Genomic DNA, 111,576 nt, shown 5'->3' on the forward strand with positions numbered 1-111,576 from the left:
ACTGGGGAGCATGCGGGCTGGGGAGCATGCGGGCTGGGGAGCATGCGGGCTGGGGAGCATGCGGGCTGGGGAGCATGCGGGCTGGGGAGCATGCGGGCTGGGGAGCATGCGGACCGGGATCAGGAGATCCCTTCCGCCGCGACGCTCAGGGCCGAGCGGATGGTCGCCGCCAGCTCCGACTGGGCCGTCGCGGGATCGGGCTCCTCTTCATCGGTGCGCCACGCGTAGTACTCGGCCGCCGCGCGCAGAGCCGCGTTGAGCATGGCGGCCTGGATCTCGGATCGCAGATCGACGGCTCCAAGACCGGCGCGGTCGGCGAGGGCGCGGGCGAACACCGGCTCGGCCTCGTCGTGGGCCTGGAGCCAGACGGCGCGCAGCCCCGGCTCGGTGCGGGTGAGCCTCAGCAGTGTGCGGACCCTCGGCAACTGCGGCCCCGCCACCTGGCCCCCGCCGCTTGTGGACGCCAGCTCCAGGGCGTCCTCCAGGGAACCGCCCGCGGGCCAGGCGCGCAGCGCCGCGGCGATCGCGTCGATCCCGGCCGCGAACAGCGGGCTGACGCAGCTCTCCTTGCTCGGGAAGTAGCGCCACAGAGTCCTAGTGGACACGCCGACGACCTGGGCGATCTGATCCCCGGTGGTGGCGACCACGCCCTGGTCCACGAACAGTTCCACCGCGACGCGGGCGATCTCCAGCCGGATCTCGGCCCTGCGCTCGTCGGTCAGCGGTGGCCGCCCGGTACGGCCGCGGCCCCGGCCGGGGTGTTCGCCGATCGCGCCGTCCGGCACTGGTGACTCCTTGGTTCCGCCTGCGGATGCTGCCCGGGACTGCGGTGATTCTAGCGATCTCCGTCACCGCCTCCGAAGACTTTCTGTCACCCGGCGACATTAAGTCGTACTGTGGTCGCCGCAGCACCTCGGCAGCACCCGTACGCACTTCTTGGAGAACGTCATGAGCACCACTGGACTGGACGGCCGCAGCGTCATCGTCACCGGCGCGGGTTCGGGCATCGGCCGTGCCACCGCCCTCGCCTTCGCGGCCGAGGGCGCACGGGTGGTCGTGGCCGATCTCAACGCCGATGGCGCCGCGGAGGTCGTCAAGGAGATCGAGGCGGCGGGCGGCAGCGCGGTGGCGGTCACGGGCGACCTGAGCGAGCAGGCGGTCGTCGACCGGGTGACCGCGACCGCGGTGGAGCGGTTCGGCGGAGTGGACGTGCTGGTGAACAACGCCGGGATCATGGACCGCATGTCGGCGGTGGCCGAGGTCAGCGACGCGGAGTGGGAGCGGGTCATCCGGGTCAACCTCACTGCCCCGTTCCTGCTCACCCGGGCGGTACTGCCGCACATGCTCGCCGCAGGCAAGGGCGCCGTCGTGAACACCGCCTCGGAGGCGGGCCTGCGGGGCAGCGCCGCCGGGGCCGCGTACACCGCCTCGAAGCACGGCGTCGTGGGGCTCACCAAGTCCCTCGCCGTGATGTACCGGGACAAGGGCATCCGCACCAACGCCATCGCCCCGGGCGGCACGATGACGGGCATCGCCGTGGACATAGAGGCCAGTGCCCAGGGCCCCACCGTCCTCGGCGCGTACATGGGCAACGTCGGCCGGCTCGCCGAGGCCGGGGAGCAGGCCGCCGCGATCGTGTTCCTCGCCTCGGACGCGGCGAGCAACATCAACGGCGTGATCCTGCCCGTCGACAACGGCTGGGCGGCGGTCTGACGTCCGGACCCGAGGTCTGACCGTCGGCCCGGGGCCGAACGGCCGGACCGGAGTCCCGCGGCCGGGCGGCGGTCTGACTGCGGACCGGGGTCCGACAGCCGGACCGGGATCGGACGGCTCGACCGGGGCCCGACGGCCGGGACCTGAAACGGATCCCCCGGTCCTGGGCCACGGGGGGGGCCGCCGGACCGGGAACGGATCGCCGGTCCTGGGCCACCGGGGACCGCCCGAACCGGGAACGGATCGCCGGTTCCGGACCGCCGAGGGACCGCCCGAACCGGCAACCGATCACCCGCTCCTGACCGCCGGGGGACCGCCGGACCTGCCGGGGGACCGCCGGACCTGCCGGGGGACCGCCGGACCTGCCGCCTCGGCGCCCCAGCGGCCCGGCGGGGGGGCTTCAGCGGTGCGCTTCGGCGGCTACCCCTCGCCCAGGAGCTTCCGGGCCAGCCGCTCCCCCGCCGCCATCGTCGAGGCGTGGTCCTCGATGGGTGACACCCGGGAGTTCCCGAAGACGACGTAGGTGACCCCGGAGGGCGTACCGCCGCCGCGCGGATCTGCGCGGATACCGAGCGCCGCGGCCGTCGCGTACGAGGCCTCCCCGATGATGTCCGGCGGACCGGTGTCACCGACGACGGCGTACTGGACACGGTCCTGGTAGATCACGGCCGCCACCGAGCCGGGTTCGATGCCGTTGTCCCGGTAGTTCCAGATGTCACTGGGGGCCGGGACGACGATGTACGGCAGGGTCTCGGCGCTCAGATAGCGGCCGTCGGACTGCTGGAAGGCCGTGGATTCGGAGAAGAGCGGGTCGGTGCCGCTGTTGCACAGGGGGCCAGGTCTGCCGTCGCAGTCGATGTCCATGTCCGCCTTCCAGAAGACGGCACCCGGGGTACCGCAGACCGGGATGTCGGCACGGGTGCCGTCGTCGCTGCGGTAGCGCCCGTTCGAGACGGCGGCGCAGCCACCGAGTCTCGCCAGCAGGTCGGCGGCCCGGACGGAACCCTCCCGCCCGGGCGCGACGGGGCTTCCGGGGCCACCCGTGGTGGGGGTGGTGGACAGCATCGCCGGGGCCGAGGCGAGCAGGGCGGCTGCCGCGGCCGCGGCCAGCGTCAGCGACTGGACACGCACGATGGGAGACCCTCTCCTGGGGGGCACGGACGCTCATTCGCCCAAATCTGGTGGGCGTCCGAGAGCGCGTCCACCGGGAGGGGGCCGGACGGTGCACGGCCGCTTCCGTGGGCGCCGTACGGCCGAGGGCCCGAGCCACAGCCGGCTCCGGCCACTCGACCGCACGCGTCGGCGCGGGATCAGCGACGACAGCGTTCCGCGCCGTGGGCAGGAACTCCCCTGACAGTGGGGCGAGTTCACGCCGCGTCAGGGATCAGCATACGTACGTCCGGGACGGTCCGGCCAACAGCGTCCACCCTCTTGATGTGGCCGCGTCACCCGTGTCTTATAGGTACAGACCAATCCCGTCGAGGGAGGGCTGACCCGTGCGACGCGTTCCCCCCACCGTCCTGCGCGCGCTGGTGTGCGGCGCGCTGCTCGCGCTCGCGTCCTGCGGATGGGGCGCCCGGACGTCCGGTCAGGGTGAACGGCTGCCCGCCGCGCCGATGGGTGTGACCGCCGCCTCGGGGAGCGCGACCAGCGTGCACGTCATGTGGAACCTGGCCTCCGAGGACCCGAGGATCACCCGCTTCGAGGTGTATCGCGGCACCACCAAGGTGAAAGAAGTGCCCGGTTCGGAGCACATGGCGGACATCACCAGGCTCGTACCGTCCACGTCGTACGTCTTCAGGGTCCGTGCCTGGAACGCCGCCGGAGTCCCTGGGCCGCCCAGCAAACCGGTGCGCGCCACCACCCCGGCCGAGGTCGCGGCCGACGGCACTCCGCCCACCCGCCCCGGCAGCCCTCGCGGCAGGGCGGTCGGCAGCCGGGCGGTCCAGTTGTCCTGGGCGAGGTCGTCCGACGCGCGGGGCGTGGCGTCGTACGACATCTACCAGGGCAGTTCGAAAATCCACAGTGTGGGCGGCGCACAGACGGCCACCGTCGTCACGGGGCTGCGGCCGGGCACGGCGTACGCCTTCACGGTGCGGGCCCGTGACGCCGCGGACAACCTCTCGCCGCCGAGCGGCACCGTCCGGATCACCACCGCGCCGGGCTCGGACGACGGCCGGGGCACGGCGCCGACCGGCTTCCGGGCGGCGACCCACCGGAGCGAGGGGGCGTACTACATCGACCTGGCCTGGACCGCGCCCCAGGTCGACGGGGTGATCACGGAGTACGAGATCCATCTCGACGGGCGTGCCGTGACCTCGCTCGTCTGGGGCGCCGGCCCGCCCCGCGGCACCTGTACGTACAGCTTCTACATCGGCCGGGAGGCGGACGTGACGCACCGGGTGCGGATCCGGGCGAAGCTGCCCGACGGCACCTGGGGCGGTCTCTCCGCGGAGCGCTCTGTGACGACGGGCCGACAGTGAAGCATCGGGCAGGGCCCGGTCCGGCCGTGAGGCATCCCGCGGTGGCCAGTCCTGCCGTGAGGGCCCGGCGGCGAGGGATCCAGCAGGCTGCTGAGCGTCACGATCCGCGCGCGCTCGACCCGCGCCCGTTGACGGTGAACCCGCCCAGGAAGCGGGCCGCCGGCTGCGTCGGCAGTCGGCCGGACGATGGAATTCATCACCTGCCCGGTCCCCGCCCGCATGCGGGTCCGGTCCGGGGCGCATTGGCTCGCACTGAGGCAGCACGGGCCTTCCGATCCTCGGCGGCGCATGGGATGTACCGCCAACCGTGCCGCTGGAGGGCAGTTCCTATGCGTACCACTCAGACACTTCTCCGCTCCGGCCTGACCGTGGCCGCCACCGCTGCGCTTCCGCTCACCCTGGCCGCCCCGGCGGCCGTCGCCTGGGGTTCCGGGATCTCCGTGAGTACCAGTGGCACCTCGGTCTCGGTCACCACCAGTGCCTGCCCGAGCAACGGAAGCAGCTTCGGCGATGCCTCGCTGCTCTCCAGCGGACAGGCGAACTTCGCCCAGGGGCGCCAGATGTCGCTCACCGGGACGAGCAACAACCAGTCGGCGGCCTGGACAGGCGTGAGCCCCGGCACCTTCACGGTCATCGTCGTCTGCCAGGACGGCACGACGGCGGGCACCCAGTCGATCATCGTCGCGCCGACCGCGCCTCCCGCGACTCCCACGATCTCGACGACGGTCTCCCCCTCGCCCTCACGCGGCGTCATGGGTGGCCTCGGCGGAGCCGTGAAGGACTACGGCACAGCCACCGTCGTGGGCGGCGCGGCCCTGGTCGTGACCGGCACGGTGGCGGCGGCATGGTTCCTGCGCCGCCGGTCCAAGCCCCACCGGCTCTGATCCGGAGTCCGTCGCAACGGGCGGCCGTTCCACCGGCTCCGGTCGCGGACGGCCGCCTAGTCGCGCCCCGGCATGCTGTCGAGCTCCGCCAGGGCGTGGGTCAGCCACTGGGTCCAGAAGGTCTCCAGGTCGATGCCGGCCCGCAGGACGAGGTGTCGCAGACGGTCTTCGGGGGTGCTCTTCTCCGGGGGGAAGTCCCGGTCCTGGATCTCCTCGTACTCGGCCAACTGCCGCCGGTGCAGAGCGAGATGGCGGCGCAGGTCGGCCTCGACGCCCTCGGTGCCGACGACGGCCGCGGCGCGCAGGCGCAACAGCATCGTGTCCCGCAGCGGCTTCGGGTCCTGCGAGGCCGCGGTCCAGCGGGCGAGTTCGGCGCGGCCCGCGGGCAGGACTTCGTAGCTCTTCTTCTGGCCCCGGGCGTGCTGCTCCGGGGGCAGCGCCCGGATGTACCCCTCGGCCTCCAGTCTTCCCAGCTCGCGATAGATCTGCTGATGCGTCGCCGACCAGAAGTAGCCGATCGACTTGTCGAACCGCCGGGTCAGTTCGAGGCCCGACGAGGGCTTCTCTAGCAGGGCGGTGAGGATCGCGTGCGGGAGTGACATGGGGTCATCCTAGGGAGGGCCGCGGGCGCCGCCCGGTGCCCGGCCGTGGTCGGCCGGACACCGCGACAGCCTTCCCGCGGTTCGTTCTTACGGTGTCCTAGAGCGCCGCCGCCAGTTCGGTGCCCTGTTTGATGGCCCGCTTCGCGTCCAGCTCGGCGGCCACGTCGGCGCCGCCGATGAGGTGGACGCCGCGGCCGGTGGCGCGCAGCGCGTCGTACAGGTCGCGGCGCGGCTCCTGGCCGGTGCACAGCACGATCGTGTCGACCTCCAGGACCTGGCTGTGCCCGTCGACGGTGACGTGCAGTCCGGCGTCGTCGATCCGGTCGTACTGGACGCCCGGAACCATGGTGACGCCGCGGTGCTTGAGCTCGGTGCGGTGGATCCAGCCGGTGGTCTTGCCGAGTCCGGCTCCGACCTTGGACGCCTTGCGCTGGAGGAGGTGCACGGTGCGCGGCGGGGCGGGCCGTTCGGGGGCGGCGAGACCGCCGGGCGTCCGGTAGTCCATGTCGACGCCCCAGCCGCGGAAGTACGTCGCCGGGTCCTCGCTCGCCTTGTCGCCGCTGTCGGTGAGGAATTCGGCGACGTCGAAGCCGATGCCGCCGGCGCCGAGGACGGCCACGCGGTCGCCGACCGGGGCTCCGTCGCGCAGGACGTCGAGGTAGCCGACGACGCTCGGGTGGTCGACGCCCGGGATCTCCGGGGTGCGCGGGCTGACGCCGGTGGCGACGACGACCTCGTCGAAGACCTCCAGCGTCTCCACGGTGGCCCGGGTGTTCAACCGGACGTCCACGCCGTGCAGTTCGAGCTGCGTACGGAAGTAGCGGATCGTCTCGTCGAACTCCTGCTTGCCGGGCACCTTGCGGGCCACGTTGAGCTGGCCGCCGATGTCGCCCGCGGCGTCGAACAGGGTGACGTCGTGGCCGCGTTCGGCGGCGCTGACGGCGCAGGCGAGTCCGGCGGGCCCGGCGCCCACGACGGCCACGGTCTTGCGCAGCCGGGTCGGCGCGAGGACCAACTCCGTCTCGTGGCAGGCGCGCGGGTTGACCAGACAGGAGGTGATCTTGCCGCTGAAGGTGTGGTCGAGGCAGGCCTGGTTGCACCCGATGCAGGTGTTGATGGCCTCCGGGCGTCCGGCCTCGGCCTTGGCGACGAAGTCGGGGTCGGCGAGCATCGGCCGGGCGAGCGAGACCATGTCCGCGTGGCCGTCGGCGAGCAACTGCTCGGCGATCTCCGGGGTGTTGATGCGGTTGGTGGTCACCAGCGGGATCGAGACCGAACCCATGACCTTCTTGGTCACCCAGGCGTACGCGCCGCGCGGCACCGAGGTCGCGATCGTGGGGATACGGGCCTCGTGCCAGCCTATGCCGGTGTTGATGATCGTCGCCCCGGCGGCCTCGACGGCCCGCGCGAGCGTGATGACCTCGTCGAGCGAGGAGCCGCCGGGCACCAGGTCGAGCATCGACAGGCGGTAGATGATGATGAAGTCGTCGCCGACGGCCTCGCGTACGCGGCGGACGATCTCGACGGGGAAGCGCGTCCGGTTCTCGTACGAGCCGCCCCAGCGGTCGTCGCGCCGGTTGGTCTGCAGGGCGATGAACTCGTTGATGAGGTAGCCCTCGGAGCCCATGATCTCGACGCCGTCGTAGCCCGCCTGCCGGGCGAGCCGGGCGGCACGCGCGTAGTCGTCGATGGTCCGCTCGATCTCGGCGTCGCTGAGCGCGTGCGGCGGGAAGGGGCTGATCGGGGCCTGCAGCGCGCTGGGGGCGACCAGGTCCTGGTGGTAGGCGTACCGCCCGAAGTGCAGGATCTGCATCGCGATCTTCCCGCCCTCGCGGTGCACCGCGGCGGTGATCCCGGCGTGCTGCTCGGCCTCGGCCTCGGTGGTCAGCTTCGCGCCGCCCTCGTAGGGCCGGCCGGCGTCGTTGGGCGCGATGCCACCGGTGACGATCAGGCCGACGCCGCCCCGCGCGCGGGCGGCGTAGAACTCCGCCATGCGCTCGAAGCCGCGCTCGGCCTCCTCCAGGCCCACGTGCATGGAGCCCATGAGTACGCGGTTGGGCAGAGTGGTGAAGCCCAGGTCGAGCGGGTTCAGCAGATGCGGGTAACGGCTCATCGGGCCCTCCATGCGCGGTGACGTACGTCCGTTGTAGACGACGCGTCACGCATTATGCAACTAGTTGCACAATGACGAGGGTCACTCGGCCACGGGCCGGGGGCAAGCGGCGACCGGCCCGCACCGGTCCGGACGAAAGGCTCAGCCGAGTGCCACCCGGGCGACGAGTTCGGCCACCGCCACGGGCTGCTCGACCATCACCAGGTGGCCCGCGTCGGGGATCAGGACCAGGGTCACGCCGGGGGCTGCCTCCAGTCCGGCGCGCTCGTCGTCCGTCAGGCCGATGTCGTCGTGGTCGCCGCGCACGACCCAGGCGGTCGCGCCCGAGTCGCGGAGCCGCGAGACCAGGTCCGGGTACCGGTGCAGATAGTCGAAATGGTGCCGGATCACCTGGCGGCAGAACGCGGGGTCGTTCTTCTCGAACTCGACGGTCAGCGCCGCACGCCGGGCCGGGGGCAGATTGCCCGCCATGGCCCGGGGCGTCAGTTTGACCAGGCCCGCCCAGGCCAGCATCCCGACGCCGGGCACCCGTCCGAGGCTGTTGGCGATCGCCAGCGCCTTGTCCTCGTCGGAGGCCGAGAACGTCGGGGAGAGCAGGACGACGGGGCCGGCGAAGTGCCCGCCCGCCACCATCTCCAGAGCGACGTTGGCGCCGATGCTGTGGCCGACCACGACGTCGCAGCCCCGCTCCGCGGCCAGGGCGCCGGCCAGGGCAGCGTAGTTCTCCATCGAGAGATCGTGCGGCGGCGTGGTGCCCGCGTGCCCCGGCAGGGTGGCGGCCACCAGCCGCACCGGCGCCGAGGCGAGCGGAGGTGCGGCCATCAGATCGTCGTAGAACGCCGTGCTGCACATCCCGCCGGGCAGCAGCAGCACCCGGGTGCCCGCGTCCGCGGGCCCCGACTCCTTGATGTCCCACGCGTCGAACGTCTGGGGGGTGCTGCTCATGTCCGGGCCTCCCTCTGATACCTGTCGTCAGCCGGAGTGTGGCGCGGGGGGCGGCGCGATCGGCCGACCGAGGGCCGAACGCGGCATGTCGCCCCGTCCGGCCCGCCCGGTCAGGGCTTCACGCCGATCACCACGTTGGCGTACCTCTCCTCCGAGACGGCCAGTCGCGCGATCAGTCCGCCGCGGGCGAAGGCCTCGACGGCCGTGGGCGCCTGGCGCTCGCTCGTCTCGACGAGGAGGCAGCCGCCGCGGGCCAGCCAGCGCGGCGCCTCGGCGGCGACCCGGCGCACCAGGTCGAGTCCGTCCGCGCCACCGTCGAGGGCGACCAGGGGTTCGTGGTCCCGGGCCTCCGACGGCAGCAGGCCGACCTCGTCGGTCGGGACGTACGGCACGTTGGCGGCCAGGACGTCGACACGGCCGCGCAGGGTGGCGGGCAGCGCCGCGAAGAGGTCCCCCTCGTGGACCTGGCCGGCGAACGGCGCGACATTGCGGCGGGCGCACGCCACCGCGGCCTGATCGATGTCGGCGGCGTGCAGTTCGGGGCCGCCGAGGGACGCGGCCAGCGCGGCTCCGACCGCGCCCGAGCCGCAGCACAGGTCCACCACGACGGACGCGCCGCGCGCGAGCGCGACGGCCTGCTCGACGAGGAACTCGGTGCGGCGGCGGGGCACGAAGACGCCGGGGTCGAGGGTGATGCGCAGACCGTGGAACTCCGCCCAGCCGAGGACGTGTTCGAGGGGCAGTCCCGCGACGCGCCGGGCCACCATCGCGGCGGCCTCGTCCGGGGTGCGAGCGGCGGAGAGGATCAACTCCGCCTCGTCCTCGGCGAAGACACAGCCGGCGGCGCGGAGCGCGGCGACCACGGGGTCTACCGCTTCAGGGACATCAGGAGAGAGAGGAGGCATGAAGCCGAGGGCCTTTCGACGAACCGAAGGGCGCTCCCACGGTCACCTGGTGACGGTGAACGCGTTGTCCGGAGAGGAGAGCACCCGACCTGACACAGCGGTAATGGGTCTCACCTCCTCGACAACTCATCGGCCGAGACGATCCTCGGCCGGGACGGCCACCCTACAGGAACGATCAGCCGGCGACTGCGGCCCGAGTGGCCATCGGATCCGCTTCGGCCGGCCTGCGCGGCTCTCTCCGCTCCACCCCCAAGTTGTACTATGCAACCAGAGCGACGCCGGGAGGTCCCGTGATGACAGCCGAAGGATCGAGTGGCGGCCTTGTCACCGCCAGGACACCGACCACCGGGACACCGACCGACGGAATGACCCCCGACGGGGTGACGGCCGACGCGGCCGTGGAGATCATCCAGCGGGAGATGACGGTGTTCGCCCGGCGGGCCCGCGCCTCGGCGGGACGCATGCATCCCGAGTTGTCCCTGGTCTCGTACACCCTCCTCGGTCATCTGGAGGAGGTCGACGGCTGCCGTGCCACGGATCTCGCCGCGCACTACGCGCTGGACAAGTCCACGGTGAGCCGCCAGGTGGCGGCGCTGGAGCGGGCCGGGCTGATCGAGCGGCGGATGGACCCCGAGGACCACCGTGTCCAGGTGCTGCATCTGACGTCAGCGGGCACGGAGATCCTCACCCAGGTGACCCGCAGCCGCCGGGTGGCGTTCCGCGAACGGCTCACGGGCTGGTCGGAGGAAGACCTCGCCCGCTTCGCCTCGTATCTGCTGCGCTACAACGCCACGGGCACCGGCTCATCCGTGGCCACGGATGAGCCGGACGCGAGGCCGCCGACGCCGCCGATCCCGCCGAGGGACTGACCCCGGCGTCCCCGCGGTCTCCCGCAGCTCAGCGGCGCGGTGCCGGTGTCAGCCCACGCCCACGATCCGGTCGTCGCCCAGGTGCTCCGGGACCCGCGCGGCCATGAAGCGGGTCCTGCGGCGCAGCCGGAAGCCCAGCGACTCATAGAGGCGGATGGCGCCGGTGTTGCCGGCGGCTGTGTGCAGGAACGGGGTCTCGCCGCGTTCACGGATGCCGTGCGCGACGGCCAGGATCAGGCGTGTGGCCAGGCCCTCGCCCCGGTGGTCGGGGTCGGTGCAGACCGCGCTGATCTCGGTCCAGCCCGGTGGACGGAGCCGCTCGCCCGCCATGGCGATCAGGGCGCCGTTCCGGCGGATCCCGAGATACGTGCCGAGCTCGACGGTGCGCGACAGGAAGGGTCCGGGCCGGGTCCGTTCCACCAGGTCGAGCATGTCCGGCACGTCTGCGGGGCCGAGCAGCACCGCCTCGGCATCGGGCGCGGCGGCGAGGCCGTCGTCGACGAGCTGGACGCCGTCGAGGCTGAAGACGACCTCCCAGCCGTCCGGGGTGCGCCCGCCGAAACCGGCCAGCGGCGCCTCTCCCCCGGGTCCCACCAGGGCCGCCAGATCCGCCCAGTCACCGGCGTCGGGATCGTCGGGCAGCGCCAGCCACGGAGACACGTCGACGGGGTAGCGCAGGACGCGGCCACGCCGTTCGGCGAAGTGGGCGTGGGGCCCGGTGAGGGACCCGAGGGCCGGATTGTCGAGGGGGTGGCGGCCGGGAGGGCTCTCCTGTTCCTCCGGGCCCCCGAACCCTGTGGAGACGTACGCCTCGGCCATCTGCTCCCTCACTCTCCCTCGCTGTCGTCACCCTCGTCACGGCCCGGCTCACCGGTTGTACATGTACGGGCCATCGGACTCGACTCCAGGAGCAAGGAAGATCGGGGCGCGGCTATTCCCGGGCGCCGGGAGAGTTCATACGTCCGCAATGTTCAGCGCCCCGCAACGGCTCGGAGCACGGTCCGTTCCCCCGTACGGTTGAATGACTAAGCACTGGTGCGTGCCCGGGACACCGACCCGCGCGTTCGCGCCGATCACGCTCGATCCGCGGGCCGCCGTCCCCGGCGGTCCTGGAGGCGCCACCCGTATGAACGTCACGCGAGGCTTCACCGGGCGCCCTCGCGCCCACAACGCCGGACTGCCGCCCGGCCAGTACGACGCGGGCGACGACTGGCCCGTCCTGTCCGCCGAGGTCACCCCGGAGCTGGCGTCCGCCGACTGGACCCTGCGGATCGACGGCCTGGTGGCCGAGCCGCGCACCTGGGACTGGGAGCAGGCGCACGCGCTGCCCGCCTCGGCGTACGAGGGCGACATCCACTGCGTGACGAGCTGGTCGAAGTTCGGGGTGCGGTTCGGGGGTGTGTCGCTGGACGCGTTCCTGGAGGCCGTACGACCGGACGCGGCCGCCACCCACGCGGTCGCGTACGCGCACACCGGGTACACCGCGAACCTCCCGCTGGCCGACCTCACCGGCGGTCGCGCCTGGATCGTGTGGGACTACGACGGGAAACCGCTGCCGGCCGAACACGGCGGCCCGGCGCGGCTCGTCGTGCCCCATCTCTATTTCTGGAAGAGCGCCAAGTGGATCGCGGGCATCCGGATCCTCGACCATGACGAACCGGGCTTCTGGGAGCAGAACGGCTACCACGCCCGCGGCAACCCCTGGGAAGAGCAGCGCTACTCCGGTGACTGAGAACACGACCGAGATCGCTGGTACCACTGAGACCACGACCGGGACCTTCGTACCGCCGACACGGTTCGCCGTGCCCGGACGCATCGCCGTGAGCACGCAGACGGCCACCACCTGGCAGACCGCCACGCTGACCGAGGTCCGCCGCGAGACCCCGCACGCGGCGACCTTCCGATTCGCCGTACCCGCGTGGGAGGGGCATCTCCCCGGCCAGCATCTGATGCTGCGGCTCATCGCCGGGGACGGATATGTGGCGCAGCGCCACTACTCCATCGCGTCCCCGCCCGACGACACCGGTCACATCGAACTGACCCTGGACCATGTCGACGGGGGTGAGGTCTCCGGCTGGTTCCACACCGTGGCCCGGCCCGGCGACTCCGTCGAGGTCCGAGGTCCGCTCAGCGGCTTCTTCGCCTGGCCCGGGGACCGGCCCGCGCTGCTCGTCGGCGCCGGTTCCGGTGTCGTACCGCTGATGTCGATGCTGCGGCACCACCGCGCGCGGACCCTGGACGTTCCGCTGCGCCTGCTCGTCTCCGCGCGGAGCCCCGAGGAACTCATCTACGCGCGGGAGTACGGCGACGAGACCACAGCCGTGTTCACGCGCGGCGCCCCGGACGGTGTGCGCGTCGGACGTATGACCGCCGCACATGTGGCGCCCCTCCTGGCCGAACAGCCGCCAGGTGGGTGGGAAGCCTACATCTGCGGTTCCAACGGATTCGCCGAGCACGCCTCGCAGCTGCTGGTGGCGGCGGGGCAGCCGGTGGACCGGATTCGGATCGAGCGGTTCGGCTAGACGCCGTCCTCCGTCGTGCTGGCCCCGGATTCCGCCGGAAAGCCGCGGGAGCGGTGCCAGCCGTTGCGGGAGCGGTGTCAGCCGTGCGGCACCACGACGACCGGGCACGTCACCTGCCGGATGACGGTCCGTGCGGCGCGGCCCAGGTGCTCGCCCGCGAGGCGGCCGACGATCAGCAGACCGGCGCCGGTGGACGCCCTCAGCAGATGGTCTCCCGGGTGGCCGTGGACGACCTGTTCCGAGACCGGGGTGTCCGGGAATTTGTGACGCCAGGGCCGTAGTACGCCGGTCAGGGCGCGCCGTCGGCCGGTCTCCTGGTCGTCCGTGTCGCCGGGCGACGGCACGGTGGCCGACGGGACGGCGGACGCGCGACGCTCGTGCGGGGATCGGGTCCAGGCGTGCACCACGAGGAGTGGTGCCGAGCGGACGGCGGCGGTGTCGAAGGCGTAGCCGATCAGGTCGTCGGCGGGGTGCTCCAGGTCGAGGCCGAGGACCACCGGACGGTAGGGCGCGGCGCTCGGCGATGTGCCGTCGGGGATGAACACCCTTTCGTCCTCGGGGAGTTCGCCCGCGCGGACGAGAACGACCGGACAGGCGGCACGCGCAGCGACGGCCAGGGCGACGGAGCCGGTCAGGAAACCGGCCAGCGCGGTGTGGCCGGTGCGGCCACGGGTGCCGACGACGAGTGCCTCGGACCCGGCGGCGGCCCCGAGCAGCGCGGGCACCGCGGGCGCCTCCGTGTCGCCCGGGACGATGCTCAACGCCGGGTGGGTGTAGGACAGTTGGATCACCGCCCGGTCGAGCGCCGACCTGGCGCACCCGGCGGGTACGTCGACGTCCGGAACACGCGCGGCGACGCGGTGCCGGGTGCCCGCGTGCAGCAGACGCAGCGGGAGACGGCGCCGTCCGGCCTCGCGGGCCGCCCAGTCGGCGGCGTCCAGACTGGCGCGCGAGCCGTCGATTCCTGCGGTGATGGTGGAGCCGGTGTTCATGACCGATGCCTTTCGTGGCTTGGACGACCAATGCCGTGACGCTGTACGCGCGCCGTCGCGGAGGTTTTCGGCGGACGGGTGTGTCCGGCGGGTGTAACCGGCCGACGGCGGGGCAGTCGGGGTGCGCCCGGGTGTCGCGGGCGGGGACGGCCGGTGCTTCGCCATCGGGGCTCCTGTTCGCCGACGCGGTGACGCCCGGGTTCCACGGGGGGCGGGGATCAGTCGTACGGCGCCGGAGTCCGCGCGGTCCGGCGATGGACCGCTGCCGCCGCGCGCGGTATGCCGGGCGCGGCGAACCGGTCGCGTACGGCGGGCAGTTCGGCGCCCGGGACCGCGAGACGCTGGTCACCGAGACGTCCGGGCGCCGACGCGGCGCGCGGCAGTGAGGAGGGGACATGCGGACCCGGGTGCACGGCTGGCGCTGGCGCCGCAATCCGCTGCGTCGCCGCTCCGACGTCGTCGAGGCATGGTGGGCGCTGGCCGTCGGCGTTCTCCTGTTCGTCGGGGCGCCGCTCGCGGGGGCGGGAGTGGCGTGGTGGACGTACGACGGCACACGGGAGCACGCGGCGGCGCAGCGTGCCGCCCAGCACCATGTCCGTGCCGTGCTCGTGCGGGACGCACCGTCGGCGCTGCCCACGACGCCGGGCAACAGCCTGCGTTCGTTCCCCGTGCCGGTCCACTGGACGGGGTCCGACGGGACGGCGCGGACCGGTCTGGTCCGCGTGCCCGCGGGTCTGCGGCGGGGTACGCGCCTCGACGTGTGGACCGATGCCCGGGGAGGGATAGTGCGTCCGCCGTCGAGCGCTTCGGTGCTCCGGCAACACGCGCTGGCCATGGGCGTCTTCACCACCGCGGGCGCCCTCTTCGCCGTATTCCTCGCGCACCTCCGCGTACGCCGGGCCCTGGCGCGCCGCCGGCTGGCCCAGTGGGAGCGTGACTGGGCGCGGACCGAACCGGAGTGGACCCGGCGGACGGCCTGAGAGGCGTGCGGTGAGCGGGCCCTCACGAGGAAGGCCGTGAGCCGGGGCCCTCGCGAGGGAGAACGAAGGGGCCGGACGACTGCCCGGAGAAGGAGCGAGCGGCTGGTCGGCGCCGAGAATGCCTTCGTTCCCGGCGCGGCCGTGGCGGGCCGCCGAGGGCGGACGTACCGTGTGATCATCCGCGCACCCGTATGCCGAAAGGTGGTCCTCGATGGCCCTGTTCGACCTCCCTCTCGACGAACTCCGCACCTACCGCAGCGCGTCCACCGAACCCGAGGACTTCGACTCCTTCTGGGCCAAGACGCTCCAGGAAGCCCGTGAGTACGACCTCTCCCCCAGCTTCGCGCCGGTCGAGATCCCGCTGAAGACGGTCGCGGTCCACGACGTCACGTTCGCCGGGTTCGGCGGGCATCCGGTCAAGGGCTGGCTGACCGTGCCGGCTTGGGCGAACTCACCGCTGCCCACGGTCGTCGAGTTCATCGGGTACGGCGGCGGGCGCGGGCTCCCGCACACACATCTGCTGTGGGCCTCGGCCGGCTTCGCGCACTTCGTGATGGACACGCGCGGCCAGGCGAGCGCCTGGGGCGGCGGCGAGACCCCGGACCCGGTGGGCAGCGCGCCCGCGTTCCCCGGGTTCATGACGCGGGGTATCGAGGACCCCGAAAACTACTACTACCGGCGGCTGTTCACGGACGCGGTCCGCGCCGTGGAGGCGGCCCGTTCGCATCCGCTGGTCGACGCGGCACGCGTCGCGGCGCTCGGCGGGAGCCAGGGCGGCGGCATCAGCATCGCGGTGGGCGGTCTGGTGCCCGACCTGGCGGCGATCGCTCCCGACGTGCCGTTCCTGTGCGACTTCCCGCGCGCCACGGTGCTCACGGACCGCGCCCCCTACCGGGAGATCGGCAACTACCTCAAGACCCACCGCGGCCGCACCGAACAAGTGCGGCGCACCCTCTCCTACTTCGACGGGGTGCACTTCGCCGCGCGCGGCCGGGCTCCCGCCCTGTTCTCGGCGGCGCTGGAGGACCAGACCTGCCCGCCGTCGACGGTCTTCGCGGCCTTCAACGCCTGGGCGGGCGAGGAGAAGCAGATCGAGGTGTACGACTTCAACGACCACGAGGGCGGCGGCCCCTACCAGCAGGCCGCGCAGCTGCGCTGGCTGCCCGCCCGCGTCTGAGGCCCGCGATGGACACGACCACCGCGGCACGACGTTTCGTACGGGTGTGGGAGCGGGCCTGGGCGGACCATGACGTCGAGGCGATCCTGGAGCTGTACTCCGACACCTGCGTCCACCGCTCCATGCCGTTCCGGGAGCCCCATCGTGGCCGGGACGAGCTCGCCGCGTACATCCGCTGGTCCTTCGCGTCCGAGACCACGGCCGATGTCCGTTTCTCCGAGCCCGTGATCGGCCAGGACGGCCGCGCCGCCGCCGAGTTCCGTGTCCTGGCGGAGGAGGACGGTCGCCCTTCGACACTCGCGGGCTGCGTCTTCGTCCGCTTCGACGCGACGGGACGCGCGGTGGAGACCCGGGACTACTGGCACAGCACCTCGGCGTACGCGCCCTCCCTCCCCTGGCAGGATGGCTGACATGGAGTGTGTGTTCTCCGGCCGAGTGATCGAATGGCGCGGACCGTCGCCGTACTACTTCGTTCGGGTTCCGGACGAGGAGTCCGCCGACCGCTCGCGCATCCCGACGGGGCCTTCCGGAATCGGTTCACAGGTCAACTCCACACTCCGGAGCCGCACCTTCGCCGGGACTTCGCCGAGCTGTCCGCCGCCAAACGAACTTGACCTTGCCCGCATCGACTCCGTCTTCCGAGAGAAACGGGGAGCCGAACTCCTGGCTCTGTTCACACGATTCCGGCCCCTGCTGAGCCAACCCGCCTGGTCCGGCTGCCGCGTGGTGCTCGCCGCGGCTCCGCAGGACTGAGCCGGCTCCTCGCCGTCGGCCGGGGACACCTGCCGAGCAGGCCGGCCGACGGCATGGCAGCGCGGATCTTCGGAAAGCGGACGCCACGGTCACAACTGCCGGCCGAACAGGTCGCCGACCCCGGGGACTGTCCACAGCTGCCGCAGGCGCCCGTCGCCCACGGCGCCATCAAAGAGGTCGGGCCGACGGCGGTCTCCCGCGGCCGCGGCGCATAGTGCCGTCGCGCCCCGGCGATCCGTACGGCGGCACGGCCGCCACTCCTTCACCCGGATCCCCTCGCGACAGACGCGGATGAGCCCGCCACCACTCCCACCGGCCGTCCCCGGAGCCGAGCCGTCCCGTCGATCACGCAACACAAGGTTGCGGATCGCCGGTACCGTGACTATCGTTATACGCAACCGATGGTTGCTTATTGGAGGTCCGTGGTGGAGTTCGGAAAGCTGGAGCGCGAGATCCGCATCGACGCGGCACCGGAGATCGTCTTCGATGTGGTGAGCCGCCCCGAGCACATCAGGATGTGGTGGTCCGACGACGCGTCGTTCGAGCCCGCGCCAGGCGCGGTCGGCGAACTGGTGTGGGGCGACCGCGCCGCGGTCGAAGCGTTCACGGTGGTCGACGTGGATCCGCCCCGCAGGTTCGCGTTCCGCTGGGTCGCTCCTGGCGGCCAGGTGCCCGACGCGGACAACTCCCTCCTCGTCACCATCGAGCTCGAGCCCTCCGGTGACGGCACGATCCTGCGCCTGACCGAGAGCGGCTGGCGGGAGAAGGGCTGGGAGGCCGCCGTACTCGAAGAGGCCTTCCACGACCACGAGCGCGGCTGGGACATGTTCCTGCCCCGACTGCGGGGCTACGCCCCTTCCGTGGTGGCGCGATGACCATCGCCTTCGACGACGAACTCTGGTCGGCGATAGGCGACCCGATCAGGCGCCGCCTGCTCGACCTGCTGCTCGCGGAAGGAGTCGGTACGCCGACCAGCCTGAGCGATCGTCTCCCGATCTCCCGCCAGGCGGTCACCAAGCACCTGGGCGTCCTCGACCGCGCAGGCCTCGTGCACGCGACACCTACGGGCCGCGAGCGGCGCTACGAAGTCGACGAGGCCCAACTCGCCCGCGCCGTCCGGCAACTGAACGAGGTGGGCAGGAACTGGGACGCGCGACTGAACCGCATCAAGCGCATCGCGGAACAGATCCAGCGTCAGAAACGCGACTGACCAACAGGCCGCCGGAACGGATCTCCGGCCACATCTGGCGACATCTCCGGCGACCTCCAGGATCGGTGTCGGCGTCGGCGTATTCATTCGGAAGAGTCATTCACCTCTGGAGGACACACATGAGTGGGTCGCTGCTTGACGACAAGAACGCTGTGATCTACGGAGGCGGGGGCGCTATCGGCGGCGCAATCGCACGGGTATTCGCCCGGGAAGGCGCGAAGGTCTTCATCGCCGGGCGGACGCAGGCGAAGCTCGACGTCGTGGCGCGTGATATCGCCGCCATGGGCGGAACAGTGGAGACCGCTCAAGTCGACGTACTCGATCAAGAGGCGGTCGAAAAGCACGCCGACGCAGTCGCGGCGACGGCCGGCGGCATCGACATCGCCCTCAACGCCGTGAGTGTCATGCACGACCAGGGGACCGTGCTGGCGGACCTCTCGCTGGAGGAGTTCATGCGGCCGATCGACGGGTTTCTGCGGACGCTGTTCATCACCAGCAAGGCCGTGGCGCAGCACATGGGCAGGGAGCGTCCAGGCGTCATCCTGACGTTGTCCGAGCCGGGTTCCAAACTGGCTGTGGGCGGCATCTTGGGGCACAGCGTGAGCGCGGCCGGCAAGGAGGCCTTCTCGCGGGTTCTGGCCGCGGAGCTGGCCCCCAGCAACATCCGGGTTGTCTGCATCCGTCCACACGCCGTCGTCGACGCGCCGGCAGCGGGTTCGTACACCAAGGACCTCTTCAAGCAAATGGCGGCAGCGGGCGGGCAGTCGGTCCAGGAAATGCTCGAAGGCGGGGGGATGGCGCAGGGCACGCTCTTGAAGAGGCTGCCCACACTCTCCGAAATCGCGGAGACGGCCGCGTTCCTGGCTTCGGACCGAGCTGGGGCCATGACGGGAACAGTCGCCAATCTGTCCGCCGGCGCGCTGGTCGACTGAGCCCGCTATGTCCGATCAAGCCGACAAGGCCGAACCGCTTCGTTCCCCGCGCATCCCGGGCGCTCCGCTGGTGTCGCCGAACGCCTGGGACGTGGGCAGCGCCCGCACCGTCGTCGACGCGGGCTTCCCGGTGGTCGCCACCGCGAGCAACGCCATCGCCACCGCTCTGGGCCACGACGGCGAGGGCGCCCCGAGCGAACAGATGATGTTCGTCGCCCAGCGCATCGCGGCCTCCGCCGACGTACCGGTCACCGTCGACGCCGAGACCGGCTACGGAATGGCGCCCGAGGAACTCGTAACGGACCGGTCCGACAGTCACGAGCCCGGAACGGCGGGCCGCGGCCCCTCCACTCGCCAGCCGTTTCCCGGCGGCGGGCGGGGGCCGCGGTTCGTTCAGTTCGCGCGGCTTCCTTGTGGCCCGGGCAGGCTGGTCAACAGCCCGTATGCGCGCGGCCCGAGGGGTTTCGGACACGGCGGGTTCGGCGGGTCTCGCGATCTCGTGGGCCCGGAAGCGGGATCCTGGCGGAGTATGTGACGGGCCACGGGGCCCGCGCATCGCAGTGGACCCAAGGGAGTCTGCGCTCGCCGGCGCCCTGTGCCGCATGCTCCGAGCGCGCTCCGGGCCGACCAGGGGCGCGGACTGAAATCGGCCGAAGTATCCGGGCACCCTTTCCTGGTGGTTTAGACCAATGCTAGATGTGGTGGCGCACTGAGCCCACGCGGCTACGTTTTGTCACCACGCAGGAGGCGCGGACATGGCCCGCACCACCCATCCGTCCGACCACGAACCGCTCTACGCGCGGATCGCCGCACAACTGCTCGGCGAGCTGCGCGACGGGACCATCCCGCCCGGCGAACGCCTGCCGGGAGAACGCGAGTTGTCCACCCGGTTCGGCGTCAGCCGGGAGACCGTACGCCAGGCGTTGCAGATGCTGCGGCGCGACGGCCAGGTCTCCACCGACCGGCGTGGCAGCCATGCGACGCTGTCCGGCACCGGCGCCGAGCACGTCCCGTCCCTCGACTTCCCCGTCGGCGCGCACACCGGCGAACCCGACGGGTGCCGCCGCACCACCGTGACCTGGGAGGCTCCCCCGCCGGAGCACGCCGAGGCCCTCGGACTCGCCCCGCTTCGGGCGACGTTGGTGCACCGCTACGAGTCGGCCGCCGCCGACGGCAGCGGACTGCGCTCGGCCGTGACGTCCTTCTCCGCGATCGCGGTGACCGAGGTCGAGGAGCTCGCCCGCTACCGCGACCGCGCGGACGGCCACGCCTCGGCGCAGCTCTCACGTGCCTACGACTGGATGCGCAAGGCGGGTCTGACCCTGCATCACCGGGACGCGATCACCCGGCTCCCGCAGTCGGTACGGGTCACCCGGCGCGTGCACGACCAGTACGACCGGCCGCTCGAGATCACCGACCTGACCGTTGACGCCCAACAGGACGCCCTGGTGTATGAGTTCACGCTTCCAGCCGCCGAGTGAACGCGCGCGCCGGTGGCCGGTGGCGGCGAGACGGATCATCTGACCGCAGCCACCGTCCGGCGCCCGCAAGCCGCTTCGCACCATGAATCGCAAGGGAGCACGCATGAGCACGTTCACGACGTCCGACGGCACCGACATCTTCTACAAGGACCTGGGCAGCGGGCAGCCCGTCGTCTTCAGCCACGGCTGGCCGCTCAACGCGGACGCCTGGGAAGGGCAGTTGCGGCTGGTCGCCGAGAACGGCTTCCGCGGCATCGCGCACGACCGCCGCGGGCACGGCCGCTCCGCCCAGCCGTGGCAGGGCAACAGCATGGACCAGTACGCCGACGACCTGGCCGAGCTCATCGAGTCGCTCGGCCTCGACGACGTGATCCTGGTCGGGCACTCGACGGGCGGCGGCGAGGTGACCCGTTACATCGGCCGGCACGGCACCGCACGGGTCGCCAAGGCGGTCCTGCTCGGCGCGGTTCCGCCGCTGATGCTGAAGACGGACACGAATCCGGAGGGCACGCCCATCGACGCCTTCGACGGCATCCGCGCCGGGGTCGCGGCGGACCGGTCGCAGTTCTATCAGGAGCTGAGCACGCCCTTCTACGGTGCCGACCGCGAGGGCGCCACGGTCTCGCGGGGCAAGCGCGACGAGTTCTGGCTGCAGAGCATGCGGGCCGGGCTGAAGGCGGCGTACGACTGCGTCGAGCAGTTCTCGGAGACCGACTTCACCGAGGACCTCGCGAAGATCGACGTCCCGACGCTCATCGCGCACGGCGACGACGACCAGATCGTGCCGATCGGCGCCGCCGCCCTCAAGACGGCTCAGCTGGTCAAGGACGCGACGCTGAAGGTGTATCCAGGTGCCCCGCACGGCCTGGTGGGCGAGTTCGAGCAGGCCTTCAACGCCGACCTGCTCGCGTTCATCCGCGCCTGACGGGCGACCGCCCCCGCGGACGTCGGTCCCGCGTCCCCTCCTCGGCACGTCCGCCGAGGAGGGGCGTGGACGTGGACCGGCGTCCGTCCCGGGCCGGAGAGCCCCCCGGGCCCGCCGCCCGTCACGCGGCGCCGGTGGAGCTTCCGGAGGTGCCTTCGCGGGTGGCCACGACCATCCGGGCCCGTGGACTGCCGTCCCGTCGGGTGCCGAACTCGGTCAGTGCGTGGAGCTCCGTCCGGAATCCGGCCCGCGCCAGCTCCCGCCGCACGTCGCCGAGCCGGAACGCGCGGTAGTACATGACGAAGGTCGGGCGCCGGACGGCGTTGCGCACCCGCATCACCGTGTCGAAGCCCAGCAGGGCCCAGTACCAGGGCGAGCTGGGCCGCGGCGGAGCCACGACCGGGAACGCGAAGCGTCCGCCGGGGCGCAGGACGGCGTGGACCCCGGCGAACAGGCCGGGCAGCTCGCGCGGCAGGAAGTGCCCGAAGGCGCCGAGGCTCACGACCAGGTCGAACGCGGGCCCGAAGGGGAGAGCGCGGGCATCTCCACGCACCCAGGCGACCGACGGCGTGCCACCGCCGCACCACGCCCCAGGCGACGGTGATCCGCCGTCGCGCCTCGCCGCCGGGGACGGCACCCCGCCATCGCGTGTCCCGGCCGGGGACGGCACCCCGTCGCCGCATGTCCCGGCCAGGGACGGCACCCCGTCGCCGCGCGTCCCGGCCAGGGACGATGACCCGTCGTCGCGCGCCCCCGCCAGGGACTGTGGGCCGCCGGCGCCGAGCCGCGAGCGTCCGACCGTCAGCATGCCCGCGCTGACGTCGACGCCGGTGACGCTCTCCCGGCACAGCCCTCGCAGGACCTCCATGCCCGCGCCGGTGCCGCAGCACAGGTCGAGTCCCGCGCCGAACGGTCCCATCGGCGCGAGGGCCCGCCCCACCGCTTCGAGGATCGCGTCCGGAGTCCGGAACGGCGTGTGGTCGAACTTGGGTGCGAGCAGGTCGTAGCCGTGCTCGATCGACGAGAGGGCCTGCACGGCCAGTTCGCGGAGGGTGGGACCTTGCGGGGTGAACATCTCGCCGAGCTTAGGGGCTGTGGTTCGGATCGGGTCCCAGGGTGCGGAAGGTGCCTGCTCGGCAGGGATGACCCCCGTGTCGGCGGAATGAGTCGAACATCAGCCGAACGACCGCCTGTGAGGCAGCGGTCGCGGCGGGTGCTGATCTATCGTCCCGGGCATGACCTCGTTCCGCCCCGCCCCCGCCTGGCTGGCCGACGCCGTCTTCTACCAGATCTACCCGCAGTCGTTCGCCGACTCGAACGGCGACGGCATCGGCGACTTCGACGGAATCACCGAGCGCCTCGACCACCTCGCGTGGCTGGGCGTCAACACCGTATGGCTCAACCCCTGTTTCGTGTCCCCGTTCGGCGACGCCGGATACGACGTCGCCGACTACCTGGACGTCGCGCCCCGCTACGGCTCGTCCGACGACCTCGCCCGCCTCGTCGACGAGGCGAGCCGCCGCGGCATCCGCGTACTCCTCGACCTCGTCGCGGGGCACACCTCCGACCAACACCCCTGGTTCCGGAGCGCGATGGACGATCCGGCCGACGACCGGTACATCTGGGCGCCCGAGGGCTCCCCGGCCGGTTTCGTCCCCTCCCCCGGGACGCGCCCGGGGGCGTACCTGCCGAACTTCTTCGCGTTCCAGCCCGCTCTCAACTTCGGTTACGGGCGCGCCGATCCGGCCGAGCCCTGGCGCCGGCCGGTCGACGCGGAGGGCCCGCGGGCCAACCGTGCCGCGCTGCGCACGGTCATCGACCACTGGCTCGGCCTCGGACTGTCCGGCTTCCGCGTGGACATGGCCGCCTCGCTCGTGAAGGACGACCCGGACAAGAGGGAAACGGCCGCGATCTGGACGGAGTTGCGGCACTGGCTGGACCGCGCGCATCCGGACGCCGTGCTGCTCTCGGAGTGGGGCGAACCCGAGGTGTCCGTCCCCGCCGGGTTCCACGCGGACTTCTTCCTCCAGTTCGGCGGTCCCACCGACGGGCGCGCCCTGCGCTCGCTCTGGAGCAACGGCGAGGGCACGGTCAACGAGGCCTGGGACCCGCTCGACTGCTTCTTCGACGTCGAGGGCCGCGGCTCCCCGCGCCCCTTCGTGGAAGCCTGGCGCAGTGCGGTCTCCGCACTCGGCGAGGACGGTTTCGTCGCGCTCCCGACCGCCAACCACGACTTCTCCCGCCTCAACTGCGGCCCCCGCACGGCCGGTCAGCTACCCGCCGCCTTCGCCTTCCAGCTGACCTGGCCGACCCTTCCGGCGATCTACTACGGCGACGAGATCGGTATGCGTTTCCTTCCGGGACTGCCCGAGAAGGAGGGCAGCGTGCTGGGGCCGCGCTACAACCGCGCGGGTTCCCGTACACCGATGCAGTGGGACGACAGCCCCAACGCCGGCTTCTCCACAGCCCCCGCCGATCGCCTCTACCTCCCGGTCGACCCGTCCCCTGACCGCCCGACGGTCGCCGCCCAACGGGCCGACGACACCTCGCTCCTGCATCTCGTACGACGCCTCGTCGCGTTGCGAACCAGCACCCCGGAGCTGGGGCCGGGCGGCTCGGTCGAGGTGGTGCACGCCGGGTATCCGTTCGTGTACGTGCGGGGCGGCCGGTATCTCGTCGTGGTCAACCCCCGCCGGGATCAGGCGAGTTGCCGGTACGACGGCGCCGCGGACGCCCGCTCCCTGGAAGCCACCGGTATCCGGGTCGACGCCGACACCCTCAGCGCCCAGGGATTCGGCTACGGCGTCTTCGAACTCGCCGGGCCGACGACGGGGCGCTGAGGGGCGGTGAGAGGCAGTTCCCGCCCAGGCCCACGACGTGATCGGGGAGGACGACTTGAGCTGTGCCGAGCCGTGTTCTCCCCGCAGGGGGATCAACGGCGCTCCGTCTCCTTGCGGATGGCGGGGGCGACTTCGGTGGCGAGGAGTTCGATGGAGTCGCTGACCATGTGGTGGGGCATGCCGCCGAAGTCGATCTGGCCCATGAAGCGGTCCGCGCCGAGCAGTTCGCGTTCGGTGAGGATCTTGTCGATGACTTCCTGCGGGCTGCCTGTCATCAGGGCGCCGAAGGGGCTGGAGACGGCCTCGAACTGGTCGGGGCCGACCAGCCAGCCGCGCCCGCCGGGGGTCGTGGGCCGTAGGTACTCGCGGTAGTACGGGTACAGGTCCCGGCGGGCGTCCTGGGACGTCTTGCCGACGTAGAAGTGACTGGTCAGGCCGAGGCGCAGGGTGTCGGGTTGGTGATCCGGGCGATGGTGTAGTCGAGGCCGGAGTCGGTGACGGCCGCGGTCATGCCGGTGAGCTCGGCGAGCGCGTTGGGGAACATCAGCCTGGCCATGACGGGCAGCACCTTGTGCTTCCAGTGCGGCTTGTCCCTCGGGTCGGCCAGTGAGGGGGTGGCCAGGCCGATGAAGCGGGTCACCTTCTCCTCGTTCATCGCCTGCACGATGTTCCGGGTGCCCTCGGTCAGCGGGGTGCCGGTGGCGGAGCGGCTCAGGGACGGGCCGAGGGCGCTGATCACCGCGTCGGCGCCTGCCACGGCCGCCCGTACGGCCGCCGGGTCGGACAGCTGTCCGGTGGTGACGGTCAGGTCCGGGTGGGTGAGCTGGGCGCGGGTGAGCTTGTCGGGGGTGCGGACGAGGGCGGTGACGTGGTGGCCCGCGTCCAGCAGATGCTGGACGGTGAGGCGGCCGATGCCGCCGGTCGCGCCGAGGACGGTGACGCGCATCAGGGTGGCTCCTTGCCGGTGGAGTGAGCGGGGGCTGTGTCCCGGGGCCGGTCCGCGGGTTGCGGTCCGGCCCGGGGCTGCTGGACGGCGGGGTCAGAAGGAGTAGGGGCCGAACCGGCCCCAGGCGACCAGCGCGGCCAGGATCAGCAGGACGGCGTTGAAGGCGATCGCGGAGGGTTCCTTGCGGCGGGCGTGGGTGATCGCGGCCAGGACCATGGTGACGGCGAGCCCGGTGGCGGCCAGCGGGGTGAGGACGGGGGCGATTCCCGTAGCGGCGGGGAGGATCAGGCCCAGGGCAGCTTCTCGACGAGCTTGTCCTTGGGCTGGGTGGCCTTCATGACACCGGCCATGGCGAACATGGCGGCGAGCAGGGCCTGCACGATCCACAGGAAGACGTTCACGGGGTTGGGGTTCCTTCGAGTCGGGGCGGGTCGTCCGCGGTCAGGAGAGTGCGGCCCGCCGGCAGGGCGACGGACCGCGGAAGGGGCGAGGGTCAGGAGCAGGTGACGGCGAGCTTGCCGAGCGCGCCGGAGCCGAAGGCGGCGAACGCCTCGGGGGCCTGCTCCAGCGGGTAGGTGGCGGTGACCGGGACGCGCAGCGCGCCCGAGGCGGCGTCGGCGGCGAGTGCGGTGAGGGTCTGCGCGTCGGCGTCGGCCATCACCGCGTGGGCGGTGACGTCCTGGCCCTGGACGGCGTCGGAGCCGAAACCGAGGGTGGAGGCGATCCGTCCGCCCGGACGCAGCGGCCCGCGAGCTGGGCGCCGTCGCCGGCCAGGTGCAGGACCGCGTCCACTCCGTTCGGGGCGAGGGCGCGGACCTGGGCGTCGAGGTCGCCGGTGTAGTCGACCACGTGGAGGTCGGCGTCGGTGAGGGCGGTGACGAAGTCGGCCTCGGCGCCGGGGCGGGCGGTGGCGATCACGCGGGCGCCGCGGGTGGCTGCGATCTGCACGGCGAGCGCGCCGACGCCGCCGGTGGCGCCGGAGATGAGGACCGTCTCGTCCTTGTCGGGCGCCACGGCGTTGACGCTGTCCAGCGCGGCGGTGCCGGCCAGGCCGAGCGCGCCGGCGTCCTGGACGCCAAGGCCCTCAGGGACCGGGGCCACGCCGTAGCCGGCGGGGACGGTGACGTACTGGGCCAGCGATCCGGTGCCCAGGAACGGCTTCATCACCACGCCGAAGACCGTGTCGCCGACCGCGAAGCCGTCGACACCCTCGCCGAGGGCCTCGACGGTGCCGGCGAAGTCCTTGCCGGCCACGAGGGGGAAGCGGTGCTCCATCATGCCCTGGAGGTAGCCGGCCGCGGTGGCGGCGTCGAAGCCGTTCACCGACGAGGCGGCCACCTTCACCAGCAGTTCGCCGGCCTCCGGGCGCGGGACGTCGACATCGCTCACGACAGGGACGGCGGGTACGGAGTCCAGCGTTACAGCACGCACGACGATCACCTTCAGGAGAACACGAACGTGGCGACGTATGCGGCCACCCGATGACGGACCATGAGCCGGAGCGGGGCCCGCCACGGACCGGCCAGCAACTCCAGCGCGGCCGCCACCTCGGCGGCCCGCAGGCCCTCGGGATGCGCGGGCGCCTGCCCGCCCCGCTCCAGCGCTTCTGCCACATCAGCGCTGCGGGACGTCAAAGCGGCCCGCTCGGCCCGCACGGTGGCCGCCCTCTCCCGTACGTCCTGCCAGTAGCCGCGCCCGGCCCAGCCGAGCGCGTCCTCCACCCGCGCCGCTTCCGGCGAACCCGCCGGAGCCAGGGCAGCGATCCGCTCCTTGAGCACGACAGCTCGACCGCTACGCCCCGGGTACGTCCAGCCGTCGGCCCGCAGGCACAACTCCATTTAGGAGACGAGCAGTCCGAGGTCGTCGGGCCACTGTGCGAGCCCGGACTCGTAGGCCTTCTCCGCCTCGGCATCGTGGTCGTCCTCATCCTCCGCCGCGTGTGCCAGGCCGAGCCACCGGTAGAGCACCGGATCGGGCCCAAGCTCCTCCAGGCCGGCTTCGGACAGCTTCCGGACCTGCGTGAACCCGCTCACAACGAAGAACTCCTCGCAGCGGTCCGCGCATTCGTCGTGCGTCATGCTTCCCACCCCAGTCGATCAGTACGGCCACTCCCAGCCACACAAATCCACTGGTCAAGGCAATGTCAGCGGCTGGCAGGAGTTCGTTGACCGCTACCGCTTCAGCGTCAGAACCAGTGCTGCCAGTCCGTCCACCAGCACGTGCGCATGCCGTCCTCCGGCAACATCAAGGACCGCGTTGTCAGTGGGCCTGCGTGGGACTGCGCCAAGGCCTGGCCGCCGTTGAAGGCGAACGGAAAGACGATCGCCAAGGGCGGCGTCAACAGCAAACTCCTCTCGGCCATCACGCGCAGCGACGGCTCGAAGCAGGTGACGTACAACGGTCACCCGCTCTACACGTTCGCCGACGACACAGAGGCCGGGCAGACCAACGGCCAGGGGATCGACGCCTTCGGCGCCAAGTGGTACGTGCTGGGTACCGATGGCAAGCAGATCACCAAGCAGTCGTCGTCACAGAGCGGCGGCTACCGACCAGCCCACCTGGCACAGCTGTTCGACCCTGCCATTTGTCCACACCTCCCAGGACAGTGGTGAGGACCCGCACTGTGGCGGCTGCGGGTCCTCACCCACAACCCCACGACGGCAGCACGAGCACTGCCGCAGCAGGCGGTGGCTTACGTCCCGCGGACGCGCGGGGCCGAATCAGCCCGGCAGCAGCAGTCAGAGCTCCTGGCCGGAGTGCCTGGTGCGCGATGGTGAGAGCGCGTGCTGCATCGCCACGCTTCTACCGGCGTCCGCCCTCAGCCTGATCGTCAGGCGCCCGATGTTGAGATGCGGTGGCGTTGTTTCAGGGAGTGCCGCAGCTGGTGGCTCCGCCGGGGCAGGTGACGCTGCCGTTGGACGCCATGCCCGCGATCCCCAGCACCAGGACGATGAGAGCCAGGATGATCACGGGTACGTTGTCTGCAGCCCAACTGTCTTGCTCGGGTGGAGGTTTCGGAGCGTTGGGCTGTGGGCTCACATTGTCGCGTGCGGGTTCGGCACCGGGGCCGCCATTCCCCTCTGTCACCATCGCGTCACCCGTCGTCGTTGTCTCTTTCACGATGACACGGCATCGGACCTCACACGTCAAGCCCCGCGCCGTGCGGGCTCTCCGAGCAGACGTCCATCCACGGGACGGTGAACGCCATCGGCCGCACCCCGCAGCCGGGACACGATCGGGGGCGGCCCCGGCTGCGCACGAACTCCGTCAACTCCTGCACTTGGGCGCGGCCTTGGCAGCCCGGCTGCCCGAACGCCGTCGCGGGCCCGGTGGGCGTGCCCGCGAGGGCGGGAGGCGGGTTTCGGGGCGTCACAACGATGGGCTGGTGCGCCAGCGCGCGGCCAGCCGCTTCGGCGCCGCGGTGCGTGCACTGCCGTTCATGTCTTCCCCCTCCCTTGTCCGCCATCGACCGTCCGTGCACGTGCACCCTTCACCGGCAAGGCAGGCGCCGTGTCACACGGCACCGATCTCGGCTTTTCCATGATCAGTTGCCCCCCACCTGCAACCCTGCCGAGGCCGTCGGCGCTCCCTCGTCTACCGCTTCCCTGCCTGCCCGCCGGCTGACTGCCGGGCGGGTGGGCCGGGGCCTTCATCGCGTAGGCGAGGAAGGCGAGGTCGGCAGTGGTCCGGAACCCGGTCCGGTGACCCGCTCCGGTGCTTTCGGCCGGGGCGGTGGTGGTACGCGGCATCGGTCGGCCGGCCTGTCGCCGCCGCCTTCGACAACGGTGAGCAGCCGTCGTAGCCGGACTGCAGATGGCTGAGAAGCCTCTCCAGATGGGCTGTCAGGTTCTTGTGACGCCGTAGTTCACGGATCCGCTCGATAGGCAGCTCGCGCCAGTTGCCGCCGAGAGCGCCGGCGTCCGCCCGATCTGCACGGCACTCGACGATCTTCGCTCCAGGCCGTAGGCATACCGAGACCGACGACCGTTTGCTTGCGGGAACGCCTGCCGATCTGGGCGAGCTCATCCTCAGCGCCGGCGAGACCGGCGCGTAGTCCTTCGGATTCGCCGGGCAGCAATAAGGTCGACCGAATGGCCCATTTACCGGTCGTTGGTGAACTGCGGGTCCTTCTCCTGGTTGTAGATCTCCTCACCGGATGCGTTGTAGGCATGGACGTAGGGACTCGGGCCCGCATAGTGCGAGCCGGGGTTGTCGACGGAGAGAGCCGCCGCGTAGACGAACGCGCCGCCTGCCATGACAGCCGGGTACTGCTTCGGATTATCGCCGTAGCTGATGGCGATCTTGGCAATGTCGGATGTGTAATGCCCGGCGCCCAACATGAGATATCGCCCCTTGCCGGTGGCCTCGCTAATGGAGTCGAAATACTCGATCGTACGACCGGTGCCCCACAGGCGATTGTTGATGAACGTGGGCGGGGAATCCTGACTGTTGCCCTTGTCGCCCTTCGACTGGCATTGCACGTACTGATCGGCGGAGTTGACGGCGACGACCACACCGTCCCCGTCCCGCGAGGCGATGGGAGCGCGGGCCGCGACCACCGCGTGGTAGCTCGAGGCATCCGAGCCCAGGCAGGAGGCCAGGATCTTGGCGACGGTCCCCGCGTCGATCGGGCTCGTCGTCCCACTGGTGACGGCGAACGCGTCCGGGGTGGAAGTCGTGCGAGTCGACGACGGCGCCGACCCGGCTCCGGCCGACGTGGAGCCACGCGTTGTGATCGGACTCGGTGGTGCGGCGGCGCTCGTCGGGTTTCCGGCAGGACCGGCGAGAAGCGGCTTGGCATCCCCTACCCCGCTGAAGACGGCCACGGCCGCGACGCTCACCGCCGCGACGCCGGTGGCAACACCCAGCGGCACTCCCCACCTGCGTCGCAGCGAAGCACGGTTGTCCTCTGGATCGATCTTCATCAGTAGCTCCTCTCGGGTCCGCCGGTGGTTCGGCAGATCACGATCGGAAGGAGCCGCGGGAATGCCCGGCATGTCATTCATCGTGCGACCTCTTCCGCGTTGACGGGACTCCTCGAACTGAATGACGCCGGAACCGTGGATCTGCCGACGAGGTCGGCCCCCAGCCTCCGCCGCGCCCGGTGCAGTCTGGACTTCACGGTCCCGACCGCCACCTCCAGCGTTGCCGCAGCCGCCTGCTGATCCAGGCCCGACCACACGCAGAGCTCGACGACCTCGCGTTCGTGGCGCGGCAGCCGAGCCAGCGCCCGGTGGATCTCCGACATACGACGCGCGTCGTCGACCAGGACGGCGACGCGGTCCGCGTGGTCGCCCACCGACTCGTCGTGCGAGACGAGCCGGCGCAGCAACGCCTCGGCCCGCCTCAGCCGCCGCCTGGTGTTCGACAGCAGGCGGTCGGCGATGCCCAGCAACCACGGCAGGGCCGAGTCGCGGTCCAGCACCGTCTCCGATCGCCGACGCCAGGCATGCAAGAACACGGTCGACGTGAGGTCTTCGGCCTCGGACCAGTCGGCCGTCCGCCGGAACAGGTGGTTGTAGACGGTCTTCCCGTGACGGTCGAAGATCCGACCGAACGCCTCCCGGTCGCCGTCGACGGCCCTCGCCCACAGTTCTCGATCAGATATCCCTCCGACCTGTACGGCGGGACCAGCGTCATTCAGTTCCATGCTCTATACGTGTCCGGCAACCGGCCGAAGGTTCCCGCTGAACCAGATCCGCTTTGACGGACTCGGATCCAACCGGCCAGAGCGACGCTGCCGGTTGGAGGCAGACGGCGCTGCCCCTGCTGCCGGAGGAGTGGTCGCCCGAACAGATCGTCGGGCACCTGCGTCTGCATCACGGGGACGACCCGCGGACGCAGATCACCCACGAGACGATCCACCGGACGATCCACACCACCCGCTGACAGGTGGTCCCCGCGAACTGTGCAGGCGCGTTCGAACCGGCCGCCCGATCCGGAAGAACAAGCACCACACGGTGAAAGGCCAGTGGCGTTCACAGATCACCGACGCCCGACCGATCGAGAAGCTGCTCCGGCAGTATCTGCCCAAAGGAACAAACCTGTCGACGTTCAGCCAGGACGAGCTTGACGCCATCGCGACGAAGCTCAACAACCGGCCGCGCGAGTGCCCGGGATTTCGCACATCAGCCGAGAGTGTCGCCTTGACCGGTCGAATCCAATCAACACCTGCCGCCTCACCGGCAACACCCCGAAGGGAGCCGTCACTCGTCTCTGTCACTCAACATCCGGCATTACAACGCCACTTGCTCTAATGAAGACTGAGTCACTACAGTCGCCACCCGAACCTTTGCTCGGTTGTTCACTCGCTGGGGTGACAGCAAAGGATCACCGCTCGTCGGCGTATTTCGGCAGGCGGCCGAAAGAAGAAGGAGCTCGCTTTCGTGGCGTCCCACCGTCGACCCAAGCAGCCGAGCCGCACCCGTGTGACCGTGCTCACCACAGCCGCCGCTGCCGCCGTTGCCCTCAGTGCCAACGTCGCCAATGCCGCGCCGTCCGAGAAGCCCGACAAGGACGAGGTCAAGACCAAGGTCGACAAGCTCTACCAGGAGGCCGAGCAGGCCACGGAGAAGCTCGACGGCGCCCAGGAGAAGCAGAAGGAACTGCAGAAGGAGATCAACTCCCTGCAGGACAACGTCGCCCGCGGCCAGGACGCGCTCAATCAGCTCCGCGACGGCCTCGGCTCGATGGCCAGTGCCCAGTACCGCACCGGCGGCATCGACCCCTCCGTGGCGCTCTTCCTCTCCTCGAACCCGGACGACTTCCTGGACAAGGCCTCGGCCATGGACCAGCTGACCGCTCAGCAGGCCGAGTCGCTCAAGAAGGTCCAGGAGAAGCAGCGTTCGCTCGCCCAGCAGCGCTCCGAGGCCTCCGCGAAGCTCAAGGACCTCGCCGACACCCGGACCAAACTCGCGAGCAGGAAGAAGGAAGTCCAGAGCAAGCTGGGCGCGGCGCAGAAGCTCCTGAACACGCTGACGACACAGGAGAAGGCGGCGCTGGCCACCCAGGACCAGCAGCGGGCCACCCGCGCCGACGAGCGGGTCGACCTCGGCACCACCAAGGCCGCCTCGGGACGCGCCGCCGCCGCGTTCGCCGCCGCCCAGAGCGTGATCGGATCACCGTACGCGTACGCCCACTCCGGCCCCAACACCTTCGACTGCTCGGGCCTCACCTCCTGGGCGTACGCCCAGGCCGACGTGACCATTCCGCGCACCTCGCAGGCCCAGGCCAACGCGGGCACCCGCATCTACTCGCAGAGTGATCTACAGGTCGGCGACCTGGTCATCTTCTACGGCGACCAGCATCACGTCGGCCTCTACGCCGGCAACGGCCAGGTGCTGCACGCCCCGCACACCGGCGCGTTCGTCCGCAACGAGTCGATGGCCGACATGCCCTTCCAGTTCGGCGTCCGGATCTGATCCGTGTCTCGGTCCGGGGCTGCGGTGCGGTCTTGGTTCACGGGGTTTCACCGTCCTTCCGGACCCAGATCGGACCCGGAGAAGCCCCGCCGGGGGCCTGCCCCGGCTCCAGCCGGGCGGGCTTCCGGCTGAAGCGCCGCACGAAAGCACCTCCACCGCAGACCCCTTGCGGAGCAGGGAAGCCCTACGCCTCCAGAGGTGGGACTGTGGCTGCCCGCACAGCGCCCCTACGCCGATCCACACTCCCCGAGCCGCCTCTCCAGGAACCTCCGCTCGGCCGCGTTCTCCACGAGTCCGAGGGCCTTTTCGTAGGCCTCGGCGGCCTCCGTCGTACGTCCGGCGCGGCGGAGCAGGTCCGCGCGGGTGGCGGGCAGCAGATGGTACGCGTCCAGCTCGCCCTCCGCCTCCAGCTCGGCGACCAGGGCGAGCCCGGCGTCGGGGCCTTCGGACATGCCCACGGCGACCGCGCGGTTGAGCCGGACCACGGCGGAGGGAACGAAGCGCCGGAGCTCGCCGTACAGGGCCGCGATGTCGGCCCAGTCGGTCTCCTCGGCCGTGTCGGCGGTGGTGTGACAGGCGGCGATGGCGGCCTGGATCTGGTAGGGGCCGGGGCGCCCGCGGCGAAGGGCGCTCTCCAGCAGTGCGGCGCCCTCGTCGGCCTCGGACCTGTCCCAGGCGGTACGGTCCTGGTCCTCCAGCGTGACCAGGTCGCCCGCCGCGTCGACGCGCGTGCCGCGCCGGGCGTCGTGCAGCAGCAACAGCGCGAGCAGACCGAGGACTTCGGGCTCGTCGGGCATCAGGCGGACCAGGACGCGGGCGAGCCGGATCGCCTCGGCGGAGAGGTTCGTGCGCACCAGATCGGCGCCTGCCGTGGCGGCGTACCCCTCGTTGAAGAGCAGGTAGAGCACGCCGAGGACGCCCGTGGTGCGTTCGGGCAGGAGGTGCGCGGGCGGTACGCGGTACGGGATGCCCGCGTTGCGGATCTTCCGTTTGGCGCGCACCAGCCGTTGCGCCATCGTCGCCTCGGGAACGAGGAAGGCCCGCGCGATCTCGGGCGTGGCCAGCCCGGCCAGGGTGCGCAGGGTGAGCGCCACCCGGGCCTCGATGGGCAGCGCCGGGTGGCAGCAGGTGAAGACCAGCCGCAGCCGGTCGTCACGGACTCCGCTCTCGTCGTCGAATCCCGAGCCGTCGGGACCGTACGGGCTGTACGGGTCGTACGGGCCGTACAGGTTGTACGGCTCCTCGTCGCGCGTCGACACCGCCACCTCCCGCAGCTTCTGAACACCGACCGCCTCCCTGCGCAGCACGTCCAGGGCGCGGTTGCGCGCGGCCGTGGTCAGCCAGGCGCCGGGGCGGCGCGGTACTCCGTCGCGCCGCCACCGGTCGAGCGCCTGGGCGAAGGCGTCCTGCGCGCACTCCTCGGCGAGGTCCCAGTCGCCGGTCACCCTGATCAGGGTGGCGACGACCTGGCCCCACTCCTCGCGGAACGCGGCCGCGACCGCCTCCTCGACGCCGTCGTTCACTCCCAGACCGGCCGCACCTCCACCGAACCGCCGGCCAGCGCCGCCGGATGCCGGGACGCGAGCGCGATGGCCTCGTCGAGGTCGGCGACCTCGATGATGTCGATGCCCGCGACGTACTCCTTCGACTCGACGAACGGTCCGTCGCTGAGCAGGACTTCGTCGCCCTGGACCCGGACCGTGGTGGCGTCGGAGGCCGGCCGCAGCCGGGCGCCGCCCTTCACGATGCCGCGGTCGCGCACCTCCTGGACGTACGAGGTGAACCGGGGGTCGTCGGCGATCTCCTCGGGACCGGTCTCCTCGCCGCCGACGGGAGTGCAGATGAACAGGGCGTACTTCATGACCGGAGCTCCCCGGCCCCGGGGAGGTCGGCGGCCGACGGCACCGACGTGTGCTGGTGGACGATCCGCCAGCGGTCGCCTGCCGTGCGGTAGCCCGTGGTGACGCGTGCGGTGGTGTCCAGGGTTCCGCCGTCGACGAGCGGTGCGCGCAGGCGCACCAGGGCGTGGCTGAAGGCGACGCTCTCGTCGACGCGCAGACGGAAGTCGAGCACCTCGCGCTCGGCGGGTCCGGCGAGCGTCGAGAGCCACAGTTCCTCCGCCTTGCGCAGGGCGTCGACGCCGCTCTGTTCCCGGCCGCCCACGGAGTGGAAGACCTCCACGTCGGGGGCGTAGCAGGCCATCGCGCGGTCGACGTCACGTTCGCGGGCGGCCTCGGTGAGCTCCGCGTCGAGGCGGCGGATCTGCCCCTCGGCGTCCTCGTCGTCCCAGAACGCGCGGACCTCCATGGCGCCGATGGTGGCGACCGGGTGCTTCGCGGCGGCCTCGACCGCCTCCTCCATGTCGGCGCAGTCGAGGATGTCGAAACCGGCGACGTACTCCTTCGTCTCGGCGAACGGCCCGTCGGTGCGCAGCACTTCGCCGTCGCGCACCCGGACGGTGACCGCCTCGGCGGGCAGCCGGAGCCGGTGCCCGTGCAGCCGTACGCCGCGCTCGACACCCAGCTCCTCGACCCAGGGTTCGACGGGCGCCATACCGGAGGCGTCAGCGGTGTCGTCGCCGCAGACCAGCAGCATGTACTTCATGGTTCCTCCCGGTGCTCATGAGCTTCCTACACCCCACCGACGAACGGCACCCCGGCGAATCGACAGGCGACGCCGATTTTCCGCCCGCGGGCGGCGTCAGAGACGCGAGGCCCCCGGCCGCACGGGAAGGGCCCGGACGCTGTTGCCCACGAAGCTGGCGTGCCGGCCGAGCTCCGCCTCGGACACGGCGAGGTCGAGGTCGGGGAAGCGGGTGAACAGCCGCTCCAGGGCGATGGTCGCCTCCGTCCGGGCGAGCGGGGCGCCGAGGCAGTAGTGGGCGCCGTGCCCGAGGGAGAGGTGGCGGACGGCGCCCGGCCGTCCGGGGCGGGTGACGTCGAAGAGGTCGGCGTCCGGTCCGTGCGCGGCCCGGTCGCGGCCCGCGGCCGAGTAGCCGGCGAGGACGGGCGTGCCCCGGGGAATGACGGTCCCGTCGACGGTCAGGTCCCGCACCGGGTAGCGGAACGGGAAGTAGCTCACGGGCGCGTCCCAGCGCAGGGTCTCCTCGACGACGTCCGCCCAGCTCGACTCGCCCTTCTGGACCGCCTCCAGCTGGTCCCGGTGCCCGCACAACGCCCGTACGGCGTTGGTGATCAGGTTCAGTGTGGTCTCGTGCCCGGCGATGATCATGAGCACCAGGGTGCCGATGAGTTCCTGCTGGCTGAGCCGGTCGCCCTCCTCGTCGCGGGCGGCGATCAGCGCGCTGGTGAGGTCGTCGCCGGGGTTCTCCGCGCGTGCGGCCGCGACGGCGCCGAGCACGGCCACCAGTTCGCGGTTCGCGGCGACGGCCCGCTCCGGGCCGATGTCGGTGGCGACGACCTGGTTCGACAGATGGTGGAGCCGGTCGAGGTACTCGGCGTCGACACCGAGGAGTTCGCCGATGACGCCCATCGGCAGCGGGAGCGCGAAGTGCCGGCGCAGGTCGGCCACTCCCCCGCCCTCCTGTGCCGCCGCGTGCAGGCCGTCGAGCAGTCCGGAGGTCAACTCCTCGATACGGGGGCGCAGTTGCTCGACCCGTCGCATGGTGAAGGCCTTGCTGACGAGGGATCGCAGCCGCCGGTGGTCGTCACCGTCGGCGGTCGTCATCCCCTGCACGGTGGCGAAGGTGAGCAGTGGCCAGCCGGCGGCGACCCTCCCCTCGCTCAGGGCCGTGAAGTGCTGGGCCCCCTTGGCGACTTCGGGGTGCGCGAGGAATTCCTTCAGCGCCTCGTGCCCGAGCACCACCGCGCCTTCCACCGCGCCGGGCAGTACCACCGTCGCGACGGCGCCCCGCGCGAGCAGCCGCTCGTTGTCGGCGTGCGGACAGCCGCCCGCGGGGTCCATGCGGTGCGGCGTGACGGGCGAGGTGTCCACCGTGTTCTCCTTGCTGCTGGGCCGAGTTGACGGTCGTACGACACCATCGGGCGCCCTACGAGCATCGATTGTGTCTGCTCGGAGCAGCGTGCGCAGCAGCTCGGCGAACGGCTGTCGCCGGATGTTCCCGGACGCCGGCGCCGACGTCATGTCCTCTTGGCACTGGGCGCCGTGAGGGAGTGTCAGCTGTCGAGGTCGTCGGCGAAGTGCCGGAATCCGTGCCGGTCCCGGTGCATGCCCCACAGCGTCTCCGCGAGCGCGTCCGGGTCCTTCCGCGGGTGTCCGGGGATGATCGCGCCGGGAATGACGAGCTGCCCGACGTGGATGCCGTCGCCTGCGAGGGTGTCGTGCAGCAGATGGCCGTACGCGCTCTCGGCGGCGAACGCGATCGAGGTGCCCGCCCGGTCGGCGTGCGGGATCACCGCGCTGCCGCCGTTGACGAGGAGGACCGTGCCACGGCCGAGCGAGCGCATCCCGGGGAGCACCTGGCGCACGGCGGCGACCGGCCCGTAGACGGAGAGCTCGATCGGACCGACGAGGTCGTCGGGGGTGGTCTCCAAGACCGGCCGCATGAAGTCCGGGTGCGGGACCGGGCTGTACTGGAGCACCTCGATCGGGCTCAGGGCACCGGACACGGCGTCCAGAGCCGCCGAGAGGGATTTCGGGTCGCGGACGTCGGCGGCGAATCCGCGTGCCGTGACTCCCGCGTCGGCGAGTTCGGCGGCGAGACCGTCCACCCGTTCCTGACGGCGCGACACGAGCGCGACGTCGAAGCCCTCGCGGCCGAAGCGCCGGGCGACGGCGGAGCCGAGGCCGGGGCCCGCTCCGATGATGGCGATCGTGGTCATGGTCCTCACCTCGGTGATCCGATCGGGCCGAAGGAACCGGCGAGCTGCTCGAAGGCACTCCGTTCAGGGTAGGGGCGCCGACAGGGAACCGATACCGCACGGCCGGAACGCGGGTACCGCGCACCCGCGGCACGGGTACCGCGCACATGGCGTGGTCCCGCCGGCGCGAATGGCCCGGACGACTCGGCGTACGACTCGCCCGTACGCCTTGGCTGTCATCCCGTCCGAGCCGCGCGCAGCCGCGCGACCTGCGCGTCCACCCGTTCCGACGGGCCCGCCGCGGGAGACGCCGCCAAGACGTTCCCGGGACCGGGACGCGGATCACAGCCGAAGCGGCCCCATCGGTGGTACTCTCGCATCAGCACTCGTGTACGCCTCTTCGTTCAGGCGCCGGTGCCAGTTCCTTTATCCCGCTGTCACGCCGTCGTTTCCGACCGGCGGACCAGCTTCTCGGCACCACCTCCCGAGTACGGCCAGGGATCGCTCCCGTCGTACCCGAGGTGATGTTCCCGCCGCACCGAGGCGCGCCCCGCGCCCCCCTTCGCGGCCCCTCCCCCTTCCTTGCGCATGTCACACGCGTTCCCGTCCGTGAAAGGACATCCCATGACCACCACACTCGAACACCCCCCTGTACAGCAGCGGCCCGGGGCCCAGGTCGCCACCGGTGTCCTCGACATCGACGGCAGCGGGAAGGGGCACCTGCGCTCCGCGAACTGCCTGCCCTCGCCCACCGACCTCCAGGTCTCCCCCGCGCTGATCCGCCGTCACGGACTGCGCAAGGGCGACACCGTGGAAGGCGCCCGCGGCGGGCCCCGGACCCTCACCGAGGTCGAGCGGATCAACGGCCGTACGCCCGAAGAGCTGCGCCGCCGCCCGCACTTCGGCGACCTCACCCCGCTGCACCCGCGTGACCGGCTCCGGCTGGAGCACCCGGCGAGCGGACTGGCCGGACGCGTCGTCGACCTGGTCTCGCCGGTCGGCAAGGGCCAGCGCGGCCTGATCGTCGCCCCGCCCAAGACCGGCAAGACGGTGCTGCTCCAGCAGATCGCCGCCGCCGTGGCCGGCAACCACCCGGAATGCCATCTGATGGTGGTGCTGCTCGACGAGCGGCCCGAGGAGGTCACCGACATGCGGCGCTCCGTACGCGGCGAGGTCTACGCCTCCACGTTCGACCAGACGCCGAAGCAGCACATCGCGCTCGCCGAGCTCGTCATCGAGCGGGCCAAGCGGCTCGTCGAAGCGGGCCAGGACGTGGTGATCCTGCTCGACTCGCTCACCCGGCTGTGCCGGGCGCACAACAACGCGGCCGCCGCCGGCGGGCGCACCCTCAGCGGCGGTGTCGACGCCGCCGCGCTCCAGGGGCCCAAGCGGCTGTTCGGCGCGGCGCGCCTCGCCGAGGAGGGCGGCTCGCTCACCATCCTCGCCACCGCCCTGGTGGAGACCGGTTCCCGCGCCGACGACTTCTTCTTCGAGGAGCTCAAGGGCACCGGCAACATGGAGCTCCGGCTCGACCGGAGCCTGGCCGACCGGCGGGTCTTCCCCGCGGTCGACATCACCCCCTCCGGCACCCGCCGCGAGGAACTCCTGCTGTCCACACCCGAGTTGGCCGCCGTACGAGGACTGCGCCGTGCCCTGCGGACGCGCGACGGGCAGGCCAACCTGGAAACCCTCCTGGAGCGGCTGCGCGCCACCCCGGACAACGCCGACTTCCTGCGCCGGATTCAGCCCACCCTGCCCTCCTGACCCCCCGCGCCTGCGGCATCCGGGTGCTCGACGCCGCCACTCGGCCCGGCCACCCCGGCGTGTCGCGAGTCCGTTCCTACGTTTGCGGTATGACCATCGGATTCTCGTTCCGGGCCGCCGCTTCTCGCTCCGCGGTCACGCGTGCCGCCCTCTCCTGCTCCGCCGTCTGCGTGGCCGGTGTGCTGGCCCTCGCGCAGAGCCCGGCCGCCGCACTCACCGAGGCGGACCCCGGGGCGCCGCAGCCCGCCGCGTCGCCACCCTCGTCGCTCTATCGACCAGGGACACAGGTACGGCCCCGGGCCGGGGCGCCCGAAGTCCCCGAGGACATCTCCGCACTGTCATGGGTGGTGGCCGACGCCGGCACCGGCGACGTGCTCGCCGCACACAACGCCCACCGCGGACTGCCGCCCGCCAGCACCCTCAAGACCCTGTTCGCCCTCACCGTCCTGCCGACCCTGCCCGGCACCCTCCGGCACACCGTCAAGGAGCAGGAGCTGGAGGGCATCGGCGCAGGCAGCAGCATGGTCGGCGTGGCCGAGGGAATCACCTACCGCGTGGCGGACCTGTGGCGCGGTGTCTTCCTCAACTCCGGCAGCGACGCCGTGCACGTGCTCGCCTCGATGAACGGCGGCTGGACGAGCACCGCCGTCCAGATGCAGGCCAAGGCCCGCTCCCTCGGCGCCCGCGACACCCACGTCGTCTCGCCCGACGGATACGACACGCCAGGTCAGGTCTCGTCGGCGTACGACCTGGCGGTGTTCGGGCGGGCCGGACTGCGCAACCCGGACTTCGCGCGGTACTGCTCCACCGCCGAGGCGATGTTCCCCGGCGAGGGCGGCTCCACGTACGGGATCCAGAACACCAACCGGCTGCTCACCGGCGCGAACGGGGTCGAACCGTACCCGGGTCTGATCGGTGTCAAGAACGGCTACACCACCAACGCGGGCAACACCCTTGTCGCCGCAGCCAAGCACGGCACGCGCACCCTCGTCGTCACGGTGATGAACCCTCAGGCGGGCGGCGGGCTGACCGTGTACGACGAGGCGCGCTCACTGCTCGACTGGGGCTTCGACGCGGACGGCCGTGTCGATCCGGTGGGGACGCTGCTCGACACCCGTGCCGTACCGGCGGCCGGTCCCTCCGCACCGGCCAGGCCCGCCGCCCGGCCCGGTAGCGCGGCACCGCCCGTGGCCACCTCCCGGCCCGTGACCGGCGCACCGGCCGTGACCGCCGCCTCCCCGGACGACGCGGGGCTCGGCTGGTCCGACGCGGCCGAGATCGCGGGCGCCGCCGCGCTGGGCGCCGCGGGCGTCGCTCTCGCCCTGCGGGTCAAGGCGGGCCGGACCAGGCGTGGCTGACCGACGGGCAGCCACAGCAGCAGCCCGAGCGTGATCCACGTATAGGTGTTGCTGCCGAGGAAACCCCCGAGGCCCGAGGCGTCGTCGAACCACAGCCACACCACGCTGCTGCACAGCACCGCGTACAGGGCCGCCGCGACCCGCAGCCGGCGCCGGTGCAGCAGCACGGCGAAGGACGGAAGCAGCCAGACGAGGTGGTGCACCCAGGTGATCGGGCTGACGAGACAGGCGGCGAGCCCGGTGAGGGCGAAAGCCGCGGTCCAGTCCTCGTCGGCCAGGGCACGCGAGGTCCGCCACACCCAGACGCACAGGACCAGCAGGGCCAGGGTCGCCCACAGGGCCCTGCTCGGTTCCTCCGGCGCCACGAGCCGGGCCAGCACACCCTGCAACGACTGGTTGGAGACGTAGGCCAGGCGCCCGATGCGACTCGTGTCCCACAACGCGTCGGTCCAGTAGAAACGCGAGGCGTCCGGCGCCACCCAGGCCGCCAGCGCGGTGGCCGCCACGGCGACGGCCGTGGCGACACCGGCGGCGCGCCAGCGACGGCCGAGCAGCAGCAGCGCGATGAAGAGGGCCGGGGTGAGCTTGATCGCCGCGGCGAGGCCGATGCCGACGCCCGCCCGGCGGCCCCGCCCGCTCGACAGCAGCCAGGCGTCGCTCAGCACCAGGGCGAGCAGCACCAGGTTGACCTGGCCGAAGCTGAAGGTGTCGCGGACCGGTTCGAGCGGCGCCAGCAGACAGGCCGTCAGGGCGAAGCCGAACCACCCGTAGCGGCGCAGCGCGGGGCCGACCAGGATGCCCACCACGGAGGCCAGGGCGGCGAGGTTGAGCAGCAGTCCGACGGCGATCGCCGTACCCAGCCCGACCAGCGCCATCGGCAGCATGCCGACGGCCGCGAACGGCGGATAGGTGAAGCCGTACGTCGTTCCCGGCACCCGGTAGTCGTAGATGCTGCCGCCGTGATGGACCCAGCTGTCGACCGCCCCGTAGTACACGCGCAGGTCGAACCAGTCGCGCAGCAGCGGCACGGTGGCCGTGAACACGCCGACGACGACGGCCAGTCCGAGGACGAGGCAGAGCCGTCGGCGGTCGGTGCTCAGCAGTGCCGCCATGCCGCTGAGGCCCTGCCTGCCGCTCGGCACCTTCACTCCCGTCGTCTCCCTCGTCGCGCTCGTCCCGCTCATCTCCGTTGTCCCGCTCGGGCCCGTCCCGCTCTTCGTGCCCCCCGTCATGCCGTTCGCTCCAGTCCCGGCGCCGGCGGCTGCGCCGCCTGGTGGGCCTGCCAGAGGACGACGAGGGCGAGCACCCCGCCGGAGACGGCGAGGGTCACCTGCCCGGCGTCCGCGGGCGACCCGCTCGGCAGGACCGCGAGCGCGAGCACCGCGCTGGCCGCGGCGACCCGGCTCCGCACCGAACCGGTGGGGGCCGCCGCCGCGATGAGGAACAGGCCCCACAGCGCGTACCAGGGGCGGATGGCCGGCCCGAACACCGCCACGGCGGCCAGACTCAGGCCGAGCGCGTAGACCGGGTGCGGGCGCAGCCGCAGCCATATGAAGAGCAGCAGGCCGACCGTCGCCACGAGTCCGGCGGCGTGCCAGGCGGGCATCGCGAACGGCGCGAGTCCGCTGCCGAGCTTCTGGAGCAGAGCGCCGGTGGCGCGCCCGAGGACGCTGGTGGGTGACCAGTTGTGCGGCGAGACAGGGGTCTTCAGCGCGGCTATCCAGCCGTAGCCCGTACCGGCCACCGCCGTCGCGGCGACCGTCGTGGCGACCGCGACCACCACGGTCGTCACGGTGGCCCGCGCGATCCCCATGCGCCCCTGTCCGCGCCCGCGCAGCGCGATCACCGCCACCAGGCCGAGCGCGGCGGGTGCCTTGACGAGCGCGGCGAGGGTGACCAGGACGATGCCGACGACGGGCCATCGGCCGCGCGCGGCCACCAGGCCGACACCGAGCAGACCGAGCATGATGGCGTCGTTGTGCGCACCGGCCACCAGGTGCAGCAGGACCAGGGGGTTGAGCGCGCCCAGCCACAGGGCGGCGGCCGGATCGGCGCCGCTGTGCCGGGCGAGGCGGGGCAGGGCCGCCGCCATCAGGGCGACGCCGAGCAGGGCGACCACGCGCATTCCGAAGAGTCCGGCGGGTATCTCCCCGCGGGTCAGCGCCGACAGGCCGCGGGCGACGGCGAGGAAGACCGGGCCGTACGGAGTCGCCGTCTGCTGCCACACGGGCGCCACCTCGTCGGCGAGCGGACCGCCGAGCTGCGCGGGTCCGTTCGCGTACACGTCGATGTGGGCGTCGACCATGGCGCCCTGCGCGAGATAGCTGTAGACGTCCCGGCTGAACAGCGGTGGCGCGAGCAGCAGCGGCGCCGCCCAGGTGGCCAGAACGAGCAGCAGGGAACGCGGAGTCGGCGGTTCTGGCCCTCGTACGACGGTACCCAGCAGCGCCCACGCGGCTATCAGCAGCACGACGCCGAAGTACACCCCGACCAGGCCCAGTACGGCCCGCCCCGACTCGGGGGCGAGGAGGTCGCGCGCGGGCAGGGCCCCCGCGGTCTCGCCGCCCAGCGCGAGGAAGGCTGTACCGGCCAGGCCCAGAGCCTGGCAGCGGCGGAGATCGACGGGGAAAGCCATGGCCAACACTCAGCAAGCGTGTCAACGCCGGGTGGCCGGAAGGCGACGCGGCGCTCTCCTGGCGGGGTCCGGCGCGTGACCTCCGTGTGGTGAACACGAAATCCGGGGTTCCGGGTCGGCCGCGATGGCCGCACTACCGGCACGGGCCGGCCGGAGCACCTAGAAAACCGACACTCCGGTCAGGGTCGTGAAGCGGTCCAGGGCGGCCACGCCCGCCACCGAGTTGCCGCGTTCGTCGAGCCCCGGGCTCCACACGCACAGGGTGCAGCGGCCCGGCACCACGGCGATGATGCCGCCGCCGACCCCGCTCTTGCCCGGAAGCCCGACCCGGTAGGCGAAATCACCGGCGGCGTCGTACGTCCCGCAGGTCAGCATGATCGCGTTGATCTGTTTGGCCTGGCTCTGGGCGAGCAGCCTGCTGCCGTCGGCACGGATGCCGTGCCGGGCCAGGAACCCGGTGGCGAGGGCCAGATCGGCGCAGGACGCGGCGATCGAGCACTGCAGGAAGTACTGCTCCAGCAGGACCGGCACCGGGTTGTCGATGTTGCCGTACGACGCCATGAAGTGGCCGAGTGCCGCGTTGCGGTCGCCGTTCGCGGTCTCGGAGGCGGCGATGCCCTTGTCGAAGGCGAGCTCCGCGTTGCCGCTCTCGGCCCGCAGGAACTCCAGCAGGGTTCCGGCCGCGTCGCCGGTCCTGGTCTGCAGCCGGTCGGTGACGACGAGGGCGCCCGCGTTGATGAACGGGTTGCGCGGGATGCCGTTCTCGTATTCCAGCTGGACCAGGGAGTTGAACGGGTTGCCGGAGGGTTCCCGCCCGACGTGCTCCCACAGCGCGTCGCCCTCGCGGGCCAGGTCGAGGGCGAGCGTGAAGACCTTGGTGATGGACTGGGTGGAGAACGGCTGCCGCCAGTCCCCCACGCCGTACACCGTGCCGTCGAGCTCCGCGACGGCCATGCCGAAGCGACGTGGATCGCAGGCGGCCAGCGCCGGGATGTAGTCGGCGGGCCGGCCGCGTCCCGGCGTCTGCGCGATCTCGGTGGCGATGCGCTCCAGGACCGGCTGGAAGGTCAGGGAGGACGGATACGACGAATTCGCGGGCATGATCGCCATTGTGCCGCCCGCCCGGTCCCGCGGCTCCTCGGTCCGGACGCCCCCGGGGCTCTCTCCCTCTGCGCCCGGACCCTCGTACCGGCACTCGTACCGAACGGCTTTCCCAACGACCGCCGTCCCCGGTTCGGCCGCCGTCCCCGGTTCCGGCCGGCCCCGGTGCCGCAGTGGGGCACCAGGCCGATCGGGCGCCAACAGGCCACTCTCCAGCACGAGTTGGGCGCCCCCGCGGCCAGTGTCGCGAAGGCTCCAGTAGTACGTCAGCCGTACGCGGGCCGGGCGAGCGCGTCGAGGGCGGGAACGGGCCGGATGCGGCCGACCACCGCGCCACCGCCGAGGAGGGGCGCGCCCGCGAACTCGGCGAGGGCGGCCGGGTCGACCCCGGCCCGTGCCAGGGCCGCGGCGGCCACCGGGACACGCGCCCGGTCGGCGCCGTCGGCGATCTTCACGGCGACGGCCCGGCCGTCGGGCAGCGCCGCGACCTGCACACCCTCGAAGCCGTCCTTGGCGAGCAGCCCCGGCACGGCCCGCATCAGCGCGGCGACGTCACGCCCCGACCCGGAGGCCATCTCGGCGTGCTCGCGCATCGCGTCGGCCACCCGGGCCTCGGGGGTGCCCGGCGCGGCGGTGGCGATCCGGACGGCGGCGCGGGCGAGGCCGTGCAGCGAGACGGCGAACAGGGGCGCGCCGCAGCCGTCGACGGTGACCTGGGCGACGGTCTGTCCGGTGAGGTCCTCGACGGTGGCGGCGATCGCCCGCTGGAGCGGGTGGGCCGGGTCGAGGTAGTCGTCGAGCGACCAGTCGTTGAGGCGGGCGGTGTACAGCATGGCCGCGTGTTTGCCGGAGCAGTTCTGGGCGAGCCGGGAGGGCAGCCGGCCGTCGCGTATCCAGGCCTCCCGGACCACCGGGCCGAAGGGCAGGTCGGGGATGTTGCGCAGCCGCTGCTCGGACAGCCCGGCCGTCTCCAGGACGCGCCGGGTGCCGGCGAGATGCCGTTCCTCGCCGGAGTGGCTGGCCGCGGTGAGCGCGAGCAGTTCGCCGTCCAGCGGGAGCCCGGCGCGCAGCATCGCCACGGCCTGTACGGGCTTGAGTGCCGAGCGCGGGTAGAAGGCCGCCTCGATGTCGCCGATCCGCAGTTCCACGTCCCCGTCGGCGTCCAGGACGACGACCGAGCCGTAGTGGATGCCCTCGATCACACCGCCGCGTATCAGGTGGGCGACGGGCGCGTGCAGGGGTTCGCGGATCGCGGGGGCCGCGGCGAGCGGACCGCCGTACGTCAGGGTCGGGTTCACGCGTCGGGTCCGCCTTTCGTGGAGGTGTGCGTGCGGTCGGGGCGCACGATGGAGGTGAGTGCGGTGTCCACCCGGTCGAGATGGTGGGCCATCGCCTCGACGGCGTCGTGTTCACTGCCGTCGACCAGCGCTTCGACGATCGCCCGGTGTTCTCTGTTCGACTGCTCGCGACGGCCGCCGAGATCGTTCAGGAAGGCCGACTGACGGGCCAGCGCGTCCCGGATCTCCTCGATGACGCGGCGGAAGACCGGGTTCTGCGAGGCCTCCGCGATGGCGATGTGGAAGATCGTGTCCATGGCGACCCAGGCCGTGGTGTCGGTCTCCCGCTCCATCCGGTCGAGCAGATGGTCGAGGTGGTCGAGGTTCTCCGGGGTGCGGCGCACGGCCGCGTAGCCGGCGACGGGGATCTCGACATGGCGCCGTACTTCGAGCAGGTCGCCGGCCGCGTAGTCGCCGAAGGTGGGGTCCTGGACCGCGTCGGCGACCACGAAGGTGCCCTTGCCGGTGCGGGAGACGGTCAGGCCCATCACCTGGAGGGCCCGGAGCGCCTCGCGCAGCACCGGGCGGCTGACTTCCAGGCGGCGGCAGAGCTCGGCCTCGGAGGGGAGCTTGTCGCCGACGGCGTGGTCGCCTCGCTCGATGGCGTCGCGGAGGTGGGTGAGCACCGCTTCCATGGCGCTGACTCGCCGCGGCATCTCCCCACCTGTCTGGCTGTCTGACAGGTTCACGGAGGCGATCCTCCGGATGGCCGGAGGAGATGTCAAGCGGGGCGTGGGGAACGACACAGGGGGCGCGAAGCCTGGAAATCGGCTTCGCGCCCCCTGTGAGCGGCGTATTCAAGTCCTGGGGCCGGTTCGCACCGGCGCCCCGGGCGGTGTCAGCTGTCGATGACGCCCGCGCCCAGCAGCCCGAAGAGCAGCACGCCGATGATGATGCGGTAGATCACGAAGGCGTTGAAGGAGTGCTTGGCGACGAACTTCAGCAGCCAGGCGATCGAGGCGTAGGCGACGACGAACGACACGACGGTGCCGACGATCAGCGGAGCGGCGCCCACTCCGGTGCCCAGCGCGTCCTTCAGCTCGTACAGGCCCGCGCCGGTGAGGGCCGGGATGCCGAGGAAGAAAGAGAGCCGGGTGGCGGCGACGCGGTCCAGGTCGAGGATGAGGCCCGTCGACATGGTGGCGCCGGAGCGCGAGAAGCCGGGGAAGAGCAGGGCGAGGATCTGGGAGCTGCCGACCAGCATCGCGTCCTTGAACGAGACGTCGTCCTCACCGCGCTTGTGGCGGCCCATCTGGTCGGCCGCCCACATCACGGCACTGCCCGCGATCAACGAGCCCGCGACCACCCACAGGGAGGCCAGCGGACCCTCGATGAGCGGCTTGGCCGCGAGACCCACGGCCACGATCGGGATCGTCGCGTAGATGACCCACCAGGCGAACTTGTAGTCGTGGTTGTGCCGCTCGTCCTTGTTGCGCAGCCCGCGTCCCCAGGCGGAGACGATCCGCACGATGTCCTTGAAGAAGTACACGAGCACGGCGGCGATCGCGCCGACCTGGATGACCGCGGAGAAGCCGACGACGGCGTCGTCGTCGACGGGGATGTTCATCAGTCCCTCGGTGATCTTGAGGTGACCGGTCGAGGAGACGGGAAGGAATTCGGTCACCCCCTCGACGACTCCGAGGACGACGGCCTGACCGACGTTGATGACGCTCATGGGATCCAGTTCTGAGGAGTTGGTCGACAGTGCTGTAGACGGTGCAGGAGACAGTGTTACCTATGCGCGCGGACGCCCGTCACCTACGTCCACAAAGCTTGCGCAACCGAGACCCCGGCGAACGCCGCGCCGAGGCCCGCCGTCACGCTCACGATCACGTTGGCGGCAGCGTAGAACCCCGCACCGGTCTCGGTGAGCCGCAGGGTCTCGTACGAGAACGTCGAGTACGTGGTCAGCGCCCCGCACAGACCGGTCCCGATCAGCAGTTGCAGGTGTTCGGACACTTGCCCGGCCGAGGCGGCGCCGGTCAGCAGACCGAGAACCAGGCACCCTGTCACGTTCACGACGAGGGTGCCCCAGGGGAAGACCGTATCGTGCTTCAGCTGTACCGCCCGGTCGGTCAGGTAGCGCAGGGGTGCGCCGACCGCGGCGCCGATGATCACCAGCAGCCAGTTCACGACGACTTCTCACCCTTCCCTGGCAGGTCGCCGCCGGTATCACCGGAGATGTCCCCAGGGGTGCCGCCCCGTCCCGCGTAGCGGATGACCTCGCAGTGGTCGAGGACCACCAGGCCCTCGGTGACGAGTTCGTCGAGCTGCGGCAGGAAGGCCCGTACGCGCTCCTCGGTGTCCACGACGATCACGGCCACCGGAAGGTCCTCGCTGAGTGAGAGCAGCCGCGAGGTGTGGATGAGGGAGGAGGCGCCGAAACCCTCGATGCCCCGGAAGACGCTGGCGCCCGCGAGGCCCGCCGCGTGGGCGCGGTGCACGATCTCCGCGTAGAGCGGCTTGTGGTGCCAGGTGTCGTTCTCGCCGATGAAGACCGTCAGCCGCAGGGCGCTGCCCGTCAGTCGTGTCATCGTCGCCTCCGTGCCAGGGCGCGGCGGGCCGTCGTGACCCCGAGCCACACCGCCGCGAGTGCCGCGCACAGGGTCGCGGCGAGATAGCCGAGCCCGGTGCCCGGGTGGCCCGTGCCGATCAGTTTCCGGATCTCGACGGCGTACGTCGAGAAGGTGGTGAAGCCGCCGAGGACACCGGTGCCGAAGAAGGGGCGCGCGAGGCGGTGCGCCGTCCACGCGTCGGTGATCAGCACCATGAAGACGCCGATCACGAAGCAGCCCACGACATTGATCGTGAACGTGGTCCAGGGAAAGGCGCCGTCCGGTGTGGGCCACAGCCGCGCAGCTCCGTACCGGGCCGTGGCGCCGATGGCACCGCCGAGGGCGACCACCGCGACGACCGGGCCCTGGCCGTGCCAGGGGGACGGCGCGTGCGCGGGCGCGCGCACGGGGGCGCCGGATTCGCCGACGCGCTCGGGCTGCGGGACTGTCATGTGACGGGTGCTCCTACTCGCCGGGCCGGTGCGGGCACACGGACTCGCAAGCAGGGACCGTTGGCGGCTTCCGTGCCGCGGTTCGGGTACGGCGGGCCCCACCGCCGCGCCGCGACGCAAGATCGCGACCGGTGAACAGGGTAACGCCGGGGGCGCGGGCCGCGCACACCCGGCCCGTCCCCCCGAAGGGCCTCGCGCGGCGGCTCAGTCGGTGGCGCCGGGCGGATCACAGACCGCGAGGCCCCGCTCCCAGATGCTTCCGAGGATCAGCCGGCCGTCGGCCTCGCAGGCGCTGGTGACCATGCGGAACCGCGCACGGCGGCTTTCCAGGTGATGCACGACACCGCCCGCGTCGTCGACCGCGAGGACGCCGGTGGTACCGGGCGGACGGAAGGGAGCACGCACGGCGAGCCGGGCCGCGGTGCGCCGAACGGCCGGGCCCCGGCCGTGCAGGAATTCCAGGGCGCCGACGCGGGGTCCCGCCAGTGCCACCCAGATCGGACCTTCGGGAGCGCGCCAGAGGTTGTCCGGCTGGCCCGGGAGGTCGTCGACGAAGGTCTCGGCGTGGCCCGCCCGCGGTCCGGTGAGCCAGTAGCGGACCAGGCGCCACGCGCCGGTCTCCGCGACGACGAGGAAGGACTCGTCGGCCGAGGAGGCGAGGCCGTTGGCGAACTGCAGTCCCTCCAGGAGTACTTCTGGTTCCTTCTCCCCCGGCGCGAGGCGCAGCAGGCAGCCGGATCCGGTGTGTTCGACGAGATCGCCGATCCACTGCTTCAGGGGGTAACTCCGGCTGGAGACGGTGAAGTACACCGTGCCGTCCGAGAGGGCTACGACATTGCTGCAGAAGCGCAGCGGCACACCGGCGACCCGGTCGGCGAGGACGCGGACGACTCCGTCCTCCAGCCCGATCCGCAGCAGTCCGCGTTCGGCGTCGCACACCAACAGCGCGTTGTCCGGGAGGAGTTCGAGGCCCAGTGGGCGCCCGCCCGTCTCGGCGACGACGCGGACGCCGGTGCGGTCGGGGTCGCCGAGCCCGTCGACGCGGAGGATGCGGCCGTCCTCCAGACCGGTCAGCACCCCGCCCCGGGAGTCGGCCACCACGTCCTCGGGGCCGCGACCGCCGAGCGGCACGACATACCGGGGTGCGAGTGCGGTGGGTCCCGCCGTCGCGGACCGTTGTCCCACGTGTCTACCAGCCCTTCTCGAAGTAATGGGTGACCTCGGCGATGCGGTACTCGTCGCGGCGATAGTAGGTCCGCCGGCCCACCTTCTTGGCGCGCAGCAGTCCGACGCCGGTCAGGAGGTCGAGGTGGGTGCGCGCCACGGCCCGGCTCACGCCGAGTTTGACGGCGAGGGCCTCGGGGCTGACGCCGTCCTCGACGAGGTCGCCGCGGCGCTGCGGCGGGAAGTGCGCCGCGGGGTTCCGCAGCCACTCCAGGATGTCCATCCGTTGCCCGTTGGCGGGCCCCTTCAGCATCTCGTCCCCCTCCGTCGCGACGGTCTCCCGCTACTGTCCCGCAGCCTGGGGTGGCACGCACGGCCTTCCACGACCCTGGCCTGAGCCCAACGGCCCGAAAGGGCACGGGGCCCGGCCGCACCGGCGGCCGGGCCCCTCCGCGCTCAGCGGTGGCTGAACAGGGACATGGCCGGAAGCGCCTTGTCGTCGAAGCCGAACAGGGCCTGGTTCTCCCATCCGTTGCCTGAGGTCGGGTCGGTCGGGTCCCAGCCGTTGCCGGTGACCGCCGTCCAGGTGGCCTCCCAGTAGAAGACGCCGAGACCGCGGCCGTTCGGCACGGCCTCCACGATGTTCATGACGTCCCGGAGCCAGTTGGACTGCCCGGTGGTCGTGGCCGCGTAGCCGGAGACCAGTTCGGCGGTCGTGTCGATCTGGTTGGTGAGCGCGTCGTCACTGTCCAGACGGAAGGGGTAGGCCGTCTCGGCGACGAAGACCGGCTTGCTGTAGCGGGCGGCCGCGTCGTCCAGGGTGGTCTGGAAGTCGTAGAGCGAGCCGTGCCAGTAGCCGTAGTAGGACAGGCCGATGGCGTCGAACTTCACGCCGTTGGCGAGGGCGGTGTCGAACCACCAGCGGGTGCCGGTGAGGTCTCCGCCCTTGGCGAGGTGCAGGGCGACGACGGTGGAGGAGCTGACCGCCTTGGCGGCGTCGTAGCCGGAGTTGAGCAGTCCGGCGAGCTGGGCGAAGTTGTCCGTGGAGCCCTCGGACCAGAGCATGCCGCCGTTGATCTCGTTGCCGATCTGCACCATGTCGGCCGTGGTGCCCTGCGCCTTCAGGGCGTTGAGAACGTCGTACGTGTGGTTGTAGACGTCCGTCTTGAGCTGGCTGTACGTGTGTCCGGCCCAGGCTGCCGGCTTGGTCTGGGTGCCGGGGTCGGCCCAGGTGTCCGAGTAGTGGAAGTCGATCAGGAGCTTCATGCCCTGCGCCTTGATGCGCTTGGCCATCGCGAGGACGCGGGCCTTGTTGTTGTAGCCGTCGGCCGGGTTCACCCAGACCTTGAGACGGGCGTAGTTCATCCCGGCGGACTTGAGGATGGCGAGCGCGTCACCCGTCGTGCCGGAACTGGTCTTGTAGACCCCGCCGTAGGCCTCGCTCTTGGCGAGGGAGGAGATGTCGGAGCCCTTGACGGACAGTCCGGTGGTTCCGGACGTGAACGCCAGGTCGTCGACGTTGATCCAGTTTCCGGCGTTGGCGTCGGAGTAGACGCTGATCGTGCACTGGTTGCTCGTCACGGCGACGGGCACGACCAGGTGGATCCACCCGCTCGCGGAGACCGGCAGATCGGTGCGCTGCGCGGTGCCGCCGCAGTTCTTCAGCGCGAGGTAGGCGGAGTTCTGTCCGCCGCCCGAGCGCACCCACGCGGTGAGTTTGTAGTTCCCGTTGGTCAGCCCGGTGAGGGTCTGGTACGTCTCCACCTTGTAGGCCGAGGCGGAGTAGTGGCTGAGGCGGTAACTCCCGCCGTGGCCACCGGCTTCGACGTACGAGGCGCCGGTGTCGCCGGATTCCGACCAGCCGCTGGGAACGGCGGCGCCGGCCCCGTCGGCCTCGAATCCGGCGTTGGTCAGGGTGCTCGCCGCCTGCGCGGTCTGCGCGGGGAGGGCGGTGAGGGCGAGCCCCGCCGCGAGCGGCAGCAGCAGTGCCCTGAGCGTGCGTCTGGGATGGAACATCATCGTCCGTCGTCCCTTCGACGTGGTGGGGAGAGGGTGCCTCCGGCGGTTCCGGGGGCGAACCCCTCCGCCCGCGGCTTCACGGCTCACACGGGCGGAGGGGAGTTCGGCTCGCCGCCGAGTCCCTCGACTCGCACGGCTGTTGGACCGACCGGCGGGTCACGGAACCCGTCCGGGCGGGGCGGCCGGTCGCCGGGTCATGACCCGGACGGCGATGGCGCAGGCGCCGGCCTGGGCGACCGGCGCAGTCGGTGCCGCCGGGTCGTGGTCCGTCGGCTTTCGGTGCCGCCGTCGGGTTGCGGCCCGGACGGCTCTCGGTGCGGCCGCGGGATCGGCGGATCCGGCGGCTTGTTCGGTCTGCCGCGTCGGCCGACCCGGCAGACCCGGCCGCGTGTGGGGCGGTCCCCGGTTCGCCGACCCGGTCGACCGCGGGGTCGGGACACGAACAAGTCCCTTACCTCGCAAGCCGGTTGACGGTCCTGGCCGCGCGCGCCGGACGACCCGCACGACCGCCGACCCGGCCGCCGGCCAACACGGTCAGCCGCCGACCCGGCCGGCCACCGCCCGGTCAGCCGTCCAGGCGTACGACCCGCACCGTGCCCGCCGGCACCGCGAGACGGCCGGCGGCGCGTTCGCCGGTCAGGAGCTCGGTGCCGTGCGCGTCCAGCGGCACCTTGGTGTCCGACGAGGTGTGGTTGACGGCGAAGACGTAGGTGCCCGACTCACCGGTACGGCGGACGACTTCGACATCACGGGGCAGATCGGCGCGCGGCGCGACGCGCGCGTCGTCGGCCACCCAGCCGATCAGGGCGTCAAGACCCTCGGCCCCGAGACGCGTCGACACGTACCAGGCCGAGCCGGCGCCGCTCCGGTGCCGGGTGACCGCCGGGTGTCCGGCGGTGAGCCCGTCGGCGTACGTCCAGACGGTCTCGGCGCCGCGCGGAACGACGAACTCGGTCCACACGTCGCCGGTGAGTTCGGAGCCGTCGGGCCCGGTGATCCGGACCAGTTCGCCTTGGAGCAGCGGGGAGAACTCCTCGACGGTCAGGCCGAGTACGTCCCGCAGGGCGCCGGGGTGGGGGCCCTCGTGCACGGCGTCGTGCTCGTCGACGATGCCGGAGAAGTACGAGACGAGCAGGGTGCCGCCGTTGTCGACGTACTCCCTGAGGTTGTTCCCCGCGGCCTCGGTCATCAGATAGAGGGCGGGTACGACGACAAGGGGATAGGCCGACAAGTCGGCTTCCGGGTGGGCGAAGTCGACCGTGAGGTGGCGGTCGTAGAGGGCTTCGTAGAAGGCGTCGGCGCGCTCGCGGGCGTCGTGGTCCTCGCTGGGGCGCCACTGGAGGCTCTGCGCCCACCAGGACTGCCAGTCCCACAGCACGGCCACGTCGGCGACCGTACGGGTGCCCTTGATCGAGGCCAACGAGTCGACGGAGGCGCCGAGTTCGACGACCTCGTGCCACACACGTGAGTCGGTGCCGGCGTGCGGCAGCATCGAGGAGTGGAACTTCTCGGCTCCGCGCCGGGACTGCCGCCACTGGAAGAACAGGGCGCCCTCGGAGCCGCGGGCCACGTGGGCGAGGGAGTTGCGGGCCATCTGTCCGGGCGCCTTGGCGGGGTTGCGGGGCTGCCAGTTGACGCCCGAGGTGGAGTGTTCGAGGAGCAGCCAGGGGGCGCCGCCCGCGACCGAGCGGGTGAGGTCGGCGGCCATCGCGAGGTTCACATGGGTGCGGCGGCCGTCGGTCATCAGGTAGTGGTCGTTGGTGACCAGGTCGACCTCGCGGCCCCAGGCCCAGTAGTCGACGGAGTCGCACTGGCTGAGGGCGGTCATGAAGTTGGTGGTGACGGGGATGCCGGGCGCGAGCCGGTGCAGGATGTCCCGCTCGGCCACGAAGTTCTCGCGCATGGTCGCGTCGGCGAACCGCTTGTAGTCCAGCGCCTGCGCCGGATTCCCGACGGTCGGGGTCGTGCGCGGCGGATCGATCTGGTCGAAGCCGGTGTAGCGCTGGCCCCAGAAGGCGGTCCCCCAGGCCTCGTTGAGCTCGTCGATCGTGCCGTAGGCGGTGATCAGCCAGGTGCGGAAATGCGCGGCGCAGGAGTCGCAGTAGCAGGCCGAGACGGGGACGCCGTACTCGTTGTGGACGTGCCACAGGGCGAGTGCGGGGTGGTCGGCGTACCGGGTCGCGAGCCGGGTCGTGATGGCGGCGGCCGCGGCGCGGTAGTCGGTGTCGCTGTGGCAGATGGCGCCGCGTGAACCGATGGCGTAGCGGGTGCCGTCGGCGGTCACGGGGAGCGCTTCGGGGTGTTCGCGGTAGAACCAGGCGGGCGGCGCGACGGTCGGGGTACCCAGGTCCGCGCGGATGCCGTTCTCGTGCAGCAGGTCGAGCACGCGGTCGAGCCAGCCGAACTCGTAGCCGCCCGGAACCGGTTCGAGAAGCGCCCAGGAGAAGATCCCGACGCTCACCATCGTGACGCCCGCCTCGCGCATCAGCCGGACGTCCTCGGGCCAGACGCTCTCCGGCCACTGCTCGGGGTTGTAGTCCCCACCGAAGGCGAGCCCGGTGAGGCCCTTGGGGTTGGTCTCCGGCATGGATCTCTCCCATGTAAGCGATCATTTGGGAACGTGCACACACAGCGCCAGCGGCGTGAGTCCAACATAACCGCACAGCAACAACCATTGACAAGTGTCCGGGATGTTTCTCTACTGTGAACGCTCACAGAAGCACCGCGAGTGTGCCGAAGGAGGCGCTCCGGTGTCGGGAGGCGACTGCGTGAAGGCCCGACGGGCCCAGAACGCGGTCGCTGGACCGGTACCGGCCGGCGCGCCCGAAGGCGAACCGCGCAAGAACAGGGCAGGCCTTCCGCAGCAGGCGGAGGCCCAGGTTCAGGGGAGAACGTTCCATGCCCATCACGAAGCACAACCGCCTCGTGGCCAGCACCATCGCCGTCGTCCTCGGCGCCACCTCGCTAGTCGCCTGCGGCTCGTCCGACGACGGCAGGAGCGAATCCCAGTCCGGACCCGCGACACTGACGTTCTGGACCTGGGCGCCGGGCATGGACAAGGTCGTCGACCTCTGGAACAAGGGGCCGGGGAAGAAGCAGCGGATCACCGTCGAGGTGAAGAAGCAGGCCTCGGGCGACACGCTCATCACCAAGATCCTCACCGCGCACAAGGCGAAGAAGGCACCGGACCTGGTCCAGGCCGAGTACCAGGCGCTGCCGACGCTGGTCAGCAATGACGCCCTCGCCGACATAGCCGCCGAGTCGAAGGAGGCCAGGACCAAGTTCGCCGACGGCGTCTGGCAGCAGACGACGCTGGGCACGGACGCGGTCTACGCGATCCCGCAGGACATCGGCCCGATGATGTTCTACTACCGCGCGGACCTGTTCAAGAAGTACGGCCTGACGGTCCCGACGACCTGGGAGCAGTTCGCCCAGACCGCCCGCGCGCTGAAGAAGAAGGCGCCGGACAAGGCTCTGACCACCTTCTCCGCCAACGACTCCGGCCTCTTCGCCGGTCTGGCCCAGCAGGCGGGCGCCAAGTGGTGGACCTCCTCAGGCGACAAGTGGAAGGTCGGCATCGACGACCCGGCCACCCAGAAGGTCGCCGACTTCTGGGGCGGTCTCGTCAAGGAGGGCGCGATCGACAACCAGCCGATGTACCAGCCGGCCTGGAACAAGGCCCTGAACACCGGCAAGGAGATCGCCTGGGTCAGCGCGGTGTGGGCGCCCGGCACGCTGACCACGGCCGCCCCGCAGACCAAGGGCAAGTGGGCGATGGCCCCGCTGCCGCAGTGGTCGGCCGGCGAGAACGTCACCGGTAGCTGGGGCGGCTCCTCGACGGCCGTCACCACGGACTCCCCGCACAAGGCGGCCGCCGCGAAGTTCGCCGCCTGGCTGAACACGGACCCGCAGGCGGTGGCCGCGCTGGCCAAGGAGAGCGGCATCTACCCGGCCGCCACGAGCGCGCAGACCAGTGACGCGTTCGCGCAGCCGCCGGCCTTCTTCTCCAACCAGCCGGACTTCTACACCAAGGCCTCGGAGATCGCCAAGACCACCGCCCCCTCCGCGTGGGGCCCGAACGTGAACGTCGCCTACACGACCTTCAACGACGCGTTCGGCGCCGCCGCGAAGAACAAGTCGGACTTCGGCGCCGCCCTGACGACCATGCAGGACGCCACCGTCGCCGACCTCAAGAAGCAGGGCTTCGGGGTCGCTCAGTGACGACCGCACGCCGGAAGCCGTACGGGGTCAAGGGGGCCCCGTACGGTTTTCTCCTCCCCGCGACGATCCTCTTCGTCCTCTTCTTCGCGCTGCCCATCGGCTACGCGATCTGGCTGAGCCTGCACAAGGTCCAGGTCAAGGGCCTCGGCCTGGGCGCCGGCGCCCGCAGCGAGGTCTGGGCGGGCCTCAGGAACTACACCGACGCGCTGACCGACAGCGAACTGGTCGCCGGCGCCCTGCGCGTGGCGGGCTACGGCCTCATCGTGGTGCCGGTGATGCTCGGCCTCGCGCTGGTCTTCGCGCTGATGCTCGACTCGGAGAAGGTGCGCCTCGCGCCGTTCACCCGGCTCGCCATCTTCCTGCCGTACGCCATCCCGGGCGTCGTGGCGGCCCTCCTGTGGGGCTTCCTGTACCTCCCGGACGTGAGCCCCTTCTACTTCGTACTCGCCAAGCTGGGCCTGCCGCAGCCGAACCTGCTGGACGGTGGCCCGCTGTTCGTCGCGCTGTCGAACATCGCGGTCTGGGGCGGCACCGGCTTCAACATGATCGTCATCTACACCTCGCTCCAGGCCATCCCCGCCGAGGTGCGCGAGGCGGCGAGGCTGGACGGCGCCACCCCGCTGCAGACCGCCCTGCGGATCAAGATCCCGATGGTGGCACCCTCCCTGGTGCTCACCTTCTTCTTCTCGATCATCGCCACGCTCCAGGTGTTCAGCGAGCCGACCACCCTCAAACCCCTCACCAACTCCGTCTCCACGACCTGGAGTCCGCTGATGAAGGTCTACCGGGACGCGTTCAACACCGGTGACATCTACGCGGCCGCCGCCGAGGCCGTGATCATCGCCGCGGCCACGCTGGTGCTGTCCTTCGGCTTCCTGCGCGCCGCGAACTCCCGTACCAAGCAGGAGGAAGCACGATGAGTTCTCTTGCCGTCCGCAAGGCGGCGCCGGCCGCGGGCACGACGCCCGGCACCGCGCAGGGACCGCCCCTGCGCGGCCGGATCGCCCTGGTCCCGACCCTCACACTGCTGCTCGGCGCGCTCTACTGTCTGCTGCCCGTCGCCTGGGTGGTGATCGCGGCCACCAAGTCGGGCCGAGAGCTGTTCTCGACGTTCACCTTCCTGCCGGGCACCGGGTTCACCCAGAACATCAGGGATCTCAGCGCCTACCGCGACGGCATCTACTGGAAGTGGATGGGCAACTCCGCGCTCTACGCCGGTCTCGGCGCGCTGCTGTCGACGGCCGTCTCGGCGCTCAGCGGCTACGCCCTCGCGATCTACCGCTTCCGGGGCCGCGAGACCATCTTCAATGTCCTGCTGGCGGGCGTGCTGATGCCGCCGGTGATCCTCGCGATCCCGCAGTACCTGCTCCTCGCCAAGGCGGACCTGACGGATTCGTACGCGTCCGTGCTGCTGCCCCTCGTCCTCTCCCCGTACGGCGTGTACCTCGCCCGGATCTACGCCGCCGCGGCCGTCCCCGGTGACGTGGTCGAGGCCGGGCGGATGGACGGCGCCGGCGAGTGGCGGATCTTCACGCGAGTCGCGCTGCCCATGATGGTGCCCGGTCTGGTGACGGTGTTCCTGTTCCAGTTCGTGGCCGTGTGGAACAACTTCCTGCTCCCCTACATCATGCTCAGCGACGACGAGAAGTTCCCGATCACGCTCGGCCTGTTCACCCTCCTCGAACAGGGCTCCAACACTCCGGCCCTGTACACCCTGGTGATCACCGGCGCGCTGCTCGCGATCATCCCGCTGGTCGCGCTGTTCCTGGTCATCCAGCGCTTCTGGAGCCTCGACCTGCTGTCCGGAGCCGTAAAATCATGACCATGAGCAACACGGGGGGCCGGCGCAGGCCGCCGACGATCCATGACGTCGCGCGCGAGGCCGGTGTCTCACGAGGCACCGTGTCACGCGTACTCAACGGCGGGCACTATGTGAGCCCCACGGCGGCGGAGGCGGTCAACGCCGCCATCCGCAGGACGGGCTACGTCGTGAACCGGCACGCCCGTTCGCTGATCACCGGACGGTCCGACTCGGTCGGCTTCCTGCTGACCGAGCCCCAGGAACGGTTCTTCGAGGACCCGAACTTCAACGTCCTGCTGCGCGGCTGCACCCAGGCGCTCGCCGCGCACGACGTCCCGCTCCTGCTGATGCTCGCCGGCACCCAGGACGAGCGGCGGCGCATCACCAGGTACATCACGGCGGGCCATGTCGACGGGGTGCTGCTGGTCTCCAGCCACTCCGGCGACCCGGTCGCCGAGCAGCTGCGCGAGGCCGGTGTGCCGCTCGTCGCGTGCGGAAAGCCCATCGGCCTCGGGTCCAAGGTGAGTTACGTGGCCGCCGACGACCGGGACGGTGCCCGGGACATGGTCACGCACCTGCTCTCCCTCGGGCGGCGCCGGATCGGCATGGTCACCGGCCCGCTGGACACACCCGGCGGCGTCGAGCGCCTCGCCGGCTACCGGGAGGTGCTGGCCGAGGCGGGCGTCGAGGCCGACGACCGGCTCATCGCCTCCGGCGACTACAGCCGCGCAAGCGGTGAGGCGGGCGCCGAACAACTCCTCGACCGCGCCCCGGACATGGACGCCGTGTTCGTCGCCTCCGACCTGATGGCCCAGGGTGTGCTGGCCGCGCTGCGCAAGGCCGGCCGCCGGGTCCCGGAGGACGTCTCGGTCGGCGGCTTCGACGACTCCCCCGCCGCCACGGCCGCCACCCCGGCCCTCACCACCATCCGCCAGCCCTGGGACCGCATCAGCTCCGAGATGGTCCGGGTCCTCCTCGCCCAGATCGGCGGCGAGGACCCGGCGGCGGTGATCCTGCCGACGGAACTGGTGCGCCGCGAGTCCACCTGAGGGCCGCGCCGGACCGTACCGAAGCACGCCGGGGCACGCCGGGGCACGCCGGTCAGGATTCGAGAAGCCATACGCGCCTCCCCCCGCTTAGCGTGAAAGGACCGTCGGAACAGCGGCGGCACGACAGCCGGCCGACGCGGCCGCCACGTACCACGGAGGAGCCGGGATGACCACCGGAGTCAAGACGATCATCTACCCCGTCAAGGACATCGCGAAGGCGAAGGCCCTGTTCACCGCGCTGCTGGGGGTGGAACCGTACGCGGACGAGCCGTACTACGTCGGTTTCAAGGACGCGGGTCAGGATGTCGGCCTCGACCCGAACGGCCACGCCAAGGGGCTGACCGGGCCGGTCCCCTTCTGGCACGTCGACGACATCAAGGCGTCCCTGGCGGCCCTGCTCGGCGCCGGCGCCGAGACGCTCCAGGAGATCCAGGACGTGGGCAACGGCAGGCTGATCGCGTCGGTGAAGGACGCGGAAGGCAACCAGATCGGGCTGATCCAGGACCCCACCACCTGACAGGCAGGCCCACCTGGCCCACCGGACGCGGGCGAACGGCGACTGAATGCAGACACACTAGTTGCACACTCAATTAGTGGCCTGATCTCTGTTACCGTTCAGTTATGGCAACGAAGACGCCAGATGCCCGGCTGGAGGACCAGTGGCGGGACATCCTCTCGGTGCACGCGCGCACGATGTGCGAGATCGACCGCGCGTTGCATCCGCACGGCCTGGGGGCCAGCGACTTCGAGGTCCTGGACATCCTCGCCTCGGAGACCGCCACGGAGTCCGGCGAGCAGTGCCGGGTGCAGAACATCGCGGGCCGGGTCCATCTGAGCCAGAGCGCGCTGTCCCGGCTCATCGGCCGGCTGGAGAAGGACGGCCTGGTGGAGCGCACCGTCTGTCAGGAGGACCGCCGCGGAGTGTGGGTCGCCCTCACCCGGAAGGGCCGCGACCTGCACGCCGAGGTGCTCCCCCTGCAGCGGTCCGTGCTCGCCCGCATGCTGCGGCTGCACGACTGACCTCCTCGGCAGCTCTTCTCGGCAGCTCGCCTGCCGCCCTACAGCACGAACTCCGTTCCGTCCGGCAGGATTTCGGCCCCGGCCGCGGTCACCGACGCGCGGGCGTCCGTGGCCGGGTCGAGCAGCGGGTTCCTGCTGTCGAGGTGGGTGTAGACCACGCGCGGGCCCGGGTGCCGGGCCAGTGCGGCCAGGCTGCCGTCCGCGCCGGAGACCGGCAGGTGCCCCGGAAAGCACCCCGGAGGGCGCCCCTTGGCCGTCCGCCCGCGGGACGCCCTCACCGCCGCGTCCGTCCCGTCGGCCGCGTCGTAGAAGGTGCCGTCGAGCAGGACACAGGTCGCCTCGGTGAGCAGGTCGTCCAGTTCGGGCGTCCATTCCCGCAGGCAGGGCGCGTAGACGAGCACACCCCCGCTGGCCAGGTCCTCGATCCGGTACGCCGTCACCCGGCGGCCGTCGTCGGCGGCGGCCCCGGCGATGTGCCCGGGCGCCGTGGAACCGACCGCGTGGGCGCTGACGACCAGCCCTCCGGCCAGGACGAACCCGCCCTCGGTCAGGCTGTCCGCCCACTCCCACGGGGTGTGGCGGTCGAGCAGGGCGCGCAGCGGGGCGAGCGCGGCGAGGACCGGGGGCGCGGCGTAGACCTTCAGTCCCGGGGCACCGCGCAGCACGGTCAGTCCCATGACGTGATCGGCCTCGGCGTCCGTCAGCAGGACACCGCGCACGGGCGCGCCCCTGGGCCCCGGTCCGGGAGCGAGCGCTGGGGTGGCGTTCAGCTGCGTACGGATGTCGGGTGAGGCGTTGAGCAGCCACCAGTCGCGGGAGTTGCCGCTGACGGCGACGCGCTCCTGGGTGCGTGCGGGCAGTTTTCCGTCGCGGGCGGCCGAGCAGAGCGCGCAGGCACAGTTCCACTGAGGGAAGCCGCCGTCGGCGGCGGTACCCAGCAGGACGACTCTCAAGGCGACCCCACTCCTCCGCGGCGGACTTTCCAGGGATCTTCCCCTTCCGGACGGGCCGGGCCACTCCACTGCGAGGAGCGATTCAGGACGTCCTTCGCCCGCGCGACGGCCCGCGGCCCCCGGGGCGGGGCCGCGGGCGGGGACCGCGTCACGCGACGGTCGGTCTTACGGCCGCACCAGCAGCGTGCGTACGCCCTCGGAGGTGAGGGTCAGGCCGTGCGGTGAGGCGGCGTCGATCGTGAGGGCCAGATCGCCGGACGGCCATTGGGAGGCGAGCGCGCCGAGCGGTACGAGCCGGTAGCGCGAGACGGTGGGGAGGAGCTCGGCCAGCTCCAGCTCGGAGGTGAACACCGGAACCACCTGTCCGCCGTCGGGCTGGTCCAGGACGGGCAGCGCGACGGCGTGCGGATCGGCGATGTCCGCGTCGGTGGCGTCGTCCGGCACGGGCACCAGTACGTCGCTGCCGGCGAGCGTGTCCAGCGCCGCGGTGTCGTCGGTGTTCGCGACGAGGGTGTCCAGGGCCTCCTGGGCCGGTGTCGCCGCGGGTGCGATGGGGTGGTGGTTGTTCAAGGGCGTGTCCATGACGGGTCCCCGGGTAGTGGCGGGTGGGCGGCCACCCGGGCCGGTCGGGCTCCCGGGCGTATCGACGGTCGCGTACCCAACGCTCACCACGCCATTCATCCTGGCTCCCGCCGGGCGCGGAAGCGGCGGTCACGGTGTTTCGCTCGGCGCGGGGCGCCCGGAGCGATCACGGTGACCGCCGCTCCTGTGACCCGTCGGCCGGCCGGTCAGCCGGTCGCGGGCTACTTGAGGTAGGGCCCGTCGGTGCCGATCTTGCCGGGGCCGTTCAGCACGTACACCCGCATGTCTCCCTTCCCGGGTGCGGCCACCGACAGCGTGCCGCCGGCGACGGTCTTCACGTCACCGGTGACGGCGTCCGTGTAGGTGCCGTTCGGGATGCCGGTGAAGGTCGCGTCCCCGGTGACCGTGACGAGGGCGAAGCTGTCGGTCGAGCCACTGGTGTAGCGGCGCTTGAAGGCCATCGAGCCGGTGATGCCGTCCGTCGAGTACTGGCCCGACTGCAGGGCCGGGATGGCCCGGCGGATCATGTTGAGCCGCTGAAGGTGCTTGACCAGCGGCTGCGCGAGGGTCGTCGCGACCTCGCCGCTCGCGGAGTCGGCCTTGCCGAACTCGGAGGCCGTGACGCTGCCCGCGAGATGGTCGCCGTAGTACGCGCGCCCGGTGGTCGCCAGCGGGCAGGTCGGCCCGCAGTCGATCTGCTTGCCCTTCTGGAACTCGATCTCCGAGCCGTAGTACAGCGTGGGAATGCCGCGGAAGGTCCACATCAGCGCCATGTTCTCGGCCCAGGCGTCGGTGCCGCCGCTGTAGCGGGTGCTCGACTTGTTCGGACCGTAGTCGTGGCTGTCGACGTACACGACGTTGTACGTGGCGTCGTTGACGGAGTCGTCGGAGTCCTTGCCGTTGTTGTAGGCGTTCTGCGCGTCACCGAAGTTCATGTGCATGCGCATGTCGATGATGTTCATCCCGGAGAACTGGCTGCGGTCCGGGGTGTGGTAACTGTTCCCGCTCAGGAAGGCGTTGGTGGAGGTGGGCTGGTTGCCGGTGCCGAGCTGTTCCTCGTAGTCGTACTGCTCGATCGCGGCCGTCTCGTCGTCCGCGCTGTAGTCCTTGCGTTCCTTCCACGTGTAGAACTGCGCCGAGTGGTTCACCGAACCGCGGTTCCACTTGTCGTTGACGAAGGCGCCCACCTCACCGAAGACGAAGAAGTTCTTCGCGGCGTCGGTACCGAAGCGCTGGGTGACCCGGTCGTAGATGGCCGGCAGGAAACGGCGGTTCCAGGTGACCCGCGGGATGTGGACGGCGGTGTCCAGCCGGAATCCGTCGACGCCCATGTCGATGTACTTGTCGTACGCGCCGATCAGGTAGTTCTGGACGGTGGCGTTCTCGGTGTTGAAGTCGGCCAGGTCCTCGTGCAGCCAGCACGAACGGGAGTCCTCGCCCTCCCAGTTGCCGATCCAGCACTGGTGGTAGTACGCCTTCGGGAACATGCCCGAAGTGGGGCTGGGCCACTGGCAGTTGTACAGGGTGTAGCCTTCGGCGCTCTTGCCGCCGGTGGGCTTGCCCCAGTTGAGGCAGGTGTTGCCGGAAGGCTCGGCGGTCGACCACAGGTCGCCGTTGTAGTACGACTTCCCCGACTTGGGCTCGACGGTCAGGCCGTCGTACTCGAAGCCGTCGTTCTTCTCGTCGTAGTACCAGCTCCACTCGGAGTCGCGCACACCGTAGACGGTCGGGGTGAACAGGCCCTTCGCACCCCAGCGGGAGCTGTGGTTGTAGACAACGTCCTGGTAGATCTTCATGCCCTTGGCGTGGGCCGCGTTGATCAGGTCCTGGTAGGAGGCGCCGGCCGACTCCAGGCGTGGGTCGACCTTGTAGAAGTCGTAGCCGTGATAGCCGTGGTAGTCGTAGTCCGAGCGGTTGAGGACGACCGGGGTGATCCAGACGGCCGAGAATCCGAGCGCCTTGATGTAGTCGAGTTTGTCGACGAGCCCCTTGAAGTCGCCGCGGAACATGGGGTCGTTGTTGGCCGCGTTGCCCGACTTGACGTCCTGGCTGCCGCCGCGGTTGTTGGAACTGTCGCCGTCGTAGAAACGGGCGGTGAGGACGAAGTAGATCGGGTCCTTGCGCGGGTCGGTGCCGAGCGGTGTCCCCGAGGCCGGTGCGGGAGCCTTCGCCCCGGTCGTTACGGGGGTCGCGGAGGAGGCGGGCGAGGTGTTCCCGGCCGCGTCGACGGCCTTCACCGTGTAGGTGTAGGTGGTGTTCTCCTCAAGTCCCGTGTCGGAGTACACCGTCGAGCCGACGTCGGTGACGACGGTTCCCAAGGTGCCGCCCGTGCGCGTGAGCTGATACTTCGTCACGGCGGTGTCGTCGGTCGCCGGGTGCCAGCTCACCACCACCGAGGTGTTGGTGGCGGTCGCCGTGACCCCGGTGGGCGTGGTCGGTGCCTGGGTGTCGGGCAGTTGGGCTGCGCACGGGTCGGTGGCGCCGGCGGTGACGGTCCGGTCCTTCACGGTCGTGGTGCCGGACGGGATCGTGTAGTCGGCGCTGTTGTTGTTGTCCCAGACGCCGTTGCCGTTGTTGAAGGCCGCCTTGAGCGAGCTCGCCGTACCGATGTCGAGGGTCTTCTTCCACCAGCCCGTGCAGGCGCTCTCCATGCCGACGCCGGGGACCGTCGTCCAGGAACCGCCGGTGGGCGCGTAGTGGATGTTGGCCGTGGTCCAGCCGGACGTGGCGGTCGAGTAGTAGACAGTGGCCTGGTTGCCGCTTCCCGTTCCGGTGTCCGCGCACGGGTCGCTGTGGGCGATCACGCCGTCCTTGACGGTGATGGTGCCGGTGCCCAGCGCGTAGTTGTTGCCGCCGTTGTTGTCCCAGGTGCCGCTTCCGTTGTTGAAGGTGGCCTGCAGCCCGGAGGCCGAGCCGAGGTCGACGGTCTCCTTGACCCAGTCCGTGCAGGCCGCCTCCATCCGTACGCCCGGCACGGTGGTCCAGGAGCCGCCGTCCGGGGCGTAGTGCAGGTACGTGGTGGGCCAGTTCTTGGTCTTCGTGTAGTAGAAGACGGTCGCCGTGGCGGACGTGGCGGTCGTGTTCTCCATGGGGACGGAGCCCACGTCCGGCGGGGTCAGTCCGAACAGTCCGGTCACCGCGACGAGCGCCACCAGCGGTCTCAGCGGCGGGCGTTGGGGTCTGCGTCTCATGGGGCGTCTCCAATGCGGTTCCGGGGAGAGGGAGTTGCCTTGCAAGCGGAGTCGGCAAGTTCCTGAAAGCCCTTGCAGCCCCGGAAGCTACAGGTACATGACAGCGACGTAAAGAGATGTCACACCGACCGCAACGCGAGGTGAAAGCAGACGCGTCGTGGTAGCCGCCCCCCGCCGGGTCCACGGGGGACCCACCCGCGCCGGCCGGACGTGTCCGGTGGAAGATGGATCAGCCGTCACGACGGCCGAGGGCGCGAGCCGACGCCCCCGGTCCCGCGAAGGTCAAGAATCCCCCGGGCGCAGGCAATCCCGCCGGCGCCCGGTGAGAAGCTGTGGCCGAACCGGCGTATTCAAGGCGGAAGGGCATCCGCAGCCGCGCCCTTCCCCGACCGGAGGTACCTCACGCGTGACCATCACCAAGGAAGCCCCGCCGCCGGTTCACCGGCAGGACGAGGACGACCGCCAGGGCCGGCAGGGCTGGAACTTCAACTCCCCGCTCGCCCTGACCATGCTCCTGTTGCTGGTCATCGCCTCGCAGGGGCCGATCCGCGGGGCGCTGTCCGCACCGGTGATGCAGAGCTGGATGACCGTGTTCGTCGCGGTGGTGGTCCAGGCCCTGCCCTTCCTCGTACTCGGTGTGCTGCTGTCGGCGGTCATCGCGGTGTTCGTCCCGCCGTCGTTCTTCGCCCGGGCGCTGCCGAAGCGGCCGGCGCTCGCGGTGCCGGTCGCCGGCCTGGCCGGGGCGATCCTGCCCGGTTGCGAGTGCGCCTCCGTACCGGTCGCCGGGGCGCTGGTGCGGCGCGGCGTGGCTCCGGCGGCGGCCCTGGCGTTCCTGCTGTCCGCCCCCGCGATCAACCCGATCGTGCTGACCGCCACGGCCGTCGCCTTCCCCCGCGACCCGGAGATGGTCCTGGCCCGCTTCGTGGCGAGTCTCCTCGTGGCCTGCGTGATGGGCTGGTTGTGGCAGCGCGTCGGCCGTACCGACTGGCTGCGTCCGCCGGCCCGCCCCGCGCACGAGGGCCTCGGCAAGGGCGCCGCGTTCTGGGGGTCGGTGCGGCACGACGTGATGCACGCGGGCGGGTTCCTCGTGCTGGGCGCGATGGCCGCGGCCACGCTCAAGTCGGTCGTACCGGCGAGCTGGCTGCACGCCGCGGCCGGTAACCCGGTGGTGTCGATCCTGGCCCTCGCGATCCTGGCCGTACTGCTGTCGATCTGCTCCGAGGCCGACGCGTTCGTGGTCGCCTCCCTGACGCAGTTCTCGCTCACCGCCCGGCTGGCGTTCCTGGTCGTCGGACCGATGATCGACCTGAAGCTCTTCGCCATGCAGGTCGGCACGTTCGGCCGCGGCTTCGCCGTACGGTTCGCGCCCACCACCTTCGCCCTCGCGATCCTCATGTCCGTTCTCATCGGGGCGGTGCTGCTGTGAACCGGCAGGCACAGGCGGCCGTGCTCTTCCTCGTCGGCGCCGCGGTGCTGCACGCGAGCGTCACGGACCTCTACCTGCGGTACGTCAAGGCCGGGTTGCGGCCCCTGCTGCTCGCGGCCGGTGTGGTGCTGATCCTCACGGCCCTCGCCACGGTCTGGTACGAGATACGCGAGCACCGGAAGGCTTCCGTCGAGGGCCCCGGCGACGAGGGCGACGGCGTGCAAACACCCGGGCGGGAGAGCCGTCACGGGCACGCGGACACGGAAGCCGGCGCGGGCACACACGGACACGCGGAGGGCCGCGAGCACATATCCGGGCACGAGGACGAACACGCAGACCCTCACGGGGACGAGCACGCGGGCGGGCACACGGACAGCCATGGGCACGGGCATCGTGAACCGCGTATCTCGTGGCTCCTCGTCCTCCCGCTGCTCGCGCTCATCCTGGTCGCCCCGCCCGCCCTCGGCTCCTACAGCGCGATGCGCACGGGTACGGCGCTGCAGGCGCCCTTCGGCTACGCCAAGTTGCCCGCCGGCGACCCGGTCACCCTCGGCCTCGTCGACTACGCGAGCCGGGCGGCGTACGACCACGGCCGCTCTCTCGGCGGGCGGCAGGTCAAGGTCACCGGCTTCGTCGCACTCGACCACGCCGGTACGCCCTATCTCGTCCGCATGGCCCTCAACTGCTGTGCCGCCGACGCCCAGCCGGTCAAGATCGGCCTGTCCGGGCGGATCCCGCCCGTCCTTCAGCCCGACACCTGGCTCGAGGTCACCGGCAGCTACAGCGGCAAGCGCACGAAGGACCCGGTCAACGGCGGCGTCATCCCGTTCCTCGACGTGAGCGCGGCGAGGCCGGTCCCGACGCCGCACGATCCGTACGACGAGAGCTGGAACAACTAGCCGGGAGCGGCGGGGCAGGTCCACGGCGGCCCGCCCCTGCCCCTCGCCTTTCGGCATCGTCCGGAGCGGAGTCGCCTCGGACGGGAAGCGTCCACGGTGGATCAGTCGGTGTCCTGGGCCGGCGCGGGCCGCCGGAGCCGGGCGGGTGTCCGTGCTCGCTCAGGCCGCCGGGTCCGGCAGATAGCTCGCCAGGCCGCGCAGGATGATCTCCAGACCGATGTCGAACCTCTCGTCGGAGGAGTCCGTCACCATCACCCCGGACAGGGCGCGCAGATGGGGGAAGTCGGCTTCGGGCAGGGACGCGAAGTAGTTCTGCATGTCGTCGGCCATCTCACGCCAGTCGGGGCGGGCCAGGGAGGACCCGCCACCGGTGTGCTCGGCGGCCCGGTCCTGCCACATGCCCTCCTCCAGGACGAAGCCGTCGATGTAGGTGGAGATGAGGTCACCGGCCTCCGCCGCGATGCGGTCGGGCAGTCCGGCGGTGCGGAAGACGGCGAGCAACGACTCGACGTGCGGCAGCAGTTCGGCGGTGAAGGGGACGTGGGCCATCGAGAGCCTGGCCATGTCGCGATGGGACAGCAGGCGCCGCCGCCAGGAGCGGGCGTAGTCCCGTACCTGCTCGCGCCACCGCTCGGGGTCGGGTTCGGGCATCGTGAAGCTGTCGAAGAGCCGGGTGTACATCAGCTCCAGGAGGTCGTCCTTGGAGCTGACGTAGGCGTAGAGGGCGGAGACCGTGACGCCCAGTTCGGCCGCCACCTGGCGCATCGACAGCCCGTCGAGCCCTGAACGGTCCAGCACGGGGAACGCGGCCTCGACGACGCGCTCACGCGACAGCGGTTCACGCGCGGGGGTGACGCGGGCGCGAACGGGGCGCTCGCGCTCCCAGGGGGACGGCGGAGGTTGTGCGGGGGTGCCGGCGGCCGCGTCGCTCATGAGGACAGTCTAGGCGCCGGGAGAGCAGTGTTCTCTCTGGGAGAGCGGCGTTCACCCGGACCGAACGCGATATATCTTGTCCACGCCGCCAGGTTGCGCTATATCTTAATGAACGCCGTTCTCGCGCTGAGCACTGTTCTGTTAAAGTGAACGGCGTTCTCCGGCGACTGGTCTCCTGTCTCCTTCCGTGACGGCGAGCCGGACAGTCACACACATCCGCCCCACCGCGCCCGCGGGTCGTGACCCGGCGCGGCCTCTTCACGAGGAGTTCCGATGTCCACCACCGGTGTCGCGTCCGCCGAGACGCCCATCGACTCACCAGCGCCCTACCGGTGGCGCTGGGCTGCGCTGTTCGTGATCCTCGCGGCCGAGGTGATGGACCTCCTCGACGCCGTCGTCACGAACATCGCCGGCCCCTCCATGCGGGCCGACCTCGGCGGCGGCGCCTCCACTCTGCAGTGGCTCGCCGCCGCCTACACCCTCTCGATGGCCGTCGGGCTCGTCACCGGAGGGCGGCTCGGGGACATTCACGGGCGCCGCACGATGTTCCTGGTCGGAGCCGCCGGCTTCACCCTGGGTTCGCTGCTGTGCGCGGTGTCCGTGTCGCCCGGGATGCTGATCGGCGCGCGGGTCGTCCAGGGACTGTTCGGCGCGGTCATGCTGCCGCAGGGCCTCGGCATGATCAAGGAGATGTTCCCGCCGAAGGAGTCGCAGAAGGCCTTCGGCATGTTCGGCCCGGTCATGGGCCTGTCCGCGGTCTGCGGGCCGATCCTGGCGGGCTGGCTCGTGGACGCCGACTACTTCGGCACCGGCTGGCGCATGATCTTCCTGATCAACCTGCCGCTGGGTGCCGCGGCGATCCTCGGCGCCGTGCGCTACCTGCCGAAGGGCCGGTCCGACAGCAAGCCGCGGCTCGACATCCTCGGCATGCTCCTGGTCGCACTGGCCGCGCTGCTCATCATCTTCCCGCTGGTGCAGGGCCGTGAGTACGACTGGCCGGTGTGGACGTTCCTGATGATGGGCGCCTCGGTGATCGTCTTCGTCGTCTTCGGCCGGTACGAGTCGAACCGCGGCAAGACCGGCCGGGACCCGCTGGTCGTCCCCAGCCTCTTCCGCAAGCGCGGCTTCAGCGGCGGCATGATCCTCGGGCTGGTCTTCTTCTCGGCCATGCAGGGCTTCATGCTGGTGTTCAACCTCTACACCCAGATCGGCCTCGGCTACGCGCCGCTCAAGGCGGGACTGGTGATGGTGCCCTGGTCGGGCGGCATGATCGTCGGCTTCGGGATCGCTCAGGGTGTCGTCAAGTTCGGACGGGCCGTACTCCAGGCGGGCGCGCTCGTCATGGCGGTCGGCGTGTTCGGCGTGTGGCTGACCCTCGACATGGTGGGCGGCGGCGTCGGTCCCTGGCAGCTCCTGCCGTCGCTGCTCGTCACCGGCGTCGGGATGGGCCTGCTCATGGCGCCGTTCTTCGACATCGTACTCGCCAGCGTCGAGCAGCACGAGACGGGTTCGGCGTCCGGCACGATGACCGCGGTGCAGCAGCTCGGCGGCGCCTTCGGCGTGGCCATCCTCGGCACCGTGTTCTTCGGTCTGCTGGGCGGCGGGATCGCCACCGCCGTCGACCACCGCGCGGACGGCCTGCGGGGACAGCTGACCGCGGCCCATGTCGCGCCCGCGGCTCAGGACCGCCTTGTGGCCGACCTGCGTACCTGCACCTCGGACCGCGCCGTCGCCAAGGATCCCGCCGCGACCCCGGCGTCCTGCGCCCGTCTGGAGAAGGACACCCGGTCCGCCGTGACCTCGCCCCAGGACGGCGCCCGGATACCCGCCGCGTTGCAGGCCACCGCGCAGTCGGCCTTCCGGAGCGGTTTCGGCTCCGTCATGCAGACGGTGCTCTGGATCGTCGCCGGCATGCTCGCCCTGACCTTCCTGCTCGCGTTCCTCCTGCCGCGCCACGCGCGCCCAGAGGATTCCGCCGGGCACTGAGCCCCGGCCGCGCCGCCATCGGCGTCGGCGAACGGGACGGCCGGGTACCTCTCCAGGGGTGCCCGGCCGTCCCGTTTCAGATGCGGGCCGGCCTCCCCCGGGGCGGGCGTCCCGGACGGCACCCCGGGCGCGGTCCGCGCGGCACACAGCGCGTACCGTGCGAGCGAGCGGACAGGGACGCGCGTACGACGGCGGAGAGCGGGACGCCGGTCCATCGAAAACACGCGGCACCGCTCACCCGGCGCACCCGCCGTCACACCGCCCGACCCGCACCGTCCCGGAAGGACGAGCCCCGTGCTCACGTCGTACGCAGCCCACTTCGACACACCCGCCGGGTACCTCGACTTCGCACGGTTCGGTCCGCCGTCGCGGGACGCCGTGACCGCCACCGCGCGAGCCATGGAGGAGTCCGCCCGCGCGGATCACTCCACCGTGGACGGCCTGATGCGCGCGGAAGCGACCGCCCGGGACACGGCCGCGCGCCTCGCGGGCACCGACAGCCAGCACACCGTCCTGCTCCCGAACGCGTCCACCGGACTGTTCCACGCCGCCCTCGGCATCAGGGAGGGCGTGGTCCTCGCACCGCGTTCCGACTTCCCGGCCAACCACTACCCGTGGCGCCGGACCGCCGGCCTGGGCCGGGCCGCACCGCGCTGGCTCGATCCGGCGCCCGGCAGCGGGGTCACCCCGGACCTGGTCCGTGCCGCGCTGACCGACGACGTCGTGGCCGTGTCCGTCAGCGCCGTGGACTTCCGCACCGGCTTCCGCGCCGACCTGGCGGCGCTGCGCGAGGCGATCGGACCGGACCGACTGCTGATCGTGGACGCCATCCAGGCGTTCGGCGTGGCCGCGATGGCCTGGGACGCGGCCGACGTGGTGGTGGCGGGCGGTCAGAAATGGCTGCGCGCGGGCTGGGCCACCGGCTTCGCGACGCTGTCCGATCGTGCGCTGGAATCCCTCGAACCGGTCCTCACCGGCTGGACGGGCGTCGAGGACGTCGGCTTCTTCGACGGAACGGAACACCCGCCCGCCCCGGACGCGCGACGGTGGTCGATCACCAACCTCAGCCCGGTGACGGCCGCCGCGTTCGCCGCCGCGCTGGACCTCGTCGAGCGGCACACCGTCGCGGCGATCGAGGCCGCCATCGCCGCCCGGATCGCCGAACTCACCGAGGTCGTCGAGGAGCACGGCGGCCACGTCCTCTCCCCCACCGACCCGGCCCGGCGCGCGGGCATCCTCTCCTTCACGATGCCGGACCACGATCCCTCCGTCGTCGCGAAGGCGTTGCACGCCGAGGGAGTCACTCCGACGGTACGCACCGACTCCCTCAGACTCTCCCCGCACGCCTCGACCCCACCGGAGGCATGCGACCGGGTGGCCACCGCGCTGTCGTCACTGCGGAACTGAACCTGCGGAACTGAACACCGCCGGCCCACGAACCCCGCGTGACACCCGTTCACCCTGCGGATCGCCGGGCACGGCGTCACCATCGAATTCGTGCGAGGCCGCGCACGCCGTCTCGCAGGCGATCCGCCCCGGCTGTGCGAGATCCCGTGAGTTGTCCTGAGTCCTGCCGAGTCTCGGCCGGTCAGGCGATCGGACTGCACGACAGGTCGGTGGCCGCGGCGAGCCGTCGCTCGCAGTGGGCGCGGTCCGAGCCGGTGCAGATGACATAGGCGAAGCGGCCCAGGCAGCCGTTCGGGGGCAGCCGCAGTTCGGCGCCGGGATCCGCGATCGGCTCCGCGTACAGCAGCCCCTGGGACGGGTCCACCGGCGGGACGAAGACCTCGTCGACGCGGCAGTCCCGAGGCGGACAGCTGAACCGGATGCCGGTCGCACGGTGCTCGGTGGGGGTCAGGTCGGGGGCCAGGGCGAGGTCGACGGCCACCCGGCCGGGGTGGATCCCGGTCGCCAGCTGGCCCAGCCAGGGGATCAGGTCGCCGCCGAGGCGGGCGTTGACCTCGTAGCAACCTCTGGCAAAAATCCGGCATTTATGCCTCCGCTTCGCATCGGGAAGCAGGAGTTCATTGGCATTCGGGTCACTTTGGTGGACTTTGTCGAAGTGGCGTGTTTCTGCCAGGCGGTTTGCCGGGCCTGTTCCCGGCCCGCCGACCGGCCCACCGGCTGCCATGGTTGCTGCGAGGCATCCCGGGCTCAATCACCGGTCGAGGCCCCGTCCAACGCGAACTTCCGTCTTTTCCGCATGCCCTCACGAGGAGTCCGCATGTCCCGTATCCGTGCCGCCGCAGCCGCCCTCACCCTCGCCGCGTTCATGTCGGTCCTGGCCGTCCACTCGAACACAGGCGCGGACGACTCGGGCTGGGGCTCGGCCCGAGTCGGTGGCGACGACTCCGGCTGGGGCTCGGCCCCGGTGACCACCGACTCCATACCGGCCGGCGACCTGCGGATCTGACCCACCCATCCGGCTCCGGGCGCAATGCCGGGGGCGCAACGCCACTGGACGAGGGGAAGTTCATGACTGAGCACGACGTCGAAGTCCTGGCCATCGGAGCCGGCCCGGCCAATCTGGCGCTGGCCGTGACGATGGAGGAGCTCGCGCCGTCCCATCTGGCGGGCGGGACCCTTCTGCTGGAACAGGGCGACACCGTCGCCTGGCAGCGCGGCATGCTGCTGCCCTGGTCGCAGAGTCAGGTCTCCTTCCTCAAGGACCTGGTGACCCTGCGCAACCCGCGCAGCAAGTTCTCCTTCGTCAACTACCTTCACCAGATAGGGCGGTTGGAGGAGTTCATCAACCTCTCCACCTTCACCCCCTACCGCAGCGAGATATCCGACTACCAGCGCCGGGTCGCCGGATCCCTTGAGCAAGTCCGGGTGCGGTACGGCTCCAAGGTCACCTCGCTGGTACCGCGCCGGGACAGCAACGGCGCCGTCGACGGCTGGGTGGCAGGCACCGCGGACGGCGCGGTCATCACCGGCCGTCACCTCGTCGTGGGCGCCGGCCGCGACGCCAACGTCCCTGCGGTCTTCCGCGGGCTCGGCGCCGACCGTGTCATCCACAGCACCGAGTACCTGGACCGCATCGCCGCCCGGCCCAAGCGCGCGGGTGAGCGGGTGGTGGTCATCGGCGGGGCACAGAGCGCCGCCGAGATGTTCCACTCCGTACAGCAGGACCTGCCCGGCTGCGCGCCGACGCTGATCATGCGCTCGATCGGCCTCAACCACTACGAGACCAGCAAGTTCACCAACGAACTGTTCCACTCCGGCTTCGTCGACGATTTCTACGACGCGGACGCCACCGCCCGCGGCAGCATCCTGGAGGAGATGCACCGCACCAACTACGCGGGGCTGACCCCGTCCATGCTGGAGCAGCTCTACCGGCAGGTCTACCTGGACCGGATGCGCGGCGACAAGGGCCTCGCGATCCGCACCATGACCAACGTCACCGACGTCCGGGACACCGGCGACGAGCTCGTCCTGACCCTGGCCAACCGGCTGACCGGCACCGTCGAGGAGATCTCCTGCTATGTCGTCCTGCTCGGTACCGGGTTCCGCTCCGAGCAGCCCGCCGTCATCCGGAACCTGGCCGCCGCGCTGAACCTGGAGAAGATCGAGGTCGGCCGCGACTACCGCCTGAACATCGGCGAACAGGCCACGGCCAGCTGCTACTTGCAGGGCGTCAACGAGGCCACCCACGGCATCGCCGATTCGCTGCTGAGCATCCTCGCCAAGCGCAGCGAGGAGATCGCGCGGAACCTGATCGGCCACGCCCCGCGGTCCCCGAAGGCCGCGCCCCGGCCGGCCACCGGGGACCGCGAGCCGGTTCCGGCCGGCTTCTGAATTCCCCGGCCCGCACCCGCCCGGCGCGACGAGCCCGTCGGCAGGCCCGCTCCTGCCTCTCCCTAAGGAACTCCCCTTGGACATCCGTCATTTCGACCGTGCCGCACTCGACGTGGAGAACAGCTGGTCGCAGCGGCTGCTGCCGTGGCCCACGCTCAACGCGCCCTTCGAAGGCGCCCAGAGCGTCATCCTGGCCGGTGCCTCCTCGCCCAGGCACGCCCACCACGAGTACGAGATCTTCATCGCGGTGAAGGGCGAGGCCTGGATCGAGTCCCGCGGCGAGCGGCTGCCCTTCGTGGCCGGCGACATCGTGCACTTCCCGCCGGGCCACGAACACCAGGTCATCAACGAGACCGACACCGACTTCGAGATGTTCAGCGTCTGGTGGGACCAGGACATGAGCGCGGTCTTCACCGCACGCCACGAGAGCGAGGGCTGAGCCATGCCGTCCCTCAACGAGCTGGGCGACCGGCGCGTCATCGTCATCGACACCCCGCCCACCCCCAACGGCAGCCTGCACGTCGGCCACCTCGCCGGCCCGTTCATGCCCGCCGACGTACACGCCCGGTATCTGCGGGCCACCGGACGCGGCGTCCTGTACTCCTCCGGCACGGACGAGAGCCAGACCTACGTCCTGGCCAGTGCCCGCAGGCTCGGCATCGCGCCCGAAGAGCTGGCCCAGCGTTCGTGGACCGGCATCCGCGACACCCTGGAGACGATGGGCGTGTCCGTCGACGGCTTCGCGCCGTACGACGACGGCTACCGTGCCACCGTCCTGAAGTTCGTCCAGGAGCTCCACGCCGCCGGCGAGTTCGAGCTGCGTACGGTGCGTCTCCCGTACTCGGAGAAGACCGGCGAGTTCCTCGTCGAGGGCCTGGTGTGGGGCGACTGCCCGATCTGCCTGTCGGAGAGCCGCGGCGGCCTGTGCGAGACCTGCGGCCACCCGAACAACTTCGACGAGCTGATCGGTGCCCGCTCCACCGTCGACCCCACCGACGAGCTCACCACCCGCGAGGCCGAGATCCTTGTCCTGCCGATGGAGGACTACCGGGACCGCCTCACCACCTACTACGCCGAGAAGCTGCCCTATCTGCGGCCCCACATGGCCCAGTTGGTGCGTGAGCTCCTGGACCGCCCGCTCGCCGGCTTCGCCATCACGTACCCCATCAGCTGGGGCATCGAGGCGCCGTTCCCCGAGACCCCCGGGCAGGTCATCAACGCCTGGGTCGAAGGCATTCCGGCGGTCATGTACACCACCGACTACGCGGCCCGGCAGCTCGGTGAGGAGACCGCCGGCTCCGACGAGCTGTGGCGGGCCGACCGCGACCATGAACTGGTCTACTTCATCGGCTTCGACAACATCTGGTTCTGGGGCCTGACCCACCTCGCGCTGATCATGGCCCACGAGGGCCGGTACATCGTCCCCGACGCCATGATCGTGAACGAGTTCTACGAGCTGGAGAACGAGAAGTTCTCCACCAGCCGCGGCCACGTCCTGTACGTCGAGGAACTGCTCAAGGAGGTCCCGCGCGACCTCGTCCGGTTCTACCTGGCCCTGGCCAGCCCCGAGAACCAGCGCACCAACTTCAGCCGGGCGGCCCTCGACAAGATCACCGGAGAGCGGCTCGTCCAGCCCTGGCAACGGCTGCGCGCCCGGCTCGCCGAGGCGACCGGGACGGCCGGCGCCACCACCCTGCCGGTCTCCGACCGGGCCCGCCGGCACGCGGCGATCATGCTGGAGCGCTTCGCCGCCTGCTACGAACTGGAGGGCTACAGTCTCACCCGCGCCGCCGACCTCATCTGCGTACAGCTGGAGCGACTGGCCCGCTGGGCCGAGGGACTCGACCTGAGCTGCCAGAAACTCGACCGGACGGCGCTCGGCGACCTGTTCCTGGAGACCCGCGCCCTCATCGCCTGTGCCTCGCCGATCCTGATCGACCTGGCCGAGGCGGCCGCGCTGGCCGACGGGTTCGACGGCTCGCTCGGTTTCGAGACCTTCGCGCACTCCGAGGTCAAGCCCGTCGCCCTGCCGCCGCTCGGCACGCCCACGGTCCAGGCCGGCTGACGCCGTGCGGATCATCGTCGTGGGAGGCGGAGTGATCGGCCTCCTCACCGCACTGGAGTGCTCGCTCGCGGGCGCCGAGGTGAGCGTCGTGGACCGGGGCGGGATTCCCAAACCCGGAGGCCAGCTCCTACGACCGGCACCGGGTCCTGCGGGCCCTGCACGCGGGCGCGCCGGAGGCCGCGGCGGCCATCGAGGCCCATCACCGGTGGGCCGAGGTCGAATCCCGGCTCGGCGCCGACGTCTACCACCGGGTCGGGGCCCTGACCGTACTGTGCCCCGGCGATCCAGAGGCATCGGCCGCCGCACTCGCCGAGGTGCCGGGCACGGTGCGGCTCGATGAGCGGGAGACCGCCGAGCGTTATCCGCACCTGCGGCTGCCGCGCGGCAGTCGAAGGAGGCGACGGCGAAGTCGATGACGCTCTGGTCATGGATCAGAACAGCACTGTGCGGATGGCCGTGGTGGGAGATCATCGCGGCCTTGCGGTCGAAGACGATCAGACGCGCGAAGCCGTCGCTGAGTGTGCGGACTTCGGCCCCGAGCTGCGCCACGCGCTCCACGTAGGCGACGGTCGGCTGGTTGTAGCGAGCGGTGTGCTGGTAGAGCGTGCGGATCTTGACTCCGCGGAGCAGCATGTTCTCGTCCCGCGCTATCGCCTCTTTGAGGACGGGAGTGGGACGGCCACCGCCGGGCTGTGAGGTGAGCATCTCGGTGGTGCAGGACGCGGCCAGCTCGGTGAGCGTGCTGCGCACCAGGTCGAGTGTCAGCAGGATCTCGATACCCGAACTCTGCAGCCACTTGGCCCGGGTGGCCGCGTACAGGGGGTGCAGCCGTTCATTCTCCGCGCGTGGCTGGGCGACCGCGCTCTGCTGGTCCCGCAGGTCCTGTTCCATCGGGAAGAGAGTCTGGGCCACCGCGCTGCCGGGGCTGACGGCCCTGAGCATCCCGGGCTGGTCGTCGGCCGGACACAGCAGTCCCATCGTGCTCAACTCCGCGAGTGCCTCGTCCACTTCCTCGACGGTCTCGCCTAACCGGCCGGGGAGAGAGGCGGGGAGCACGGCCGAGCTGTTCAGCGCCAGCTCGTAGATGGCTATGCCAACCGCGCTCAACTTCGTCCGTCCTGACGCTTCCAAGCTAATCGACATTCTTGATGGGCGAATGAACGGGTCGCGGAGCGGTGCCATTCTTACGGGTTCGACAAGGAACCGTATGGCAGTTCAGTGCAACATCCGATCATAGGAGACGCATCGATGACCAGCGACAACGCGGCCGACGCCGAGTCGTCGAACCGTCCGAGGCGACACTTTCCACGTCTTTGGACGACCAACTGATTGACACGCCCCGCCAGTCCGGACTCACGCCCCTGAACAACGACCAAGCCATGCCCCTCGAAAGGCGGTTCGCCCACGCGAGGGGCGGCGGGCACTCCCCCGACACCGACCCGCAGGCAGCCATCAGGCGTCCAGGGGGCCTTCGCTCGTTGTCATGTTGCCGGGTGTGCGAGGGCCTGGTGGCGGGCCGGGACGAGGTGGAAAGCTTCATCGCGCGTTCACAGTGCCGCGTGAGCACACCGTGAGGCCATGCCCTCCGTCGAGCACCGCCCCGGTCAGTCAACGTGACAGCGCCCCCGGCCGCGTACGCCCAGGTCTGCGACCGGTACGGCATCCGCGGGAGCATGGTCAGAGTCGCCACGCCCACCCGCAGCGCCTGGTCCGTGCCCGCGGAACCGAGCGGCGAAGCCGGGGCGCCCTCTCAGCCCGGTCAACCACGCGTCCCGGACGGCACTCGCTTCGACCACCTTCGAGCCCCTGAACCGCCCTTCCGTACGCCGGTATGGTCCCTGGCCCGACGGACGGACCGCCCCGGCCGGTCCGCCTCCGAAGACCCCGTGGTCTGCCACATGTGCGACTTCCACGGCTGCACCGACCGGGCACTGGTTTTCTCGACGGGGCGGTAGTCCCGCAAACTGCCCGTCCACGCGCACCCTGTCGCTTTCATCCGTCATGGGCGGGTAGACGATCACGGAACGCCGGTCAGACACAAAGCGTCACCAGCAGTTACGGCCGCCGTGTCCGGGAGCAGCGTGCGACACCGAATTCAGATGCAGTGCGGGAGGATATCGCCCATGGTGACGAGCCGAGCCGACGCCCGGATCAAGCATCCCAGGCATGAGCGCCGCGGCGAACCCCGGCTGCCGGGAGTGGCCGCCACCCTCATCGCCATCGCCCTGTACGTGGGCCTGCCGCAGCAGCTCCTGGTCGCACCACGCTATGTGCTGCCCGCTCTGGAACTGCTTCTCCTGGTGCCGCTCGTCGCGATCAATCCCAAGAGGCTCACCCGGCAGACCGCCGCCTTCCGGTTCCTCTCTCTGACCCTCGTGCTCCTCATCGTGGCCAGCAACCTCACCGCGCTCGGCATCCTCATCCACGAGTTGGTCCACGCCGACGTGAAGGACGGCCGCTCCTTGTTGGTAGCGGCTCTGCGGGTATGGCTCACCAACATCATCGCGTTCGGCCTCACCTACTGGGAACTGGACCGCGGTGGCCCTGTGGCACGCACTCAGGCCCCTCGCGGCGATCTGCCCCTGGCCGACTTCCGCTTCTCGCAGGACGAGAACGACGGCGCGGTCGAGGAGGTCGCCGACGGCGCCAGCGGCACCTCCGACTGGGTCCCCACTCTCGCGGACTACCTGTACATCTCCGTCACGAATTCGACGGCCTTCAGCCCCACCGACACGATGCCCCTCTCGACCCGCGCGAAGCTGCTGATGAGTGTCGAGAGCGTCGCCGCCCTCCTGACGTCCCTCCTCGTCATCGCTCGCGCCGTCAGCATCCTCCACTGACGACACCGGCAGCGGGAGTTCCCGGGGTGACCATGGAAAATGCCGTTGCGGATCTGGCGCCCGTGCGAGGGTTCAGCGAGACACCACCATGCCGTGATGGCGGTAGGCGGTGCCGAGGATCTCGTCGCGGCCGTGGAAGTGCACAGTGACTCTCCGGCCGTCGGAGCGCTTGACACTCCCCGTAAATCCGTTCCACGGACCACTGCTCAACGCCATGAGCCGGGGTACTCGGCGCGCATGGCGAAATTCGGCCTTTCAGGGCGAAAAGAACACAGCGGTGGCGACGATGTACCGACGCCCGAGGAGGCCGGGCCCGGGCCCGAGGTGGAGCGGCGGGCGCCGGATGCGCCGACGAAGCTGCCCAGGCGGGCGTGGGGCAAGGTGTTCAGCGGGAGCCTTCGGGAGTTCAAGGAGGACGAGCTGGCCGACCGGGCGGCGGCACTGACCTACTACGGGGTCCTCGCCTTGTTCCCGGCCCTGCTGGTCCTGGTCTCCCTGCTGGGCATCACCGGCAGGTCGACCACGGACAAGGTGCTGAACAATCTCAGACAGCTCGCTCCCGGCCCGGCCCGCGACATCATCACCCGCGCCGTGGAGCAGTTGCAGGGCAACGCCGGCACCGGCTCCGTCGTGGCGATCGTCGGCCTGGTGGTGGCCATATGGTCGGCATCCGGGTACGTCGCGGCGTTCATCCGCGCCGCGAACGTCGTCTATGACATGCCCGAGGGCCGCCCGGTGTGGAAGATCCTGCCGGTGCGCGTCGGTGTGACGGTCGTACTGATGGTGCTGACGGTGGTCAGTTCGCTGATCGTGGTCTTCACCGGTGGCGTGGCCCGCCAGGTCGGCACGGCGCTGGGGATCGGGGACACCGCGCTGACGGTGTGGTCGATCGCCAAGTGGCCCGTCCTGGTCGTGCTCGTCATGGCGATGATCGCGATCCTGTACTGGGCGAGTCCGAACGCGAAGGTGAAGGGCTTCAAGTGGATCACTCCGGGCAGTTTCCTGGCCCTGGTGATCTGGATGATCGCCTCCGCCGGATTCGCGTTCTACGTGGCCGACTTCGCCTCGTACAACAGGACCTACGGCACGATGGCCGGTGTCATCGTCTTCCTGGTGTGGCTGTGGATCAGCAACCTCGCGATCCTGCTCGGTCTGGAGTTCGACGCGGAAGCGGTACGCCAGCGGGCCATCGCCGGGGGCATGCCGCCGGAGACCGAGCCCTACACCGAGCCGCGCGACACCCGGAAATGGGACGAGGAAGACCTCCGCCGCCTCGACGAAGGCGATGAGTGACGGACCAGGCGCTCGGCGCGTAACAGCGCATCTCTGTTCGTGGCAGCTCTTTTTCTCCTGAACTCCGCGGTTCGGGGTACTCGCCCACTCATCGGACGGCCGGGGCACCGCGCGCGACCCGACTGACAGGAACGAGACAGAGCAGAAGGTGATCGCGTGTCGAGTACACAACCGCACGACCCCGGCTTGGGCCGGCTGACGCACGACGTGGGGCACAAGCCGGTGGGCGAGCTGGTGCAGCAGGCCTCGCAGCAGCTCACCGAGCTGGTGCGCGGCGAGATGAAGCTGGCGCAGGCGGAGATGACGGAGAAGGGCAAGCGCTACGGCAGGAGTGGTGGGCTCTTCGGCGGTGCCTCACTGGTCGGATTCTTGACGCTGCAGGCGCTGGTGGCCACCGTGATCGCAGCGGTGGCCCTGCTGCTGCCGGTGTGGGCCGCGGCCCTGATCGTCACCGCCGTTCTCGGCGTCATCGCCGCGGTCCTGGCCCTCAGCGGCAAGAAGCAGGTCAGCAAGGCCGCCCCACCGACACCCCAGAACACGATCGAGAACGTCAAGGCCGACGTGGCCGAGATCAAGAGGAGCGCACACCGATGACCGACACGCCCCGTGATCAGCACAGCGCCCCCAGCCCCGAACAGCTCCGCGAGCAGGTCGAGCGGACCCGCCAAGAACTCGGGCAGACCGTCCAGGCCCTCGCCGACAAGACCGACGTCAAGGCCCGCGCCCAGCAGAAGGCCGGCGAGGTCAAGGAGCAGGCCGCTACCAAGGCCGGCCAGCTGAAGGAGCAGACCGTCGTCAAGGCCGACGCGCTCAAGGCCCAGGCCGCGAAGGCCACCTCCCAGGTCCAGGACAAGCTGCCCGACCCGGTCAAGGACAAGGCCGCCCAGACGGCGGGGCAGGTCCGCGCCGCGGCAGCCCGGGCCGGACGCATGTGGGAGGAGAAGGCGCCCGAACCTCTGCGGCAGAAGGCGGCACAGTCCGCGCGGCTGGCGCGGGACAACCGAACCGTGCTGCTGGTCGCCGCCGCGGGCGTCACCTTGCTGTGGCTGGCAGGCCGCCGCAAGAAGGGCTGAACAGATGAAAGCCTCGAAGATCGCCTACAAGCCGGTCGGACTCGTCCTGGGCGCCGCCAGCGGAATGATCGCCGGGGCCGCTTTCAAACAGGCGTGGAAAGTACTCGGTCACGACAAGGACGCCCCCGACGCCACCGACGAGGACCGCACCTGGAGCGAGGTACTCCTGGCCGCCACGCTCCAGGGCGCCATCTTCGCGGCGGTCAAGGCCACCGTCGACCGCGCCGGCGCCGCCACCACACGCCGCCTGACCGGAACCTGGCCCGGCTGACAAAGCGACGTGGGGGCCGGCAGGACGCGGAGTCGGCCCCCACGCCGACGCTGCCGGCCCGAGGCGGACGCAGCCCTCCGCTGCCGGTCACGCTGGTAACCCTCAACCAGCAGCAGGGGCGACAAGACCCGGCCGGCCGTGGGAGCAATTCCCGCCCGTAGTCGCCTTGGGGATGCCCATCCGGCGCAGCAGAGCGCGAGTGAGGCGAGCGTCCAGTGTGGTGCGCCAGGTGACGTCGGGATACAGGGAACGCAGATGTGACAGGGCCCTGGTGCCAAGGCCGCAGTCGCGGAACGGTTCGTCCAGGACGACGTCGGTGATCACGCCCTCGGCGCACTTGTCGCACGCTCGATAGGTCACGCGCCCGATCACCCTGCGGATGTGCACCAGCAGGAGACACTCCCACCCGCACCCTCCGGAGAGGAAGACCGCATGAGGTCGACACCGCGGTAGGCCAGCAGCCTGCGATGCCACCGGCCCCGACGCCGTCCGGTGCGCCGGTGGCTTCGCTCGGCCGGCCGTGGTGAGGAATGTGCCCAAAGCCCGGTACGAACAAGGGCGTTACTCCTGGCATACATCTGATGTGTCCGCATAGCCATCGCGAGTGCCCCCTCACCACGGACACATGTCACGCCGCCGTAAAGCTCTCGGTGTGATCGACGCGGTGACGGCCGTCCACGAACGCTTTGAAGGCTGAGCACCCGCGCGACAGACAAGGGGGCCGTGCTGTGCGGCGCGCCGACTGTCTGCCGGCGGCCCGGCTCCGCTTGAGTCCGGCCTCGACCATCGACGACCGGCCCTCGATGTTGCGCCTTTAGGCGACTGGAACACATTCGATTTCAGCTGCCCGCCCGGCTTGCCGTTGCCGGCAGCAGGGCGCGGACAGCGGCGGTCAGGTGCGAGGCGGGCGGGTGGCGGTGTCGAGGTAGAAGGCGTCGATGCTCTGGACGGCCTGCTCGAACTCCGCCAGGTTGACCGGCTTCGTCACATAGGCGTTCGCGTGGCTGCTGTACGCGTCGGCAACGTCGTCGGGAGCGGTGGACGTGGTGAGCACGACCACGGGGATGGTCTGGAGGTTCTCATCCGTCTTGAGGATGCGAAGGAGGTCGCGTCCGTTCATCCGGGGCATGTTCAGATCCAGGACGATCAGGTCCGGGCGCACGCTGGCGGGCGCGCGCAAGTGCTCGAGCGCGGCGACTCCGTCGGTGACCTGGACCAGGTTGCGGGCCCCGCGCTCGGAGAGGGCTTCCTCGATGAGCAGGGCATCGGCCAGGTCGTCTTCGACGAGAAGAACGTCGAAGGGCCGAGCGGGGGTGGTCATCATCGGATGCTCCATCGGTGCTTCGTGGGAGTTGTGGAAGAGCCCCGGCCAGCGACGCCGGGCACCCTGGCGGGTCATGCCGCAGGCAGCACCGATCTGCGGATATCCGGCACCCGCGCGGGCGGCGGACACGGCCGCGCCCCGCTGGAGGCGCTCGGCCGCCTGCTGGAGCTGGTCCAGCATGTAGAGCAGGGCCAAGGCTCGCGCCGAATCCCCCTCCGTCGTGGACGGGACTTCTTCCAGTAGTTGCAGAGCAAGGCGCCTCGCGAGCTGACCGACCGCCGCGTCCGCGACGACTGCCGTCTCCTCGGGGGTGGTTCGCAAAACGAAGTTCTTGCCAGGCATGTGCGGCACCTTAGCCTTGAGCCGACCCTGCGACAACTGTGGTTGTCGAACACCCTCTACAGTGGCCGCTGCCCCGTATGTTGCAGGCGGCCAGGACAGTGGAGGGGTACACGGCATGAGCGGGAACACGAGAGCGCGTACACGGGAGTCTTCCACCTGGACGACCCGCCGGTGGCTGCGCGTCGGGGCGGCCGTCGCGCTGACGGTCCTCACCCTCCTCGCGGTGACGGGAGCGTGGGTGCTGGCGCGGACGGAATCGATCAGCGAGAACCTCGTGAACGTGAAGTCTCCCGCCCTGAGTACATCGTTCCGTCTGGAGTCGGCGCTGCTGAACCAGGAGACCGGCATCCGCGGATACGGCCTCACCGGCACCCCCGGCTTCCTCGCCCCCTACCGGCAGGGGCTCACCGACCAGGCGACCTACACGGCCCGCCTGACAGAACTGCTCCACGGTGACGCGGCCGCCCTGAAGGACCTGAAAACCGTGCAGGACGCCGCGGATACCTGGCAGAAGACGATCGCCCGTCCGATCGCCGCCTCACCCGCCGGAACACCCTCTCCGCTGACCGCCGAACGGGCCGCGGCGGGCAAGAAGGCCTTCGACGCGCTCCGCAGTGCCCTGAGCGGTCAGCAGCAGCGGCTGCGGACGGAGCGGGCGCTGGCAGTGGAAGACCTCAATGCCACGATGGTGCTGCGGAACTGGCTTTTCACCGCGATCGCGGTCGTCATCGCGGCTCTCACGGTGGCGGTCTTCGAGGGACTGCGCCGCGGCATCACCGTACCCCTGGACCAGCTCGGCGCGGACGCCCGCGCTGTCGCCGACGGCGACTTCGACCACGCCATCACCCTCACCGGGCCCGCGGACCTGCGTCTGCTCAGCGGCGAGATCGACTTCATGCGCCGACGTCTCGTACGCGAGCTGGCGTTCACCGAAGAGGCACGCCTGCGCCTCGACGCGCAGGCCGCCGACCTTCAGCGCTCGAATGCCGAGCTGGAGCAGTTCGCGTACGTGGCCTCCCACGACCTCCAGGAGCCGCTGCGCAAGGTCTCCAGCTTCACCCAGCTCCTGCAGCGCCGCTACGGCGGCCAGCTCGACGCCCGGGCCGACCAGTACATCGAGTACGCGGTCGACGGGGCGAACCGCATGCAGACCCTCATCAACGACCTCCTCGACTTCTCCCGCGTCGGCCGCGTCCACCGCGAACTCCAGAGCGTCGACCTCGACTCGGTGCTGAAGCGAACCCTGTCCTCCCTCAGCGTGAGCATCGAGGAGACGGGCGCCTCGATCACGCACGACCCACTGCCGCCACTGGTCGCCGACCCCACCCAGATGGGCATGCTCTGGCAGAACCTGATCGGCAACGCCATCAAGTTCCACCGCCCCGACCACGCCCCCGAGATCCACATCGCTGCCGCGCGGGAAGACGCGCTGTGGCGGTTCACGATCACCGACAACGGCATCGGCATCGCCCCCGAATACGCCGAGAAAGTCTTCGTGATCTTCCAGCGGCTCCACACCAAAGACGCCTACAAGGGCAGCGGCATCGGCCTGGCCATGTGCAAGAAGATCGTCGAGTTCCACGGCGGCACCATCTCCGTCGACCCCGGCTACCGAGACGGCGCCCGCATCACCTTCACCCTCGCCGACGAACCCCCCAAAGCGATAGGTCCCTCCACCCTGCCGGAAGCGACCCGCGCCGACACGGAACCAGCACCGTGACCGTTCCCGCCGCAGACACCCCCGGCAGACCCACACCAGAACCGGCGTACCGCATCCTCCTCATCGAGGACGACCAGGCGGACGCCCTGCTTGTCGAGGAACTCCTCCAGGACACGGGACTGCGCTTCGAGCTCATCACGAGGACCACCCTCGCCGAAGCCCGCACCGAACTCGCCGCCGACGCGATCGACTGCGTCCTCCTCGACCTCCATCTGCCCGACGGGTCCGGCACCGAGACCATCGCCGCCGTCCGGGAGCTCGCCCCCCACACCGCCGTGATCGTCTTCACCGGCCTGTCCGAGACGCAGGCCGGAGCCGAGGCGATGGCCGCCGGCGCCCAGGACTACCTCGTCAAAGGCAAGGTCGAAGCCGACCTGCTGCACCGGACCGTCCGCTACGCCGTGTACCGCAGCCAGACCGAGCACGCGACCGCCGAGGCCCAGAAGGCCCGCCTGCACGCCGAGGAGAACGCCCGCCTGGAACGGGGCCTGCTGCCCCAGCCCATCCTCGACACCTCCACGGTCACGGTGACGAGCCGCTACCTGCCCGGTGCCGAAAGGGCACTGCTCGGAGGGGACTTCCTCGACGTCGTCGAAAGCGACGACGGCCTCCTGCACGCCGTGGTCGGCGACGTCAGCGGACACGGATCGGACGCCGCCGCGGTCGGCGTCTGCCTCCGTATCGCCTGGCGCTCCCTCGTCCTCGGCGGACATCACGGCCCCGATCTCCTGCACCTCATGGAACGCATCCTGATCGCCGAACGCGGTCCCCAGCCCCTGTTCGCCACCTGCACCCTGCTCACCCTCGACCAGAACGCCGCCACCGCCACCCTCTACCTGGCCGGCCACCACGAGCCCCTCCTCACCACCACCGAAGGCACCCGGGAACTGGTCGCCGTACACGGAATGGCCCTGGGCATCGCCCCGAAGCTCGGTACCTGGCCTGCCACGGTGATCCCGTTGCCGGCCGCCGGCGCCCTGACCCTCTACACCGACGGCCTCACCGAGGGACACAACGGCTCGAACACCGAGCGGCTCGGCATCGAAGGACTCCTCACGCTGATCCGCGGCCTGCCGCCAACAGACCCGGCCGCCCACGTCGACCGCCTCATCAAGGAGACCCAGGCATTGAACGCCGGCCGTCACACCGACGACCTCGCCGTACTTCGCCTCGACTGGGACAACCGGTGAGTACCGATCCGCGCGCCTGAAGCTCCATCCTGACGCTGCGGCGCGTGCTGCGGCGGTTCGGCATGGACTGCCCGAATGCGGGTAACCGCGCTGTTGTCGGCCTCCAGCAGCCGGCGGTACGGGGGCTGGAACCGTGGGAGGGGCCTGATATGACGGTGACCGAGGCGACAGAACTACAGACCGTGGCACTACCGGAGATAGCGGACCCCTCGCGGGTCGCTCCCAAGGACGCCCGGCAGTTGTCCAGGCTGTTCTTCGACCAGCTCGCCGTTCTGGAAGAGGGCACGCCCGAGTACCAGTACGCGCGCAACACGCTCATCGAGATGAACATGACCCTCGTCCGCTTCGCGGCCGCGCGTTTCCGCAACCGCGGCCAGGACGAGATGGAGGACATCGTCCAGGTCGGCATGGTCGGACTGATCAAGGCCATCGACCGCTTCGAACTCACCCGCGAAGTCGAGTTCACCTCCTTCGCGGTTCCTTACATCGTCGGTGAGATGAAGCGCTTCTTCCGCGACACGAGCTGGGCCGTCCATGTCCCCAGGCGGCTGCAGGAAGCACGGATCCATCTCGCCAGGGCAACCGAGGAGCTCCGCAGCCGGCTCGGCCGCACCCCCACCGTCAAGGAACTCTCCCAGCTGATGTGCCTCAGCGAGGAAGAGGTCAACGAAGCACGCCTCGCCTCCAACGGCTACAGCTCAGCCTCCCTCGACGCGACCATCAGCTCCGGCGACGACGGTGAAGCCGCGCTGGCCGACTTCATCGGCACCGACGACAACGCCCTCGAACTCGTCGAGGACTTCAACGCCCTGGCCCCCATGATCGCCGAACTCGACGACCGCGAACGGCGCATCATCCACATGCGGTTCGTCGACGAGTGCACCCAGGCCCAGATCGGCGAACACCTCGGCATCTCCCAGATGCACGTCTCCCGCCTGCTCAACCGCACCCTCACCAAACTCCGCGAAGGCATGCTCACCACCGACTGACTCCGGCTCCCCGCAAGGACCGGCGGCGTGTCCCACCCGGCGAGGGCGGGACCGCCGCCGAGGCATCTGGGCCAGGGCCACGGCGACAGCGGCTGACAGGCCGCCGGCGATGGTGCCGGCCAAGAGCAGGCCTCCCTCCGGCAGCTCGATGGCCGCCGAGTGCGCTCCCCGCGGCGCTCGGAGACTGGTTCCCGCCGGGCCTGCCGGTCAACGCCCCCAACGCTCACCACGTCCACCTCGAAGGTCCGATCAGCCCTTCCCTCCAGCGGCGCCTGGACGTCAACGGCACGACTGGCATGTTCACCGTCCACCCCAACACCAGCCCAGGCGCTCGCTGTCTCTTCCGCCCGACGCCTTCAACGCAGTAGGCGGGCGGTCCGGTCTCCGGGGTCCCTCCGCGCAGGCCGCGCCAGCACCCGATCCGGGCTGGGCGGCGGGAATCGTGAAGATCACGCTACGGAACGTGCGCGGGACGCGTGTTGTCCCGTCCTACGGACACCCGGTCGGCCCGGGTCGGCAAACCGTGGGCGAAGTCAACGAACCCGTCAGGGAATTGAGTCCACGCAGCCGTGCGCGGACCGTCCGGGGCCGCCCGTCCCGGCCGCGCACGGCTGCGTGCACGGACGCTCGACGCGCGCGGTGGCCGCTCGGTCAAGCGCTGGAGTTGGTGAGGGCGAAGCAGGGCGAGAAGTCGTCGCGGTCGGGACGGGGCATCGCCCGCGACGGACCCCTCACGGGGACACCGCCGCGGGCGGTGCGGGGGCGGCGGCGGGAGCGGGGGTCAGGCGTTGCGAGAGGACGTAGGAGACCACGACCGCGACGATCACGAGGGGCATGACGGTGAGGCCCTGTGTCCCCAGGAGCAGGGTGGCCAGCAGCACCGCGGTCATCGGCAGTTTCAGCATCGCCACGCACATGGCGCCGACGCCCATCGCGAAGCCGGATGTCACGTCCAGCCCGGGGAGGTGGCTCATGGCCAGCCCGCCGGCCGCTCCCACGAACATCGACGGGAAGACCGGGCCGCCGCGGAAGCTGCTGAGGGAAAGGCTGTAGGCGACGGACTTGCAGACCACGAGAACGACCAGGGCGGCCGCCGTGTAGCCGGTCTGACCGGCCAGCAGCGGGCCGAGCGCGCTCTGGCCCGAGTACAGCACGTCGGACGCCGCCTTCCCCGTCCCCTCGGCGTACACCAGCGCGGCCACGCCCGCGAGGGCACCGGCCAGCGCGGTGGCCGGCACCCGCCGACGCTCGACCCGTGGCTGCAGGAAGAGGGCCGCCCGGCGGATGGCCGTCCCGAGCAGGGCGGCGGCCACTCCGATGGCGAGTGCCCAGCCGAACCCGGCGATGTCCGGGCGGTCGGCATGCGGCACTTGGCGAAGCACCAGGGAGTACGTACCCAGACCGGTCCACGACCCGAGTCCGGTGAAGATCAGTGCGCCGACACCGGCAGCGAGCAGGCCCGGCACCAGGACGACGCCCATCATCACGCCACCGAGGCCCGCCGCCTCCATGAGGAGGAACGCGCCGAGCAGAGGGGAGCCGAGCAGCGTGCTGACGGCCGCGAAACTCCCCGCGGCGCCCAGCACGGCGCTCGCGCTCGGCTGGATGTCACGCTTCACCGCCTTGACGGCGTACACCGCCAGGCCGCCGCCGAGCGCGATGAGCGGTGCCTCGGGTCCGAGCACCACGCCCAGGGCCAGGGAGGTCACGGCCGCGAGCGCGATGCCGGGCAGTTCCGCCGCCGACGGCGCTCCCTTGGCGACGAGACCCTCGGCCGGCTTGTGTCCCCCCTCCCCCGGCAGGTAGCGGATGGTCAGCGCCACGAGGAGTCCGGCCAGGGTCAGGAGCGGGACCGGCCACCACGACGGCGTCCCGTCGAAGCCCAGACCGCTGGGCAGGTCGGTGTAGGTCAGCGACTGGAGTTCGGACACGAGTGCGAGGAATCCGAACGCGACCGCGGAGATCGGGATGCCGAGGAGCGCCGTCATCACGAGCAGAACCGCGTACCGGCGAGTGCGGATCAGCGCGAGCGGATCCAGCGGTGCGCCGGAGGGAGGTTCAGCGGGTGTGGCCGACACGCTCATCGTCTCCTCGGTATCGGAAGCCAGCTGAAACACGTCGGCACACAGGCCTCGTGACTGTCGTATCACGGGACGACGGCCCGCTCCTGGTGTGCGGTCGGCAGTGGTCCGGCGAGGCACCGGACATCATCCGCACGGCTCAACCGCCAGGGACGGGGCCAGGTGCAGGACGGGACCGGGGACCGCCCCGGCGCCCGGCCGCGGACGGCGGAGCCGGGCTCCGAGCCCCTCACGGCCTGAGGACGCGCTTGTCGTCAGGCCGCCTTCTGGCGCCGGGCCGCGACCCGGCGCCAGATCACCCGCTGGCATCGGAGCGTGCCGGTGCCCACCACGATCAGTACGGCGATGTTGACCAGCAGCTGGACGAGGGATCCCCAGACTTTGTCCCAGTCGGTGAAGGCGGCCGACACCGCGATGTCCGCGGCGGCCGGGATCGTCGTGACCGAGATGAAGACGCCGAGCAGGGCGCTCGTCTTCGCCTCGGTGAGCGAGACGATGCCGACGATCCCGGCCAGGGCGGCGACGGCGAACGAGAAGAAGTCGGGGGTGTCGATCAGTTGGGAGACGGGCCGGATGCCCAGGCTGAACGCCTTCGACTCGAAGTCGCACGCGCGGATCAGCAGGCTGAAGAGATACGTGACGGCGACGGCCAGGAGGAATCCCACGAGCAGCGCTCGCAGCCCCTTGCGGATCCGCCGGCCGTCGCGCTGGTCGATGCCCAGGGCGACGCTGACGATCGCCCCGTACTCGGGGCCGACGACCATGGCCGCGACGATCAGGATCTGGGAGTTGGTGACGATGCCGACCGCGCCGATGAGGCCGGCGATGACCAGGTAGAGGTAGAAGCTCGGCGCGTACGTGCCCTCGGCCCGGATACGTGCCTCGACCTGGTCCCAGACGGGCGCGTGGGTGCGGGCCCCGAGTTCCTGCGCTCCGGTCCCGGCGCCTCCGCCGACGAAGGCCATGTCCACCGGCTCGATGACGATGGAGCCCCGGCTGTCCAGGTGCAGCGTACGAAGGGCGCGCAGGACGTTGTCCGCCGCTCCGGTCAGCACGTCGCAGACGATGGCGTCGCCGTCCGGATTGCGCGCGGCGGCGGGCTGCACGATCAGGTTCAGGACGGCGGGATCGCCCGAGAGAAGGTCGACGACCGGACCGGTGAGGTCCGGCGGACTCACCGCGCGGACATGGATCATGTCCAAACCTCGAACCTCCACGTCTGGCGGTGCGCGTCCGGCTGACGGACTCCTGAGGATGATCGCGCACACCGACCGGTCCTCCACGGCAACGCCGCGCGCCGGGTGTCCGGCGACGCACGGTCCGGAGGGAGGCTCGGGCCGACCGTCCACCGGTCGGCGGCCACAACGGGCGCGGTCACCGCTCCCGGCCGATAGTGACCTCAAAGGATCACTCTGACCTTGGGACGTCCATGGACCGCTATCCGCCCATCGCCGAGCACGGCCTGATAGGCGACCTGCAGACCACCGCGCTGGTGACCTCCCGGGGCGTCGTCGACTGGTTCGCCGCCCCGCGCTTCGACTCCCCGAGCATCTTCGCGGCCCTGCTCGACCATGACCGTGGCGGATACTTCAGGCTCGCGGCCGTCGACCAGGAGGCCACCTGCAAGCAGTTGTACTACCCGGACACGGCGGTGCTGGTCACCCGGTTCATGTCGCCCGACGGCGTGGGCGAGCTCATCGACTGGATGCCGCCGGACACCGGTCGCACGCCGACCGACCGGCACACCCTGTTCCGGACCGTACGCACCGTACGCGGCACCGTGCGCTTCGACCTGGAGTGCCGCCCCCGGTTCGACTACGGCCGGGCCACCCACGAGCTCGACCTGCGGCCCGAGGCGGCGGTGTTCCGCGGGCCGGGTGTCATCGCCTACCTCCAGAGCACCTTCCCGGTGGAGCGGGACGGCGACGACGTACGAGGCTCCGTCACGCTGAAGGTCGGCGAATCGGCGGCGGTCGTCCTGACCGTCTGTGACGCCGACGGCCAGGCACCGCCGCCGCCCACCGTCGAAGGAATCACCCAGAAGCTGTGGGACGCCGCCGGCTTCTGGCAGTCCTGGGTGCACGGCTCCAACTACCGGGGCCGCTGGCCCGACATGGTCAACCGCTCCGCCATCACCCTCAAACTGCTCACCTACGCCCCCACCGGCGCCCCCGTCGCCGCCGCCACCATGGGACTGCCCGAACAGGTCGGCGGCGAACGCAACTGGGACTACCGCTACACGTGGGTGCGCGACGGCTCCCTCTCCGTACGCGCCCTCCTCGACCTCGGATTCGTCGAGGAGGCCACCGCCTTCACCCACTGGCTCGGCGACCGTCTGCGCGACTCGGCCGCGAAGGGCGGCGAGCCGTTGCAGATCATGTACCGGGTGGACGGCGAGCCCCTGCTGACGGAGGAGATCCTCGGGCACCTGGAGGGCTATCGCGGGTCCGCCCCGGTGCGGCTGGGCAACGCGGCCGCCGACCAGCTGCAGTTGGACATCTACGGCGAGGCCCTCTACGCCCTGTCGGAGGGCCGCGAGGTCGCCGTCCAGGCCGGTTACCGCGGCTGGAAGATCCTCTCCCGCACCCTGGACTGGCTCGCCGACTCCTGGGACCGTCCCGACGAGGGCATCTGGGAAACCCGCGGCGGGCGCAAGGACTTCACCTACAGCCGCATCATGTGCTGGGCCGCGTTCGACCGCGGCCTGCGACTGGCCACCGCCTTCAGCCGCCCCGCCGACACCGACCGCTGGTCCAAGGCCCGCGACACCATCCTGGAACAGGTCATGGAACGCGGCTGGAGCGAGACGGCACAGGCGTACGTCCAGCACTACGGCGGAGACGCCGTCCTGGACGCCTCACTGCTGCTGATGCCCCGGGTGGGATTCGTGGCGCCCAAGGACCCGTCCTGGCTGTCCACCCTCGACGCCATGGACCGCACCCTCGTCTCCGACAGCCTGGTCTACCGCTACGACCCGGCGGCGTCTCCCGACGGACTACGCGGCTCCGAAGGCACCTTCAGCCTCTGCACCTTCCTCTACGTCGACGCCCTGGCCCGCGCCGGACGCCTGCGACCGGCCCGCTACACGTTCGAGAAGATGCATACCTACGCCAACCATGTCGGCCTCTTCGCCGAGGAGATCGGTCCCAGCGGCGAACAACTCGGCAACTTCCCGCAGGCGTTCACCCATCTCTCGCTCATCACGGCCGCCTGCACACTGGACAAGGCCCTCGACCAACAGCGCGGCTGACGCGGCACGAGGAGCGATGGTCATGGGTACAGAGCACCGGCGCGACCGCCAACAGCCGCAGAGCCGGACCGAGTTCGAGGCCCTCTACGAACGTCTCAGCCGGCACGCCGTCGACGCGGGAGACGGACGGGGCGCCCTGGCCACCATCACGCCGGACACCGTTCGCGCGGCCACGGAGGAGGTCCGCTCGGGCCGGACGGTCACCCTCGCCTCCCCCGTGGAGACCCAGCCGGCCCCCGACAACCCACAGCCCGCCGGCCACCGCCTCACCAGCCCGCCCGAGTCCACCGCCGACGGCACCGGACTCCACTTCGCCACCGACCACTTCAGCATGAACGTGCACGGCGACGCCGACAGCCACCTCGACGCCCTGTGCCACGTCGTCTATGACGGCACCCTGCACGGCGGTGTTCCCGCGTCCACCGTCACCTCCGAGGGCGCCACGGCGTTGTCGGTGGACCTGGCCCGGAACGGGATCGTCGGCCGGGGCGTCCTCCTCGACATCCCACGGCTGCTCGGCCTCCCGTGGCTGGAACCGGGCGAGCCGGTCACCGCTGACGAACTCCTGGCCGCCGAGGCTTCCCAGGACGTCCGGGTCGGTGCGGGCGACCTGCTGTTCGTCCGGGTCGGGCACCGCCGCCGGAGGATCGAGACCGGTCCCTGGGACGCCGCACGGACCCGCGCCGGACTGCACCCGACCGCCATGGAGTTCCTCGCCGAGCGCCGGGTCGCCGCGCTCGGCGGCGACAGCAACAACGACACCGCCCCCAGCGTCACCGAAGGCGTGGACTTCCCCGTCCACGTCCTCGGGGTGCACGCCCTCGGACTGCACCTCCTCGACTACCTCCAGTTCGAGGATCTGGTGCCGCTCTGCGAGAAGCAGGGCCAATGGTCGTTCCTCTGCGTGATCGCGCCGCTGCGCCTCCCCCGGGCCACCGGATCACCTGTCAACCCGATCGCCATCCTCTGACCGACATCCGCGGCGGGCGCCCCGCCCCGACAACTCACGAGCCGAGGTGGCCGCCATGGCCGACAACGAGCACTACGACGTCATCGTCATCGGTACCGGAGCGGGCGGCGGCACCCTGGCCCACCGCCTCGCCCCGACCGGAAAACGCGTCCTGATCCTGGAGCGCGGCGGCTATCTCCCCCGCGAGCGCGACAACTGGGAGTCGACCGCCGTCTTCGTCAGGGGCAAGTACCGGGCGCCCGAGTTCTGGTACGACAAACACGGCGACCAGTTCCCGCCCGAGGTCAACTACTACGTCGGCGGCAACACCAAGTTCTACGGCGCCGCGCTGTTCCGGCTGCGCCCCGAGGACTTCGGCGAGATCCGTCACCACGGCGGCGTCTCCCCGGCCTGGCCGATCCGGTACGAGGACCTGGAGCCGTACTACACGCAGGCCGAGCACCTGTACCTCGTGCACGGCCACCACGGCGAGGACCCGAGCGAGGGGCCGGTCGGCGGACAGTACAAGTACCCGCCGGTCCAGCACGAACCGCGGATCCAGCAGCTCAGCGACGACCTGGAGAAGCAGGGACTGCACCCCTTCCACCTGCCCATCGGCGTCAACCTCACCCAGGACCGGCACGGCCGCGCCACCCACGACAGCGTCTGCATCCGCTGCAACCGGGTCGACGGATTTCCCTGCCTCGTGCGCGCCAAGGCGGACTCCCAGGTGATCTGCGTCGAGCCCGCGCTACGGCACGACAACGTCCGCATGGTCACCGGCGCCAACGTACGGAAACTGGAGACGGACGGCACCGGGCGCACCGTCACCGGCGTGGTCGCGGAGTTGGAGGACGGCTCGACGGCACGCTTCCGCGGGGACGTCGTCGTGGTCGCCTGCGGGGCGGTGAACTCCGCGGCACTGCTGCTGCGTTCGGCGAACGAGCGGCACCCGCGCGGCCTGGCCAACAGCTCCGACGTGGTGGGCCGGCACTACATGCGCCACAACAACCTCGCGCTGATGGCGGTTTCCAAGGAACCGAACGACACCGAGTTCCAGAAGACCCTGGCGCTGAACGACTGGTACCTGGGCTCCGACGACTGGGAGTACCCGCTCGGCGGCATCCAGATGCTCGGCAAGTCGGACTCCGACCAGATCAAGGGGGAGGCACCCCGCTGGACCGGCCTGGCGTCCCCGGACATGCCCTTCGAGGTACTGGCCCACCACGCCGTGGACTTCTGGCTCTGCGGCGAGGACCTCCCCCAGCCCGGCAACCGCGTCACGCTCGACGACAACGGCGACATCCACCTCGCGCTGGACGAGAAGAACAACATCGAGGGGCTGAACCGGCTGACGCACAAGCTGCGCGGCATGCTGGGCAAGCTCGGCATGCATCCGCATCATCTCCTCCCGCACAGCATCTACCTGCACAAGGGGATGCCGATCGGCGCCACGGCGCACCAGGCCGGAACCGTCCGCTTCGGCACCGACCCGGCGAGCTCCGCGCTCGACGTCGACTGCAAGGCCCACGACCTCGACAACCTGTACGTCGTGGACACCAGCTTCTTCCCGAGCATCGGCGCCGTGAACCCGTCCCTCACCGCCATCGCCAACGCGATGCGCGTCGGTGACCTCATCGCCGAACGGATTCGCTGAAAATCGGCACGACCACCCCCGGTCGGTCACCGGCGCGCACCACACACGGCCGCCGCCCGCCCGTGCCCACGCACGGGCGGGCGGCCCCAACAGGGTTACTGAGGTGAGGACTTGGCCGGAGGTGTCAGCAGGATGGCGATGTCACCCGCGTCCGGCGTCGGCACGCTGCTCTCCGTGGCGGCGACGAGCTGTCCGTCCGGGCGCACCAGGAACAGCATGGCGTATCCGGCCGGGATGCCCCCGTCGACCGGGTAGGTGACGATGTGGGCACCGTCCGCGTACCGGTGGGCCAGTTCGGGCCGGTGCAGGCCCTCCCCGAACAGCGGCTCGCTCCCCGTGTACGGCGCCACCACCCCGTGGCTGCGCGTGGGCGGCGCGAGACGGTGGACGGGTCCCTCCACCGTCTCCTTGAGCGTCATGAACGCCAACGCGTTGAAGTCGTCCTCGTCGGTGAGCAGCAGGACGTCCGTGATGCCCTCCAGTTCGGCCCTGGCACCGGTGGCGGCGGCGAGCAGTCCGCCGGGGGCCAGATCGAGACCGGCGTCCGTGATGGTCCGGCGCTGGCGGTCGAGGCCGGCCCACATGAGTACGTCCAGGCCCGCCGAGCGCAGCGCCCGCCCCAGCTCGACCACCCACGGGTCGCCGCCGACGAGCAGTGGCCTCGACCGGGCGGAGCGGCGGACGTCGAGCCACCGTGCCACCGGAAGCGCGGTCAGGCCGTACACCATGACAGTGGCGACGATCACCACGAAGGTGGCCGGCAGGATCTTCTGCGCGCCGTCGACACCGGCCTGGACGAGGGAGACCGAGAAGGTGGAGGCGGTGGCCGCGGCGACGATGCCGCGGGGCGCCATCCATCCGATGAACCAGCGTTCCCGGTACGGGACGTCGGTGCGGGCGGTGGAGAGCAGCGCCACCAGGGGTCTGACCACCAGGACGAGTGCCGCGACGAGGCCGAGGGTCGGCAGCGCCACGTGGCGCAGGGACTGCGGACTGACGGTGGCCGAGATCGAGACGAACAGCAGGCCGATGATCAGCGAGACCAGCGTCTCGAAGAAGGGCCGGCGGGCGGGGATGCGCAGCCCCGGCAGGTTGGCCACCGCCATCCCCATGACGACGGCGGCGATGAGACCCGTGTCGTCCCGGAAGGCGTCGCAGACCGCTGCCACCGCCACCACGGCGGCGAGCTGCACCGTCGTGCCGAGTACCTCGTCGAGTGTGAGGTGACGCAGCAGCAGCCAGAGCAGAGCCGCTCCGGCCGCTCCGCCGGCCAGCCCGATCACGGCGCTGCCACTGAACTTGCCGAGCTGGCTGCCGACGCCGTGCTGTCCGACGGCCAGGACGCCGTGGAAGACGAACGCCCCGAGGATGCCGCCGAGGGGGTCGATCAGGGAGCCTTCCCAGACGAGGACGCGCTGCAGCCGTTCGGTCGGCCGGACGAAGTTGAGCAGTGGCCCGACGACGGTCGGGCCGCTCACGATGAGGATCGCGCCCAGCATCACGGCGGCTCTCAGCGACATGCCGAGGATGGGGACGGCGAGCAGGGCCGCCGACACCCAGGTGACCAGGGCCCCCAGCCAGATCAGCCTGACCACGACCTTGCGGGTGTGGCCCTTGAGGTGGCGAAGGTCGAGTCCGAGTCCGGCGTCGTAGAGGATGACCGCGACGGCCAGCGATACCAGCGGGGAGAACGCGGGGCCGAGCAGGTTCTCGGGGTTGACGTCGTCGGTCAGCACGCCCGCGACGAATCCGGCCGGCAGCAGGAGAAGGATCGCGGGGACGCGCAGGAGGCTCGCGACCAGCTGTGAGCCGACGGCGAGGGCCACGATCAGGCCGATGCCGAGCAGAATCTGAGTCTCTGTCATTTCATCCCCTCCGTGTGTGCCGTCCCGGCCGACGAGCTGGTAGGTACTGCTGCCGACGAGCAGGGACGGCCTGACGACGGTCCGGCTCTGCCGGCCCTCCGTCCGGGAGCGCGGCCGGGTGAGACGTTCCTGGGCGGCCTCGGGGCGAAAGGTGTCGTAGGTCTGCGTGGCGAGCAGGCACCAGCCGAGGAGAACGGCCGATGGGGCGGCGCCGGTGCCGGCCGTCGGCGGTCAGGTCTGCGCCTGGGGTTGTCAGTCGACGTCCTCCTCGGTGAGGGGTTCCAGCACTCCGTGGGTGTCGAGACGGTAGAGGACGATGACGGCCGGGCCGATCAGTACGAGGGCGACGGCCGACACGATGAGCAGCCACTGGAGCGGCTCGCTCGCGCCGGCGGCCTGGTGCACGGTCAGCGAGGTGGGCACCAGGTAGGGCCGCTGAGCGAAACCCCAGGCGCCGACCAGCAGTGCCACGACGGCGACCGAGCTGTACCGCGCCCAGCCGGCACCCGTACCGGCGACCAGCCATGCCGTGACCCCCACACCCACCGCGGCCACGACGACGAGGGCGAGACCGATGCCGTGGGTGAGTCCGTGGTGGACGTACGAGGCATGCGATTCGGTCACGGTCAGGCCGATCACACCGAGGACCAGCAGGGCCGCGCCGCCGGCCCAGGCGCGGATCCGGAAGTACCGCACGAGGCCGGGGGCGCCGAAGCGGCGGGCGTCGGCGGTGAGGAACACCGCGCCGAGGAACGCGGTGGCCGCGACGGCGATCAGTCCGGCCATGATCGAGGTGGTGTGGGCCCAGGCGTCCGCCGAGGCGGTGGTTCCCGGTGCGACTCGCCCGGAGGCCACCCCGCCGATGGCCGCGCCCAGGAAGAACGGGGTGAGCAGGGACGAGACGGCGAACACGGCTCCGTAGATCCGGCGTTCGGCGAGCCGCTTGGTGGGTTTGCGCAGCGCGAACCCGGCGCCGCGCAGCATCATGCCGACTGCCGCGAGTGCCAGCGGAAGCCACAGGGCGGTGAAGACCGTCTGGAAGAACACCGGGAAGCCGGTCCACATCAGGACGAGCACGAAGATCAGCCAGACGTTGTTGACCTCCCAGACCGGTGCCATGGCGTGGTCGATCAGCCAGCGCGGGCGTTTGCCGCGTTCGGCGCCGCCCGCGAGCAGGTCCCAGAACCCGGCGCCGTAGTCGACGCCGCCGGCGCAGGCGTACGCCGCGAGGGCGATCAGCAGGATCCAGGCGACGGTGTCCGCGGTCACAGTTCGCTCCCGGGTGCTCGGTGGTCGCCCGGTGCGGCGGTGGCGGCCGCTTCCGGGCGCGGGCCGTACGGTGTGTCCGTTTCCGGGCCCTCGGCGAGTGCGTGGACGGAGCCGGTGCCGGCGAGACGCCAGCGCGCGCTCATCTTCAGCAGTACCGCGAGGAACGCGCCGAAGACGAGCACGTAGGCCGCGACGACGACGCCGAACATGGTCCACAGCGAGGCGGCGGCGGTGGGCGTCACCGCTTCGGAGACCCGCATGTTCTGGTAGACGATCCAGGGTTGGCGGCCGACCTCCGTGGTGATCCAGCCGCACTCCACGGTGATCACGCTGGCGACCCCGGCGACGGCGGCGCACCGGAAGAACCACAGGGAGCGGGGCAGGTCACGGCGGCGGAACCAGCACCAGGCGTACCAGAGCGCGAGCAGGATCAGGACACTGCCGATGAGCGCCATGATGTCGAACGTCCAGTGGACGATGGTGGCCTGGGTGGCGGTGGGCCGGTCGGAGGCGGGTACCGAGGAGAGGCCCGTCACCTGGGTGTCGGGACTGAACCCGGCCAGGATCGAGTCGAGTTGGGGAATCTTGAGTCCGCCCTTGATGCTGCCGTTGGCCTGCAGGCGGCCGAAGAGGTACTCGGGCACATGGGTGTGGGTGTCCCAGACCAGCTCGGCGGCGGCGAACTTGACCGGCTGCTTGCGGAAGATCTGCCGGGCGATGTTGTCGCCCAGGACGAACTGCACGGGGGTGAGGATCGCCGCGATGGTGAACGGCACGGTGAACCCCAGGCGGTGGTAGCGGTCCCGGCGGCCGCGCAGCCAGCCGACCGCGTACACACCGGCGACGACGTAGCCGGCGGTGAGGAACATCGCGACGGCGAAATGCCAGTACTGGGGGCCGAACATCGGGGTGAAGATCGCCTGCCGGACGCTGACGTTCACCGGCTTGCCGGAGGCGTCGAGGGTGAAGCCCTGCGGGGTGTTCATCCAGGAGTTGGCGGCGATGATGCCGAAGGCGCCCATCAGGGCCGCCAGAGGCAACGGAGCGCCGAGCCAGAAGTGGGTCCTGGGCTTCAACCGGCGCCAGCCGTACAGGTAGATGGCGATCAGGATCGCCTCCAGGAAGAACGCCCAGGCCTCGACGCCGAAGCCGAGTCCGAAGACATCGCCCCAGCGGCCCATCATGCCCGGCCACAGCAGGCCGAATTCGAGCGAGAGCACGGTGCCGGTGACGATGCCGACGGCGAACTGCACGGCCATGACGGCCGACCAGCGCCGGGCCAGCAACAGCGCGACCGGGTCGTTCTTCCGCAGGCCCCGGTAGTGCATCACCAGGGTGACGAAGGGCAGGGCCACCCCCAGCGGCACCAGGATGATGTGGGAGGCCAGGGTGAACGCCATGAGTTCCCGCGCGGGCAGCAGTTGCGCGGGGGCGTCGGCCAGGAGGTGTGCGGTGGTGTTCATGCGGGCCTCGGTGGTTCGTGCCGGGTGACGGTGTCAGCCGGTGGACCGGACAGGGAAAGGGCCGGCCCAGCGTGCGGCACCACCACACGGAGGTGCGCGGCGTCGTTCATACGGGCCTCGCCCGCAGACACCGCACCTGGGGGGTGGCGGCGCAGGACAGCCCGCCGGGGCTGGGCGTCCACGCTGTGGTCAGCCTCCTGTGGCGAAGCCGGGGAACAGGGTCATCCCGCCGTCGACGTACAGGGTGGTGCCGACGACGTAGTCCATCAGGTCGGAGGCCGGCACGGTCACCGCGTCGGCGATGTCCGCCGGGTCGCCGACCCGGCGGACGAACTCCTTCGCCGCCTCGCGGGCGCACAGGAACCGGCCGGTGAGACTGACGTCCAGCACCTCCTGCCACTGAGCGACGGTCATCTCGATGATTTCGGCGTCCCGCTGCAGCCCGGCGTTGGCCACCACGATGTCGATCGTGCCGAACTCCTCGACCATCCGGCCGATCATCGCGACGGCCTGGTCCTCCTGCGACGCATCCGCCTCGTGCGCGTACGCCCGCACTCCGAAGGACTTGATCTCCTCGGCCACTTCCCCGGCCGTCTCCTGGCCGAAGACGTAGTTCACCACCACGTCGGCTCCCGCCCGGCCCAGAGCGATCACGGTCGCCTCGCCGATCCCGGAGTTCGCGCCGGTCACCAGCGCCTTCTGCCCCCGCAGGATCGCCGACACCGGCCGCTGCCCCTCGTCAACAGACGATGTCACTGCTGCCTCCCGTCGCAGGCCGTAAGCCAGGCACCGAGGGACAACACTCCACCGCGGCGCCCCACGCGAGCACGGGCGGCTCGGCCCGCTCGGCTGTTCGGGTCATCGCTGTCCCCCCGACGGCGTAAGGAGGTGCTGACCCGCCGGGGCGGACGCTCCGCTCAGAACCATCGAGTGGGTTGCCTTCTTCGAGAGGGTCGCCACTCGGCCGCCCCGAACCTCTGCCACCAGCTAGGCGGCGCTGCCGCCGACCGCCTCCCGGCCCGGGCCGGCCGCGATATCCGCCCGACCGCCGACCTCGACCCGGGTGGCGCGACCTTCACCCGATGGGCCGCTCTCGCCTGTTCGCCTTCCAGGTGTACGGCGGCCTGCTGACGGCGGATCAGCACCTCACGGAGCGTGCTGCAGACCTCCCATCAGCGCAGTTGGGCAGGGGCCCGCATCAAGGACGACGCCGGTTTCCCTGGGGCGTGAGAGCGAGCATGACGCGGGCGCGATCGTCCGGGTGGTCACCCGCCCACGCAGGGGACATGGCCGTGGGGCACGGCGGTCGATCACCTCACGCGGCCCTCGTCCGATGCGGCCTCTTCCTCCTCGTCGTCGGGGAGGTGGACGTCGTCGACGGCAATGTTCACCTCGACGACCTCCAGTCCCGTCATCCGTTCCACGGCGCTGATCACGTTGGCGCGCACCTCGCCGGCGACGTCGACGATGGGGGCGCCGTACTCGACGACGACGTCCAGGTCGATGGCGGCCTGGCGCTCGCCGACCTCGACCTTCACCCCTCGCGTGGCTCCGCCTCCGCCTCCGCCTGGGACGCGTTCCCGCACGGCGCCGAAGGCACGGGCCATCCCCGCTCCCAGGCCGTGGATGCCCGGTACCTCACGGGCGGCCGTGCCCGCGATCTTGGCCACCACGCTGTCCGCGATGGTGGTCTTCCCCCGTGTCTCGGCCGGAGCTCCGGGCCCGGTGCGGCCCTTGAGCGGGCTGACGCCTGTGTCGGGCCGGCTGCCTCCGCCGACGCTGGTGATGTTGTCTGTCATGGTGGTCGCCTCGATCGGTGTGGGACACCTGCGTGGTGCCCATCGAAAGCTGGTGAATGCCGTACACACGGCGGTGAGCCGCAGAGAAGCCGGTCCAGAACGGGAGTCCGTGCTCGGCGACGGCGTCCAGGTGTGGACCGGACTCGGCGTCTGGAGCACGGAGGCGTCCCCCTATCGCCGCTCTTCGGGGGCCACGTGCAAACGCAGCCGTGCCAGCCCTGCTGCGGGGGTTTCCGTGCCGGCGCGCCCCTGTTCCCGGGATCGCGTCATCGCGGCACCGTCTTCGGAACTGTCAGGGCGGGCAGACTCGGTGTCGGGATTCTCTTGACCACCGCGGGCGATGCCCGAAGCGGTGGTGTTGTCGTAGGGCGGCGAAGTATCTTCGATGGCATCGGTGACGGGCCGTGAACGATGGTGGGCCCGTCCGCCCTGGTCAGTCTTTTTGACGACCTGCTGCCAGCCCGGATCTTCGCCCCACGCGATGCCGTAGTGCTCGTAGAGGCGGTGTTCCTCGTCCACCGAGAGGAAGCCCCCGGCATCGACGTCGACGTTGGGGGCGTCTTTGACGGTGGCCTTGGCGTAGGGAACCTCGAGGTGGTCGTCCACCATGGTGGCCTCGCGCGTGGGGACGAAGGACTCACTGGTGCCGAAGAGCCCGGTCTTGACGCTGACCCACTCGGGCTCGCCGGTCGCATCGTCGAGGAAGACATGCCTGGTGTCGCCGATCTTGTTTCCGTCGACGTCGTACACCGAGTGGTCCAGCACGGTGGCAATCTGCCCTTGGGTGATCATCCTGACCTCCTGCCTCCCCCTGGTCATCTTCCGCGTAACACTCAGAGAGTCATGAAAACCATCTATACGAATTAATTGCCCTTATCGGGCATTTTCGCGCAGGTCCACTACAGCCCCCTGGGACGGCACCGCAGCAGGCCTGTCGAAGCGAGTACGGATGGGACGTCGCGGATACGCACGTCCCGCAACCGCGAGAACGGGGCCCATTTCGGAGGCGGCACCCGTCAGGCCGGTCCGTCTGCCTCTTCGAGTCCGTCTTCGAACGAAGCGGGCTGGGCGCCAACCGCAACCACAGTCACCCAGTCCGGGGGGAGTCTTCTGCCTCTACTCGGGCCCGCGCGTCGTAGGCACTGCGGGCCTGGTCGATCGCCGGGAGATGGCGGGTGCTCCACCGAAGCAGCGGGGCGGTGGCCTCCAGCAGCGTCGTGCCCATCGGCGTCAACTCGTAACTCACGTGCGGGGGCATCACGTTGAACACGGTCCGGGTCAGGATCCCGTCGCGTTCCAGCCTGCGCACGGTGACGGTGAGCATGCGCTGGCTGATCCCGTCGATGGCACGCTTGAGCTCGGTGAACCGGAGTGGACCGTCCCCGAGGCAGGAGACGACGTAGAGGGACCACTTGTCAGCGACCAGTTCGAGGACCTCGCGGGCGCGGCAGCCCGACGGCGGCACCGGGACCGCACGCTCGCGGGACGGGCTCACGGTTACCTCCGGGGAACCAGGTCACTTCCACGTGCCCTATTGCTTCCGCGTTCTGGGCGCACAACGATGGAAGTAGAGTTACTCAAAGGTACCGAGGAACCATGAGGAACCGCCAGCGCGGTTCCGGCATGGCAACCGCGACCACGAGGAGCAGCGATGTCTGCACCCAGCGAAGTCCAGATCCCCGGCTACACGGCCGGAACCTGGACCATCGACCCGGTCCACTCGCACGTGGGCTTCATGATCAAGCACATGATGGTGAGCAAGGTACGCGGCCGCTTCACCAGTTTCACCGGCACGATCACGACCGCCGAGGACCCGTTCGCCTCGACCGTGGCGTTCACCATCGATGCCACCTCGATCGACACGGGCAACACCATGCGGGACGACCACATCCGCTCGGCGGATTTCTTCGACGCCGAAAAGCACCCCGCGCTGACCTTCACCTCGACAGGCGTCCGCCACGGGGACGGGGAGTTCCTCATCGAGGGCGATCTGGCCATCCGCGGCACCACCCGGCCGGTGACTCTGACCCTGGAGACGCCCGCGTTCGGTCCCGGCCCCCAAGGCGGCACCAAAGCCGGCTTCTCCGCGACCACCGAGATCAACCGCATGGACTTCGGCGTCAGCTACAACGGCCCCATCCCCGGCGGCGGCATGGCACTCGGAGAGAAAGTGCAGATCATTCTCGACATCGAGGCAGACCTCACCACTCCTTGAGAGGACAACGCGCTGTTCTCGGCCGCCAACCAGCAGGGGCACTCACTGCCGGTGGACCGAGGGACCTCGATTGCGAACCTGGCCGCCATCCCCATGGCCAGAAGTCCGAACGGCTCCTGGAACGACCAGGCCCAGTCCGCGCTGGCGTCCCGCTTCGTGGGGAACCTGCGCGTCGACCAGGAGTTGCGGGGCCACTGGGCGGAAGGCGCGGGACACCCCTACTCCTTCCGGCTCACGATGTACGCCGAGGACACCCGCGTCATGAAGTGGGCCGTGGGCTTCGGTGCCCTGCCGGAGGGAACCTCCCTGTCCAAGAGCTTCACCGACGCCTTCTGGGGCGAGATCCTCCGCAACGGCACCGACGGTGCCGTCCTGCTCGGCTCCCCCAAGGCGGCGGACACAGCGTCGATCCCGGGACGGCCCTTCCCGTCGACCTTCAGGTCGTCCACCCCGACGAAGACCCCGCCTACGAACGTCTCATCGGCCTGAACGCACAACAACTGGGCTGACCCGGCACTCGGCCCACCCCGAACTCCCCCGAGCCTCAGAAGGACGGGCAGCCATGCCCTGCACCGGGACCACTGGCGACCAGAGCAGGACGGTGACTACCGCTTTGATTCCCGGCTCACGTGCCCAGGCGTGCCGCCGGTTCCGCTCGTGACACGGCGGGCCCTCCGCCGGCAGATCCGCCGAGTCCTCGCGCGCCTGGTCCAGGAGGAGGACGGACCCTTCCCTGTCGACAGGTGAAGGCGGAACGGGCCCGCCACCTGGTGGTGGGCCCGCCATCGGGTTCAGCGGCGGGTCTCCCACTCCAGGATGATCAGCGCCCTGCCCCCGGCCCCACCCGCACTCAGCCCTGGGACGCGGTCCGCTGCCTCGGGCGGCCGGCGGAGGCCTGCTGGACGTCCGCTCCGGAGCTGACGTGCCGCTGGGTCTCCTGGGGACCGTGCCAGTCCAGACACATCACGGTGGCATCGTCTTGAAGCCGGCCACCGGCCGCCTCCCGGACCGCGGACGTCAGCGTCAGCACGGTCTCCCGAGGGTGCAGGTCACGGGTGCGCGCCAGCAGAGCGAGCAGATCGACCTCCTCCCCGCGATGTTCGAGCATGCCGTCCGTCAGCATGAGCAAACGGTCACCGGGGCGCAGATCGACATCCTGAACGCGGTAGGAGTGCGGAACGCGCACGGACAGCCCGAACGGCTGGTCCACCTCGCAGGTCATCACCTCCGCGGCCCCCTCGCGGACACGCAGGGGCCAGGGATGACCGGCGTTGACGAGCTGGGCCCGCCCGGTGGGCAGATTGATGCGCAACAGCTGCCCGGTGGCGTGACCGTGGCCGTGGGCGGCCAGGGCCTGGTCGGCCCGGCGGGCCTGCTCGGCCAGGTCGGCTCCCGCGCGGCGGGCCCCGCGCAGGGCGCCCACCAGGACCGTGGCGGCCAGAGCAGCGCCGATGTCGTGGCCCATCGGGTCGGTCACCGACACATGCAGGGTGTCCCGGTCCAGGGTGTAGTCGAAGGTGTCGCCACTGAGGTCCTCGGAGGGCTCCAGATTCCCGCACAAGGTGAACTGCGCGGCCTCGCACGACAGCGACGGGGGCAGCAGCTGGTACTGGATTTCCGCTGCCAGGGTGGGGGGCCTGGAGCGTTTTCCCCAGGTGTAGAAGTCGGTGAAGCGCCCGTTGGCGATCACGACATAGGCCAGGACATGAGCGGCCTCCCCGACCGCTTCGAGGACATCCTCGCCGGGGGCGGCCGGCAGGAGCAGCTCCAGCAGTCCGATGGCGTCCCCCCGGTTGGTGACCGGTACGATCACACGCTGCCCCCGGCCCGTCGACTCCTGATACAGCCGCTGCGTACGGATCACCTGCTCGTACACGCTGCCGAACATCGGGATCCGCTCTGCTTCCGGCCCGCCCTCCACCGTCCCAGCGGTGGACAGCCGTGCCACCGCCCTCCCCGTCAGATCCACGATGAGGAAGGAAACCCGCGTCGCCTCGAAACGCCGCCGCAGGTCTTCCGCGACCACGTCAACGGCGTCTATCGGCGCCGCCGTCTCCGCTGCCGTCAGCAGCCGGGGAAGTTCACTCTTTCCACCGCTCACGGCAGCAGTCCCTTCCACCCGCCCTCATCCCAGCTTGGGCACCATCACGATCAGCGGCAACCGGTGCGACTCAGTGAACGCTGGGGGTGTGGCCTGCCCCTTTCGGGGCTGCCAGGGACGAAGCGGGGGTCTTCGTCGCCCCATGTGTCAGTACGGTGCGCTTCGCTGTCCGCCATGGGAACTCACGCAAGCGACCGTCAACGCCCTGCTGGCCCAACTCGGCCCGGGAGAAAGGTACATGTACCTGCCCATCGGCTTGGGCCCGCAGGAACTGACCGACCTGCGGGGGTGGCCTCAGGCCGGGTCCCGCATGATCCGCCGAGACACCGAGGCCCGGGCCCCGTACCGGGATCTCGCCAGGCCGCTTCGGGTCGTTGCACCGCCGGCTGCCGCCGCCAGGTCCGGTATCCAGGGCTCGTGCGTCGCGGCGGCTGAGCGAACGGAGTTCGCCTCCTAGCGTTTCGCCGCGTTGGTTCTGCCGCCGAGTGCGGTGTAGAGGTCGGTCCAGCGCCGGTCGGTGCCGGTTGATGGCTTGCCGTCGCAGAAGGCTTTGGTTCCGTTGGCCGTGTAGTAGCGCAGCATCTGGAGGACGGCCCGGGTGTCGGCCTTGGTGCCCGCGGTGTATCTGCTGCCGGGCGGCTGTTTCTGGTGGACTCGGCACACGGGGGTGGGGTCGTTGGCCTGTACGTCCAGTCGGCCGTCGGCCGAGGCGCCGCATCCACTGAGAGCGATGGCGCCGAGCAGGGCGGCAACGGGGGCGATAGGTCGGCGTGCCATGGGAATCTCCCGGGTGCTACAGGACGGTTTGCAGGCCGCGCGCCATCATGCCCAGGCCGACGACGAGAACGAGAGCGGCGGTGAGCAGCGCGGTGTAGGGGGCGATGCGGGGTACCCAGGCGAGCAGCGGGCGGTTGGCGAGGCGTCCGGCCCGGTCGCCGATGCGGACCAGGAGCAGTCCGACGGCGGTGAGCGTGGCCGCCATGCCGAGGCCGTAGGCCAGCACCAGGGCGGCCCCGAAGACGGTCCGGCCCAGGGCGATCGCACCGAGGAGGACGACCAGCGCGGAAGGGCTGGGGACGAGGCCCCCGGCGACGCCGAGTCCGATCAGGCCGCGGGTGGAGAAGGGTGGCGCTTCGCCGTCGCCCGGCGGGCGGGCGTGGCGGTGCCCGAACGGTCCGTGGCGGTGCGACTCGCTGTGAGCGTGGGTGTGGATGTGATGCTCCGCGTGGTCGTTGTCATGGTCGTGGTCGTGGTCGTGGCGGTGATCGTGTGGTTGGTGGTCGGCATGGGCGTGGGCGTGTCCGTGCTCAGACACGGCTAGGCTCGCCGAGGCGTCCGGCTCGTTGTCTCCAGGAGTGGGGCTTGCGGCGCCGACCAGGGCCGGGGCCATCCGCAAGGAGCTGTCGCCGGGGCTGTCGGCCGCGGCGGACCGGCGCCGTCGGCGTGAGCGTCGTACGGTGTCGGCCAGCAGGACCCCTCCGACCACGGCCACCAGTGCGCCGCTGACGACGCCGAGCCAGTTCAGTACCGCGTCGCCGGCGAGCGAGGAGAACGTGGTGAGGCACAGGCCGATCACGAGGACGCCGGCCGTGTGCGTGATGGTCACGGTGGCGCCGACCGTCACCGCGTCGCGGGTCCTGCCGCGCCGGCCGGCCAGATAGGCGGCCATGACGGTCTTGCCGTGGCCCGGCAGCAGCGCGTGGCCGGCGCCCAGCACGATCGAGAGCAGCACGGCCAGCAAGCCGACCGGAACGGTGAGGCGCATGGCACCGGCCAGCGAGGTCAACTGCCGGGACAGCGACTCGACTTGGCCGGTAAGACCGCCACCCGAACCCGGCCCGCCCGTCGGGTCGGCGGCGCCGGACGCGCCCTCGCCCGCGACCGCCGTGAAGTGGGCCCGGGTGTCCCCGCGCGGGGTGGCCAGCAGGTCACGGGGGTAGTCACGCAGCTCGTCGGTGACCGATGAGGCCGGCACGCTGGACTGCCGCAGGTGGGCGCCGTCGCCCTTGGCGGTGATCTCGTTCCAGCCGACCCGGGTCGCGTCCACACCGGTGGCAACCTCCAGCGCCACCGGGCCGCCCGCCAGGTCCAGCGGCGCGTGGAGACGGCACTCCAGACGGCTGGTGCGCAGTCCTGCCTGGCCGGGCCGGTACGCGAAGGCGGCCGAATCCACCGTCCAGGCCAGGCGCCGCGGCGTGGTGACGGCCAGTCGGCCGGTCGCGTCGGCGCAGCGGGCCGCGGCCCATGCGGCGCGTTCGGACGCGCTCTGGCTGCCGTCGTGGTCGGCGTCGACGGTGGTCGCCGCTTGAAGCGTCGGAATCTCGGCGGTGTCGGTCACGGCGAGCACATCCACCCGGTCGGGGCGGACCGTGAAGGCGGTGTAGTGGTTGATGGAGAAGTTGCCGAGCGGATGGGCCTGCGCGGGAGGCGCCTCCGCGCCGAACAGCCACAGCGCGATGCCGGCCACCGCTGCCACACGCCGGCCGAGGTGGCCATGTCTCATGGGACGCCTCCGCGCCGGTGCCGTAGGAGGGACGCCGAACGGCATCCGAAGGCGTCGCCCGCCCTGGTGACCGCAGTGATACCCGTCCGTGCTCCGCGGGGGTCGACCGGCCGGCCTTCTCACTCGCGCGGCTCACCACGGCCACCGAAACGGCCCACTGGGGGACTTCCAGACCCGGAGATCGGTGCGGCGCCCCGGCATCCGGGAGAGCGCGGCGCGACGGCGGCAGCGCGTCCGAGCGCCCCTCGGATGCGTCACTCGCACCTGATCTCAAGTCTCAAATGCTCATATATTGCAACAAGGGGCTCCGTGCGGTGCGGATGCTCGTGCCCCTCCGCACGAAAGGCGAGTGCATATGGCAGCGAGCACCCCCAGCACCGCGGCGTCCGCAGTTCCCTCTTCATCTGTGGGCCGGGCGCTCCGGATGTTCACCCGACCTGAGCGGCGGCGTCTCGCCGGTATGGCGGCGTTCATCGCGGCACTGCACATCATCGGCTGGTTCACTCTGGTGGCTGTCGTGGTGCCCGGTCACTACAGCGCCAACGGGCGGTCCTTCGGGATGGGGATCGGCGTCACCGCCTATGCCCTGGGGATGCGCCACGCCTTCGACGCAGACCACATCGCGGCCATCGACAACACCACCCGCAAGCTCATGAGCCAGGGCCGGCGTCCGCTGTCGGTGGGGTTCTGGTTCTCTCTGGGGCACGCCAGCGTCGTCTTCGGCCTCACCTTCCTCCTCTCCCTCGGACTGAAGTCCCTCGCCGGGCCCCTCAAGGACGACAGGTCCCAGCTCCACCGGCTGACGAGCCTGATCGGCACGGCGGTCTCCGGAACCTTCCTGTACGCCATCGCCGCGGTCAACCTCGTCGTGCTGGCCGGGATCTGGAAGGTCTGGAGGCGGATGCGCGCCGGGGTCCTGGACGAGCAGGCTCTGGAGGAGCAGCTCGACAAGCGGGGCCTGATGAACCGTCTGCTGGGCCGGGTGACGAACTCGATCGACAAGCCCTGGCAGATGTATCCAGTGGGCCTGCTCTTCGGTCTCGGATTCGACACCGCCACCGAGGTCGCCCTGCTCGTCATGGCCGCCTCGGGTGCCGCCACCGGTCTGCCCTGGTACGCCGTGCTGTGTCTGCCGGTGCTGTTCGCCGCCGGCATGAGCCTGCTGGACACCATCGACGGTTCCTTCATGAACGTCGCCTACGGCTGGGCCTTCTCGCATCCTGTCCGCAAGATCTACTACAACCTCACCGTCACGGGCCTGTCGGTGGCCGTCGCCCTGATCGTCGGCACGGTCGAACTCCTCGCCCTGCTCGCCGACCAACTCGCCCTGACAGGCGGATTCTGGCGCTGGGTCGCCGCACTGGACCTCAACACCGTCGGCTTCGTCGTGGTGGGGCTGTTCGCCGCGGCCTGGGCCTGCGCCCTGCTGGTGTGGAAGTACGGCCGCATCGAGCAGCGGTGGACCACCCCGAGCGCGCCGGCCGAAGCCAGGAGTGAATGAGCGGCACCGAGTCCGCCGGCCGAAGCGGGGGGAGTGAGCGGCACCCTCGTGGTCCACCCCTGAGTAGCGGAGCGCGGCGGCTTGGGACGCCCGTTCGGCTTTCCAGCGTTGCAGGCCTGACACGCCCGTGGTGACTTGTTCGTAACTTAAGTCGCATTGCGGACGCATTGCAGTGAGGCCTGCGCCCGTGACGGGCGGGGTCAGGGCGGTCCGTTTGGGGCTTCGAGTGTCCACCGCCGTCAGCCTGCCCTCCCGTCCCCGGAGCGGCGGGCTCCCACCCGAAACGGATGGCTCATGGATTGCTCCCGCTCGCGCCGGAGGTTCCCGGCCCGCCCGGCCGAACGTGCGCTCGCCACCACCGGCGTCCTCGCCCTGGTGTCCGCCGCCGCCCTCACCGGTCTTGCGCCAGGCGTCAGTTCGGCCTCCAGCCACCGCGAGGCGCCGCTGATCGCCGGCGACCCGAAGGCGGACAACACCGACGTCTACGCCTTCACCAGCCCGGACAAGCCCGACACGGTGACGATGGTGGCGAACTGGATCCCGTTCGAGGAACCGAACGGCGGCCCGAACTTCTACCCGTTCGCCAACGACGCCCACTACAACATCAAGATCGACAGCAACGGCGACGGCAAGGCCGACACCACCTACACCTGGTCGTTCACCGACCACATCCGCGACGCCGCCCACCAGTTCCTGTACAACACCGGCGTCGTCAACAAACTGGACGACCCGACCCTGAACTTCCGCCAGACCTACGACCTGACGGTCACCGACGCCCACGGCACCAGGACCCTGCTCAAGGACGCCCCCGCCGCGCCCTCCAACGTCGGCAAGGCCTCGACGCCGAACTACGCGTCGCTGCGCAAGCAGGCCACCCTGCAACTCCCGGACGGCGGACAGTCCTACGCCGGACAGGCGTCCGACCCGTTCTTCGCGGACCTGCGGGTCTTCGACCTCCTCTACGGAGGGAACCTCTCGGAGACCGGCCACAACACGCTTGCCGGCTACAACGTCAACACCATCACCATCCAGGTGCCCAAGAAGGACCTCGCACTGGGCGGCAACCCGACCCGCAACCCGGTGATCGGCGTATGGTCCACCACCGACCGCCAGGGCGCTCAGGTCAGCTCGTCCGGGAGCAAGGGCGCGCAGGGCACCTCCTCCAACCGCGACACGGACGCGGCGAACGACGGGAAGGCGCCGGGCAGGGACGGGACGGGTGCCGGATCCGGATGGCACCAGGTCTCCCGCCTCGGCAACCCACTGGTCAACGAGGTGGTCGTCCCGCTGAAGTACAAGGACGCCTTCAACACGATCAGCCCCGACCAGGACCACACGGTCACCCCGGTCGTCGACGCGGTCAAGGACCCGATCCTGCCCAAGGTCGTACAGAGCATCTACGGCGTGCCGGCCCCCGCGACCCCCCGCAACGACCTGGTGGAGATCTTCCTCTCCGGGATCTGCAAAGCCTGCGGACCCATCAAGGCGGACCTCAACTCCCAGCTCCTGAACGGCGACGTCGACAAGAACGCGTTCACCCCGAGCGAGGAGCTGCGGCTGAACATGTCCGTGGCGCCCGCCGCCAAGCCCAACCGCCTCGGCGTCCTCGGCCAGGACCTGGCCGGCTTCCCCAACGGGCGCAGGCTCACCGACGACGTCCTCGACATCGAGCTCCAGGCCCTGGAAGGTGCCGCTCAGAGCGGCAAGATCGTGCCCGCCCTCGCGGCCGGCGACGGCGTCAACGCCCCGTACAGCCCGCCCGGCGCGTCGTTCCCCTACGTAGCGCTGCCCAGCACCGCCGCGGTCAACCAGGCCGGTTCCCTCAGCCCCGACGGCGGCGTCGGAGCGGGCTTCGGCGGCACCGCCTTCGGCGGCAACTTCCCTGTCGTCGCGGCGACCGCTGCCGGCGGCGGCGTCCTGCTGGCCGGGGCCGGAGTCCTCGCCCTGCGCCGTCGGCGGACCGACCGGGCGTGAGCGCCCCCGTCGCACCGGGTCGGACGCCCCCCCCACCAGGGGGCGGGGGGCCCCTCCTCGTCCTCGGCCCTCCCCTCGGCACCCCCTTATGCTAGCTAGGCCTGGCACCCGCCGACCCCCCCCC

At 70.8% G+C, this 111,576-nt stretch carries 106 protein-coding genes and 3 pseudogenes; 54 read left to right on the forward strand and 55 right to left on the reverse strand.

The genetic code is table 11. The features are described 5' to 3' along the window. Positions 1–119: 119 nt before the first annotated feature. Positions 120–785 (reverse strand): TetR/AcrR family transcriptional regulator, encoded by a 666-nt coding sequence (locus tag ACZ6KY_RS17455; protein WP_469311143.1) that lies wholly within the window; start codon positions 783–785, stop codon positions 120–122. Positions 786–948: 163 nt separating this feature from the next. On the opposite strand from ACZ6KY_RS17455, the gene ACZ6KY_RS17460 reads away from it, so the two are divergent. Further along, complete coding sequence (locus tag ACZ6KY_RS17460) at positions 949–1,713, forward strand: SDR family NAD(P)-dependent oxidoreductase (RefSeq protein WP_469311144.1); 765 nt, start codon at positions 949–951, stop codon at positions 1,711–1,713. 420 nt (positions 1,714–2,133) lie between these two features. On the opposite strand, the gene ACZ6KY_RS17465 is transcribed toward ACZ6KY_RS17460, so the two are convergent. Then, on the reverse strand, positions 2,134–2,844 hold the full coding sequence (locus ACZ6KY_RS17465; RefSeq protein WP_469311145.1) for a glycoside hydrolase family 75 protein: 711 nt from the start codon (positions 2,842–2,844) through the stop codon (positions 2,134–2,136). 365 nt (positions 2,845–3,209) lie between these two features. Between ACZ6KY_RS17465 and ACZ6KY_RS17470 the strand changes: the two genes are divergently transcribed. Together ACZ6KY_RS17470 and ACZ6KY_RS17475 are read left to right on the forward strand one after the other, a co-directional pair. After that, positions 3,210–4,196, forward strand: a complete 987-nt coding sequence (locus tag ACZ6KY_RS17470; RefSeq protein ID WP_469311146.1) for a fibronectin type III domain-containing protein — start codon at positions 3,210–3,212, stop codon at positions 4,194–4,196. A 329-nt stretch (positions 4,197–4,525) separates the two neighbouring features. Next, the gene (locus tag ACZ6KY_RS17475) at positions 4,526–5,080 is read left to right on the forward strand and encodes a hypothetical protein (protein ID WP_469311147.1); all 555 of its coding nucleotides are present in this window, start codon (positions 4,526–4,528) and stop codon (positions 5,078–5,080) included. 56 nt (positions 5,081–5,136) lie between these two features. Here ACZ6KY_RS17475 and ACZ6KY_RS17480 read toward each other — a convergent pair whose 3' ends face one another. The 4 genes from ACZ6KY_RS17480 to ACZ6KY_RS17495 all read right to left on the reverse strand — a co-directional run bounded on the left by ACZ6KY_RS17480 (position 5,137) and on the right by ACZ6KY_RS17495 (position 9,645). Beyond that, a complete protein-coding gene (locus tag ACZ6KY_RS17480; protein WP_469311148.1) occupies positions 5,137–5,682 on the reverse strand; it encodes a PadR family transcriptional regulator in 546 nt (181 codons plus the stop codon). A gap of 97 nt (positions 5,683–5,779) precedes the next feature. Next, positions 5,780–7,795 carry an FAD-dependent oxidoreductase gene (locus ACZ6KY_RS17485; protein WP_469311149.1) on the reverse strand — a complete coding sequence of 672 codons (2,016 nt, stop codon included), beginning with the start codon at positions 7,793–7,795 and terminating at the stop codon, positions 5,780–5,782. A gap of 141 nt (positions 7,796–7,936) precedes the next feature. Continuing rightward, a complete protein-coding gene (locus ACZ6KY_RS17490) occupies positions 7,937–8,740 on the reverse strand; it encodes an alpha/beta fold hydrolase (RefSeq protein ID WP_469311150.1) in 804 nt (267 codons plus the stop codon). 110 nt (positions 8,741–8,850) lie between these two features. After that, positions 8,851–9,645, reverse strand: coding sequence for a putative protein N(5)-glutamine methyltransferase (locus ACZ6KY_RS17495; protein ID WP_469311151.1), 795 nt, complete (start codon positions 9,643–9,645; stop codon positions 8,851–8,853). A gap of 365 nt (positions 9,646–10,010) precedes the next feature. On the opposite strand from ACZ6KY_RS17495, the gene ACZ6KY_RS17500 reads away from it, so the two are divergent. Next, positions 10,011–10,514 (forward strand): MarR family winged helix-turn-helix transcriptional regulator, encoded by a 504-nt coding sequence (locus ACZ6KY_RS17500; protein ID WP_469311304.1) that lies wholly within the window; start codon positions 10,011–10,013, stop codon positions 10,512–10,514. 48 nt (positions 10,515–10,562) lie between these two features. On the opposite strand, the gene ACZ6KY_RS17505 is transcribed toward ACZ6KY_RS17500, so the two are convergent. Next, positions 10,563–11,333, reverse strand: coding sequence for a GNAT family N-acetyltransferase (locus tag ACZ6KY_RS17505; protein WP_469311152.1), 771 nt, complete (start codon positions 11,331–11,333; stop codon positions 10,563–10,565). Between the two features lie 307 nt (positions 11,334–11,640). Here ACZ6KY_RS17505 and ACZ6KY_RS17510 point away from each other — a divergent pair, with 307 nt between their 5' ends. Beyond that, positions 11,641–12,246: a sulfite oxidase-like oxidoreductase gene (locus tag ACZ6KY_RS17510; protein ID WP_469311305.1), complete on the forward strand. Its 606-nt coding sequence runs from the start codon at positions 11,641–11,643 to the stop codon at positions 12,244–12,246. Between the two features lie 13 nt (positions 12,247–12,259). After that, a complete protein-coding gene (locus tag ACZ6KY_RS17515) occupies positions 12,260–13,036 on the forward strand; it encodes a ferredoxin reductase (RefSeq protein WP_469311306.1) in 777 nt (258 codons plus the stop codon). Between the two features lie 77 nt (positions 13,037–13,113). Here the strand turns inward: ACZ6KY_RS17515 and ACZ6KY_RS17520 are convergent, their stop codons facing one another. Then, entirely contained in the window at positions 13,114–14,028 is a 915-nt protein-coding gene (locus ACZ6KY_RS17520; RefSeq protein WP_469311153.1) for a universal stress protein, read from the reverse strand. 254 nt (positions 14,029–14,282) lie between these two features. On the opposite strand from ACZ6KY_RS17520, the gene ACZ6KY_RS17525 reads away from it, so the two are divergent. The 11 genes and pseudogenes from ACZ6KY_RS17525 to ACZ6KY_RS17575 all read left to right on the forward strand — a co-directional run bounded on the left by ACZ6KY_RS17525 (position 14,283) and on the right by ACZ6KY_RS17575 (position 21,486). Continuing rightward, positions 14,283–14,414 carry a hypothetical protein gene (locus ACZ6KY_RS17525; protein ID WP_469311154.1) on the forward strand — a complete coding sequence of 44 codons (132 nt, stop codon included), beginning with the start codon at positions 14,283–14,285 and terminating at the stop codon, positions 14,412–14,414. 9 nt (positions 14,415–14,423) lie between these two features. Further along, positions 14,424–15,008 carry an Rv1733c family protein gene (locus tag ACZ6KY_RS17530; RefSeq protein ID WP_469311155.1) on the forward strand — a complete coding sequence of 195 codons (585 nt, stop codon included), beginning with the start codon at positions 14,424–14,426 and terminating at the stop codon, positions 15,006–15,008. Positions 15,009–15,219: 211 nt separating this feature from the next. After that, positions 15,220–16,185: an acetylxylan esterase gene (locus ACZ6KY_RS17535; RefSeq protein ID WP_469311156.1), complete on the forward strand. Its 966-nt coding sequence runs from the start codon at positions 15,220–15,222 to the stop codon at positions 16,183–16,185. Between the two features lie 8 nt (positions 16,186–16,193). Then, the gene (locus tag ACZ6KY_RS17540; protein WP_469311157.1) at positions 16,194–16,595 is read left to right on the forward strand and encodes a nuclear transport factor 2 family protein; all 402 of its coding nucleotides are present in this window, start codon (positions 16,194–16,196) and stop codon (positions 16,593–16,595) included. 1 nt (position 16,596) lies between these two features. Then, positions 16,597–16,686 (forward strand): annotated as a pseudogene (locus ACZ6KY_RS17545) (DUF1905 domain-containing protein); the annotation flags it as partial. Between the two features lie 677 nt (positions 16,687–17,363). Then, positions 17,364–17,813: an SRPBCC domain-containing protein gene (locus ACZ6KY_RS17550; protein ID WP_469311158.1), complete on the forward strand. Its 450-nt coding sequence runs from the start codon at positions 17,364–17,366 to the stop codon at positions 17,811–17,813. Next, positions 17,810–18,148: an ArsR/SmtB family transcription factor gene (locus tag ACZ6KY_RS17555; protein ID WP_469311159.1), complete on the forward strand. Its 339-nt coding sequence runs from the start codon at positions 17,810–17,812 to the stop codon at positions 18,146–18,148. Before ACZ6KY_RS17550 ends, ACZ6KY_RS17555 begins: the two co-directional genes overlap by 4 nt. A gap of 119 nt (positions 18,149–18,267) precedes the next feature. Next, complete coding sequence (locus tag ACZ6KY_RS17560) at positions 18,268–19,080, forward strand: SDR family NAD(P)-dependent oxidoreductase (RefSeq protein ID WP_469311160.1); 813 nt, start codon at positions 18,268–18,270, stop codon at positions 19,078–19,080. A gap of 7 nt (positions 19,081–19,087) precedes the next feature. Continuing rightward, entirely contained in the window at positions 19,088–19,615 is a 528-nt protein-coding gene (locus ACZ6KY_RS17565; RefSeq protein WP_469311161.1) for an isocitrate lyase/phosphoenolpyruvate mutase family protein, read from the forward strand. Positions 19,616–19,835: 220 nt separating this feature from the next. Next, entirely contained in the window at positions 19,836–20,561 is a 726-nt protein-coding gene (locus tag ACZ6KY_RS17570) for a GntR family transcriptional regulator (RefSeq protein ID WP_469311162.1), read from the forward strand. Positions 20,562–20,664: 103 nt separating this feature from the next. Continuing rightward, positions 20,665–21,486, forward strand: a complete 822-nt coding sequence (locus tag ACZ6KY_RS17575) for an alpha/beta fold hydrolase (RefSeq protein WP_469311163.1) — start codon at positions 20,665–20,667, stop codon at positions 21,484–21,486. 121 nt (positions 21,487–21,607) lie between these two features. Here the strand turns inward: ACZ6KY_RS17575 and ACZ6KY_RS17580 are convergent, their stop codons facing one another. Beyond that, on the reverse strand, positions 21,608–22,561 hold the full coding sequence (locus ACZ6KY_RS17580) for a class I SAM-dependent methyltransferase (protein ID WP_469311164.1): 954 nt from the start codon (positions 22,559–22,561) through the stop codon (positions 21,608–21,610). A 160-nt stretch (positions 22,562–22,721) separates the two neighbouring features. On the opposite strand from ACZ6KY_RS17580, the gene ACZ6KY_RS17585 reads away from it, so the two are divergent. After that, complete coding sequence (locus tag ACZ6KY_RS17585; protein ID WP_469311165.1) at positions 22,722–24,326, forward strand: alpha-amylase family glycosyl hydrolase; 1,605 nt, start codon at positions 22,722–22,724, stop codon at positions 24,324–24,326. Between the two features lie 92 nt (positions 24,327–24,418). Here the strand turns inward: ACZ6KY_RS17585 and ACZ6KY_RS17590 are convergent, their stop codons facing one another. The 7 genes from ACZ6KY_RS17590 to ACZ6KY_RS17620 form a co-directional block, all read right to left on the reverse strand. After that, a complete protein-coding gene (locus tag ACZ6KY_RS17590) occupies positions 24,419–24,601 on the reverse strand; it encodes a hypothetical protein (RefSeq protein ID WP_469311166.1) in 183 nt (60 codons plus the stop codon). Between the two features lie 155 nt (positions 24,602–24,756). Beyond that, positions 24,757–25,272 (reverse strand): NAD(P)-dependent oxidoreductase, encoded by a 516-nt coding sequence (locus ACZ6KY_RS17595; protein WP_469311167.1) that lies wholly within the window; start codon positions 25,270–25,272, stop codon positions 24,757–24,759. Between the two features lie 93 nt (positions 25,273–25,365). Next, a complete protein-coding gene (locus ACZ6KY_RS17600; RefSeq protein ID WP_469311307.1) occupies positions 25,366–25,566 on the reverse strand; it encodes a DoxX family protein in 201 nt (66 codons plus the stop codon). A 199-nt stretch (positions 25,567–25,765) separates the two neighbouring features. After that, on the reverse strand, positions 25,766–25,930 hold the full coding sequence (locus ACZ6KY_RS17605) for a zinc-binding dehydrogenase (RefSeq protein ID WP_469311168.1): 165 nt from the start codon (positions 25,928–25,930) through the stop codon (positions 25,766–25,768). Then, positions 25,930–26,703: an alcohol dehydrogenase catalytic domain-containing protein gene (locus tag ACZ6KY_RS17610; RefSeq protein WP_469311169.1), complete on the reverse strand. Its 774-nt coding sequence runs from the start codon at positions 26,701–26,703 to the stop codon at positions 25,930–25,932. Before ACZ6KY_RS17610 ends, ACZ6KY_RS17605 begins: the two co-directional genes overlap by 1 nt. Positions 26,704–26,714: 11 nt before the next feature. Then, positions 26,715–27,110, reverse strand: coding sequence for a hypothetical protein (locus ACZ6KY_RS17615; protein ID WP_469311170.1), 396 nt, complete (start codon positions 27,108–27,110; stop codon positions 26,715–26,717). After that, on the reverse strand, positions 27,111–27,350 hold the full coding sequence (locus ACZ6KY_RS17620; RefSeq protein ID WP_469311171.1) for a hypothetical protein: 240 nt from the start codon (positions 27,348–27,350) through the stop codon (positions 27,111–27,113). 147 nt (positions 27,351–27,497) lie between these two features. Here ACZ6KY_RS17620 and ACZ6KY_RS17625 point away from each other — a divergent pair, with 147 nt between their 5' ends. After that, positions 27,498–27,884, forward strand: a complete 387-nt coding sequence (locus ACZ6KY_RS17625) for a COG4315 family predicted lipoprotein (RefSeq protein ID WP_469311172.1) — start codon at positions 27,498–27,500, stop codon at positions 27,882–27,884. Between the two features lie 1,488 nt (positions 27,885–29,372). On the opposite strand, the gene ACZ6KY_RS17630 is transcribed toward ACZ6KY_RS17625, so the two are convergent. Further along, positions 29,373–30,197 carry a hypothetical protein gene (locus ACZ6KY_RS17630; RefSeq protein WP_469311173.1) on the reverse strand — a complete coding sequence of 275 codons (825 nt, stop codon included), beginning with the start codon at positions 30,195–30,197 and terminating at the stop codon, positions 29,373–29,375. A gap of 77 nt (positions 30,198–30,274) precedes the next feature. Continuing rightward, positions 30,275–30,922 (reverse strand): RNA polymerase sigma factor, encoded by a 648-nt coding sequence (locus ACZ6KY_RS17635; protein ID WP_389067402.1) that lies wholly within the window; start codon positions 30,920–30,922, stop codon positions 30,275–30,277. A gap of 53 nt (positions 30,923–30,975) precedes the next feature. On the opposite strand from ACZ6KY_RS17635, the gene ACZ6KY_RS17640 reads away from it, so the two are divergent. From ACZ6KY_RS17640 to ACZ6KY_RS17650, 3 genes and pseudogenes are all read left to right on the forward strand, one after another. Continuing rightward, on the forward strand, positions 30,976–31,161 hold the full coding sequence (locus ACZ6KY_RS17640; protein ID WP_469311174.1) for a hypothetical protein: 186 nt from the start codon (positions 30,976–30,978) through the stop codon (positions 31,159–31,161). A gap of 113 nt (positions 31,162–31,274) precedes the next feature. After that, positions 31,275–31,529, forward strand: a pseudogene (locus tag ACZ6KY_RS17645) (hypothetical protein); the annotation flags it as partial. Positions 31,530–31,658: 129 nt separating this feature from the next. Beyond that, entirely contained in the window at positions 31,659–32,693 is a 1,035-nt protein-coding gene (locus tag ACZ6KY_RS17650; RefSeq protein ID WP_469311175.1) for a C40 family peptidase, read from the forward strand. Positions 32,694–32,920: 227 nt separating this feature from the next. Here ACZ6KY_RS17650 and ACZ6KY_RS17655 read toward each other — a convergent pair whose 3' ends face one another. From ACZ6KY_RS17655 to ACZ6KY_RS17675, 5 genes are all read right to left on the reverse strand, one after another. Continuing rightward, complete coding sequence (locus ACZ6KY_RS17655; protein WP_469311308.1) at positions 32,921–34,222, reverse strand: RNA polymerase sigma factor; 1,302 nt, start codon at positions 34,220–34,222, stop codon at positions 32,921–32,923. Beyond that, a complete protein-coding gene (locus ACZ6KY_RS17660) occupies positions 34,213–34,554 on the reverse strand; it encodes a YciI family protein (protein WP_469311176.1) in 342 nt (113 codons plus the stop codon). The genes ACZ6KY_RS17655 and ACZ6KY_RS17660 overlap by 10 nt, the downstream gene beginning before the upstream one ends. Then, positions 34,551–35,297 carry a nuclear transport factor 2 family protein gene (locus ACZ6KY_RS17665; RefSeq protein ID WP_469311177.1) on the reverse strand — a complete coding sequence of 249 codons (747 nt, stop codon included), beginning with the start codon at positions 35,295–35,297 and terminating at the stop codon, positions 34,551–34,553. The genes ACZ6KY_RS17660 and ACZ6KY_RS17665 overlap by 4 nt, the downstream gene beginning before the upstream one ends. Positions 35,298–35,393: 96 nt before the next feature. Beyond that, a complete protein-coding gene (locus ACZ6KY_RS17670) occupies positions 35,394–36,647 on the reverse strand; it encodes a cytochrome P450 family protein (RefSeq protein WP_469311178.1) in 1,254 nt (417 codons plus the stop codon). Between the two features lie 182 nt (positions 36,648–36,829). After that, the gene (locus ACZ6KY_RS17675; RefSeq protein WP_469311179.1) at positions 36,830–37,495 is read right to left on the reverse strand and encodes an SDR family NAD(P)-dependent oxidoreductase; all 666 of its coding nucleotides are present in this window, start codon (positions 37,493–37,495) and stop codon (positions 36,830–36,832) included. 603 nt (positions 37,496–38,098) lie between these two features. Between ACZ6KY_RS17675 and rho the strand changes: the two genes are divergently transcribed. Both rho and ACZ6KY_RS17685 read left to right on the forward strand, forming a co-directional pair. Further along, positions 38,099–39,238 carry a transcription termination factor Rho gene (gene rho / locus ACZ6KY_RS17680; RefSeq protein WP_469311180.1) on the forward strand — a complete coding sequence of 380 codons (1,140 nt, stop codon included), beginning with the start codon at positions 38,099–38,101 and terminating at the stop codon, positions 39,236–39,238. 89 nt (positions 39,239–39,327) lie between these two features. Next, a pseudogene (locus ACZ6KY_RS17685) lies at positions 39,328–40,236 on the forward strand (D-alanyl-D-alanine carboxypeptidase family protein); the annotation flags it as partial. Positions 40,237–40,247: 11 nt separating this feature from the next. Here ACZ6KY_RS17685 and ACZ6KY_RS17690 read toward each other — a convergent pair. The 13 genes from ACZ6KY_RS17690 to ACZ6KY_RS17750 form a co-directional block, all read right to left on the reverse strand. Continuing rightward, positions 40,248–41,708, reverse strand: a complete 1,461-nt coding sequence (locus ACZ6KY_RS17690; RefSeq protein ID WP_469311309.1) for a glycosyltransferase 87 family protein — start codon at positions 41,706–41,708, stop codon at positions 40,248–40,250. 116 nt (positions 41,709–41,824) lie between these two features. Then, on the reverse strand, positions 41,825–43,231 hold the full coding sequence (gene mptB / locus ACZ6KY_RS17695) for a polyprenol phosphomannose-dependent alpha 1,6 mannosyltransferase MptB (protein WP_469311181.1): 1,407 nt from the start codon (positions 43,229–43,231) through the stop codon (positions 41,825–41,827). Between the two features lie 159 nt (positions 43,232–43,390). Continuing rightward, a complete protein-coding gene (locus ACZ6KY_RS17700; protein ID WP_469311182.1) occupies positions 43,391–44,341 on the reverse strand; it encodes a glutaminase in 951 nt (316 codons plus the stop codon). 257 nt (positions 44,342–44,598) lie between these two features. Beyond that, positions 44,599–45,630 carry an asparaginase gene (locus tag ACZ6KY_RS17705; protein WP_469311183.1) on the reverse strand — a complete coding sequence of 344 codons (1,032 nt, stop codon included), beginning with the start codon at positions 45,628–45,630 and terminating at the stop codon, positions 44,599–44,601. After that, positions 45,627–46,304 (reverse strand): FadR/GntR family transcriptional regulator, encoded by a 678-nt coding sequence (locus ACZ6KY_RS17710; protein WP_469311310.1) that lies wholly within the window; start codon positions 46,302–46,304, stop codon positions 45,627–45,629. Before ACZ6KY_RS17710 ends, ACZ6KY_RS17705 begins: the two co-directional genes overlap by 4 nt. Before the next feature lie 203 nt (positions 46,305–46,507). Next, positions 46,508–47,344, reverse strand: coding sequence for an undecaprenyl-diphosphate phosphatase (locus ACZ6KY_RS17715; protein WP_469311184.1), 837 nt, complete (start codon positions 47,342–47,344; stop codon positions 46,508–46,510). Positions 47,345–47,427: 83 nt separating this feature from the next. Beyond that, positions 47,428–47,802: a fluoride efflux transporter CrcB gene (gene crcB / locus ACZ6KY_RS17720; protein WP_469311185.1), complete on the reverse strand. Its 375-nt coding sequence runs from the start codon at positions 47,800–47,802 to the stop codon at positions 47,428–47,430. After that, the gene (locus ACZ6KY_RS17725) at positions 47,799–48,203 is read right to left on the reverse strand and encodes a DUF190 domain-containing protein (RefSeq protein ID WP_469311186.1); all 405 of its coding nucleotides are present in this window, start codon (positions 48,201–48,203) and stop codon (positions 47,799–47,801) included. The genes crcB (ACZ6KY_RS17720) and ACZ6KY_RS17725 overlap by 4 nt, the downstream gene beginning before the upstream one ends. Further along, positions 48,200–48,676: a fluoride efflux transporter CrcB gene (gene crcB / locus ACZ6KY_RS17730; protein WP_469311187.1), complete on the reverse strand. Its 477-nt coding sequence runs from the start codon at positions 48,674–48,676 to the stop codon at positions 48,200–48,202. The genes ACZ6KY_RS17725 and crcB (ACZ6KY_RS17730) overlap by 4 nt, the downstream gene beginning before the upstream one ends. 204 nt (positions 48,677–48,880) lie before the next feature. Then, on the reverse strand, positions 48,881–49,861 hold the full coding sequence (locus ACZ6KY_RS17735; protein ID WP_469311188.1) for an SMP-30/gluconolactonase/LRE family protein: 981 nt from the start codon (positions 49,859–49,861) through the stop codon (positions 48,881–48,883). A gap of 4 nt (positions 49,862–49,865) precedes the next feature. Then, positions 49,866–50,153: an ArsR/SmtB family transcription factor gene (locus tag ACZ6KY_RS17740; RefSeq protein ID WP_401332229.1), complete on the reverse strand. Its 288-nt coding sequence runs from the start codon at positions 50,151–50,153 to the stop codon at positions 49,866–49,868. Between the two features lie 143 nt (positions 50,154–50,296). After that, complete coding sequence (locus ACZ6KY_RS17745; RefSeq protein WP_469311311.1) at positions 50,297–51,856, reverse strand: glycoside hydrolase family 53 protein; 1,560 nt, start codon at positions 51,854–51,856, stop codon at positions 50,297–50,299. 568 nt (positions 51,857–52,424) lie between these two features. Then, entirely contained in the window at positions 52,425–54,446 is a 2,022-nt protein-coding gene (locus tag ACZ6KY_RS17750) for a beta-galactosidase (RefSeq protein ID WP_469311189.1), read from the reverse strand. A gap of 311 nt (positions 54,447–54,757) precedes the next feature. On the opposite strand from ACZ6KY_RS17750, the gene ACZ6KY_RS17755 reads away from it, so the two are divergent. The 6 genes from ACZ6KY_RS17755 (at position 54,758) to ACZ6KY_RS17780 (ending at position 59,950) form a co-directional block, all read left to right on the forward strand. Beyond that, positions 54,758–56,080, forward strand: a complete 1,323-nt coding sequence (locus ACZ6KY_RS17755; RefSeq protein ID WP_469311190.1) for an ABC transporter substrate-binding protein — start codon at positions 54,758–54,760, stop codon at positions 56,078–56,080. Then, positions 56,077–57,000 (forward strand): carbohydrate ABC transporter permease, encoded by a 924-nt coding sequence (locus ACZ6KY_RS17760; protein ID WP_469311191.1) that lies wholly within the window; start codon positions 56,077–56,079, stop codon positions 56,998–57,000. The genes ACZ6KY_RS17755 and ACZ6KY_RS17760 overlap by 4 nt, the downstream gene beginning before the upstream one ends. Next, positions 56,997–57,902 carry a carbohydrate ABC transporter permease gene (locus ACZ6KY_RS17765; RefSeq protein WP_469311192.1) on the forward strand — a complete coding sequence of 302 codons (906 nt, stop codon included), beginning with the start codon at positions 56,997–56,999 and terminating at the stop codon, positions 57,900–57,902. The genes ACZ6KY_RS17760 and ACZ6KY_RS17765 overlap by 4 nt, the downstream gene beginning before the upstream one ends. Beyond that, entirely contained in the window at positions 57,899–58,930 is a 1,032-nt protein-coding gene (locus tag ACZ6KY_RS17770; protein WP_469311193.1) for a LacI family DNA-binding transcriptional regulator, read from the forward strand. Before ACZ6KY_RS17765 ends, ACZ6KY_RS17770 begins: the two co-directional genes overlap by 4 nt. Positions 58,931–59,096: 166 nt before the next feature. Then, positions 59,097–59,447 (forward strand): VOC family protein, encoded by a 351-nt coding sequence (locus ACZ6KY_RS17775; protein ID WP_469311194.1) that lies wholly within the window; start codon positions 59,097–59,099, stop codon positions 59,445–59,447. Positions 59,448–59,551: 104 nt separating this feature from the next. Next, positions 59,552–59,950, forward strand: a complete 399-nt coding sequence (locus ACZ6KY_RS17780) for a MarR family winged helix-turn-helix transcriptional regulator (protein ID WP_469311195.1) — start codon at positions 59,552–59,554, stop codon at positions 59,948–59,950. A 38-nt stretch (positions 59,951–59,988) separates the two neighbouring features. Here the strand turns inward: ACZ6KY_RS17780 and pqqB are convergent, their stop codons facing one another. From pqqB to ACZ6KY_RS17795, 3 genes are all read right to left on the reverse strand, one after another. After that, positions 59,989–60,903, reverse strand: a complete 915-nt coding sequence (pqqB, locus tag ACZ6KY_RS17785; RefSeq protein WP_469311196.1) for a pyrroloquinoline quinone biosynthesis protein PqqB — start codon at positions 60,901–60,903, stop codon at positions 59,989–59,991. A 165-nt stretch (positions 60,904–61,068) separates the two neighbouring features. Further along, a complete protein-coding gene (locus ACZ6KY_RS17790; protein ID WP_469311197.1) occupies positions 61,069–61,485 on the reverse strand; it encodes an SseB family protein in 417 nt (138 codons plus the stop codon). Between the two features lie 221 nt (positions 61,486–61,706). Then, entirely contained in the window at positions 61,707–64,676 is a 2,970-nt protein-coding gene (locus ACZ6KY_RS17795) for a carbohydrate binding domain-containing protein (RefSeq protein WP_469311198.1), read from the reverse strand. A 406-nt stretch (positions 64,677–65,082) separates the two neighbouring features. Between ACZ6KY_RS17795 and ACZ6KY_RS17800 the strand changes: the two genes are divergently transcribed. Both ACZ6KY_RS17800 and ACZ6KY_RS17805 read left to right on the forward strand, forming a co-directional pair. Further along, on the forward strand, positions 65,083–66,102 hold the full coding sequence (locus tag ACZ6KY_RS17800; RefSeq protein WP_469311199.1) for a permease: 1,020 nt from the start codon (positions 65,083–65,085) through the stop codon (positions 66,100–66,102). Beyond that, the gene (locus ACZ6KY_RS17805; protein WP_469311200.1) at positions 66,099–67,001 is read left to right on the forward strand and encodes a TIGR03943 family putative permease subunit; all 903 of its coding nucleotides are present in this window, start codon (positions 66,099–66,101) and stop codon (positions 66,999–67,001) included. The genes ACZ6KY_RS17800 and ACZ6KY_RS17805 overlap by 4 nt, the downstream gene beginning before the upstream one ends. Positions 67,002–67,160: 159 nt before the next feature. On the opposite strand, the gene ACZ6KY_RS17810 is transcribed toward ACZ6KY_RS17805, so the two are convergent. Next, positions 67,161–67,934, reverse strand: a complete 774-nt coding sequence (locus tag ACZ6KY_RS17810) for a TetR/AcrR family transcriptional regulator (protein ID WP_469311201.1) — start codon at positions 67,932–67,934, stop codon at positions 67,161–67,163. Between the two features lie 273 nt (positions 67,935–68,207). On the opposite strand from ACZ6KY_RS17810, the gene ACZ6KY_RS17815 reads away from it, so the two are divergent. Then, positions 68,208–69,920 (forward strand): MFS transporter, encoded by a 1,713-nt coding sequence (locus ACZ6KY_RS17815; protein WP_469311202.1) that lies wholly within the window; start codon positions 68,208–68,210, stop codon positions 69,918–69,920. Positions 69,921–70,214: 294 nt separating this feature from the next. Further along, positions 70,215–71,327 (forward strand): aminotransferase class V-fold PLP-dependent enzyme, encoded by a 1,113-nt coding sequence (locus ACZ6KY_RS17820; RefSeq protein ID WP_469311203.1) that lies wholly within the window; start codon positions 70,215–70,217, stop codon positions 71,325–71,327. Positions 71,328–71,508: 181 nt separating this feature from the next. Here the strand turns inward: ACZ6KY_RS17820 and ACZ6KY_RS17825 are convergent, their stop codons facing one another. Continuing rightward, on the reverse strand, positions 71,509–71,808 hold the full coding sequence (locus ACZ6KY_RS17825; protein WP_469311204.1) for a hypothetical protein: 300 nt from the start codon (positions 71,806–71,808) through the stop codon (positions 71,509–71,511). A gap of 336 nt (positions 71,809–72,144) precedes the next feature. On the opposite strand from ACZ6KY_RS17825, the gene ACZ6KY_RS17830 reads away from it, so the two are divergent. The 10 genes from ACZ6KY_RS17830 (at position 72,145) to ACZ6KY_RS17875 (ending at position 81,260) form a co-directional block, all read left to right on the forward strand. After that, complete coding sequence (locus ACZ6KY_RS17830) at positions 72,145–72,333, forward strand: hypothetical protein (RefSeq protein ID WP_469311205.1); 189 nt, start codon at positions 72,145–72,147, stop codon at positions 72,331–72,333. Between the two features lie 62 nt (positions 72,334–72,395). After that, entirely contained in the window at positions 72,396–73,718 is a 1,323-nt protein-coding gene (locus tag ACZ6KY_RS17835) for a SidA/IucD/PvdA family monooxygenase (RefSeq protein WP_469311206.1), read from the forward strand. Positions 73,719–73,794: 76 nt separating this feature from the next. Then, a complete protein-coding gene (locus ACZ6KY_RS17840; RefSeq protein ID WP_469311207.1) occupies positions 73,795–74,157 on the forward strand; it encodes a cupin domain-containing protein in 363 nt (120 codons plus the stop codon). Between the two features lie 3 nt (positions 74,158–74,160). Beyond that, positions 74,161–75,783 (forward strand): class I tRNA ligase family protein, encoded by a 1,623-nt coding sequence (locus tag ACZ6KY_RS17845; RefSeq protein WP_469311208.1) that lies wholly within the window; start codon positions 74,161–74,163, stop codon positions 75,781–75,783. A gap of 426 nt (positions 75,784–76,209) precedes the next feature. Continuing rightward, positions 76,210–76,479, forward strand: coding sequence for a hypothetical protein (locus ACZ6KY_RS17850; RefSeq protein WP_469311209.1), 270 nt, complete (start codon positions 76,210–76,212; stop codon positions 76,477–76,479). 1,427 nt (positions 76,480–77,906) lie between these two features. After that, the gene (locus ACZ6KY_RS17855) at positions 77,907–78,623 is read left to right on the forward strand and encodes a hypothetical protein (RefSeq protein WP_469311210.1); all 717 of its coding nucleotides are present in this window, start codon (positions 77,907–77,909) and stop codon (positions 78,621–78,623) included. Between the two features lie 237 nt (positions 78,624–78,860). After that, positions 78,861–79,916: a YihY/virulence factor BrkB family protein gene (locus tag ACZ6KY_RS17860; protein WP_469311211.1), complete on the forward strand. Its 1,056-nt coding sequence runs from the start codon at positions 78,861–78,863 to the stop codon at positions 79,914–79,916. 222 nt (positions 79,917–80,138) lie between these two features. Next, complete coding sequence (locus tag ACZ6KY_RS17865; protein WP_469311312.1) at positions 80,139–80,510, forward strand: phage holin family protein; 372 nt, start codon at positions 80,139–80,141, stop codon at positions 80,508–80,510. Further along, positions 80,507–80,989: a DUF3618 domain-containing protein gene (locus ACZ6KY_RS17870; protein WP_469311212.1), complete on the forward strand. Its 483-nt coding sequence runs from the start codon at positions 80,507–80,509 to the stop codon at positions 80,987–80,989. Before ACZ6KY_RS17865 ends, ACZ6KY_RS17870 begins: the two co-directional genes overlap by 4 nt. A 4-nt stretch (positions 80,990–80,993) precedes the next feature. Beyond that, positions 80,994–81,260, forward strand: coding sequence for a DUF4235 domain-containing protein (locus ACZ6KY_RS17875; protein WP_469311213.1), 267 nt, complete (start codon positions 80,994–80,996; stop codon positions 81,258–81,260). Positions 81,261–81,362: 102 nt separating this feature from the next. Here ACZ6KY_RS17875 and ACZ6KY_RS17880 read toward each other — a convergent pair whose 3' ends face one another. Then, a complete protein-coding gene (locus ACZ6KY_RS17880; protein ID WP_469311214.1) occupies positions 81,363–81,620 on the reverse strand; it encodes an N-acetyltransferase in 258 nt (85 codons plus the stop codon). Positions 81,621–82,152: 532 nt separating this feature from the next. Beyond that, a complete protein-coding gene (locus ACZ6KY_RS17885) occupies positions 82,153–82,926 on the reverse strand; it encodes a response regulator (RefSeq protein ID WP_469311215.1) in 774 nt (257 codons plus the stop codon). 115 nt (positions 82,927–83,041) lie between these two features. Here ACZ6KY_RS17885 and ACZ6KY_RS17890 point away from each other — a divergent pair, with 115 nt between their 5' ends. The 3 genes from ACZ6KY_RS17890 to ACZ6KY_RS17900 all read left to right on the forward strand — a co-directional run bounded on the left by ACZ6KY_RS17890 (position 83,042) and on the right by ACZ6KY_RS17900 (position 86,825). Continuing rightward, positions 83,042–84,646, forward strand: coding sequence for a sensor histidine kinase (locus ACZ6KY_RS17890; protein WP_469311216.1), 1,605 nt, complete (start codon positions 83,042–83,044; stop codon positions 84,644–84,646). Further along, on the forward strand, positions 84,643–85,836 hold the full coding sequence (locus ACZ6KY_RS17895) for a PP2C family protein-serine/threonine phosphatase (RefSeq protein ID WP_469311217.1): 1,194 nt from the start codon (positions 84,643–84,645) through the stop codon (positions 85,834–85,836). The genes ACZ6KY_RS17890 and ACZ6KY_RS17895 overlap by 4 nt, the downstream gene beginning before the upstream one ends. 149 nt (positions 85,837–85,985) lie before the next feature. Then, positions 85,986–86,825 carry an RNA polymerase sigma factor SigF gene (locus ACZ6KY_RS17900; RefSeq protein WP_469311218.1) on the forward strand — a complete coding sequence of 280 codons (840 nt, stop codon included), beginning with the start codon at positions 85,986–85,988 and terminating at the stop codon, positions 86,823–86,825. A gap of 731 nt (positions 86,826–87,556) precedes the next feature. Here the strand turns inward: ACZ6KY_RS17900 and ACZ6KY_RS17905 are convergent. Together ACZ6KY_RS17905 and ACZ6KY_RS17910 are read right to left on the reverse strand one after the other, a co-directional pair. Continuing rightward, positions 87,557–88,909 (reverse strand): chloride channel protein, encoded by a 1,353-nt coding sequence (locus ACZ6KY_RS17905; protein WP_469311219.1) that lies wholly within the window; start codon positions 88,907–88,909, stop codon positions 87,557–87,559. A 251-nt stretch (positions 88,910–89,160) separates the two neighbouring features. Continuing rightward, positions 89,161–90,108 carry a DUF389 domain-containing protein gene (locus ACZ6KY_RS17910; protein ID WP_469311220.1) on the reverse strand — a complete coding sequence of 316 codons (948 nt, stop codon included), beginning with the start codon at positions 90,106–90,108 and terminating at the stop codon, positions 89,161–89,163. 227 nt (positions 90,109–90,335) lie between these two features. Here ACZ6KY_RS17910 and ACZ6KY_RS17915 point away from each other — a divergent pair, with 227 nt between their 5' ends. Genes ACZ6KY_RS17915 through ACZ6KY_RS17925 form a run of 3 tightly spaced genes read left to right on the forward strand, consistent with a single transcriptional unit; the run spans position 90,336 to position 94,762 of the window. After that, positions 90,336–92,156 carry a glycoside hydrolase family 15 protein gene (locus ACZ6KY_RS17915; protein ID WP_469311221.1) on the forward strand — a complete coding sequence of 607 codons (1,821 nt, stop codon included), beginning with the start codon at positions 90,336–90,338 and terminating at the stop codon, positions 92,154–92,156. Positions 92,157–92,178: 22 nt separating this feature from the next. Then, positions 92,179–93,126, forward strand: a complete 948-nt coding sequence (locus tag ACZ6KY_RS17920; protein WP_469311222.1) for a cyclase family protein — start codon at positions 92,179–92,181, stop codon at positions 93,124–93,126. A 55-nt stretch (positions 93,127–93,181) separates the two neighbouring features. Beyond that, complete coding sequence (locus tag ACZ6KY_RS17925; RefSeq protein WP_469311223.1) at positions 93,182–94,762, forward strand: GMC oxidoreductase; 1,581 nt, start codon at positions 93,182–93,184, stop codon at positions 94,760–94,762. Between the two features lie 95 nt (positions 94,763–94,857). On the opposite strand, the gene ACZ6KY_RS17930 is transcribed toward ACZ6KY_RS17925, so the two are convergent. From ACZ6KY_RS17930 to ACZ6KY_RS17960, 7 genes are all read right to left on the reverse strand, one after another. Further along, a complete protein-coding gene (locus tag ACZ6KY_RS17930) occupies positions 94,858–96,627 on the reverse strand; it encodes a cation:proton antiporter (RefSeq protein WP_469311224.1) in 1,770 nt (589 codons plus the stop codon). A gap of 252 nt (positions 96,628–96,879) precedes the next feature. Further along, positions 96,880–97,896, reverse strand: coding sequence for a cytochrome d ubiquinol oxidase subunit II (locus ACZ6KY_RS17935; RefSeq protein ID WP_469311225.1), 1,017 nt, complete (start codon positions 97,894–97,896; stop codon positions 96,880–96,882). Next, a complete protein-coding gene (locus ACZ6KY_RS17940) occupies positions 97,893–99,359 on the reverse strand; it encodes a cytochrome ubiquinol oxidase subunit I (RefSeq protein WP_469311226.1) in 1,467 nt (488 codons plus the stop codon). The genes ACZ6KY_RS17935 and ACZ6KY_RS17940 overlap by 4 nt, the downstream gene beginning before the upstream one ends. Positions 99,360–99,548: 189 nt before the next feature. Beyond that, positions 99,549–100,115: an SDR family oxidoreductase gene (locus tag ACZ6KY_RS17945; protein WP_469311227.1), complete on the reverse strand. Its 567-nt coding sequence runs from the start codon at positions 100,113–100,115 to the stop codon at positions 99,549–99,551. A 554-nt stretch (positions 100,116–100,669) separates the two neighbouring features. Beyond that, positions 100,670–101,158 (reverse strand): Asp23/Gls24 family envelope stress response protein, encoded by a 489-nt coding sequence (locus ACZ6KY_RS17950; RefSeq protein ID WP_469311228.1) that lies wholly within the window; start codon positions 101,156–101,158, stop codon positions 100,670–100,672. A gap of 171 nt (positions 101,159–101,329) precedes the next feature. Further along, positions 101,330–101,950: a PRC-barrel domain-containing protein gene (locus ACZ6KY_RS17955; protein WP_469311229.1), complete on the reverse strand. Its 621-nt coding sequence runs from the start codon at positions 101,948–101,950 to the stop codon at positions 101,330–101,332. Between the two features lie 295 nt (positions 101,951–102,245). Beyond that, positions 102,246–102,653 carry a winged helix-turn-helix transcriptional regulator gene (locus ACZ6KY_RS17960; protein WP_469311230.1) on the reverse strand — a complete coding sequence of 136 codons (408 nt, stop codon included), beginning with the start codon at positions 102,651–102,653 and terminating at the stop codon, positions 102,246–102,248. 156 nt (positions 102,654–102,809) lie between these two features. Between ACZ6KY_RS17960 and ACZ6KY_RS17965 the strand changes: the two genes are divergently transcribed. Further along, a complete protein-coding gene (locus ACZ6KY_RS17965; RefSeq protein ID WP_469311231.1) occupies positions 102,810–103,373 on the forward strand; it encodes a YceI family protein in 564 nt (187 codons plus the stop codon). A 93-nt stretch (positions 103,374–103,466) separates the two neighbouring features. Further along, positions 103,467–103,862: a hypothetical protein gene (locus tag ACZ6KY_RS17970; protein WP_469311232.1), complete on the forward strand. Its 396-nt coding sequence runs from the start codon at positions 103,467–103,469 to the stop codon at positions 103,860–103,862. Between the two features lie 361 nt (positions 103,863–104,223). On the opposite strand, the gene ACZ6KY_RS17975 is transcribed toward ACZ6KY_RS17970, so the two are convergent. From ACZ6KY_RS17975 to ACZ6KY_RS17985, 3 genes are all read right to left on the reverse strand, one after another. Continuing rightward, a complete protein-coding gene (locus ACZ6KY_RS17975) occupies positions 104,224–105,474 on the reverse strand; it encodes a PP2C family protein-serine/threonine phosphatase (protein WP_469311233.1) in 1,251 nt (416 codons plus the stop codon). A 453-nt stretch (positions 105,475–105,927) separates the two neighbouring features. Further along, the gene (locus ACZ6KY_RS17980; protein ID WP_469311234.1) at positions 105,928–106,251 is read right to left on the reverse strand and encodes a hypothetical protein; all 324 of its coding nucleotides are present in this window, start codon (positions 106,249–106,251) and stop codon (positions 105,928–105,930) included. A 16-nt stretch (positions 106,252–106,267) separates the two neighbouring features. Next, on the reverse strand, positions 106,268–107,977 hold the full coding sequence (locus tag ACZ6KY_RS17985) for a nickel/cobalt transporter (RefSeq protein WP_469311235.1): 1,710 nt from the start codon (positions 107,975–107,977) through the stop codon (positions 106,268–106,270). A gap of 424 nt (positions 107,978–108,401) precedes the next feature. On the opposite strand from ACZ6KY_RS17985, the gene nicT reads away from it, so the two are divergent. Continuing rightward, positions 108,402–109,478, forward strand: coding sequence for a Nickel transporter NicT (gene nicT, locus ACZ6KY_RS17990; protein ID WP_469311236.1), 1,077 nt, complete (start codon positions 108,402–108,404; stop codon positions 109,476–109,478). Positions 109,479–109,772: 294 nt separating this feature from the next. Continuing rightward, positions 109,773–111,452, forward strand: coding sequence for a DUF4331 domain-containing protein (locus ACZ6KY_RS17995; protein ID WP_469311237.1), 1,680 nt, complete (start codon positions 109,773–109,775; stop codon positions 111,450–111,452). The last annotated feature ends 124 nt before the right edge of the window (positions 111,453–111,576 follow it).

Source organism: Streptomyces sp. NPDC042002, assembly GCF_055588305.1.

Coding starts and splice junctions, on each gene's coding strand:
- ACZ6KY_RS17460 (WP_469311144.1), top strand. CDS start 949: ATGAGCACCACTGGACTGGACGGCCGCAGCGTCATCGTCACCGGCGCG.
- ACZ6KY_RS17475 (WP_469311147.1), top strand. CDS start 4,526: ATGCGTACCACTCAGACACTTCTCCGCTCCGGCCTGACCGTGGCCGCC.
- ACZ6KY_RS17480 (WP_469311148.1), bottom strand. CDS start 5,682: ATGTCACTCCCGCACGCGATCCTCACCGCCCTGCTAGAGAAGCCCTCG.
- ACZ6KY_RS17485 (WP_469311149.1), bottom strand. CDS start 7,795: ATGAGCCGTTACCCGCATCTGCTGAACCCGCTCGACCTGGGCTTCACC.
- ACZ6KY_RS17490 (WP_469311150.1), bottom strand. CDS start 8,740: ATGAGCAGCACCCCCCAGACGTTCGACGCGTGGGACATCAAGGAGTCG.
- ACZ6KY_RS17495 (WP_469311151.1), bottom strand. CDS start 9,645: ATGCCTCCTCTCTCTCCTGATGTCCCTGAAGCGGTAGACCCCGTGGTC.
- ACZ6KY_RS17500 (WP_469311304.1), top strand. CDS start 10,011: ATGACCCCCGACGGGGTGACGGCCGACGCGGCCGTGGAGATCATCCAG.
- ACZ6KY_RS17505 (WP_469311152.1), bottom strand. CDS start 11,333: ATGGCCGAGGCGTACGTCTCCACAGGGTTCGGGGGCCCGGAGGAACAG.
- ACZ6KY_RS17510 (WP_469311305.1), top strand. CDS start 11,641: ATGAACGTCACGCGAGGCTTCACCGGGCGCCCTCGCGCCCACAACGCC.
- ACZ6KY_RS17520 (WP_469311153.1), bottom strand. CDS start 14,028: ATGAACACCGGCTCCACCATCACCGCAGGAATCGACGGCTCGCGCGCC.
- ACZ6KY_RS17525 (WP_469311154.1), top strand. CDS start 14,283: ATGGACCGCTGCCGCCGCGCGCGGTATGCCGGGCGCGGCGAACCGGTC.
- ACZ6KY_RS17530 (WP_469311155.1), top strand. CDS start 14,424: ATGCGGACCCGGGTGCACGGCTGGCGCTGGCGCCGCAATCCGCTGCGT.
- ACZ6KY_RS17535 (WP_469311156.1), top strand. CDS start 15,220: ATGGCCCTGTTCGACCTCCCTCTCGACGAACTCCGCACCTACCGCAGC.
- ACZ6KY_RS17540 (WP_469311157.1), top strand. CDS start 16,194: ATGGACACGACCACCGCGGCACGACGTTTCGTACGGGTGTGGGAGCGG.
- ACZ6KY_RS17555 (WP_469311159.1), top strand. CDS start 17,810: ATGACCATCGCCTTCGACGACGAACTCTGGTCGGCGATAGGCGACCCG.
- ACZ6KY_RS17560 (WP_469311160.1), top strand. CDS start 18,268: ATGAGTGGGTCGCTGCTTGACGACAAGAACGCTGTGATCTACGGAGGC.
- ACZ6KY_RS17565 (WP_469311161.1), top strand. CDS start 19,088: ATGTCCGATCAAGCCGACAAGGCCGAACCGCTTCGTTCCCCGCGCATC.
- ACZ6KY_RS17570 (WP_469311162.1), top strand. CDS start 19,836: ATGGCCCGCACCACCCATCCGTCCGACCACGAACCGCTCTACGCGCGG.
- ACZ6KY_RS17575 (WP_469311163.1), top strand. CDS start 20,665: ATGAGCACGTTCACGACGTCCGACGGCACCGACATCTTCTACAAGGAC.
- ACZ6KY_RS17580 (WP_469311164.1), bottom strand. CDS start 22,561: ATGTTCACCCCGCAAGGTCCCACCCTCCGCGAACTGGCCGTGCAGGCC.
- ACZ6KY_RS17585 (WP_469311165.1), top strand. CDS start 22,722: ATGACCTCGTTCCGCCCCGCCCCCGCCTGGCTGGCCGACGCCGTCTTC.
- ACZ6KY_RS17590 (WP_469311166.1), bottom strand. CDS start 24,601: ATGACAGGCAGCCCGCAGGAAGTCATCGACAAGATCCTCACCGAACGC.
- ACZ6KY_RS17595 (WP_469311167.1), bottom strand. CDS start 25,272: ATGCGCGTCACCGTCCTCGGCGCGACCGGCGGCATCGGCCGCCTCACC.
- ACZ6KY_RS17605 (WP_469311168.1), bottom strand. CDS start 25,930: ATGGCCGACGCCGACGCGCAGACCCTCACCGCACTCGCCGCCGACGCC.
- ACZ6KY_RS17615 (WP_469311170.1), bottom strand. CDS start 27,110: ATGGAGTTGTGCCTGCGGGCCGACGGCTGGACGTACCCGGGGCGTAGC.
- ACZ6KY_RS17620 (WP_469311171.1), bottom strand. CDS start 27,350: ATGACGCACGACGAATGCGCGGACCGCTGCGAGGAGTTCTTCGTTGTG.
- ACZ6KY_RS17625 (WP_469311172.1), top strand. CDS start 27,498: ATGCCGTCCTCCGGCAACATCAAGGACCGCGTTGTCAGTGGGCCTGCG.
- ACZ6KY_RS17630 (WP_469311173.1), bottom strand. CDS start 30,197: ATGAAGATCGATCCAGAGGACAACCGTGCTTCGCTGCGACGCAGGTGG.
- ACZ6KY_RS17635 (WP_389067402.1), bottom strand. CDS start 30,922: ATGGAACTGAATGACGCTGGTCCCGCCGTACAGGTCGGAGGGATATCT.
- ACZ6KY_RS17660 (WP_469311176.1), bottom strand. CDS start 34,554: ATGAAGTACGCCCTGTTCATCTGCACTCCCGTCGGCGGCGAGGAGACC.
- ACZ6KY_RS17665 (WP_469311177.1), bottom strand. CDS start 35,297: ATGAAGTACATGCTGCTGGTCTGCGGCGACGACACCGCTGACGCCTCC.
- ACZ6KY_RS17675 (WP_469311179.1), bottom strand. CDS start 37,495: ATGACCACGATCGCCATCATCGGAGCGGGCCCCGGCCTCGGCTCCGCC.
- rho (WP_469311180.1), top strand. CDS start 38,099: ATGACCACCACACTCGAACACCCCCCTGTACAGCAGCGGCCCGGGGCC.
- ACZ6KY_RS17690 (WP_469311309.1), bottom strand. CDS start 41,708: ATGGCGGCACTGCTGAGCACCGACCGCCGACGGCTCTGCCTCGTCCTC.
- mptB (WP_469311181.1), bottom strand. CDS start 43,231: ATGGCTTTCCCCGTCGATCTCCGCCGCTGCCAGGCTCTGGGCCTGGCC.
- ACZ6KY_RS17700 (WP_469311182.1), bottom strand. CDS start 44,341: ATGGCGATCATGCCCGCGAATTCGTCGTATCCGTCCTCCCTGACCTTC.
- ACZ6KY_RS17710 (WP_469311310.1), bottom strand. CDS start 46,304: ATGGAAGCGGTGCTCACCCACCTCCGCGACGCCATCGAGCGAGGCGAC.
- ACZ6KY_RS17715 (WP_469311184.1), bottom strand. CDS start 47,344: ATGAGCGTCATCAACGTCGGTCAGGCCGTCGTCCTCGGAGTCGTCGAG.
- ACZ6KY_RS17725 (WP_469311186.1), bottom strand. CDS start 48,203: ATGACACGACTGACGGGCAGCGCCCTGCGGCTGACGGTCTTCATCGGC.
- crcB (WP_469311187.1), bottom strand. CDS start 48,676: ATGACAGTCCCGCAGCCCGAGCGCGTCGGCGAATCCGGCGCCCCCGTG.
- ACZ6KY_RS17740 (WP_401332229.1), bottom strand. CDS start 50,153: ATGCTGAAGGGGCCCGCCAACGGGCAACGGATGGACATCCTGGAGTGG.
- ACZ6KY_RS17745 (WP_469311311.1), bottom strand. CDS start 51,856: ATGTTCCATCCCAGACGCACGCTCAGGGCACTGCTGCTGCCGCTCGCG.
- ACZ6KY_RS17750 (WP_469311189.1), bottom strand. CDS start 54,446: ATGCCGGAGACCAACCCCAAGGGCCTCACCGGGCTCGCCTTCGGTGGG.
- ACZ6KY_RS17755 (WP_469311190.1), top strand. CDS start 54,758: ATGCCCATCACGAAGCACAACCGCCTCGTGGCCAGCACCATCGCCGTC.
- ACZ6KY_RS17765 (WP_469311192.1), top strand. CDS start 56,997: ATGAGTTCTCTTGCCGTCCGCAAGGCGGCGCCGGCCGCGGGCACGACG.
- ACZ6KY_RS17770 (WP_469311193.1), top strand. CDS start 57,899: ATGACCATGAGCAACACGGGGGGCCGGCGCAGGCCGCCGACGATCCAT.
- ACZ6KY_RS17775 (WP_469311194.1), top strand. CDS start 59,097: ATGACCACCGGAGTCAAGACGATCATCTACCCCGTCAAGGACATCGCG.
- ACZ6KY_RS17780 (WP_469311195.1), top strand. CDS start 59,552: ATGGCAACGAAGACGCCAGATGCCCGGCTGGAGGACCAGTGGCGGGAC.
- ACZ6KY_RS17790 (WP_469311197.1), bottom strand. CDS start 61,485: ATGGACACGCCCTTGAACAACCACCACCCCATCGCACCCGCGGCGACA.
- ACZ6KY_RS17795 (WP_469311198.1), bottom strand. CDS start 64,676: ATGAGACGCAGACCCCAACGCCCGCCGCTGAGACCGCTGGTGGCGCTC.
- ACZ6KY_RS17810 (WP_469311201.1), bottom strand. CDS start 67,934: ATGAGCGACGCGGCCGCCGGCACCCCCGCACAACCTCCGCCGTCCCCC.
- ACZ6KY_RS17815 (WP_469311202.1), top strand. CDS start 68,208: ATGTCCACCACCGGTGTCGCGTCCGCCGAGACGCCCATCGACTCACCA.
- ACZ6KY_RS17830 (WP_469311205.1), top strand. CDS start 72,145: ATGTCCCGTATCCGTGCCGCCGCAGCCGCCCTCACCCTCGCCGCGTTC.
- ACZ6KY_RS17835 (WP_469311206.1), top strand. CDS start 72,396: ATGACTGAGCACGACGTCGAAGTCCTGGCCATCGGAGCCGGCCCGGCC.
- ACZ6KY_RS17845 (WP_469311208.1), top strand. CDS start 74,161: ATGCCGTCCCTCAACGAGCTGGGCGACCGGCGCGTCATCGTCATCGAC.
- ACZ6KY_RS17850 (WP_469311209.1), top strand. CDS start 76,210: ATGGATCAGAACAGCACTGTGCGGATGGCCGTGGTGGGAGATCATCGC.
- ACZ6KY_RS17855 (WP_469311210.1), top strand. CDS start 77,907: ATGGTGACGAGCCGAGCCGACGCCCGGATCAAGCATCCCAGGCATGAG.
- ACZ6KY_RS17860 (WP_469311211.1), top strand. CDS start 78,861: ATGGCGAAATTCGGCCTTTCAGGGCGAAAAGAACACAGCGGTGGCGAC.
- ACZ6KY_RS17870 (WP_469311212.1), top strand. CDS start 80,507: ATGACCGACACGCCCCGTGATCAGCACAGCGCCCCCAGCCCCGAACAG.
- ACZ6KY_RS17875 (WP_469311213.1), top strand. CDS start 80,994: ATGAAAGCCTCGAAGATCGCCTACAAGCCGGTCGGACTCGTCCTGGGC.
- ACZ6KY_RS17885 (WP_469311215.1), bottom strand. CDS start 82,926: ATGCCTGGCAAGAACTTCGTTTTGCGAACCACCCCCGAGGAGACGGCA.
- ACZ6KY_RS17890 (WP_469311216.1), top strand. CDS start 83,042: ATGAGCGGGAACACGAGAGCGCGTACACGGGAGTCTTCCACCTGGACG.
- ACZ6KY_RS17900 (WP_469311218.1), top strand. CDS start 85,986: ATGACGGTGACCGAGGCGACAGAACTACAGACCGTGGCACTACCGGAG.
- ACZ6KY_RS17905 (WP_469311219.1), bottom strand. CDS start 88,909: ATGAGCGTGTCGGCCACACCCGCTGAACCTCCCTCCGGCGCACCGCTG.
- ACZ6KY_RS17915 (WP_469311221.1), top strand. CDS start 90,336: ATGGACCGCTATCCGCCCATCGCCGAGCACGGCCTGATAGGCGACCTG.
- ACZ6KY_RS17920 (WP_469311222.1), top strand. CDS start 92,179: ATGGGTACAGAGCACCGGCGCGACCGCCAACAGCCGCAGAGCCGGACC.
- ACZ6KY_RS17925 (WP_469311223.1), top strand. CDS start 93,182: ATGGCCGACAACGAGCACTACGACGTCATCGTCATCGGTACCGGAGCG.
- ACZ6KY_RS17930 (WP_469311224.1), bottom strand. CDS start 96,627: ATGACAGAGACTCAGATTCTGCTCGGCATCGGCCTGATCGTGGCCCTC.
- ACZ6KY_RS17940 (WP_469311226.1), bottom strand. CDS start 99,359: ATGAACACCACCGCACACCTCCTGGCCGACGCCCCCGCGCAACTGCTG.
- ACZ6KY_RS17950 (WP_469311228.1), bottom strand. CDS start 101,158: ATGACAGACAACATCACCAGCGTCGGCGGAGGCAGCCGGCCCGACACA.
- ACZ6KY_RS17955 (WP_469311229.1), bottom strand. CDS start 101,950: ATGATCACCCAAGGGCAGATTGCCACCGTGCTGGACCACTCGGTGTAC.
- ACZ6KY_RS17965 (WP_469311231.1), top strand. CDS start 102,810: ATGTCTGCACCCAGCGAAGTCCAGATCCCCGGCTACACGGCCGGAACC.
- ACZ6KY_RS17970 (WP_469311232.1), top strand. CDS start 103,467: ATGGCCAGAAGTCCGAACGGCTCCTGGAACGACCAGGCCCAGTCCGCG.
- ACZ6KY_RS17980 (WP_469311234.1), bottom strand. CDS start 106,251: ATGGCACGCCGACCTATCGCCCCCGTTGCCGCCCTGCTCGGCGCCATC.
- ACZ6KY_RS17985 (WP_469311235.1), bottom strand. CDS start 107,977: ATGAGACATGGCCACCTCGGCCGGCGTGTGGCAGCGGTGGCCGGCATC.
- nicT (WP_469311236.1), top strand. CDS start 108,402: ATGTTCACCCGACCTGAGCGGCGGCGTCTCGCCGGTATGGCGGCGTTC.
- ACZ6KY_RS17995 (WP_469311237.1), top strand. CDS start 109,773: ATGGATTGCTCCCGCTCGCGCCGGAGGTTCCCGGCCCGCCCGGCCGAA.